Origin of the sequence: Pseudoalteromonas sp. 20-MNA-CIBAN-0454 (genome assembly GCF_040308685.1) — a bacterium.
Lineage (GTDB): Bacteria > Pseudomonadota > Gammaproteobacteria > Enterobacterales > Alteromonadaceae > Pseudoalteromonas > Pseudoalteromonas nigrifaciens.
On sequence record NZ_JBEOOB010000005.1, the window covers coordinates 57,672 to 158,421 of the forward strand.

94 protein-coding genes and 1 riboswitch (1 of these 95 running past the window's edge) are annotated in these 100,750 nt (G+C 39.7%); of the genes, 33 read left to right on the plus strand and 61 right to left on the minus strand.

The window, feature by feature from the left end; all coding sequences use genetic code 11:
• The 5 genes from AAEZ22_RS03710 to AAEZ22_RS03730 all read right to left on the minus strand — a co-directional run.
• Positions 1 to 92 carry the start of an NADH:ubiquinone reductase (Na(+)-transporting) subunit B gene (locus tag AAEZ22_RS03710; protein WP_011328897.1) on the minus strand. 1,111 nt of this gene lie to the left of the window's left edge, so only the first 92 of its 1,203 coding nucleotides appear in the window; it begins with the start codon at positions 90 to 92; the stop codon falls past the left edge of the window.
• A gap of 4 nt (positions 93 to 96) precedes the next feature.
• On the minus strand, positions 97 to 1,440 hold the full coding sequence (locus AAEZ22_RS03715; RefSeq protein WP_011328898.1) for a Na(+)-translocating NADH-quinone reductase subunit A: 1,344 nt from the start codon (positions 1,438 to 1,440) through the stop codon (positions 97 to 99).
• 344 nt (positions 1,441 to 1,784) lie between these two features.
• Positions 1,785 to 2,978 carry an enoyl-ACP reductase FabV gene (gene fabV / locus AAEZ22_RS03720; RefSeq protein ID WP_086993907.1) on the minus strand — a complete coding sequence of 398 codons (1,194 nt, stop codon included), beginning with the start codon at positions 2,976 to 2,978 and terminating at the stop codon, positions 1,785 to 1,787.
• Between the two features lie 116 nt (positions 2,979 to 3,094).
• On the minus strand, positions 3,095 to 3,400 hold the full coding sequence (locus tag AAEZ22_RS03725) for a BolA family protein (protein ID WP_011328900.1): 306 nt from the start codon (positions 3,398 to 3,400) through the stop codon (positions 3,095 to 3,097).
• A 62-nt stretch (positions 3,401 to 3,462) separates the two neighbouring features.
• Positions 3,463 to 4,053: an alpha-ketoglutarate-dependent dioxygenase AlkB family protein gene (locus tag AAEZ22_RS03730; RefSeq protein ID WP_011328901.1), complete on the minus strand. Its 591-nt coding sequence runs from the start codon at positions 4,051 to 4,053 to the stop codon at positions 3,463 to 3,465.
• 43 nt (positions 4,054 to 4,096) lie between these two features.
• Between AAEZ22_RS03730 and AAEZ22_RS03735 the strand changes: the two genes are divergently transcribed.
• Genes AAEZ22_RS03735 through AAEZ22_RS03750 form a run of 4 tightly spaced genes read left to right on the plus strand, consistent with a single transcriptional unit; the run spans position 4,097 to position 7,859 of the window.
• Positions 4,097 to 5,245, plus strand: coding sequence for a methyltransferase (locus AAEZ22_RS03735; protein WP_011328902.1), 1,149 nt, complete (start codon positions 4,097 to 4,099; stop codon positions 5,243 to 5,245).
• Positions 5,246 to 5,806, plus strand: coding sequence for a YajG family lipoprotein (locus AAEZ22_RS03740; protein WP_011328903.1), 561 nt, complete (start codon positions 5,246 to 5,248; stop codon positions 5,804 to 5,806).
• Positions 5,807 to 5,808: 2 nt separating this feature from the next.
• A complete protein-coding gene (locus AAEZ22_RS03745; RefSeq protein WP_011328904.1) occupies positions 5,809 to 6,429 on the plus strand; it encodes a peptidylprolyl isomerase in 621 nt (206 codons plus the stop codon).
• Between the two features lie 50 nt (positions 6,430 to 6,479).
• Positions 6,480 to 7,859, plus strand: coding sequence for an AmpG family muropeptide MFS transporter (locus AAEZ22_RS03750; protein ID WP_011328905.1), 1,380 nt, complete (start codon positions 6,480 to 6,482; stop codon positions 7,857 to 7,859).
• Between the two features lie 75 nt (positions 7,860 to 7,934).
• Here AAEZ22_RS03750 and AAEZ22_RS03755 read toward each other — a convergent pair whose 3' ends face one another.
• Positions 7,935 to 8,174, minus strand: a complete 240-nt coding sequence (locus AAEZ22_RS03755; RefSeq protein WP_011328906.1) for a helix-turn-helix domain-containing protein — start codon at positions 8,172 to 8,174, stop codon at positions 7,935 to 7,937.
• Positions 8,175 to 8,589: 415 nt separating this feature from the next.
• Between AAEZ22_RS03755 and AAEZ22_RS03760 the strand changes: the two genes are divergently transcribed.
• Positions 8,590 to 8,778, plus strand: coding sequence for a hypothetical protein (locus AAEZ22_RS03760; protein ID WP_011328907.1), 189 nt, complete (start codon positions 8,590 to 8,592; stop codon positions 8,776 to 8,778).
• 315 nt (positions 8,779 to 9,093) lie between these two features.
• On the opposite strand, the gene erpA is transcribed toward AAEZ22_RS03760, so the two are convergent.
• Positions 9,094 to 9,432 (minus strand): iron-sulfur cluster insertion protein ErpA, encoded by a 339-nt coding sequence (erpA, locus tag AAEZ22_RS03765; RefSeq protein ID WP_011328908.1) that lies wholly within the window; start codon positions 9,430 to 9,432, stop codon positions 9,094 to 9,096.
• Positions 9,433 to 9,685: 253 nt separating this feature from the next.
• On the opposite strand from erpA, the gene AAEZ22_RS03770 reads away from it, so the two are divergent.
• The 4 genes from AAEZ22_RS03770 (at position 9,686) to hemL (ending at position 14,270) form a co-directional block, all read left to right on the plus strand.
• The gene (locus tag AAEZ22_RS03770; RefSeq protein ID WP_352296218.1) at positions 9,686 to 11,368 is read left to right on the plus strand and encodes a chloride channel protein; all 1,683 of its coding nucleotides are present in this window, start codon (positions 9,686 to 9,688) and stop codon (positions 11,366 to 11,368) included.
• 16 nt (positions 11,369 to 11,384) lie between these two features.
• Entirely contained in the window at positions 11,385 to 11,819 is a 435-nt protein-coding gene (locus tag AAEZ22_RS03775) for a CopD family protein (RefSeq protein WP_011328910.1), read from the plus strand.
• Between the two features lie 117 nt (positions 11,820 to 11,936).
• On the plus strand, positions 11,937 to 12,953 hold the full coding sequence (locus AAEZ22_RS03780; RefSeq protein WP_011328911.1) for an aspartate carbamoyltransferase: 1,017 nt from the start codon (positions 11,937 to 11,939) through the stop codon (positions 12,951 to 12,953).
• A 36-nt stretch (positions 12,954 to 12,989) separates the two neighbouring features.
• Positions 12,990 to 14,270: a glutamate-1-semialdehyde 2,1-aminomutase gene (gene hemL / locus AAEZ22_RS03785; RefSeq protein WP_011328912.1), complete on the plus strand. Its 1,281-nt coding sequence runs from the start codon at positions 12,990 to 12,992 to the stop codon at positions 14,268 to 14,270.
• Between the two features lie 75 nt (positions 14,271 to 14,345).
• Here hemL and mrcB read toward each other — a convergent pair whose 3' ends face one another.
• The 4 genes from mrcB to AAEZ22_RS03805 all read right to left on the minus strand — a co-directional run bounded on the left by mrcB (position 14,346) and on the right by AAEZ22_RS03805 (position 19,889).
• Complete coding sequence (gene mrcB, locus AAEZ22_RS03790) at positions 14,346 to 16,688, minus strand: penicillin-binding protein 1B (protein WP_182678688.1); 2,343 nt, start codon at positions 16,686 to 16,688, stop codon at positions 14,346 to 14,348.
• Positions 16,689 to 16,864: 176 nt separating this feature from the next.
• Positions 16,865 to 18,094, minus strand: a complete 1,230-nt coding sequence (locus AAEZ22_RS03795) for an ammonium transporter AmtB (RefSeq protein WP_011328914.1) — start codon at positions 18,092 to 18,094, stop codon at positions 16,865 to 16,867.
• Positions 18,095 to 18,103: 9 nt separating this feature from the next.
• The gene (locus AAEZ22_RS03800) at positions 18,104 to 18,442 is read right to left on the minus strand and encodes a P-II family nitrogen regulator (RefSeq protein ID WP_011328915.1); all 339 of its coding nucleotides are present in this window, start codon (positions 18,440 to 18,442) and stop codon (positions 18,104 to 18,106) included.
• Positions 18,443 to 18,623: 181 nt separating this feature from the next.
• Complete coding sequence (locus AAEZ22_RS03805; protein ID WP_011328916.1) at positions 18,624 to 19,889, minus strand: GGDEF domain-containing response regulator; 1,266 nt, start codon at positions 19,887 to 19,889, stop codon at positions 18,624 to 18,626.
• Positions 19,890 to 20,241: 352 nt separating this feature from the next.
• On the opposite strand from AAEZ22_RS03805, the gene AAEZ22_RS03810 reads away from it, so the two are divergent.
• A complete protein-coding gene (locus AAEZ22_RS03810; protein WP_011328917.1) occupies positions 20,242 to 21,762 on the plus strand; it encodes a S10 family peptidase in 1,521 nt (506 codons plus the stop codon).
• A 60-nt stretch (positions 21,763 to 21,822) separates the two neighbouring features.
• Here AAEZ22_RS03810 and AAEZ22_RS03815 read toward each other — a convergent pair whose 3' ends face one another.
• A complete protein-coding gene (locus tag AAEZ22_RS03815; protein WP_182677829.1) occupies positions 21,823 to 23,343 on the minus strand; it encodes a CYTH and CHAD domain-containing protein in 1,521 nt (506 codons plus the stop codon).
• Between the two features lie 216 nt (positions 23,344 to 23,559).
• Between AAEZ22_RS03815 and AAEZ22_RS03820 the strand changes: the two genes are divergently transcribed.
• Positions 23,560 to 24,165, plus strand: coding sequence for a TIGR04211 family SH3 domain-containing protein (locus tag AAEZ22_RS03820; protein WP_011328919.1), 606 nt, complete (start codon positions 23,560 to 23,562; stop codon positions 24,163 to 24,165).
• A 67-nt stretch (positions 24,166 to 24,232) separates the two neighbouring features.
• Here AAEZ22_RS03820 and AAEZ22_RS03825 read toward each other — a convergent pair whose 3' ends face one another.
• Positions 24,233 to 24,715 carry a winged helix-turn-helix transcriptional regulator gene (locus tag AAEZ22_RS03825; RefSeq protein ID WP_011328920.1) on the minus strand — a complete coding sequence of 161 codons (483 nt, stop codon included), beginning with the start codon at positions 24,713 to 24,715 and terminating at the stop codon, positions 24,233 to 24,235.
• A gap of 169 nt (positions 24,716 to 24,884) precedes the next feature.
• Between AAEZ22_RS03825 and putA the strand changes: the two genes are divergently transcribed.
• Together putA and AAEZ22_RS03835 are read left to right on the plus strand one after the other, a co-directional pair.
• Positions 24,885 to 28,688 carry a bifunctional proline dehydrogenase/L-glutamate gamma-semialdehyde dehydrogenase PutA gene (putA, locus tag AAEZ22_RS03830; protein ID WP_179808038.1) on the plus strand — a complete coding sequence of 1,268 codons (3,804 nt, stop codon included), beginning with the start codon at positions 24,885 to 24,887 and terminating at the stop codon, positions 28,686 to 28,688.
• 120 nt (positions 28,689 to 28,808) lie between these two features.
• On the plus strand, positions 28,809 to 30,002 hold the full coding sequence (locus AAEZ22_RS03835) for a cyclic di-GMP phosphodiesterase (protein WP_182677831.1): 1,194 nt from the start codon (positions 28,809 to 28,811) through the stop codon (positions 30,000 to 30,002).
• A 7-nt stretch (positions 30,003 to 30,009) separates the two neighbouring features.
• Here AAEZ22_RS03835 and AAEZ22_RS03840 read toward each other — a convergent pair whose 3' ends face one another.
• The 6 genes from AAEZ22_RS03840 to AAEZ22_RS03865 form a co-directional block, all read right to left on the minus strand.
• Positions 30,010 to 31,125, minus strand: coding sequence for a general secretion pathway protein GspB (locus AAEZ22_RS03840; protein WP_182677833.1), 1,116 nt, complete (start codon positions 31,123 to 31,125; stop codon positions 30,010 to 30,012).
• An 11-nt stretch (positions 31,126 to 31,136) separates the two neighbouring features.
• A complete protein-coding gene (locus AAEZ22_RS03845; RefSeq protein ID WP_089368647.1) occupies positions 31,137 to 32,054 on the minus strand; it encodes an ExeA family protein in 918 nt (305 codons plus the stop codon).
• Positions 32,055 to 32,201: 147 nt separating this feature from the next.
• Positions 32,202 to 32,717, minus strand: a complete 516-nt coding sequence (locus AAEZ22_RS03850) for an Lcl C-terminal domain-containing protein (RefSeq protein ID WP_089368648.1) — start codon at positions 32,715 to 32,717, stop codon at positions 32,202 to 32,204.
• A gap of 9 nt (positions 32,718 to 32,726) precedes the next feature.
• Positions 32,727 to 34,388, minus strand: a complete 1,662-nt coding sequence (locus AAEZ22_RS03855; protein ID WP_182677835.1) for an Lcl C-terminal domain-containing protein — start codon at positions 34,386 to 34,388, stop codon at positions 32,727 to 32,729.
• Positions 34,389 to 34,455: 67 nt separating this feature from the next.
• Entirely contained in the window at positions 34,456 to 34,788 is a 333-nt protein-coding gene (locus AAEZ22_RS03860) for a hypothetical protein (protein ID WP_011328927.1), read from the minus strand.
• 21 nt (positions 34,789 to 34,809) lie between these two features.
• Positions 34,810 to 35,517 carry a DUF2982 domain-containing protein gene (locus AAEZ22_RS03865; RefSeq protein ID WP_182677837.1) on the minus strand — a complete coding sequence of 236 codons (708 nt, stop codon included), beginning with the start codon at positions 35,515 to 35,517 and terminating at the stop codon, positions 34,810 to 34,812.
• Positions 35,518 to 35,761: 244 nt separating this feature from the next.
• Between AAEZ22_RS03865 and AAEZ22_RS03870 the strand changes: the two genes are divergently transcribed.
• The 3 genes from AAEZ22_RS03870 (at position 35,762) to msrA (ending at position 40,540) form a co-directional block, all read left to right on the plus strand.
• Positions 35,762 to 36,814, plus strand: a complete 1,053-nt coding sequence (locus AAEZ22_RS03870) for an efflux RND transporter periplasmic adaptor subunit (RefSeq protein WP_089368651.1) — start codon at positions 35,762 to 35,764, stop codon at positions 36,812 to 36,814.
• A 3-nt stretch (positions 36,815 to 36,817) separates the two neighbouring features.
• Positions 36,818 to 39,916, plus strand: a complete 3,099-nt coding sequence (locus tag AAEZ22_RS03875) for an efflux RND transporter permease subunit (RefSeq protein WP_352296223.1) — start codon at positions 36,818 to 36,820, stop codon at positions 39,914 to 39,916.
• Positions 39,917 to 40,003: 87 nt separating this feature from the next.
• A complete protein-coding gene (msrA, locus tag AAEZ22_RS03880) occupies positions 40,004 to 40,540 on the plus strand; it encodes a peptide-methionine (S)-S-oxide reductase MsrA (protein WP_309216398.1) in 537 nt (178 codons plus the stop codon).
• Positions 40,541 to 40,647: 107 nt separating this feature from the next.
• Here msrA and AAEZ22_RS03885 read toward each other — a convergent pair whose 3' ends face one another.
• On the minus strand, positions 40,648 to 42,477 hold the full coding sequence (locus AAEZ22_RS03885; RefSeq protein WP_350549733.1) for a TonB-dependent receptor domain-containing protein: 1,830 nt from the start codon (positions 42,475 to 42,477) through the stop codon (positions 40,648 to 40,650).
• 37 nt (positions 42,478 to 42,514) lie between these two features.
• Positions 42,515 to 42,679, minus strand: a riboswitch (cobalamin riboswitch).
• A 250-nt stretch (positions 42,680 to 42,929) separates the two neighbouring features.
• A complete protein-coding gene (locus AAEZ22_RS03890; protein WP_011328934.1) occupies positions 42,930 to 43,412 on the minus strand; it encodes a YajQ family cyclic di-GMP-binding protein in 483 nt (160 codons plus the stop codon).
• Positions 43,413 to 43,575: 163 nt separating this feature from the next.
• On the opposite strand from AAEZ22_RS03890, the gene AAEZ22_RS03895 reads away from it, so the two are divergent.
• The gene (locus AAEZ22_RS03895; RefSeq protein ID WP_011328935.1) at positions 43,576 to 43,926 is read left to right on the plus strand and encodes a VanZ family protein; all 351 of its coding nucleotides are present in this window, start codon (positions 43,576 to 43,578) and stop codon (positions 43,924 to 43,926) included.
• Positions 43,919 to 44,821 carry a ketopantoate reductase family protein gene (locus tag AAEZ22_RS03900; protein ID WP_193038614.1) on the plus strand — a complete coding sequence of 301 codons (903 nt, stop codon included), beginning with the start codon at positions 43,919 to 43,921 and terminating at the stop codon, positions 44,819 to 44,821. The genes AAEZ22_RS03895 and AAEZ22_RS03900 overlap by 8 nt, the downstream gene beginning before the upstream one ends.
• Positions 44,822 to 44,846: 25 nt before the next feature.
• Here the strand turns inward: AAEZ22_RS03900 and thiI are convergent, their stop codons facing one another.
• Positions 44,847 to 46,304, minus strand: coding sequence for a tRNA uracil 4-sulfurtransferase ThiI (gene thiI, locus AAEZ22_RS03905; RefSeq protein WP_011328937.1), 1,458 nt, complete (start codon positions 46,302 to 46,304; stop codon positions 44,847 to 44,849).
• 72 nt (positions 46,305 to 46,376) lie between these two features.
• Complete coding sequence (locus AAEZ22_RS03910) at positions 46,377 to 47,045, minus strand: TetR/AcrR family transcriptional regulator (protein ID WP_058373949.1); 669 nt, start codon at positions 47,043 to 47,045, stop codon at positions 46,377 to 46,379.
• Between the two features lie 186 nt (positions 47,046 to 47,231).
• Here AAEZ22_RS03910 and coaD point away from each other — a divergent pair, with 186 nt between their 5' ends.
• Complete coding sequence (gene coaD, locus AAEZ22_RS03915) at positions 47,232 to 47,726, plus strand: pantetheine-phosphate adenylyltransferase (RefSeq protein ID WP_011328939.1); 495 nt, start codon at positions 47,232 to 47,234, stop codon at positions 47,724 to 47,726.
• A gap of 13 nt (positions 47,727 to 47,739) precedes the next feature.
• Here the strand turns inward: coaD and AAEZ22_RS03920 are convergent, their stop codons facing one another.
• The 8 genes from AAEZ22_RS03920 to argC form a co-directional block, all read right to left on the minus strand.
• Positions 47,740 to 48,192, minus strand: a complete 453-nt coding sequence (locus tag AAEZ22_RS03920) for a hypothetical protein (RefSeq protein ID WP_352296227.1) — start codon at positions 48,190 to 48,192, stop codon at positions 47,740 to 47,742.
• 49 nt (positions 48,193 to 48,241) lie between these two features.
• Positions 48,242 to 48,463, minus strand: coding sequence for a hypothetical protein (locus AAEZ22_RS03925; RefSeq protein WP_352296230.1), 222 nt, complete (start codon positions 48,461 to 48,463; stop codon positions 48,242 to 48,244).
• Positions 48,464 to 49,315: 852 nt separating this feature from the next.
• The gene (locus AAEZ22_RS03930) at positions 49,316 to 49,519 is read right to left on the minus strand and encodes a hypothetical protein (RefSeq protein WP_352296233.1); all 204 of its coding nucleotides are present in this window, start codon (positions 49,517 to 49,519) and stop codon (positions 49,316 to 49,318) included.
• A 273-nt stretch (positions 49,520 to 49,792) separates the two neighbouring features.
• Positions 49,793 to 51,658, minus strand: coding sequence for an argininosuccinate lyase (gene argH, locus AAEZ22_RS03935; RefSeq protein WP_011328944.1), 1,866 nt, complete (start codon positions 51,656 to 51,658; stop codon positions 49,793 to 49,795).
• Positions 51,659 to 51,707: 49 nt separating this feature from the next.
• Entirely contained in the window at positions 51,708 to 52,910 is a 1,203-nt protein-coding gene (locus AAEZ22_RS03940) for an argininosuccinate synthase (RefSeq protein ID WP_011328945.1), read from the minus strand.
• Positions 52,907 to 53,839 (minus strand): ornithine carbamoyltransferase, encoded by a 933-nt coding sequence (locus AAEZ22_RS03945; RefSeq protein ID WP_011328946.1) that lies wholly within the window; start codon positions 53,837 to 53,839, stop codon positions 52,907 to 52,909. Before AAEZ22_RS03945 ends, AAEZ22_RS03940 begins: the two co-directional genes overlap by 4 nt.
• A gap of 7 nt (positions 53,840 to 53,846) precedes the next feature.
• Positions 53,847 to 54,614 carry an acetylglutamate kinase gene (gene argB / locus AAEZ22_RS03950; protein ID WP_011328947.1) on the minus strand — a complete coding sequence of 256 codons (768 nt, stop codon included), beginning with the start codon at positions 54,612 to 54,614 and terminating at the stop codon, positions 53,847 to 53,849.
• Positions 54,615 to 55,625 (minus strand): N-acetyl-gamma-glutamyl-phosphate reductase, encoded by a 1,011-nt coding sequence (gene argC / locus AAEZ22_RS03955; protein ID WP_011328948.1) that lies wholly within the window; start codon positions 55,623 to 55,625, stop codon positions 54,615 to 54,617. It lies immediately after the preceding gene.
• A 224-nt stretch (positions 55,626 to 55,849) separates the two neighbouring features.
• Between argC and argE the strand changes: the two genes are divergently transcribed.
• Entirely contained in the window at positions 55,850 to 57,004 is a 1,155-nt protein-coding gene (argE, locus tag AAEZ22_RS03960) for an acetylornithine deacetylase (protein WP_011328949.1), read from the plus strand.
• Between the two features lie 63 nt (positions 57,005 to 57,067).
• Here the strand turns inward: argE and panP are convergent, their stop codons facing one another.
• On the minus strand, positions 57,068 to 58,693 hold the full coding sequence (panP, locus tag AAEZ22_RS03965) for a pyridoxal-dependent aspartate 1-decarboxylase PanP (protein ID WP_089368661.1): 1,626 nt from the start codon (positions 58,691 to 58,693) through the stop codon (positions 57,068 to 57,070).
• Positions 58,694 to 58,961: 268 nt separating this feature from the next.
• Between panP and AAEZ22_RS03970 the strand changes: the two genes are divergently transcribed.
• A complete protein-coding gene (locus AAEZ22_RS03970; protein WP_011328951.1) occupies positions 58,962 to 60,827 on the plus strand; it encodes a GGDEF domain-containing protein in 1,866 nt (621 codons plus the stop codon).
• A gap of 9 nt (positions 60,828 to 60,836) precedes the next feature.
• Here the strand turns inward: AAEZ22_RS03970 and trmB are convergent, their stop codons facing one another.
• The 8 genes from trmB to folB form a co-directional block, all read right to left on the minus strand.
• On the minus strand, positions 60,837 to 61,511 hold the full coding sequence (gene trmB, locus AAEZ22_RS03975; RefSeq protein ID WP_011328952.1) for a tRNA (guanine(46)-N(7))-methyltransferase TrmB: 675 nt from the start codon (positions 61,509 to 61,511) through the stop codon (positions 60,837 to 60,839).
• On the minus strand, positions 61,511 to 62,278 hold the full coding sequence (locus tag AAEZ22_RS03980) for an ABC transporter permease (RefSeq protein WP_011328953.1): 768 nt from the start codon (positions 62,276 to 62,278) through the stop codon (positions 61,511 to 61,513). The genes trmB and AAEZ22_RS03980 overlap by 1 nt, the downstream gene beginning before the upstream one ends.
• Positions 62,279 to 63,208 (minus strand): ABC transporter ATP-binding protein, encoded by a 930-nt coding sequence (locus AAEZ22_RS03985; RefSeq protein ID WP_011328954.1) that lies wholly within the window; start codon positions 63,206 to 63,208, stop codon positions 62,279 to 62,281.
• Positions 63,205 to 63,828, minus strand: coding sequence for a flavin prenyltransferase UbiX (locus tag AAEZ22_RS03990; RefSeq protein WP_041454762.1), 624 nt, complete (start codon positions 63,826 to 63,828; stop codon positions 63,205 to 63,207). The genes AAEZ22_RS03985 and AAEZ22_RS03990 overlap by 4 nt, the downstream gene beginning before the upstream one ends.
• Before the next feature lies 1 nt (position 63,829).
• Entirely contained in the window at positions 63,830 to 65,185 is a 1,356-nt protein-coding gene (gene mpl / locus AAEZ22_RS03995) for a UDP-N-acetylmuramate:L-alanyl-gamma-D-glutamyl-meso-diaminopimelate ligase (RefSeq protein ID WP_011328956.1), read from the minus strand.
• A gap of 228 nt (positions 65,186 to 65,413) precedes the next feature.
• Positions 65,414 to 66,214 (minus strand): undecaprenyl-diphosphate phosphatase, encoded by an 801-nt coding sequence (locus AAEZ22_RS04000; RefSeq protein ID WP_011328957.1) that lies wholly within the window; start codon positions 66,212 to 66,214, stop codon positions 65,414 to 65,416.
• Complete coding sequence (gene folK / locus AAEZ22_RS04005; RefSeq protein ID WP_041454526.1) at positions 66,211 to 66,699, minus strand: 2-amino-4-hydroxy-6-hydroxymethyldihydropteridine diphosphokinase; 489 nt, start codon at positions 66,697 to 66,699, stop codon at positions 66,211 to 66,213. Before folK ends, AAEZ22_RS04000 begins: the two co-directional genes overlap by 4 nt.
• Positions 66,700 to 67,059, minus strand: a complete 360-nt coding sequence (gene folB / locus AAEZ22_RS04010; protein ID WP_011328959.1) for a dihydroneopterin aldolase — start codon at positions 67,057 to 67,059, stop codon at positions 66,700 to 66,702. It lies immediately after the preceding gene.
• Between the two features lie 208 nt (positions 67,060 to 67,267).
• Between folB and plsY the strand changes: the two genes are divergently transcribed.
• A complete protein-coding gene (gene plsY, locus AAEZ22_RS04015) occupies positions 67,268 to 67,879 on the plus strand; it encodes a glycerol-3-phosphate 1-O-acyltransferase PlsY (RefSeq protein ID WP_011328960.1) in 612 nt (203 codons plus the stop codon).
• Positions 67,880 to 67,885: 6 nt separating this feature from the next.
• Here the strand turns inward: plsY and tsaD are convergent, their stop codons facing one another.
• The 3 genes from tsaD to AAEZ22_RS04030 are packed head-to-tail and all read right to left on the minus strand — an operon-like array spanning position 67,886 to position 69,889.
• Positions 67,886 to 68,899, minus strand: a complete 1,014-nt coding sequence (gene tsaD / locus AAEZ22_RS04020) for a tRNA (adenosine(37)-N6)-threonylcarbamoyltransferase complex transferase subunit TsaD (protein ID WP_011328961.1) — start codon at positions 68,897 to 68,899, stop codon at positions 67,886 to 67,888.
• Positions 68,900 to 68,952: 53 nt separating this feature from the next.
• Positions 68,953 to 69,543: a YjaG family protein gene (locus tag AAEZ22_RS04025; protein ID WP_011328962.1), complete on the minus strand. Its 591-nt coding sequence runs from the start codon at positions 69,541 to 69,543 to the stop codon at positions 68,953 to 68,955.
• A complete protein-coding gene (locus tag AAEZ22_RS04030; protein WP_011328963.1) occupies positions 69,527 to 69,889 on the minus strand; it encodes a putative signal transducing protein in 363 nt (120 codons plus the stop codon). The genes AAEZ22_RS04025 and AAEZ22_RS04030 overlap by 17 nt, the downstream gene beginning before the upstream one ends.
• A gap of 80 nt (positions 69,890 to 69,969) precedes the next feature.
• Here AAEZ22_RS04030 and AAEZ22_RS04035 point away from each other — a divergent pair, with 80 nt between their 5' ends.
• The 3 genes from AAEZ22_RS04035 to AAEZ22_RS04045 all read left to right on the plus strand — a co-directional run bounded on the left by AAEZ22_RS04035 (position 69,970) and on the right by AAEZ22_RS04045 (position 72,294).
• A complete protein-coding gene (locus tag AAEZ22_RS04035) occupies positions 69,970 to 70,392 on the plus strand; it encodes a DUF2721 domain-containing protein (protein WP_011328964.1) in 423 nt (140 codons plus the stop codon).
• 304 nt (positions 70,393 to 70,696) lie between these two features.
• On the plus strand, positions 70,697 to 71,581 hold the full coding sequence (locus AAEZ22_RS04040) for a LysR family transcriptional regulator (protein WP_041454528.1): 885 nt from the start codon (positions 70,697 to 70,699) through the stop codon (positions 71,579 to 71,581).
• A gap of 92 nt (positions 71,582 to 71,673) precedes the next feature.
• Positions 71,674 to 72,294: a 2OG-Fe(II) oxygenase gene (locus AAEZ22_RS04045; protein ID WP_041454529.1), complete on the plus strand. Its 621-nt coding sequence runs from the start codon at positions 71,674 to 71,676 to the stop codon at positions 72,292 to 72,294.
• An 18-nt stretch (positions 72,295 to 72,312) separates the two neighbouring features.
• Here the strand turns inward: AAEZ22_RS04045 and ubiA are convergent, their stop codons facing one another.
• On the minus strand, positions 72,313 to 73,191 hold the full coding sequence (ubiA, locus tag AAEZ22_RS04050; RefSeq protein WP_086994012.1) for a 4-hydroxybenzoate octaprenyltransferase: 879 nt from the start codon (positions 73,189 to 73,191) through the stop codon (positions 72,313 to 72,315).
• The gene (locus AAEZ22_RS04055; RefSeq protein WP_011328968.1) at positions 73,188 to 73,733 is read right to left on the minus strand and encodes a chorismate--pyruvate lyase family protein; all 546 of its coding nucleotides are present in this window, start codon (positions 73,731 to 73,733) and stop codon (positions 73,188 to 73,190) included. Before AAEZ22_RS04055 ends, ubiA begins: the two co-directional genes overlap by 4 nt.
• A gap of 155 nt (positions 73,734 to 73,888) precedes the next feature.
• Here AAEZ22_RS04055 and AAEZ22_RS04060 point away from each other — a divergent pair, with 155 nt between their 5' ends.
• Positions 73,889 to 74,287 (plus strand): flagellar basal body-associated protein FliL, encoded by a 399-nt coding sequence (locus AAEZ22_RS04060; protein WP_011328969.1) that lies wholly within the window; start codon positions 73,889 to 73,891, stop codon positions 74,285 to 74,287.
• Here AAEZ22_RS04060 and glpG read toward each other — a convergent pair.
• The 6 genes from glpG to AAEZ22_RS04090 all read right to left on the minus strand — a co-directional run bounded on the left by glpG (position 74,284) and on the right by AAEZ22_RS04090 (position 79,573).
• Entirely contained in the window at positions 74,284 to 75,108 is an 825-nt protein-coding gene (gene glpG, locus AAEZ22_RS04065) for a rhomboid family intramembrane serine protease GlpG (RefSeq protein ID WP_011328970.1), read from the minus strand. The genes AAEZ22_RS04060 and glpG overlap by 4 nt on opposite strands.
• Positions 75,105 to 75,422: a thiosulfate sulfurtransferase GlpE gene (glpE, locus tag AAEZ22_RS04070; protein WP_011328971.1), complete on the minus strand. Its 318-nt coding sequence runs from the start codon at positions 75,420 to 75,422 to the stop codon at positions 75,105 to 75,107. Before glpE ends, glpG begins: the two co-directional genes overlap by 4 nt.
• 89 nt (positions 75,423 to 75,511) lie before the next feature.
• Positions 75,512 to 76,537 carry an L-threonine 3-dehydrogenase gene (gene tdh / locus AAEZ22_RS04075; protein WP_011328972.1) on the minus strand — a complete coding sequence of 342 codons (1,026 nt, stop codon included), beginning with the start codon at positions 76,535 to 76,537 and terminating at the stop codon, positions 75,512 to 75,514.
• Between the two features lie 50 nt (positions 76,538 to 76,587).
• Entirely contained in the window at positions 76,588 to 77,781 is a 1,194-nt protein-coding gene (locus AAEZ22_RS04080) for a glycine C-acetyltransferase (RefSeq protein ID WP_011328973.1), read from the minus strand.
• Between the two features lie 176 nt (positions 77,782 to 77,957).
• On the minus strand, positions 77,958 to 78,515 hold the full coding sequence (gmhB, locus tag AAEZ22_RS04085) for a D-glycero-beta-D-manno-heptose 1,7-bisphosphate 7-phosphatase (protein WP_011328974.1): 558 nt from the start codon (positions 78,513 to 78,515) through the stop codon (positions 77,958 to 77,960).
• Positions 78,515 to 79,573, minus strand: coding sequence for a glycosyltransferase family 9 protein (locus AAEZ22_RS04090; protein ID WP_011328975.1), 1,059 nt, complete (start codon positions 79,571 to 79,573; stop codon positions 78,515 to 78,517). The genes gmhB and AAEZ22_RS04090 overlap by 1 nt, the downstream gene beginning before the upstream one ends.
• A gap of 123 nt (positions 79,574 to 79,696) precedes the next feature.
• On the opposite strand from AAEZ22_RS04090, the gene AAEZ22_RS04095 reads away from it, so the two are divergent.
• On the plus strand, positions 79,697 to 80,416 hold the full coding sequence (locus tag AAEZ22_RS04095; RefSeq protein ID WP_011328976.1) for a 3-deoxy-D-manno-octulosonic acid kinase: 720 nt from the start codon (positions 79,697 to 79,699) through the stop codon (positions 80,414 to 80,416).
• A 13-nt stretch (positions 80,417 to 80,429) separates the two neighbouring features.
• Here the strand turns inward: AAEZ22_RS04095 and AAEZ22_RS04100 are convergent, their stop codons facing one another.
• Complete coding sequence (locus tag AAEZ22_RS04100; protein WP_011328977.1) at positions 80,430 to 81,515, minus strand: glycosyltransferase; 1,086 nt, start codon at positions 81,513 to 81,515, stop codon at positions 80,430 to 80,432.
• Positions 81,515 to 82,585 carry a glycosyltransferase family 1 protein gene (locus tag AAEZ22_RS04105; protein ID WP_352296237.1) on the minus strand — a complete coding sequence of 357 codons (1,071 nt, stop codon included), beginning with the start codon at positions 82,583 to 82,585 and terminating at the stop codon, positions 81,515 to 81,517. The genes AAEZ22_RS04100 and AAEZ22_RS04105 overlap by 1 nt, the downstream gene beginning before the upstream one ends.
• A gap of 210 nt (positions 82,586 to 82,795) precedes the next feature.
• Between AAEZ22_RS04105 and AAEZ22_RS04110 the strand changes: the two genes are divergently transcribed.
• Complete coding sequence (locus AAEZ22_RS04110; RefSeq protein WP_080516829.1) at positions 82,796 to 84,301, plus strand: capsule assembly Wzi family protein; 1,506 nt, start codon at positions 82,796 to 82,798, stop codon at positions 84,299 to 84,301.
• Positions 84,302 to 84,404: 103 nt separating this feature from the next.
• Here AAEZ22_RS04110 and hldE read toward each other — a convergent pair whose 3' ends face one another.
• Entirely contained in the window at positions 84,405 to 85,844 is a 1,440-nt protein-coding gene (hldE, locus tag AAEZ22_RS04115) for a bifunctional D-glycero-beta-D-manno-heptose-7-phosphate kinase/D-glycero-beta-D-manno-heptose 1-phosphate adenylyltransferase HldE (RefSeq protein WP_011328980.1), read from the minus strand.
• Entirely contained in the window at positions 85,844 to 86,434 is a 591-nt protein-coding gene (locus AAEZ22_RS04120; protein ID WP_011328981.1) for an SIS domain-containing protein, read from the minus strand. The genes hldE and AAEZ22_RS04120 overlap by 1 nt, the downstream gene beginning before the upstream one ends.
• 238 nt (positions 86,435 to 86,672) lie before the next feature.
• Here AAEZ22_RS04120 and waaA point away from each other — a divergent pair, with 238 nt between their 5' ends.
• Entirely contained in the window at positions 86,673 to 87,956 is a 1,284-nt protein-coding gene (gene waaA, locus AAEZ22_RS04125) for a lipid IV(A) 3-deoxy-D-manno-octulosonic acid transferase (RefSeq protein ID WP_089368668.1), read from the plus strand.
• Positions 87,953 to 88,501: a DUF1415 domain-containing protein gene (locus tag AAEZ22_RS04130; protein ID WP_058373986.1), complete on the plus strand. Its 549-nt coding sequence runs from the start codon at positions 87,953 to 87,955 to the stop codon at positions 88,499 to 88,501. The genes waaA and AAEZ22_RS04130 overlap by 4 nt, the downstream gene beginning before the upstream one ends.
• A 33-nt stretch (positions 88,502 to 88,534) precedes the next feature.
• Here the strand turns inward: AAEZ22_RS04130 and AAEZ22_RS04135 are convergent, their stop codons facing one another.
• The 4 genes from AAEZ22_RS04135 to purL form a co-directional block, all read right to left on the minus strand.
• Entirely contained in the window at positions 88,535 to 88,864 is a 330-nt protein-coding gene (locus AAEZ22_RS04135; protein WP_011328984.1) for a YdbL family probable chaperone protein, read from the minus strand.
• Between the two features lie 11 nt (positions 88,865 to 88,875).
• On the minus strand, positions 88,876 to 89,073 hold the full coding sequence (locus AAEZ22_RS04140; protein WP_011328985.1) for a YnbE family lipoprotein: 198 nt from the start codon (positions 89,071 to 89,073) through the stop codon (positions 88,876 to 88,878).
• A 2-nt stretch (positions 89,074 to 89,075) separates the two neighbouring features.
• Positions 89,076 to 91,544 carry an intermembrane phospholipid transport YdbH family protein gene (locus tag AAEZ22_RS04145; protein WP_352296240.1) on the minus strand — a complete coding sequence of 823 codons (2,469 nt, stop codon included), beginning with the start codon at positions 91,542 to 91,544 and terminating at the stop codon, positions 89,076 to 89,078.
• Between the two features lie 168 nt (positions 91,545 to 91,712).
• Positions 91,713 to 95,603: a phosphoribosylformylglycinamidine synthase gene (purL, locus tag AAEZ22_RS04150; RefSeq protein WP_182679310.1), complete on the minus strand. Its 3,891-nt coding sequence runs from the start codon at positions 95,601 to 95,603 to the stop codon at positions 91,713 to 91,715.
• 211 nt (positions 95,604 to 95,814) lie between these two features.
• Between purL and mltF the strand changes: the two genes are divergently transcribed.
• Complete coding sequence (gene mltF, locus AAEZ22_RS04155; RefSeq protein ID WP_011328988.1) at positions 95,815 to 97,227, plus strand: membrane-bound lytic murein transglycosylase MltF; 1,413 nt, start codon at positions 95,815 to 95,817, stop codon at positions 97,225 to 97,227.
• Between the two features lie 194 nt (positions 97,228 to 97,421).
• Complete coding sequence (locus AAEZ22_RS04160; protein WP_167376939.1) at positions 97,422 to 97,589, plus strand: hypothetical protein; 168 nt, start codon at positions 97,422 to 97,424, stop codon at positions 97,587 to 97,589.
• Here AAEZ22_RS04160 and tadA read toward each other — a convergent pair.
• The gene (gene tadA / locus AAEZ22_RS04165; protein WP_352296243.1) at positions 97,586 to 98,092 is read right to left on the minus strand and encodes a tRNA adenosine(34) deaminase TadA; all 507 of its coding nucleotides are present in this window, start codon (positions 98,090 to 98,092) and stop codon (positions 97,586 to 97,588) included. The genes AAEZ22_RS04160 and tadA overlap by 4 nt on opposite strands.
• A gap of 178 nt (positions 98,093 to 98,270) precedes the next feature.
• Between tadA and AAEZ22_RS04170 the strand changes: the two genes are divergently transcribed.
• Positions 98,271 to 99,575 carry an inosine/guanosine kinase gene (locus tag AAEZ22_RS04170; protein ID WP_179807596.1) on the plus strand — a complete coding sequence of 435 codons (1,305 nt, stop codon included), beginning with the start codon at positions 98,271 to 98,273 and terminating at the stop codon, positions 99,573 to 99,575.
• A 22-nt stretch (positions 99,576 to 99,597) separates the two neighbouring features.
• Here the strand turns inward: AAEZ22_RS04170 and glsB are convergent, their stop codons facing one another.
• Positions 99,598 to 100,521 carry a glutaminase B gene (gene glsB, locus AAEZ22_RS04175; protein WP_352296246.1) on the minus strand — a complete coding sequence of 308 codons (924 nt, stop codon included), beginning with the start codon at positions 100,519 to 100,521 and terminating at the stop codon, positions 99,598 to 99,600.
• Between the last annotated feature and the right edge of the window lie 229 nt (positions 100,522 to 100,750).

Below are 100,750 nucleotides of genomic sequence, written 5' to 3' on the forward strand. Positions count from 1 at the left end.
GCTGCTGCTTCATACAGAGCATAAAACTTTTCATATTTACCACCGGCTTCAAAATTCGGCTCGATATCTTCAAGATATTTTTTTAAACCCATCTCTCTAGCCTTCCTTCTCGATCGTAGTTAAGCAATCGCGTAGGGCTGCGCCATACTCGTATTTGCCCGGACAAACGAAGGTACATAACGCTAAATCTTCTTCATCTAGTTCAAGCGCGCCTAATGACATTGCACTGTCTACATCGCGTGACAATAGGTCGCGTAATAATAGAGTTGGCAAAATATCTAACGGCATTACACGCTCATAGCTACCAATTGGTACCATGGCACGTTTTGAACCACCTGTTGACGTTGTCATTTTAAATAAACGACTCGGTGCAAGGTGAGAAATAAAGGTACGCGTTACGGAAAATTTATCACTACCTGGTGCAATCCAACCAAACAATTCTTTTTCGCGACCTTCAAGTAAAACAGATACTTGAACGTGGTAACGACCTAAGAATGCATGAACACCGTTTGAAATAGAACCTGACAATACTGAACCAGAAATAACACGGTTATCACCGTCTTCTAATTCGCCAGCAACTAAATCATCCAATGAAGCACCTAATTGTGTTTTCACTAAACGAGGGTTTTTAACGCGAGGACCTGCAAGAGAAATTACACGATCAGTGTAAATTTCACCGGTAAGGAATAAGTGACCAAAGGCGATAACGTCTTGGTAACCAATATGCCAAACCTGCTTGCTAATAGATACTGCATCAAGATGATGGATATGTGTGCCAACAAGGCCAGCCGGATGCACACCACCAAACTCATGTACTTCTACTTGAGCTATAGATGAGCTAGGAACTTGGCTACCTGCTTGTTTACAAACAAATACTTTACCGTCGGTTAAACGCGACACAACAGCTAAACCTGCTTCGAATGCTTGCACATTTTCAGCAATAATTACCGCAGGATCTGCAGCAAGTGGATTAGTGTCGATTGCGGTCACAAAAATAGAGCTAGGATTTGCATCCACTGCCGCTACTTTACTGAATGGGCGAGCACGAAGTGCTGTCCATTGACCAGACTGTATAAGTACTTCTTTGGCTTTTTCACGATCTAAGCTCGAAAGCTCGGCATCAGAAAAAGTACCAAAGGTGATTTGCTCACTGCCGTTAACTTCAATAACAACAGATTGCAGTACACGTTTAGCACCACGATTAATTTCTTTTACTGTGCCAGAAGCTGGAGCAGTAAATAATACACCTGGGTTCTTTTTATCTTCAAAAAGTACCTGGCCTTTTTTCACTTGGTCATCCACACGAACATGCATGGTTGGACGCATACCGATAAATTCTTCACCTAGCACAGCTACACGTTTGACGGTAGAACCATCATGAATAACTTGCTGAGGAGCGCCCTCTATGGGTAAGTCCAGACCTTTTTTTATATTGATCATACGCACTTGCACTACATTAACGGAAAGAAACTGAAAAATCGTATCAACCACGTCGCCATATTAACTATAACAAGTTGTGTAAAACTAACTTGCTATAAATACTAAACAAGCAACGCAGTAAAACTCCTCACATATTGCTATGATTTTAACATCATTGTGCAACACTATGCGAGTGTATTTATAAAAATTATACCAGAGAAAGACTTATTTACGCTTGATGTAGCTATTTAATAAAATTCAAGCTAGACCAAAGTTGTACGTTTACTAAGAAACATTATTTTTATAAAAAATCAGTAATAAAAAAGTCGCACTAGGCGACTTTTCAAACTGTTTTGTACAATTGATTAGTCAATCATATTCGCAATAGGCTGAACAGGGTCAACCTCTTGCTCATAATCAACGCCTTGTATACCAAAACCAAACAAGCGTAAAAACTCATTATGATAACCAACATAATCGGTTAGTTCATCAATGCTACTAGTATCTACTTTATCCCAAATAGCTTGAATACGTGCTTGTACGTCATCTTCTAGCTCTTTATAGTTTTGGAATAAATGACCGCCTTCGTCAAAACGTGGCGTGTCGCCGTATAAGTTTTCGCTAAATAACGCCTGTATTTGCTCAATAGTACCTTCGTAGGTGCCATCGGCTTTCATTACTTTAAATAAAGCAGAAATATACAAAGGCATAATAGGAATAGCCGAGCTAGCTTGTGTTACTACCGCATTAAGTGACGATACATACGCTTCGCCATTTAAATCACTAGTCGAAGCTTTAATAGCAGCCGTTGCACGATCCAAATCTTCTTTTGCTTTACCAATCGTTGCATGCCCGTATATTGGCCATGTTAGCTCTTTACCTATGTAGGTATAAGCAGTGGTTTTGAAGTTATCGGCTAGCACATCGGCTTGTTTTAGTGCATCAATCCACATTTCCCAATCTTCACCGCCCATTACTTTAATAGTATTGTCGATATCATCTTGGTTTGCCGCTTCAACGGTTATTTCATCAATTTCACGCTTTGAGGTATTCAGATTTTTAGTTGTAACTGCATTACCAATTGGCTTAAGCGTAGATGAGAACACTTCACCGGTATTAGGATCGGTACGACGCGGAGACGCTAAGCTGTAAATAATTAAATCTACTTTGCCTAAATCGGCTTTAATAGTATCAATTGCTTTTTGCTTAATTTCGTTTGAGAACGCATCGCCATTAATATTTTTTGACCAAAGGCCTGCTTCGTCTGCAGCATTTTGAAATGCAGCTGTATTGTACCAACCTGCAGAACCCGTTTTGCGCTCAGTGCCTTCTTTTTCAAAGAAAATACCTAATGTTTTAGCACCGCCACCAAACGCCGCAGTAATACGCGATGCAAGGCCATAGCCTGTAGAGGCACCAATAACTAATACATTTTTAGGGGCATTTTTTAATGCACCTTGTTGCTTTACATAATTAATTTGTTCTTGAACATGTTCGCTACAGCCCACTGGGTGGGCATTGGTGCAGATAAATCCACGAATTTTAGGCTTAATGACCATTGATCATCCTATATCTTTACAATAAAAATTAGCGCTAGTTTAAAGGCTAATACTAAAAACACTGATCTGATCAGTTAATCTTGAGTGTAAACATCAATCAAATCGCTATTAATTGTTTAAGCTGACTTAGAGCCACCCATACAATTGGGTGAATCAGGCGCTTCACCATTATGTTCAGCAAACTCATCTGGCGTATAAGTATGAATAGCCAGTGCATGAATATGATTGGCTAATTCATCTTTTAAAATTTCATTAATTTCGCGATGGCGCTGTAATAAGCGCTTACCAGCAAACTCTTCGCTAACCACTATCACTTTAAAATGCGAGTCGCTGCCAGCACTGTGCATATGGCTTTCGTTAATTACATTTAAATGCTTACAGGCAATTGCATCGCTGATTTTTTGTTGAATTTGTTGCTGCATGACATAAACCATTATTGTTACTTATTTATAAGCCCACTATAGCAACTTGCTAAGCCTAATGGCTAACGCTTTATCAAGCGAAAGGTTAAACTTATTCGCGGATGAGCCAAGGTAGTTTGCTTAGCAATAGCGTGTTGATAGTCGCGCTGACTATTGCCACTCATAATTAAACAGCTGCCGCTATGTAGCTTTAAATTAGTAACTTTATTGCTAGCTTTGTGTTTTAGTTTTAATACTCGCTCAGCCCCAAGCGATATACAAACAATAGTAGGTTGATGGCCAAGCTCAGCTTCGTCGTCGCTATGCCACCCCATAGTATCGTTACCATCGCGGTAATAATTTACTAATAGTGAATTTAATGGCTGGTTTAAATGCCGCTCTAAACGTTTGCGCATCGCCAGTAAAACATCAGGCCAAGGCTCTACTATTAACTTACTGTGAGAATAACCATACTCAATATTGTTTTCACTGATAAAACACTGCAGCCGAGGAATTGGCCCCGTTTTATTGTAAACCGTAACATTAGGCTGCTGCCAACACAGGTTTTGCTGTAAATAGTAGAACAAATCGAGGCTTTTTTGTGCACTAAGCGCCCTACTTTGATAAGAAAAGCCATTTGGTAACAGTTGGGGGTTGGCGTTTGGCCGTTGCATGTTAGAATTTACCTATCATTTGATTACTGATCACTAAACTATTATGACCATGCAAGCACAGCTCGGCGATAAAACCTTTACTCTTGAACGCTTTCCTTTGGATCAAAAAAACCGCAGCTTACAAGCTTGGGATTCAGCCGACGAATATTTAATCGACTATGTTAGCGAACATCATCCTGATTGTCGCTCTTTGCTGATTTTAAATGATAGTTTTGGCGCGCTTTCTTGTTATTTTAGCCACAAGCAATTAACGGTTTGTTCAGTAAACGACTCTTATATTAGCCACCAAGCAGCAGCTTATAACTTAGCAGAGAATAAAATACCTGCTATTACCTTTAGCCAGCTCGATAGTTTATCGGCTTTACCTGAACAAGTTGATTTGGTACTTATTAAAGTACCACGCACATTAGGCTTTTTACAGTATCAACTGTCTGAGCTTAGCGAAGTGCTTGCCCCCGGAACGCCTGTTATTGCCGCGGCAAAAACAAAAGATGTGCATAATTCAACAATTAAAGCGTTTGAGCAGTTTATTGGCGAAACAAAAACAAGTTTAGCGGTTAAAAAGTCACGCTTAATTATAAGCCACGCACAAGGTGGGTATAAAGCCGCTGATTTTCCGGTAAATTGGCCACTTGAAGGCACTGACTTTACTATTAGTAACCATGCAAATGTGTTTTCGCGTGATTCATTAGATATTGGCGCACGGTTCTTTTTTAACTACTTACCAGAAACCAATAAAGCTAAAAGCATTATTGATTTAGGCTGTGGTAATGGCGTGGTGGGTTTAATGGCATTATCGCGTTGCCCAAATGCAAATATTACTTTTGTTGATGAGTCGTATATGGCCGTTGAATCGGCACGCTTGAATGTAGAGCTCAATATGGAAGCTAAATATGAGCAATGTTCATTTGTTGAAAATGACTGTTTATCGGGATTTGAGCGCGACAGTGTTGATATGGTGCTATGTAACCCGCCATTTCATCAAGCTCAAGCGGTTACCGACCACATTGCATGGCAAATGTTTAAAGAAGCAAAAGATACTTTAAAAGAAGGTGGCGAATTGCGTATTATTGGCAACCGTCATTTAGATTACCACGACAAACTAAACCGTATGTTTGGTAACTGCAAGCTACTAGGTTCTAACAAAAAGTTTGTTGTACTTAGTGCCACAAAAAATACCGGAATGTTATAAATGCAAATTATAAAATACCTTTTACCTTGGTTGGTGTTTTTGGCACTGCCTGCATGTAGTAATCAGCCAAATCAGATAATACTTAATCCTGTTTATAAAAATGGGCAAATAAGTTCAATCAACAGCAGCTTAAGTACCAGTGTAATTGATTTAAGAGGCGATACTGCCACCTTAAAACTTATAGAGTCTGACAAAACCAAAACTTTTGCCAGCCATGGTATTACAGCCTCAGTAAAAAGTGCGCTCGACAGCGCCCTAAGTCGTAACGGTGCCAGCATTTCTAACTTAGCCACGGTGCGCTTTGAAGTAGATATTCATGCTTTGCAAGCAGTTGTTACCGAAAAACTAATGAGCCACACCAGCGCGGCTTCTATAGAGTTTGGCGTGCGGGTTATTCGCGCTACCAGTAACTTTAGCAAAGTATACCGAGGCAATGCTAATTTAGCAGGGCCACTGGGGCACGACAGAGCAAAAATAGAAGGTCAGCTTAATAAGTTGACTGAGCAAATTATTACCCGCATTGTATCTGACCCTGAATTAATAGAATTTTTAGAAGGTTAACAATGAAACGACTTTTTTTAATCTGCTTAAGCCTATTCTTTAGTACCACTACGCTTGCTGCTCAAGAAGGCCGTTTTGTACAAAAAGATAATATTTTTCCGCGTGTTGAAATAGTCACTTCACTGGGTAGCATAGTGATTGAGCTTGACCGCTCTAAAGCCCCCATTACTGCAAATAACTTTTTAACCTACGTAATGGATAAAAGCTATCAAGGCAGTGTGTTTCATCGTATAGAGCGTGATGTAGAAAACGACCGTGACTTTGTTATTCAAGGTGGCGGCTACGATAAAGACTACGATGGACTACACGAAAACGATCCTATTTTTAACGAAAGCGGTAATGGCTTAAAAAACGATATGTATAGCATAGCTATGGCGTATCAAGACCGTCAACCTCATTCAGGAACGCGCCAATTCTTTTTTAATATGGACGATAACGACCATTTAAACCCTGGCAGAGAATGGGGGTTTGCGGTATTTGGCAATGTAATGGACGGCTACGACACGCTAGATAAAATTATGGCGGTAAAAACCGGATTTAACGAAAAAATTGGCTACGACTTTGTACCCAAAGAGCCTGTAGTTATTTTAAATATTAAATTACTTGAACAAGTTCCCCTGTAACTATTAAAAGAGCAGCCTAGCTGCTCTGTGTTAAAGCCAATGAAGGCCCTATGAGCAAAACACTCTCTATTCGCGAATATTTTTCTTATTTTAAAGACAAACGCCTTATCAATATTTTTATATTTGGTATGAGTAGTGGTTTTCCATGGGTGCTGATTGGCTCTGTAATGTCGGCATGGCTAAAAGACGAAGGCTTAAGCCGCAGTATGATTGGCTTATTTGGCATTGTGTTTGGCGCTTACAGCATTAACTTTTTATGGTCGCCGTTAATAGATCGTACCAAACTACCCTTTTTATACAAATGGTTAGGCCAACGCCGAAGCTGGATACTGTTTTGCCAAAGCTTTATTTTACTTGGCACACTGCTATTAGCAGGGCTTGATTTAAAAGCCAATTTAGCGCTCGTCGCCGCACTTTGTTTATTAATAGCCATAGCCTCTGCCACTCAAGATATTGCTATTGACGCTTTTAGAATAGACGCCCTGGGCGAAAATGAATCTCACAAAGCGACCGCCGCCGCTGCCATGGCAACCTCGGGTTGGTGGTCGGGTTATGCGCTACTTGGGGCCATTCCGTTTTATATGGCCGATATACCTTCGATAGATTGGCCGCAAGTATATTACTTTTTATCCGCCATAATGCTGCTACTAATGAGCTGTGTATTTTGGGCAAAAGAACCCGAATCAAACCGCGAAGCAGTGCACGCTGAGCTTGAGCGGGTATACCTTGAAAAACTTGCCGCCAGCAAGCAAACACCATTAACTAAAACACTCGCTTGGCTTGCAGTTACTGTGGTTGATCCGTTTAAAACCTTTTTTGCTAAAAATGGCGTTAAAACCGCGTTGGCACTGCTTGCATTTATTTTCTTATTTAAAATTGGTGAAGCGTTTTTAGCTCGCATGTCGATTGTATTTTATAAAGAGGTTGGCTTTAGTAATACCCAAATAGCCAATTACTCTAAGCTAGGCACCGGATTAATTACCATCGTATTTGCCTTTTTAGGCAGTATTTTTAATCATAAATACGGCATTGTTAAAGGCTTATTTATTAGTGGTGTGGCAATGGCGGCATCTAATTTAATGTTTTCTTGGATTGCACTTGCCGGCCCACAAGAGCATTTATACGCCATGGCTATTGTGGTTGATGGTTTTACTCAGGCATGGTCGCTAGTAGCTATGGTGGCATTTATATCCATGCTATGCGATAGAGCATTTAGTGCAACACATTATGCGTTACTTGCGTCGCTGGGTAATTTAGGGCGTACTTTACTGTCGAGTTACAGTGGGGTAGTAATAGATGATTGGCTAGCGGGTAACTGGTCGCTATTTTTTATTCTTACGGCATTAATGGTGTTGCCATCGTTGATATTTTTATACTTAATTCGTCATAAACTGTATCAGCTAGAGCGTAATTATCACCAAAATACTTAAACTCAATACTTAAAATAAATTATTTACTTGGCATATTTAAAGGTGCATTAAAATATGCCAAGTAACTTGCGGCTATTAATCAACTTTAAGTAAGTTTAATGCCTCATGCGGATCAACTTCGAGTGCATTACAGTAGCGCACAAATTCAATTACATCTAAGCGGCGCTCTTGGTTTTCAATTTTGCCAATAAACGAATGTGGTGTGCCTAATAACTGCGCTAAACTACGCATTGTATGCCCTTTGTCATGACGTTTACTTTTAAGCCATTTGGTCAGTTTTGCATTTTCTTCTGATGAAACTGTTTTACCCATCATGTACATCTCCTACTTAATGCGGTGTAAATACTAATTGATGCAATTTATTAATAGCGCTCAGTGAGTACACTGCACAACAGCCTAATTAGGCATTGATTGCAGCTCAGCTTTACTAATTACTAATTACTAATTACTAATTACTAATTACTCATTGTGAGCTAAAAAACGCTATAAATAATACTTACTTATTGTGGTGGTGAATGAAATTTTGCCCGTCTCATTCTTATATATTGTATACTATTAACTCATTGGTAAAATGGCTAATTACATTCGGCACAGGTTAAATAATGAATATATATTTACCAAGCCTGAATAGATAGCTTAAACCATTAATAAATATTTGTAACAATTTTGTTCCATTTTAGTGTTACATGTTTATGCTTAATCAATAACGAGCACCCTAAAAGGCTAAATAATGTTCAGGCTACTTTTTTTACTTCCTATTATACTGTGCTTAGGCTGGTGTTTTTTTCTTCGCCACCATGGTGTGCCTATTAAAAAAGGCAAAAGAGGCTTTGTATATATACTCGCGTTTTCTACTTTTGTACTTGGCTTTTTTATATTAATGATGCAAATAACCGAATTCACTCCTAGCGAATTTTAGGCATTAAAAAAGCCGCAAAAGCGGCTTTAATATTTTATTGTTTACCCAGGGTTTGTTGACCTTTGCGGGTTAATATTTGTTCCAACTAGGGGCAATTTAATCGCGGCGCTAGGTTTGTAACCTAGTGGGCTAAGTAAAAACCGAGCAACAAAGAGTTAATTGCCCCTAGGCAGAACCCTTCGGGCAGCGCCTGTTTGGCATTGATGCTACGTTATCGCCTATTTATGGGGAATAACCACACCACATAGGCTCTGCCTTGCCTAAACACCAAACAGACTGCTGCAAATTTAACCTTGAAAGATCAACAGACCCTTGTTAAATAGTAAAGCTTGAACCACAGCCACAGGTTGTAGTTGCATGAGGATTAGTTACAAAAAAGCGTGCGCCTTCTAATCCTTCAGTGTAATCAACTTCGCCGTCTACTAAATATTGTAAACTCATCGGATCAACCACCAGCATCACGCCATTTTTGACGATTTCTAAATCACCTGGATTGGCCTTTTCATCAAAGGTAAAACCGTACTGAAAACCAGAACAACCACCACCCGTTACATATACGCGTAATTTAAGTTCTGGATTTTCTTCTTCATCGATTAACTGTTTAACACGATCGGCTGCCGCGTCAGTGAACTTAATTGGTAATTCTTCAGACATTTTAAAACCCTCAATATCGTAATGCCGTGATTATCTAATACCCGAGTGTTTTAATCAAGTATAGTAAAATAAAGGTTGCAGGCACTCGCTGCTGTTAGTAGCAAACTAAACCTAAATATTGAGTCCAGCATCGCTTATTTGCGTATTTTAACGTTAACTTTTCTATAAATGTAATTATTTTACAAAATCACAACGACTTAGCGAGTGGCTTTTGCTAAAATGACCGCTGAAAAATGCTGCGGGGAAATAAAGCATGTGGCTTGAGCAACTCAGGCGTCGATTAGCCAAACCTAAAACATCCGTACAATTATGCTTATTAGGCGTAAGTGCCGGATTAATAGCTGCATTTTTTATTATTTTATTTCGCTTAACGATTCTTTTTTTTCAAAGTATATTTTTAGAAACTCCCGACGACTTTACCACCCTCCCCACTTTAGAACGCGTATTAATGCCCCTTATTGCGGCACTCTTAATTGCGCTTTTTGCGGCTTTTACTGGCTTTAAACATTATCGCTTGGGTATTCCGTTTGTAATTCATCGTATTAAACGCCATTACGGGCAAATGCCACTGTATAACACCCTAAACCAATTTGTTGGTGGTGCATTGGCCCTGATCAGCGGCTTTTCGGTGGGGCGCGAAGGACCTTCGGTGCATTTAGGTGCAACTGGGGCAAGTATCTTAGCAACTAAACTGCACTTACCTCATAATGCCATGCGTACCCTTAGTGGCTGTGGCATTGCAGCTGGTATTGCCGCCTCGTTTAACACGCCGTTAGCAGCGGTTATTTTTGTAATGGAAGTAGTACTTCGAGAATACAAAGTACATATATTTGTGCCAATTATGCTTGCAGCTGTTACTGGCGCTTTAGCAACCCAATTTGTATTTGGCGAAGGCTCAGAGTTAGCACTTATAAGCATTGCTCCGTTAAGTGGCTGGCATTACCCGTACTTAATACTGTGTGGCATAGCGCTGGGCGCAATAGCCTATAGTTTTAATCAAAACTTAATGTTAATTATTAAAACGTTTAAACCACTTAGCATGTTTCCTCGCTTACTTATTGCTGGCTGTATTGCCAGCTTAATTGCGTATACCGTCCCCCAAGCTATGGGGTCGGGTATGAGTGCGATAACTATTGCGGTTGAATCCCCTGAAGACATGCAATTATTAACTACTATTTTAATTGCTAAGTTACTCGCCACATTATTTGCGATAGGTTTGGGTATTCCCGGTGGTTTAATTGGACCGGTTATAGGGCTGGGGGTTTTAATTGGCACTTTAATGGCCTTTTTTGCCCAGTTTATTAGCCCAGGTACAGATATAGCAGGCACTTATGGTGTACTTGGCATGGCAGGATTATTAGCAGCAACGCTGCATGCACCGCTTGCGGCTTTAACCACAGTGATGGAGCTCACTTCGTCTCCAGAAATAATAGTGCCTGCAATGATAGTTATTACCACCGCTTATGTTACCGCGCTGCAAGTGTTTGGTAATCGCTCGATATTTTTACAACAGCTGGATTTTCAAGAGTTACCTTACCAGGTATCTCCCGCTACTGAGGCACTACAAAAAGTAGGGGTAATGGATGAAATGGATGAAGACTTTAAGTTGCTTTACTCCGACGATAAACAGCAAATAAAAAACACCCTTGATGCGATGGACAGCCAAACCCCATTAATTGTATTCGATGAAGAAAATGGTTACCGATTGGCTGAATATGACTTGAGCTTAATGTCGGATCAAGCAACTAACCTTAGCTATATTAGCTTGGCCGGTATTAGCAGCCAAGCCACTTTAGCTGATGCCTTTGAGCTATTAAATGATAAGCGCAGTGGCGCATTGTATGTATATAACTTATTAGATAATCAACAAATTATGGGATTACTACGTTGGGATCAAATCCATCATATTTTAACCATTCGTAACAGCTTACTTTAATTTAAATGAGGGTAATATGAGCGCATTATTAATTTACAAAACCTTGCATATATTTTTTATGATTGCCTGGTTTGCCGGTATTTTTTACTTACCACGGTTATTTGTGTACCACGCTATGAGCGAAGAAAGGGCATGCAACTCTATGCTTAAAGTAATGGAACGTAGGCTGCTTTTTTTTGTCACTCCGTTTGCCGTGTTAACCGCGGTATTTGGTGTACTCACTATAGTTGAATATGGCCGCGATTGGTTTAAGTACAGCATGTGGTTGCATTATAAACTAGTGCTAGTAATTATTTTATACCTATACCATGGTTACTGTTTTAAGCTTTTAGCTGATTTTAAACATGACCGTAACACTAAAAGTGACCGTTTTTATCGTATTTTTAATGAGTTACCCGTTATAGCACTATTAATAATAGTGGCACTGGCGGTAATAAAACCCAGTTTATAATAAAATGTTTCTAGGTAATTTACTCTGCCAACTAGCTAAGTAACTTTGCTATAATATGCGCGATTGCGTGCTCCTTTAAGGATTATCGCGCCTTTTTGAATAAGTAGGAATAACCCCATGTTAAGTTTCCAAGGTGAAAATATACTCTCAGTTAATCAACTCGACAGAGACTGTATTGAACGTATATTTGCAGTAGCTAAAAAAATGGAACCCTACGCTAAAAAACAAAAGCGTACTAACGTGCTAGAAGGTGCCATTTTAGCCAACTTATTTTTTGAACCTAGCACACGCACACGCGTAAGCTTTGGCACCGCTTTTAACTTACTCGGCGGACTCGTTCGCGAAACAACCGGCATGCAAAGCTCAGCGCTCGCTAAAGGCGAGTCGCTTTACGACACCGCCCGTGTTATTTCGGCGTATGCCGATGCTGTCGCTATGCGCCACCCCGATGCAGGTTCGGTAAGTGAATTTGCAACAGGCTGCTCAATCCCTGTGATTAATGGTGGCGATGGCCCTAACGAGCACCCCACTCAAGCACTGCTCGATTTATTAACCATTGAGCGTGAGCTTAACCGTTTTGAGCAAAACATAGATGGTATGCACATTGCGCTAGTAGGCGATTTAAAATATGGTCGCACTGTGCACTCTTTATCAAAACTATTATGCCACTATAAAAACGTGAAATTCTCGATGGTTGCACCCGATGGTCTACAAATGCCTAGCTATATATTAGATGCAGTAGATAATGCAGGTCATAAAATTGAATTGGTAAACAAAATGGAAGGTAACTTAGCTGCCGACATAGTTTATCAAACGCGTATTCAAGAAGAGCGCTTTCCTTCGCAAGAAGAAGCCAACAAATACCGTGGTGGGTTTAGAATTAGTCAATCAATTTACACTGCACATTGCAAACCTAATTCAGTGTTAATGCACCCGCTACCACGCGATAGTCGCCTAGAAGCCAACGAGCTAGATAACGACTTAAACGCAAATGACAATTTAGCTATATTTCGCCAAGTACAAAATGGCGTATTAATTCGTATGGCACTGTTTGCTTTAACCCTCGGCGTAGAAAACAAAGTCGAGCAGTATGAAGTAGACGTACCTTGGTTTAGCCGCAAACGCGATAGCTAAACCCACTTTTTTTGTGACAAAACAATAGGATTTTTCATGACAATTAGCCAAGACTTATTTGCACGCGCTCAAGCTTCTATTCCTGGTGGCGTAAATTCACCAGTACGTGCTTTTAATGGTGTAGGCGGCACACCGCTATTTATCACTAAAGCTGAGGGTGCGTTTACATTTGACGCCGATGGTAATCGCTATATCGATTATGTTGGCTCTTGGGGCCCTATGATCATGGGCCATAACCACCCTGCAATTAAACAAGCAGTACACGACGCGGTAGAAAACGGCCTAAGTTATGGCGCGCCTACCGAAGCCGAAATTTTAATGGCTGAAAAAGTAAAAGAGCTAGTACCATCAATCGAAAAAGTACGTATGGTTAGCTCAGGCACAGAAGCCACCATGAGCGCTATTCGCTTAGCGCGTGGTTTTACTGGCCGCGATAAAATACTTAAGTTTGAAGGCTGTTACCACGGCCATGCCGACTCATTATTAGTTAAAGCGGGCTCTGGCGCATTGACTATGGGCGTGCCTAATTCACCGGGCATTCCTGAAGATTTTGCAAAGCATACGCTTACTGTATCGTTTAATAATTTAGATGAAGTGAAAGCTATTTTTGCTAAATATGCCGACGAAATTGCATGCATTATTGTTGAGCCTGTTGCTGGTAACATGAACTGTATTCCACCGGTTCCGGGATTTTTAGAAGGTTTGCGCGACGTTTGTGACGAATACAAATCGGTACTTATTTTTGACGAAGTAATGACCGGGTTTCGAGTTGCACTTGGCGGTGCACAAGCCTACTACAATATAAAACCAGACTTAACCTGTTTAGGTAAAGTAATTGGCGGCGGCATGCCAGTTGGCGCTTTTGGCGGCAAAACCGAAATTATGGATTATATTGCACCGGTTGGCCCAGTTTATCAGGCGGGTACATTGTCGGGTAACCCAATTGCCATGGCTGCAGGTTTAAAATCGCTAGAGTTATTAAGCGAGCCAGGATTACATGCAAAACTAGAAGCAACCAGTAAAGCAATTTGTGAAGGTTTTGAAGCCGGCGCTAAAAAAGCAGGCATTGCATTAACCACTAACTACGCCGGTGGCATGTATGGTTTTTTCTTTACTGATGCTGAAAAAGTAACAACTTACAAACAAGCTACTGAGTGTGATTTAGAGCGTTTTAAACGTTTTTTCCACCTGATGCTTGAAGAAGGTGTTTACTTAGCCCCCTCTGCTTTTGAAGCAGGCTTTGTATGTGCAGCGCACAACGAGCAAGAAATAAAAGATACCATTGCAGCCGCAGAGCGCGCGTTTGCTAAGCTGTAAAACATCAGTTTTATTCAGCCAATAAAAAAAAGCCCTAACGGGCTTTTTTTATGTCTTGTAGTTATTCAAAACTGCTTAACGAATACACTGCGGCCTTGGTTCAAATTCACTGGCTCTTAGTGGTAGCTGAATAACTTTGCCGCACCCTGGTGGCGCTTGTTTACCCGTTAGCTCGTTAATAAACGCCCAGCGAATTGAAGGTGGACGAGTATCGGCTATCGCTTCGGGATTTAGCGGTTTTAAATAACGAATATAGGTCTCTAAAGCCCCTACACTACCGGTTAAGCCGGTACTTTTGTTATCATCTCGGCCTAGCCAAGCAACGGTCACTGTGTTTTGATCAAACCCCGCAAACCAGCTATCGCGTAAATCGTTACTAGTGCCCGTTTTACCCGCAAGTTGAATCGACGGAAAGTGTAAGTTTAACCGTTTTGCGGTGCCATCTTTAGTCACTCGTTTCATTGCGTATTTTGTCATGTACATGGCATCTTTAGCAAAACGCGGCTCAGATTTCACCTCATGCTTATACAATACTTTGCCTATTGAGTCGGTTAACGCAGAAATAGCGGTTAACTTTCTATATTCGCCATCGGCAGCAATGGTTGTGTACAATTGTGCTACCTCAAAACTAGACATTTCAAGTGCCCCCAATAACAACGATGGGTATTCGTTAATTCTTCCCTGCGCGCCTAACCCTCTTAGTGTATTTGCAACTTTATCTACCCCTACATCAAGGCCAAGATTTACCGCAGGTATATTTATACTGCGACTAAAAGCTTTGTATAACGGGATCGCTCCGCGAAATTGACGATCGTAGTTTTCAGGTTGCCATACTTTACCTTGCTCATTGGTAACTTGCACCGGTGAGTCGTCAAGTAAAGTGGCTAGGTTATAATGTGGTAACTGCAGCGCGCTTAAATACACCGCAGGCTTAACTAATGAGCCAATATTACGTTTGGTATCAAGTACTCGGTTAAAGCCTGAATAACGCACATCGCGCCCAGAAACTAATGCCGATACGCCACCTTTTTCTACGTTAACTGAGATCATCGCCGCTTCAAGCGCGCGAGTATTAGGGCGTTTTTCTAAATAAGGCAAACTTGCCTGAATCGACTCTTCCATTGCCGTTTGTTTTTGTAAGTCAAAATAGGTAAACACACGAACACCGGCATCTAACACATTTTGATCGGGCAATAACTGCTTGAGTTCACGATTTACTAGTTCTAAATAACCTGGGTACGATTTTTGTAAACTGGCTTTCATTGGCGCTATATTCAAAGGACGTTTTAATGCAGCGCGGTATTCATTAGTACTCAAAAGTTTGTCTTCAACCATTAAGCGCAGCACTAAGTCACGACGTTCCATTGTGCGCTCTTCGTAACGACGTGGATTGTAATAAGACGGCCCTTTTACCATAGCCACCAGCAGCGCTATTTGATCGTACTCTAGCTCATCTACTGGTTTAGAAAAGTAAAATTCAGCAGCCAAGCCCATACCATGTACACCTTGGTTATAAGACTGCCCTAAATATACTTCATTTAAATACGCTTCAAGTATTTGATCTTTTGAATAACGGTAATCTAAAATAAGCGCAATAAACGCTTCGTTTATTTTTCGTGTAAGTGAGCGCTCTCGGGTTAAGTAAATATTTTTAGCCAGTTGTTGCGTTAGCGTACTGCCGCCCTGAACTGTTCGCCCAGCACGAATATTACTATACAACGCACGTAAAATAGAAAATACCGATACGCCGTGGTGCTGATAAAAATTACGATCTTCAACCACTAAAAGCGTGTCTTTTAGCATTGCCGGAAATTTATCCAGCGGTACAAATTCACGGTCTTGTTTAGAGTCGTTACCTATACGCGCTATTTGCACCGGCTCCAGCCTAGCGTTGTTTAAACGCCGACCAAACTTGTCTTTAATACTAGCAATTTTTTGCCCGCCAAAACGCAGTTCAATTATATGCGCCTGTTCTAGCGCGTCATAAAATTCAAAATCGCGACGATATATTTTAATGCTGTTGGCAGTTTTAACATATTGCCCTGTACGACTTAACCTATTAACGGCTGAGTAGTTTAGCCGCTCTAACTCCCAAATAACCTCTTGGCTTGATAAGAACTGCCCGGGGTAAAACGCCATCGAGCGTGCATAAACTTGCGCAGGAAGCTGCCATTTATTACCTTCAAATTGACGAGTTATTTTTGCATCGAGGTAAATAAAATAAAGCGCCATAGCAATAAATGTCGCTAAACTAAGTTTCCAAAAAATAGACCATAGTTTATTGAGTAAAGATCGCTGAGCAACTGATGATTTGTTTTTTGTACTTTTTTTAGCGCCGTTACGCGGTGTACTTTTAGAGGGTTTAGCGCTGCGCTTTGTGGGGGTTTTACCTGTCGGTGTTTTTTTGTTATCAGCCATTTAAATGTAATTTATTCCAAGGTTTATTTTACGGACGTGAGCTTAGCATAGTCACCTACTAGTTCACCATTATAAGGTAAATTAACAACCCATCTTAGCAGCACTAAAGTTAACCTCCCCTGAAATAAAAAAGCGCTACCTAAGTAGCGCTTTGGACAACACACAATAACTTAAATTTAATTACTACGAACCGATACAAATTCTGGGTAGGCGTCAATGCCACAATCGTGTTGATCCATACCGTTTAGCTCTTCTTCTTCGGTAACCCTAATGCCCATAGTATGCTTTAAGATTGCCCACACCAGCAGCGAAGAAATAAACACAAAACCAATAATACACAACAAGCCTATTAACTGAGTTACCAAGTTTGCCTCGGCGTTTGTCACAGGTACTAGCATAATACCAAGTACTCCACATACGCCATGCACAGAAATAGCGCCAACTGGGTCGTCTATTTTTGCCTTATCAAGTATAACAATACTAAATACCACTAATGAGCCGCCTAATAACCCTAATAAACACGCCATCAATGGTGAAGGTGAAAGCGGATCGGCGGTAATCACAACCAGCCCAGCTAACGCGCCATTTAATACCATAGTTAAATCGGCTTTACCCCATAATGCTTTACAAACAAATAGTGCTGAAACAGCCCCCATTGCAGCAGCAGCATTGGTGTTTAATAAAATCTTTCCTACAGCAGTCGCGTTTTCTGCATCTGATATAAGTAGCTGCGAGCCGCCGTTAAAACCAAACCAGCCCATCCATAAAATAAACGTACCTAACGTTGCCAAAGGCAAGTTTGACCCCGGAATTGGGTATATTTCGCCATTTTTACCATATTTTCCTTTACGTGCACCCAGTAATAATACGCCAGCTAATGCCGCTGATGCGCCGGTTGCATGCACTATTGCTGAGCCCGCGAAGTCAACAAAACCCATTGCCGATAAAAATCCAGAGCCCCAAGTCCAGTAACCCTCAATAGGATATATAAGCCCAGTTAACACCAAGGTAAACACCAAAAATGCCCACAACTTCATGCGCTCAGCCACCGCACCCGAGACAATAGACATAGCCGTGGCAACAAAAACAACTTGAAAGAAAAAATCAGATTCTAGAGAGTGATCAGCATCAGCGGCTTGTGTACCAATTAAGCCACCAAATGAAGGAATGATGCCTCCCTCGGTATTCCCTACATACATAATATTGTAACCAACGAGTAAAAACATGGTGCATGCAATTGAATACAAGGCGATATTTTTAGTTAATATTTCTGTGGTGTTTTTTGAGCGTACTAAACCCGCTTCTAGCATGGCAAACCCTGCGGCCATCCACATTACTAATATGCCACAAATTAAAAAATAAAAGGTGTCGAGCGAAAACTTTAGTTCTATCAGTGTACTTTCCATAAATCCCCCTTAAAGTGCATCTTCATCAAGTTCGCCCGTACGAATACGAACAATTTGATCTAGGTCGTACACAAAAATCTTACCGTCACCTATTTTTCCGGTGCCTGCAACTTGCGTAATTGAGTCAACTACGCGTTGGCAGTTTTCAGTACGAGTGGCAATTTCGAGTTTAATTTTAGGAATAAAATCAACTTGGTATTCAGCCCCACGATACAATTCGGTATGACCACGCTGTCGACCAAAGCCTTTTACATCAACAACTGTCATCCCTTCTATGCCTAAATCAGCGAGTGCTGTACGCACTTCATCTAATTTAAATGGCTTTATGATTGCACTAATCATTTTCATTTTAGTCCCCTTAGGACACGTTATTGTTTTTCTTAGTTAATACAATCCAAGCTTTATGCCATTTATATATGGCAATAAAAAACAATAACTTATAAAAATATTTTATATTTAAAACAAAAAAACGCACCAATTAGGTGCGTTTTTTTATATATAATACTTGATTGGTGCGTGTGTATTTAACTCAACGTATAGCTGTAACCTCTGCTAGCTGCAAAGTACTATTTAAAACCACACAATTGCGCCCTTGCTCCTTAGCTTGATACAAAGCTCTATCGGCAACACGCATAGCAGCGGTTAAACTGGTATTTTGAAATTCGGCTAGGCCTATACTTGCTGTTATTGATAAGGTTTTATCACTGATAGTAAAGTCGTAACTTGCGAACTTTTGTATAAATAAATTTAAACACTTCTCGGCTTGTTCAACTTCTACTTGCGTTAATATAATTGCAAACTCTTCACCGCCAATACGTGCCACTGTACTGTTAGAAAATGAAGTACGGATTAAATTACTCACTTGTTTAAGTGCCTGATCGCCGCCGTCATGCCCAAATTCATCGTTTATTGCTTTAAAAAAATCTATATCTAGTAACACTAAGCTATTTTTCTGATTTTTATTTTTGAGTAGTTTTTCAGCATACTGATAAAAGTAACGACGATTATAAAGCCCGGTAAGATGATCTCGAAAAGCACTTTCTTTAATGTCTGCAATTAACGATAACTGCTCCATGGTTTGCAATACACGACAATGAAACTCTTCATTCATAAAAGGTTTAGTTAAAAAATCATTAGCACCATATTTAATAAATCGCGCCGATAAACCATGCTTACTCGCGCCTGATAACCCAATAATTGCTAAGTCATCACGGCCTCTAAAGTTTCTCACCGCTTTAACTAATTCAAAACCATCCATTGTTGGCATTGCATAGTCTGTCATGAGTAATTTAATTTCAGCATCGTTTTTGAGCATATCTAATGCTTGGCGTCCATCGTGCGCCTCACTGACTGCAAATAATTGTTTTTCTAGCATTTGCTTCATTAAAGTACGACTTAAAACCGAGTCGTCGGCTATTAATGCTTTACAGCCTTGGTTACGCAACAGCTGTGCAACTAATTTTATAGCGTAATTATATGAGTCACGGTTATCTTTTATCACATAATCAATTACGCCTAATTCTAACATTTGCAGGCGCTTGTACTCATCCATCTTAGAAGTAAGCACCACAGTAGGAATACCTTTTAATAAGGTATATTTGGCCACCTCACCATTTGGTGCGTCGGGGAGCGTTAAATCAACTAAGGCTAGTGTATAGCTGTGCTTACTTACAAACTCCTTACACTCAGATAAAGACCAAGCAAAATCAATGGCAACATCAAGATACTGTGCAGATATATGGCGAAGGACTTGTTGTACTACTTTACTATCTTCAACTATCAACAGTCTTTGCATAGGGCTTCTCTTTACTTCTAATTAAATTACTTGTTTTATAACCATATGTTCATCATAAATTTAAAGCCTTTAATGAGATTTTAAATTTATTAAAAAGCAAATTACACACCCTGTCGGTTTGCCACTATTTTTTTAAAGTAAATCTCACTTATTTAAGCTGCTATTTATAAATAGATGCGAATATACATTACTTTCATTACGATCGAAATAAAGAGCGATACAAAGCGTTAAAAGCTAAGTTTTTACACATTCTATTTACTCAACCACTATTATCGGCAACTAGTCTCAATACTTTTGTTTTTTTACTGAATATTTCTTTTAATAGAACATTAACAATAAAAAAGGGTCATTCATGAAGTTTAGCCAAAGTATTTTTTTACCTATTGCCGCCATTGCCTTAACACTTAGTAGTGCCTCCTTTGCCGATAATAACCAGCGTCGTATTGATATCGACAGCAAAGTGGTTACTGAGCACAAAGCAAAAATTAATAATCAGCGCTTTTCATATACGGTTGCAACCGGTACGCAACCTGTTTGGGATGACAAAGGCGATGCTATAGCAACCTTGCAATATACTTACTACACCCGCGATAAGGTAGATGACAGAGCAAAACGCCCTTTGCTTATTTCGTTTAATGGTGGCCCTGGCTCGGCATCGGTTTGGATGCACCTTGCTTATACTGGCCCTCGTGTATTAAAAATTGATGATGAAGGCTACCCTATTCAACCATATGGGGTTAAAGACAACCCTTACTCAGTGCTCGACATTGCCGATATTGTATATGTAAATCCGGTAAACACCGGCTACTCTCGCGTAGTTGAAGATAAAGACGGTAAATTACTCTCTAAAGCTGAACAAAAAGAGCAGTTTTTTGGCGTAAAAGCCGATATTAAGTACCTCGCTGAGTGGCTTAATACCTTTGTAAACAGAAACGAGCGCTGGCGCTCTCCTAAGTTTTTAATTGGCGAAAGCTACGGTACAACACGTGTATCGGGCCTTGCTCATGAACTGCAAAATAGCCAATGGATGTACATTAACGGCGTAGTATTGGTTTCACCAACCGATATTGGCATTAAGCGCGACGGCCCAATTAAAGCAGCTAACCGCCTGCCTTACTTTGCCGCTACAGCTTGGTATCACAAAGCATTAAATGCCAACTTACAAGCTAAAGACCTAGACGAGTTACTGCCTGAAGTTGAGCAGTTTACAATTAACGAACTGATCCCCGCACTGGCTAAAGGCGGCTTTATTGCAGATGATGAAAAGCGCCGCATAATTAAAAAAATGGCGCAATATGCTGGGCTTTCTGAAACCTTTGTAGAGCAAAATAACTTAGATATTCCAACGCAGTTTTTTTGGAAAGAGCTATTACGTGATCGCGGCCAAATGGTAGGACGCTTAGACTCGCGTTATTTAGGTATTGATAAACGCGATGCGGGCGAGTCGCCTGATTACTGGGCAGAACTCACGTCGTGGTTACACTCTTTCACACCCGCTATTAATCATTACTTACGTGAAGAGCTAAATTATAAAACAGATATTAAATATAACCTGTTTGGTAATGTGCACCCATGGGATAGAAGCGGTAATAACACCGGCGAAAACTTGCGTTTAGCTATGGCGCAAAACCCGTATTTAAAGGTAATGATTCAATCGGGTTATTATGACGGTGCAACTAACTACTTTGATGCTAAATATACGTTATGGCAGTTAGACCCAAGTGGCAAAATGCAAGACCGCTTAAGCTTTAAAGGCTACAGAAGCGGACATATGATGTACTTACGCCATGCGGATTTAGAGAGCTCTAATACCGACTTACGTGAGTTTATAAAGGCGGCATTACCTAAAGAAGGCCAAGCTGCTAAATACTAATCAGCAAATATAAAAAAAGGCTCATAATGAGCCTTTTTTATTTAATCATATTCTGTAAATCTAAAGCCAATAAGGCTTTATATCGAACGAAGCCAATCTACTTTGCTCCATTGCACTTACCAAATATTCTGTCTTTTGTGCTAGCCATGTTTGAATTTTAGCTAGCTTTTCATCTTCTTGACCACCGCAAAGCTGCTTTAAATAGTCAAGGGTACTAAGCTCGTACATACCATGAGAAATATCAAGCCAAGGGAGTCTAAACTCTAAGCGCTCTTCTTTATCAAATAACGCACCTAAACAATTACCACTTAGTAAACTGTTCTCTAATTGTGTGCGTATATTAAGGTAATCATTCGCGGTTAAAGTTTGTTCTTTAGGTAACAGCTTATGCAAATTTCGCCAATCTTTATCAAACAAACGGTTAGCAATGCTGGCTACCGATTGGTCAGCGTTTTGTAATTGCTTTTGATCCCAAAACTTGCGCCATTGTTTGTCTATTAACCAGGTTGTTAACGACAGTATTAAACGATTATAGCGTGCACTATGAAACAGCGCATAAATGTCGTCAATGCTAGGCTGTAGCTCTTTTAGGTCATTAATAACTTGTGTTAATGCCGGTGCGTTGTTTATTTTTTTATAAAAAGCGTGGCGTTTTGAAGTATAGGTTTTTAATTGAATTGCATTTTCAACCCACGCTAACTCGCTGAGTAACCACTTTAGTTCGTTGCGTAAATGCTCAGTACTTTCTTTGCTAACAATGTCGTCAAACAACCAAAAGTTATGACGAATTAAGCTTATACCGTCGGTTACTCGCTTTAATGTTTTTAAACTTGGCTTATCGAAATAACATTGTTCGTGCTTTTGCACAAAACGAATACCAAAACCCATAGCCTCTATTAATGCTTGCTCTTGGGTTACTTGCCCTTTGAGTTTAACAAACCCAATAGATTTACTTGGTTGCAGTGGCGTGTCGTCAGCAAGGCGATACCCTCTTGCGGCCTTTGAATACAAACCTAAGCGAATACAGTTTTGGCTTACTAATTTATCGGCTAGCGCAAATAATTCATTACGGCTGCCCTCAACAAGTTCAATTTCAAGCTCGCTGATCACCTCAACTTTACCCGCTGCGGCAATTTCACCTTTATCAAGCACTACTTCAATTTTTGCACCGTTTTGAGTCTCAATTAACCAAGTACGGCGAATAAAGTTAGTACTAAAAATTGGATGTATATTTTCTGCAATAACATTGGCTTGCATGCCATGAGGCCAAATAGAGGGGTCAAATGCCATTATATCTGGACGATTAGACTCTATTGGTAAGTTAAATTCAGGGCGTTGATGTAAGCCCCCAACAACCTCACCGGCGAGTTTAATTGTTTGCTCACATTTATCATCAGCACAACGCGTTCTATAGCCAATATCAAGGGCTCTAAGCTCACGGCTTGGCGTATCATAATAAGCATTTTGTAAACTTCGAGATGGCTTATTAGTAACTGTTTTTGCAAATTGTGTAATTAATGAGGGGATCAGTGGAATGACGGCATCTGATACCAAAAATTTTAGTTCTATCTCAGTATCCATTAGTTATGCGGATTACCCTTAAAATTAATAAGTGGTCAAAATAAACAAAGCCGCCCCATATTGCAAATATTTTAGTCAAAATGGGCCGCTAATAAAATAACACCGGTTACAATATCAACCTTGCTATTGCGCTATTTAATCCATATTATCGCTATACTTATGTGAAATATAAAATCACGTTCTAAACGGACACGGTTAGATTAACAAGGTAAATAAATGCTAAAACACTGTTTATTATGGCTGTTTTTAACAGCCTCAACATTTGCGAGCCAAGCAGAAGAAGCTCAAACAGCAGCCCCCACCAATGCAAAAACAGCTTATATAATTGACAATCTTTATACGTTTATGCGCTCTGGTGCGAGCAAAAACTATCGTTTACTCGGCTCTATTGATGCAGGCACACAACTGACCTTATTATCGAGTGAAGAAAACGGTTTTTTAAAAGTTAAGGATGATAAAGATCGTGAAGGTTGGGTTGAAGCTAAATACATCACACAAACAGCTGGCTTACATAAGCAGTACCAAACGTTAAGTGATGAAATGAGCTCAATACAAAATGAACTGCGCCAAGCACAAGTTGAATTACCACAGTTGCAAGAGCAAAACGTGCAGTTAACAAACCAAAACAAACAATTGTTTACACAAATAACTCAATTAAAAACCACGCTTGAGCAAGAGCGCACTTTAAAGCAAGCTACTAGCTCTAAAGAAAAGCGCCAATTACTTACTTATGGCGGTGCTATTGCATTTTTAGGATTGTTTTTAGGTATTATATTAACGATTGTGTTGTCTCGCCGTAAGCGCTACCAAGGCTGGGCATAATACGACTACTTAATTAGTCGCATAAAAAAAGCATCATTAGATGCTTTTTTTATGCCTGCAATTTATATTACAAATCTAGGCGCAGACCCGGATCTTGTTTTATTTTTTCAATTACCATGTAGGTGTGGTGCGTCCCCACTCCTGGAATATCAACTAAGTCGCCAAGCACTTGCCTGTACTCGTCCATGTTTGATACCCTGATCTTCAGCAAGTAGTCGTAGCCACCAGCAACCATGTCGCACTCCACTACTTGCCTAATTTTTAAAATGTGTTCTCTAAACACTTTAAATACCGCGGTATTTGAAGTCACCAACGACACTTGTACATGTGCAACTAAGCTTTGATTAAGCTTGGCTTCGCTAAGCTTAGCAACATAGCCTTCAATATAGCCTTCTTGCTCTAAACGCTTTACACGATCAAGACAAGGGCTGGGGCTTAAATTAACCTGCTTTGCGAGGTTAACATTTGAAATTCTGCCGTTCTGTTGCAGAACGTCTAAAATAGCTAAATCGATACGATCAAGCAGGCGTAATCTATTTGGACTCGTCATAACAGAACTTTATACGGATAAGTAGAAAATATGCCCTGTAAATTAGCGTAAAACGCCAAATTTAACCAGCATATTCTGCTGAATTTTAATTAGAATGCACGCCTTACACCAACGAATATTTAGTGGTAATTAATTTTACCTTAAGTTTTAACACTCCTGAGGGTTGCTTATGTTATTCAATAGCGATTTGACAACGACTTGTCCAATTCGACAAAAAATCCGTGACTTCTACCGCATCGACGAAAATGCGGTTATCGATCATATTTTACCACTTGCTGAAGTAGGTGTTAAAGCACGAAGTCGTGCCTGGGAAAGAGCTCGCCAAATTGTTTTAAATATTCGTAAAGACCAAGATGGTCAAAGCGGTGTTGATGCACTATTAAATGAGTTTTCACTCTCTAGTGAAGAAGGCGTAGTATTAATGTGCTTAGCCGAAGCCCTGCTTCGCGTACCAGACAAAGCAACTCAAGACACATTAATTCGTGACAAATTAGCAAAAGGCGACTGGAGCTCTCATTTAGGCAGCAGCGATTCGTTATTTGTTAACGCATCGTCTTGGGGTCTATTAGTAACCGGTAAAATGGTTAACTACACAGATAAAACCAAAGAACAGCAATTTGGTATGCTTAAAAAAACCATAGGTCGTTTAGGCGAGCCTGTTATTCGTAAATCAGTAAACTTTGCGATGAAAATTATGGGTAAGCAATTCGTTATGGGTCGTACCATTGACGAAGCAATAGTACGTGCTGCCGATAAAGAACAAAAAGGCTATGTATATTCATACGACATGCTAGGCGAAGGCGCGCGCACCATGAAAGATGCGCAGCGTTACTTTGACAGTTACATGAACGCGATTCATGCTATTGGTAAAGCGGCAAATGGCCGTGGCCCAATAAAAAGCCCAGGCATTTCAGTTAAGCTTTCTGCTATTCATCCTCGTTATGAGTTTACGCATAAAGAACGCGTAATGGCCGAGATTGTGCCTAAGCTTAAAGAGCTTGCGCTAGCAGCTAAACAATATGATATTGGCTTTACTGTTGACGCTGAGGAAGCAGACCGTCTAGATATTTCTTTAGATGTAATTGAAGCGGTATTTAGTGATGACGACCTAGCAGGTTGGAACGGCTTTGGTTTAGCGGTTCAAGCGTATCAAAAACGCGCTATATTTGTAATTGAATGGCTAACTGAACTTGCAACCCGTGTGGGTCGCAAAATGATGGTGCGTTTAGTTAAAGGCGCTTATTGGGACACTGAAATAAAAACCACACAACAAGATGGTTTAGAGCATTTTCCGGTATTTACTCGCAAAGCAACCACCGACGTGTCTTATAAAGCGTGTGCCATGAAAATGCTCGAAGCACGTGATGTACTTTACCCACAGTTTGCTACCCATAATGCCTACTCAGCAGCAACTATATTAGAAGTGGCTAAAGGTGATAACACCGGTTTTGAATTCCAACGTTTACACGGTATGGGCGAATCTTTATTTGACCAAATTGTTACCGAGGAAAAAATTCAGTGCCGCGTATACGCACCAGTGGGCCAACACGAAGACCTGCTGGCTTACTTAGTACGCCGTTTATTAGAAAATGGTGCTAACTCATCGTTTGTTAATGCCATTGTAGATACCACTAAGCCAGTTGAGTCACTATTACCTGACCCGGTAGAAACACTGCAAGGTTTACGTAATAAATACAATACGCAAATTAAAATGCCAATTGACTTATATGGCGCCGAGCGTGCCAATTCAAAAGGCATGGATTTAACCGATATAAACGTGATCACTCCGTTTAAAGAAAACCTTGATCTGTGGTTTAACGAGCACTTAATTGAGCCAAGCCAAGTACCTGAGGGCTCTGTGGCAGTTAAAAACCCGGCAAACCACAAAGAAGTAATTGGCCATATAAAACTGCAATCTAGCGATGAAATGCAAATTTTGCTAGCCAACGCAGAAAGCGCTTTTGAATCATGGTCACAAACATCGGTAAAAGAACGTGCTAATTTATTACGCCGTGTTGCCGATATTTTAGAGCGTCATCATGACGAACTAGTGGCTATTTGTATTAAAGAAGCCGGTAAAATAGCTAAAGATGGTATTGATGAAGTACGCGAAGCGGTTGATTTTTGTCGTTACTACGCAGCCCGCGCTGAAGAGCTATCGCAAGATGAGCGCTTTGAAGCTCGTGGTGTTATTTTATGTATTAGCCCATGGAACTTCCCGCTAGCTATTTTCTTAGGCCAAGTAGCCGCTGCCATTGTGACTGGTAATACCGTTATTGCAAAACCAGCTGAGCAAACCAGCCTAATTGCGCTGCGTGCCATTGAACTTATGCTGTCGGTAGGTTTACCAGAGCATGTTGTGCAAGCGGTAATAGCCCGCGGTAGTGACGTAGGTAAAACAATTGTTCCGGATGAACGCGTTCAAGCAATTATGTTTACTGGCTCGACTGAAACAGGCACGCTTATTTCACAAACACTCGCGGCGCGTAGCGATATTCAAGTACCGTTAATTGCTGAAACAGGCGGCCAAAACTGTATGATCGTTGACTCAACAGCACTCCCTGAGCAAGTGGTTGACGATGTAATTAGTTCTGGTTTTCAAAGTGCTGGGCAACGCTGTTCAGCGTTACGTGTATTGTTTATTCAAGAAGACGTTGCCGATGGCATAATCGAAATGCTTAAAGGTGCACTGGCTGAGTTACATATAGGCGACCCATCGTTACTATCTACTGACGTAGGCCCGGTAATTGATGAAAAAGCATTGAAAAGCTTAAATGATCACGTTGAGTACTTAAAAGGTAATGCGACATTACATTACGAGTGTAAAATTCCAGATAACACAGTAAATGGTGCGTACTTCTTTGCTCCTCGTTTATACGAAATAAAAGACTTATCGGTACTTAAGCGCGAAGTATTCGGCCCATGTGTACATGTTATACGCTTTAAATCGAGCGAACTAGACAGTGTTATGGATCAAATAAACAACACAGGTTACGGCTTAACTATGGGCGTGCATTCGCGCATTGAAGAGCGCTGTGAATACCTAGCTAAAATGTCGCGTGCAGGTAACGTATACGTTAACCGTAATATGATTGGCGCTATTGTTGGTGTGCAACCATTTGGTGGCCGTGGTTTATCTGGTACTGGTCCTAAAGCCGGTGGCCCTAACTACTTACAACGTTTAGTAAAAGAAAAAGCATCACCAGAAAACGTGCAAATGACCAATCTAACGCCAGACGAGCTGGATTTACACCACTACAGCGGTGCAAACGAGCAAGTAGAAAAGCTAATGATTAACTCTATGCGCGATGAAAAAATTTGGCGCTCAACACCACTAAACGACCGTGTCTCTGCGGTGCGTCAATTGCTTGCTAAAATAGCCACAGTTGAAATTATTGACGACTTAGCAGACGATTTAGCACTAACACTTGCCGATGCACGTGCACAACTTAATCGCTTAGAAAAGCACATGCGTAAATTTACTACATTACCAGGGCCAACGGGTGAGTCTAATACATTGCATCTTGAAGCACGTGGTTGTGTTGTATGTTACGCCGATAAGAGCACATCGTTTAACTTTTGGGCATTATCGATCATTACTGCAATTGCTGCGGGTAATACGGTAATTACCGTGGCCTCTGAAATATTTTATGAAGAAGCGGTTGCCTTTAGAGATAAATTTATTGCCACCGGTGTTGCCGAAGGCGTGTTCCAAGTAGCTAAACCAAATCAGTTACAAGCTATATTGGCACATCCGCACTTAGCCGGCGCTGTTGTTGCAGCGCGCTCTTCTCGCTTTGGTTATTTCAGCCAGCAGCTAGCGCAGCGTAAAGGTGCTATTTTGCCAGTGATCAGCTCTGAATATTACGATACGCTTATTAAACGTTTAGTAACTGAAAAAACCATCAGTATAGATACAACGGCATCGGGTGGTAATACATCGCTGATGACGCTTGTTGAAGATGATGAGTAACTAGTTTAGCACTAATTACTTATTCGTATGAAAAGGCACCTTAGGGTGCCTTTTTTACTATGTTAATTGTAATATTTTTGTTACTTTAACCAGTAGAATACTTATATGAAGTGAATTAAATTGAAAGTCATTCCAATTTCGCAGTTATTACCTGGCATGTTTGTACAAAGCGTAACAAAGCAAACCGGACGTATAAAAATAAAAAGCCAAGGCTGGGTTAAAACTCAAGCCGGTATCGATAAATTAAAAAATGTCGGTATTTTAGAAGTTGAAATAGATCCAGATAAAACCCTCATCGAATCAGTGCCTGAAAAAGATCCAGCTAAGACACCTTCCCCTATAGCAAAGCGCGATCCTTGGCAAAAAACGCACAGTGCCGAGCAAGAAATGGGCAAAGCTAAAAAGCTTTACGATGAAGCTAAATCACTACAAATTAAAGCATTTAAAGATATAAAAGCAGGTAAAAATATAGACATAGCGCCTTTTAGAGAGCTTGCTAGTGGTTTTATGGATTCGGTATTTAGAAATCAAGATGCACTTGCATGTCTTACTCAAATGCGCCAAAAAGATGCCTACCTGTTAGAGCACTCTATTAATGTTTCTATTTTAATTAGTATTTTTGCCAAGCATTTAAATATAGATAAAAATATAATTGAACAGCTAACTACTGGCGCGCTACTGCATGATATTGGCAAAATAAAAATTCCCGATGCAGTACTCAATAAGCCAGGACGTTTTACTGATGAAGAATTTACAATAATGAAAAATCATGCGCGCTTTAGTAAAGAAATTTTACAAGCTGCAGGGCTCAAAGGTATAGCTGTTGATATTGCCGGTATGCACCATGAACGCTTAGATGGTAAAGGCTATCCGTTTGGTAAAAAAGGCGATGAAATAAGCCAGTATGTGCGTATGGCGTCAATTGTTGACGTGTATGATGCACTCACTGCTGAGCGCGTTTATAAAGCGGGCATGGAGCCGATAAAAGCCTTTAAAATATTAAAAGAAGGTTGCCCTGATAGTTTTGATAGTGAGTTATTAACTAAATTTATTCAGTGTATCGGTATTCACCCGGTAGGCACACTGGTTAAGCTCTCGAGTCAAAAAGTGGGACTGGTGACACAGAGCAACCCTGCCAGCCCACTAAAGCCCGTTGTTAAAACTTTCTATAGTGCAAAGCATGGGCGCTACACCCAAGTGCAAGACATAGATTTAGCACATAAAAAAAGCCAAGATACGCTTGAGTCGGCAGTTAAAACTAACGAATACAATATTGACTTACAACGCTTTTATAAAAATTCAATTTTACCCTAATTAGCCGCTATTGCGGCCAATCTTGTAGCGCCTTTAAGCTAAATTCGTAGCCGTCAAAATCAAGTACGCTTTGCTCTGGTGTTATTTCTCGCACTGTTAATGCACCTATACTATCGCCCTCAAAAAGCTCGCGACCATTGAGCTTGATCCAACGCTTATCGAGTGCAGACGAATATATATGCGCCTGATATTTAAGTGGCGGTAACATGGCTTGTAATCCATCTGGCAACAGCTCTATTGGTTGCACGCGTGATGAGCTGCGCGTTGCTTGCGTTACTTCGTAGTTTTGTGTTTTTTCTGTATCTTGAATAGCTTGATCAAAAGCTGTTTCTAGTAATGTTGGGCTCTTTCCAAGCGCAGGTCTTTTAGTTTGTTGTGCTGTAGAGCCTTGCGAATCGAGCGGTTTACCAAGCACTTTATACTTACTTAAATCAAGCGATGCCGATGAAGGCATATTTGTTTGAGGTTGCTGCCCAGCTGCTTGTGTTGCCTGGTTATTCGTTTGATTGAAGCTAGGTTGATTATAATGTGGTTGTGAATATCCCTGCTGATTAATTGCGCCTTGCGCATACGTACCCTGAGCAAAACTATTTTGCGGATTTAGGTTTTGCTGGAGTGTGGCTTGATTTTCCATTATTGGAATATATTGCCCTTGCGGCGTAAGTAACATTTGTACAATACCACTTGGGGTTTGTACATATACTAACTGCCCTTGAATGGAAGTTGCTGTATTTACTGCGTCTGGCGGGGCCGTTTTTGGCGCTGATGGTTGCGCCGCTAATACAGCTATGTTTTGCTCTGCACTTTGTAATTTTGCTGTATTATCTATATCCGATTTGGTTGTTATTGTTGGTTCTTTATCGGCATTAGTATTTTTTAATATTGCTGTAGTGCTAACTTGCTCATTATTACTATTAAATGAGCTGTTTTGTAGCCATTTTCCACTAACAAAACCACCAGCAACACTAAAGCTAACCGCTAAGCTGCCACCAATCACAAACGCCAAGCGGCGGTATCGCACTAGAGACTGTTGTTGTTTAGCCTGCTGTGCCTGTAAGTCATACTGCTCGGCGCTTATATCGGCTTGTTGCGATTGCTTTAACGCATCTAATAAATAAGACATTAATCACCTAACTATAAAATAAATGAAAGCCCTAAGCCTGCTGCAAATAAAGCAACAAAAGCAGAGCAATATAGCCAATATGGCACGGTTTTAGGTGGCGTATTATTAGCCGCAATAAAATCGGGTGGTAATGATTCCTGAGCAGATTTTTTTATAATCTCGCTATCTATTGTTAATTGCTGTTTTGCAAATGCCCCTACTAACGCCCGCTCACACACTAAGTTCATTAATCGTGGCACGCCACCGGTAAGTTGATGAACGCTTTGCATTGCTTCCAACGAAAAAATACCTTTATCACAGCCTGCAATATGTAAACGATGCTTAATGTATGCCACCGTTTGTCCTTGTGTTAAAGGCAGTAAGTGATAGCGAGCTGTTATACGCTGTGCAAGCTGCCTTAACTCATTTCGTTTTAATAATACTTGCAGCTCAGGTTGCCCCACCAGCACTATTTGTAATAGCTTTTTATGATCGGTTTCTATGTTGGTTAGTAGGCGCAGTTGTTCTAGTACATCGGGAGCAAGTAACTGCGCTTCGTCAATAATAAGTATGGTATGCCCACCCGCTTTATTATTTGCTTCTAAGTGCTTTTTTATAACATCGGTAAGGCTTTTTAAACTCGCATTTTGTGCATCATAATTAATTTTAAGCTCATCACAAATACTCGCCAAGAGCTCAAGCTCTGATAATGCCGGATTATGGATCATCGCAACTTGAGTATTCTCTGGCAGTTTTTCTAGCATACTGCGAGTAATGGTTGTTTTACCGGTACCCACTTCGCCGGTTAATAATACAAAGCCGCCGTCTTCACCTAGTCCATAGGTAAGGTGCGCTAACGCTTCTTTATGTCGCTCACTTAAAAACAAATAATGGGGATTAGGCGAGATTGAAAAGGGTTTTTCATGCAAACCAAAATAGCTTAAATACACCTGAGTATTCCTTGGTAAATAAATCCCCTCCATAATGGCAAAAAAAGAGCCTTAGTGACAACACTCAGGCTCTTTTATTATTGAAATAACGTAAATTAATGTAAAAAGCACTGCTTTAAACTTAGCTGTGCATTTACTTATATTGGATTATTTTTCGTAACGCATTAAGCGCAAATAAACACTACTGGTTTTAGCGTGCAAACTATTTAATCCACTGTCAAACTGATATACCCAAGCAGAGTTAATCGTGTTTACACCTGAGGTATTGGTCCAATAGTTTTGTAGCTTTGTGCCCAAAAACACCGATTCGTTAATACTTGGCTCTGTACATCTGTGTTCAATAATACTTGCTAACTCTTTAATATTTGGTACTTGCCAGTCATTATAACTTGCCGTTGTATCGTTAACTGCGCCTCGCAATGCAGTTTGCCAGGTTAATGATGGTGTAGAGCCTTCGCATGTTGCTGTAGCATTGTTATACACTTGTCCGTAACTACAACGCTGCCACATTAAACCTGTTTTGCTATCTGACACTGTGCCATCGGGATTTATTGTAAATCGCTCTGTTGGTGTTGTTTGCGTAACAGAGTCATAACAAACCCCAGCTATTACGTTAAAGCTTAAACTCATTGCCGCAAATGTAGTTATTAATTTAAATTTCATATACTTCCCCTAACGGCTTCTAACTAAACGAACATAAGCAGTCTTACTTTTTGGATAAGCAAGGTCATTACCATCGCTCATATCTATAATATAAGCTTGCGATAAACTGGTACCATCAACCGCTGTTTGAGAGGTCCAATAACGCAAGTGACCCAGTAAACTAACCGCTGGCATATTAGGGAAAATACTCTCATCTATTAATACATTTTGCCCTTGCTTGCCGTAATCTACTAAGCTTAGTAACTCGGTGTAAGTAGGTACTCGCCAATTTGTGCCACCACAAAAATCTAACGCATTTACTTCTTGTATATAGCTTTGCAATCCGCAATCGGTATTACTTGGGCAACTAGAGTTGGCTGCGCCTCTTGCTCCGCCTACCTGAGGAATAGCAGATTCAGTAAGGTACCATGTGTAATGATTTTGCCCATCGCGTAATGTAGTGTTAGGTACCACACCTGACACAGGGCTTTTAACCTCCCACACTAAACCGGTTACGTTGTCGCGAATACAACTAAAATTTTGTGCGTCATCAGCCACTTCATCGGCAAACTCATTTAGTTTGGTGTAATCAAACGCTAAATTACCTTGCCCTACTTTGGCTAAACGATTCGCAAAGCTGTCTCGACCAAGTTCAGCATCTTGATTTGGAAAATCTTTACTAACACAGTTTATACGTTGAGTATTGTTGTAACACTCCCCTACACCTGTATCGTTTATTAACCCAAGCGCTTTAGGTGCAACATCTACAAATACACTATCGTTTGCGGTGCGCCCTTTTGAATCAGTAACCATTACTTCAAAGCTTAAAGTGGCGTTAGTGTCTATGTCTGAGGCATAAAAAGTAGTAATACATTGATTACTATTAGCTAATGTTTCCGCTTTGCCGGTTAGTTGTTGCCAGTCACATTTATAAGTACTGGTTGCGGCAGCGCTGTTACTTGCATCTAAGGTTACTTTATCAAACTCGTTAACTTGCTGATCAGCCCCGGCATTGGCAATAACAACTTGCGCTGTTTTATTTAAAGTCATGTCATATTCAGAGGTTGACTCTCCCCCTTCATCATCGGTAACCGTTAATGACCACTTTAAATTTGTATGGTTTTCAAGCAGTGGATGGCTAAAGCTTAAGGTAGAATTAGTAAAACTATTAATATTGAGGGCTGGTCCTGATATTAATTGCCACAAGTAGCTATTAATTTGACCATTTGTATCTGGATCTGTTGAGTCTGCTGCGCTTAGCGTTACGGTATCGTTATAAACCGATGGCAATACTTGCGGTGCTGTTTGAGTAATTACAGCTTGGGGTAATTGATTGTTTGAAGTAATAAAAATACTAATATCGTCATGTACTAAACCACCACCGGTTGTTTGATAGCTTACTCTGAGCACCAGTTCACTGTCTGCCTTTACATCTGGCGCGGTAATAGTTTGCACTGCACCATCGAGCGGAAATCCATCAACAATGGGGCCGCTTACGCGCTGCCAAGTAAACGTACCCTCGGTAGGTGAGCCTTTTGCAGTAATAGTAAAATCGGTTTTTTCAATAATTTGCAAATCGTTACCTGCAAATACTGAAGCTTGAGTGTTATCACCATCATCAGAGCTCCCCCCACCTCCGCATGCAACCAATAGCCCACACGACAATAACGGGATTAACGCAATTGCTCTCATACTAAGCACCTTTTTATATCAAAAAATAATTAATAATTATTTAAAGCAATAAAAGTGCCACTAAGTACTATAAATAACTATCTTGATGAATACGTACAAATAACTTAGTACCTATTTTACTGTAATCAACCTTGTATTCCCGCCCATCAAGGGCTTGAATAAATAACAATCGTTTTTCTTCGCCAAACACATCGGCGCTACCAACATAAACAACTTCTAAGTAACGCTCTTTTGCGTCACGGCGGTTTTTTGGCAGCTCTTCTTTAAATGGTTCTAAGCCATTTTGGGTCACTTTAATTCGAGGGTGGATTTCAGAATTAACAATGACTAAATCAAGTTTTTTGTCTTTATGTATTATGGTATTACGACCACTTTTTAAAAAAGCTCTTTCTTGGCTCATTATTATTCCTACTGCCGCGTTTTAATTACTTACTTGCGACGCTATAAATTTAAGGGGGTCGCGCTGCCATGCATTTAAGTTAGCACTAAATTCCCAAATATTTCTATCTAATACACTCGCTGGTAATAATAGCTCATAGCCTGTTAGTAACTGCAAATGCTTAGCCCTGTTGCCAAACATTGCTATTAACCCATTATAGCTAATTCCATTTTTAGATCTATATTGTGTATCCTCTACCAGCCATTCTGATGGGCAATCGCCATTTTTGCAATTCTTTTGAATTAGTTGCATAAATAAATGACGCTGCTCTATCAATAATTTCCCTGCGATTCTTGGGGCTAAACCCGTTAAAAACTCATCCATATCGTTTACCTTAATTCCTACCACGTTAAGCTCTAAGTGCTCAAGCCCTACTGCTATTTTGGGTATTCCGCTTGATTTAAAATTACTATGAGCTAAATGCCAAACACCATATTTGTGCTGATAAGTTAACTGCTCAGTGGTTAACACTAAGCTATAAAATGGCTCTTGGGTTTTAAAAAAACCAATTGTTATTGCTGCAATACACAAACTAACTAAAAAAATTTCTAGAATGCTAATTTCACCAGGGCGTAATAAATTAAACAGCATAATAAATAACAAACCAATCGCACCAACAATTAATACTTCTATGCCATGCTTAGCTCCCTGCGCACGATACTTAATTTGCATAGCGTTAAACTCATCCATATTGATAATAAACACTGTAAAAAATGAACATAATAATGCCCCACAATGCTATTTTTCTGAGCATTAAACATTTTTTGCACGGCGTATTTAACTTCATAAAATACCTTTTAAAGCTCAAGCATGAGTTTATTTAATTAATTATTATAACTTTTACGCTTAATTCACAAATTAATGGGACATAATACCGCCTTTTCTCGGTGTTATTTCGTACAATAGTTATAATTTATTTTTTGGTATTAAAGCAATGTACTCAAGACAATCAGGTAGAGCTCTTTTTCCATTTATTATTACGCTACTCGTAATATTTAGCGTTTATTTATATTTACCCGCTAGCCAAGGTGAACAAGCAGATTTTTCACAAATGGCCACGCAAGTGTCTGCTCACACTGTTACCTCGCAAGAAAATGCAGTAATGATTGAAGCTATTGGTAGCGCTCGCGCTAACCAAGCTGTATATATTACCAGCGCACAAAGTGATTACGTGACTAATATTTTCTTTGAAGATGGCGACCTAGTTAGCAAAGGCCAAAAGCTAGTACAACTGCAAAGCCAACAAGAACAAATTGCTGTAAAAGAGCTCAATATTAATTTACGCGAAGAAAAACGCCAACTCGATAGACTTACCGAACTTTCACGTTCTCAGTCAACAGCAAAATCGTTACTCGAAGAGCAATTATCACGAGTTGATGCCACCCAAGCACAATTAGAAAGTGCTAAAACCAAGCTAGCTGAAATGACCATTACCGCGCCATTTTCTGGCATGTTGGGAAAGCGTGAGATATCGATTGGTGCCTATGTAAATAACAGTTCAATTATTACCACCCTCGATGACATAAGTATCATTAAAGTAGACTTTAAAGTACCTGAAAAATATTTAGCGCAATTAGCTACCGGCATGAAAGTGCTCACTCAAAATGATGCTTATCCAGATCAAACCTTTATCGGTAAAGTAACGCATATTAGTTCGCGTATTGACTCGGTAACGCGTAGCGTAGAAGTAACCGCCAGCTTTGCAAATAATTCAGGTTTGCTTCGCCCTGGTATGCTACTTAAAACAGCGTTAGAGCTAAGTAGTAACCAAGCATTAATGGTTCCAGAAAAAGCAATTATTCCGCTACAAGACAAACATTACGTATTTCAAATTTTGGACGGTGTTGCTAATCGTGTTGAAGTGCATATTGCGGGCAGAAATAACGGCTGGGTTGCTGTTGATGAAGGCTTAACCGATGGTGAGCAAATTATAACTGAGGGGCTAATAAAAATTCGCTCTGGCAGTAAAGTTAGCGTGAAGGGATAACCCGTGAAAATTACCGATATTAGCGTTAAACGCCCTGTTTTTGCGATTGTAATAAATCTACTTTTACTCACCTTTGGGCTCGTTGCTTTTAGCATGCTGCCACTGCGTGAGTACCCTGATATTGAAACACCTATTGTTAATATTAGTACCGAATATACTGGTGCTTCTGCAGAGATTATAGAAACCAAAATAACCCAAGTCATCGAAAATCGTATATCGGGTATTGAAGGCATTAAAAGTATTAACTCATCGAGCCGTAATGGCCGCTCAAATATTACGATTGAGTTTGATATTAAGCGCGATATAGATGCTGCATCTAACGATGTGCGTGAACGTGTTGCCCGCGCCGCAGATAGCCTACCTGAACAAGTTCGCCCGCCTGAGGTGTCTAAGTCTAACAGCGATGAAAGCCCTATTGTATGGTTTGTGCTAAACAGCGAAACCATGAACTCAATGCAATTATCTGATTACGCACAGCGTTTTATTGTTGATCGCCTAGCCGTAGTTGATGGTGTGTCTAACGTACGCATTGGTGGTGAGCGAAAATACGCCATGAAAATTTGGCTAAACCGCCAAGCAATGGCTGCTCGCGGTATTACTGCGAGCGATATAGAACAAACACTACGCACCGAAAACGTAGAGTTACCCGCTGGCGAAATTGAATCGGTTGACCGTGACTTTACTGTACGTACTGCCCGCAGTTATAAAGATCAGCGCGACTTTCAAAACCTAGTAATAAAACGCGGTGATGATGGTTACCTAGTACGCTTAAGTGAAGTGGCTGATGTACAACTCGAAGCCGCCGATGACGAGAGTTTATTTCGGGGTAATGGCCGCAATATGATTGGTTTAGGCATTGTAAAGCAAGCTAAAGCCAACACCTTAACTGTGGTTGATAACGCCCGCGCCGAACTTGAAAAAATAAAACGTAACCTACCCGAAGGAACCACTATAGAGGATAGTTACGACTCATCTATTTTTATAAAAGAATCGATTAATGAGGTATACAGCACCCTTGCTATTTCTATGGGCTTAGTTGTATTAATTATTTTTATATTTTTAGGTAATATTCGTGCCACCTTAATCCCTGCAGTTACTGTGCCGGTGGCGTTAGTGGGTAGTTTTATGTTTTTACTCGCTATGGGTTATTCCATTAACTTACTTACTTTACTTGCACTGGTACTAGCAATCGGCTTAGTGGTTGATGATGCCATTGTTATGTTAGAAAACATTCATCGCCGCATAGAGCTTGGCGAGCCACCTTTATTGGCCGCTTATAGAGGCGCGCGCGAAGTGGGCTTTGCAATTATTGCTACCACTTTAGTGCTTATTTCGGTATTTGTACCCTTAGTATTTATGGATGGCCGTATTGGTGCTTTATTTACTGAATTTGCTATGGCGGTAAGTGCCGCAGTATTTTTCTCAAGTATTACAGCACTTACTCTTTCACCTGCGTTATGTTCTAAAGTATTAAAAGCCTCTGAAAAAGAAAGTAAATTTAGCCAGTCGATGAACCGCTTTTTTGCTAAGGTAGAGCTTAGTTACCGTAACTCACTTGCCTCTAACATGACCCGTAAATGGGGCTTAATGATCAGCTTATTATTAGCTGGCTTTGTAAGTTATTCATTATTTACTCAAATACCCTCTGAGCTAACACCTAAAGAAGACCGTGGTACCTTTTTTGTTATGATGAGTGGCCCTGAAGGCGCCAGTTATGAGAACAATGCCGCTAACATGAGTAAAATTGAAGATCGCTTAATGCCTTACTCTGAATCTGGTGAGCTAAGCCGCGTACTCGTGCGCGTACCAGGCTGGGGCGGCAGTGGCGGTGTAGCAATTGTAGGTATGGCCGATTGGGACAAACGCCAACGTTCTACCTGGGAAATAATGGACGAAATAAGCACTAAACTGCAGGAAGTTACCGACGTGCGAGCCTTTGCTATTATGCGCCGAGGCATTGGCGGCGGTGGTTCATCACGCCCAATCGAGTTTGTACTACAAGGTAACGATTACGCACAACTAGCCGATTGGCGCGACCGTATTATAGAGCGCGCTGAGAAAAATCCAGGACTGGTTAGAATCGATCATGATTACAAAGAAACATTCCCACAGTTTTTAGTCAGCATAGATAAAAACAAAGCGGCCGATTTAGGTATTTCTGTATCTGATGTAGGGCGTACACTCGAAACCATGCTAGGTCAGCGTCGTGTTACTACTTTTATAGATCGCGGCGAAGAGTACGACGTTATTTTAAAAGGCACTAAAGAAGACTTTGCCAACCCTACTGATATATCAAACATTTATCTTAAATCACGCAGTGGCGAGCTAGTCCCGCTTGATAGTTTAATTAGCTTAAAAGAAGAAGCTACCGCATCGCGCTTAAACCGCTACAACCGTATGCGTGCAATTACCTTAAGCGCCAACTTAGCCGATGGTTATACACTTGAGCAAGCACTTAACTTTTTAAACAAAGTGGCCATGGAAGAAAACAACATAGATGGCGCGATTGACTACAAAGGCGAATCGCAGTTGTTTTATGAAGGTGCTTCGGCCATGACCTACGTGTTTATTTTAGCACTTACGGTTACCTTTTTAGTACTAGCGGCACAGTTTGAAAGCTTTATGCACCCATTTGTAATAATGCTTACCGTACCCCTTGGCTTAATGGGTGCTATGTTTGGCTTGTGGGCCACAGGACTTACGCTCAATATTTACAGCCAAATAGGTATTGTGATGCTCATAGGGTTAAGTGCTAAAAACGGCATATTAATTGTTGAGTTTACTAACCAACTACGCGACAAAGGCGTAGAGTTTAGCGAAGCTATTTTACAAGCCGCTACGCAGCGCCTACGCCCTATTATTATGACCTCATTAACCACTGTAATGAGTGCGGTACCTCTGGTTTTAGCCTCGGGCCCGGGTGCAGAAAGCCGTATGGTAATTGGTGTTGTAGTGTTTACCGGTGTTGTTGTATCAACCCTACTGACTCTGTTTGTAGTACCTGCTGCTTACTATGCACTTGCGCGCAATACACAGTCACCTGAGTTTTTGCAGCAAAAACTTGATAAACAAGCCGCTAAAAAGCCATTCGAAGAGATCTAACCTCCTAATAGCGTCGTAACCTTGTTGTTACGACGCTTTAGACTTATGCTCTGCATAATCTAAACTTACAGCTATTTTGGAGTATTTATGAGTTCAACAACGCAAGTCGCTACCTTTGGTGGCGGCTGTTTTTGGTGTATAGATGCAGCATTTAGACGTGTAAATGGCGTATTAGATGTAAGTTCTGGCTATACCGGTGGCGAAACCGACACCCCAACCTATAATTCTGTATGCTCTGGCACAACCGGGCACGCTGAGGTTGTTAAAGTTGAATTTGACACCACTGTAGTTAGCTTTGAAACACTGCTAGCAATGTTTTTCACTTTGCATGATGCAACACAATTAAATCGCCAAGGTAACGATATAGGCACACAGTATAGAAGTGTTGTTTACTATCACGATGAGGCTCAACTAAAGCAAACCAATGAAATGATAGCTCAACTGCAAAGCCATGTGAGTGAGCCAATTGTGACAGAAGTCAGCCCTGCCACTACGTATTATCCAGCAGAGCATTATCATCAAGATTACTATAACGAAAACCCACAGCAGGGTTACTGTAGTATTTTAATAGCACCTAAATTACATAAGTTTGAAACCGTATTTAAAGAGTTTTTAACTGACTAGCTAAGTTTAACTACTCAGTAGAAAGCCCGATTTAAATCGGGCTTTTGTATTTTCAGCTTAATTTAATAATCTTTATCTATTAAAGGCATTAAAAGCATTAAAGACGGCTAAAACTGGTAGCTTGCGCCCGCAAAAAAGCGACGCTCTGGTGTGTTGTAGTAATATACTTCACCCGTTATAGAATCAGTGCTTGAGTCAACCACGTTATACTCTTTATCAAATAAGTTTTCTACACGAAGCGAAACCTCAATGTGTTCATTTACTTGATAATTACCCGCTAAGTTCCAAAGCGTGTATGAGCCTAAACGCGTCACAGCACCTTGTCGGTCACTACGATATTGCATGTCTAAGCTCGCATCAAACGCACCAAACTGTTTTGCAAGTTCCCAATTAAATGTACGTTTAGCAACATTACGTAACTCTGCGCCCGTTTCTTCGTCTTCTGCACTTAAATAAGCAAAGTTAAGATTACTATCGAAACCCAAAATTTGTTGTGACAGGCTAAACTCAACCCCTTCGTAGCGTGCTTCATTTAAGTTGATAGGAAAAAAGTTAGAATCCAAAGAGATTTTATCTTCAATATCATTTCTAAAAATAGCAACATCAACACTTGCTATATCAAAATCTACATTTAACCCAATCTCTCGGTTTAATGATTTTTCAGGCTCTAAATCAGGATTAGATGAAGGTGGAAAACCAGGAAAAGCCGGAAAGTATAAATCGTTAAATGTAGGTGCTTTAAAACCAGTGCTTTGACTTATTCTAAAGGTTGCGTCTTCAGATAAATGATAGCCAGCTGCTGCAGTGTAAGTCGTTTCGTCACCAAACTGTTCATCATCGTCTTGACGCACAGTTAAATTAGCTAACACTTTCTCTGTATTATAATAAGCACCAACAAATACAGCTAATACATCACGCTCTTGTACACCATACTGCGTTGTACTACGAGATACATCATCGTTGTACCAGTTAACGCCGCCGCTAATATTAAGCTCTTCAGATAATGTATATTGACCGTTATAATCCAATTGCACACGTTTCGTTATAAAATCATTTACACCAAATGCTGAGGTATCGTGTGAATCATCTGTTGAAATAGCAATATCAATACTGTGCGATTGGTTAGTGTAGTTTTTATTCCAACCTGCAGAAAGCTGATAGTTTTTAAAATCACCTGTTTCTACAGTACTTGTGGCTGGGCTGAAACGATTGTCGTAATCTACATAGCCTTCACTGTATTGGCCTAATAACTTAAAGTTGCCGTAGCGTGCATCGGTATAATTTACTTTAAAACCAAGATTCTTATTTTCATAGCCATCTTCATCTGGTGCTACACCTTGGAGTACATCAAAACCATCAGTTTTTTCAAAACCTGCGTTAAACGCAGTAGTAACATCGCCTGATTTTACAGAGCCAGCCACCTGATAATCTTGATAAGAATCAGAACCAAACGTAGCACTCACAGATAAGTTATCTGACTCACGCGTGATAATATTAATTACGCCCGCGAGTGCGTCAGAGCCATAAATAGCCGCGCGAGAGCCTTTAATAATTTCAATGCGTTCAATACTATTTAAAGGGACATTATTTAGTGCTTTTTGTCCAAGTGTTGCAGACCCTGTACGTACACCGTCAATCAAAATCAACGCATCGCCAGAGCCAGTACCACGAAGTGACACACCTGTACTTTGACCAAAACCACCGTTTGGATTAACCTGAAAACCAACTTGTTTACTTAATAGCGTTGGTAAATCGCGTACGTTGCTTGCTTCTATTTCTGCACGCTCGATAACATTTACACTTGCTAAAACGTCATTGATTGATTGCTCAAATTTATTAGCTGTAACGGTTATTTTTTCAATTGATTGCTCTGCGCCAGACACAGAAAATGAAAGCGCGGCAGAAATTGCAACGCCAAGTGCTGATTTATTTAACATGATGTCCCCTACCTTTGCCCACCGCAAAGATGTTAATAAGTAAGATTACTTCAAGGCCGGTCTCCGGACTCAGTCAACACTATAATAGCTGCTAATACTTTACCGTTGCGGGGGCAGTGTTGGGGTTGTTATCGTCTTGAAAACGCACCAACTTCCCGATTATCTTGCTGTTAATTTCAATACTTTGAAACGTATACAAAGGTATTAAGCAAGCACCTTGAAAATAGGTCGCTATTGTGAGTATTTTGTTTACAAATGTCAATAGACGTCTATATAGCCAAAGTTTGATTTTTAACGATATAAACCCTCAACAATCACTTTAAAAGAGTTAAATTACATATCAAGCTACTAATAGCAAAAAAGCCAAACTTCATTGCTGTAGCTTGGCTTTTTTAACACAAATTTTTTAAAAATTAGTCTCCTAATCTCTATAATATCTGTAATCTGTTTTATTAATCGCGGAAGTTTTTAAACTGAAATGGCTGGCCTAAATCGGCGCTACGTACTACTTGCATAGCTTCTTGAAGATCATCTCGCTTTTTACCTGTTACGCGTACTTCTTCACCTTGAATGGCGGCTTGTACTTTAACTTTTGAATCTTTAATGGCTTTAACTATTTTTTTAGCCATCTCTTTTTCAATACCTTGCTTTAAACCAACGTTACGAAAAACATTTTTACCCGCTCGGCTAATATCTTGCAATTCAAGGCTTGATACATCCATACCACGCTTAGAAATTTTACTCGCTAAAATATCAAATAATTGTATAACCTGAGAGTCAGCTTCGGCTTTAAGCTTAATTACTTTATCATTTAGCTCAATCGATGCATCAACTCCCCTAAAGTCAAAGCGAGTTTCTAGTTCACGGTTTGCATTATCAACTGCGTTTTTAGCTTCGTTCATTTCTACTTCAGATACAATATCAAATGAAGGCATTGATTTCTCCTAACTATTTTATCTTAATTTTATACTTAATTTATTAAAGCGATTATAACGCTAAAACTATAAATCTTTACACTTTTATGCATCTTGTTCAGGTGCGATACTAAATTAGTTTGATATACTACGGTTTCTTTTTTAAGCGATTTTAGGATTTGTTGTGACAAGGCGTGTTTATCAAGCAATTTTTTTAATTAGTATTGTGGTGTTTACCTTTTTATTTGCGAAAGAAATAAAAGGGGTTGGCAACCTGTTTCCTCATGTTGATAAAGTAGCCCACTTTGGGATATTTTTCATCCTTGCCATAATAATGGATAAAGCGTTTAAACTCCCTTTATACGCACAAATACTTTTATTAGCCGGTTACGGTGCTGCAATAGAAATAATGCAAGACGCACTTCCATATAGGCAAGCATCAATCGCAGATTTTATTGCAGATTTTGCCGGCGCAGCAAGCTACTTTATAATCAAAGCAATTTTAACCCCACGTAAAAAGAACTCTCATGGCTAAAATTCTTATTATTGGCGACGGCGCAATAGGCTTATTATTAGCCCACTTTTTAAGTGCGCAGCATAGTGTAAGCGTGTTAACCCGAAAAAGTACGAGTAACACTCGCTTTTACAGTAGTGACAACAGTGCTTCACAAAAAATAAATGCCTCTTTTATTTCATTAAATGAGCTTAATAGTTTACCTAAATTTGATGTGTTTTTATTTACGGTAAAAGCCTTTCAAGTGCAAAGCGCATTTGCACAAATAAAACAGTTTTTGCCTCAACATTGCTCTGTTGTGCTTTCGCATAACGGTATGGGTAATGTAGAGCAGTTAAAATGTGAGCTCAATGAACACCAAGCGCTTTATTTTTTAACAACGAGTATGGCTGGGTTTAAATCAAACCAATATATAGTACAGCACACTGGTAATGGGCAAAGTATAATTGGCGGATGTAACAACTTAGGTGTTAAAAATAGCAAAATTATGGCGGATCAATTAACCGCGATCCCCCTTTTAAATGCGTCTATGAATATTGAGCAGCTACGTTTTAATAAGTTATTAGTTAACATAGCAATAAATCCGCTAAGTGCGCTACATAACATTAAAAATGGTCAGTTGCGCGAGCCTCAATATTGCTCAATTATAATTAACCTGCTAACCGAAGCATGTAATATTGCTAAGGCAAAAAACCTTGATGTAACGTTAATCAATGCACTGAGCAGTGCGTATGATGTGATGGCACGTACCGCAGAGAACTTCTCATCTATGCAACAAGATGTTGCTCACAATAGAGCAACTGAAATAATGGCAATTTGTGGGTACATTAGCGAGCAAGGCAAGCTTTATAATATAAAAACCCCTTTTAACGATGAACTTTTAGCTAAAATTGCAGCAAAAAAAAGCGCGGTATAAACCACGCTTTTTAAATAGTTAACTTCTACGGGCGATATACCTTTACCGTAGTAAAGCCTTGTTCGTGTAGAATAAGCGCTTGTAACTGGCTCATTACACCTCTATCGCAATACAAGTAATAGTCTTGATCTTTTGGTAAATCACCAAACTTAGTTGCTAAGCGAAAAAACGGCAAATGCACCACTTCTATAGAATCAATTTCCAGTGGTGCTGCTTCTTCTTCCTCTGGAGAGCGAATATCAATTACCACTGCACCAGCTGGTAAATCGGCAACCGACTCAGCTTCTTTTAGTTCCTGCTTAGCTTCTACATCAATATCGCGCACATCCATTACTCGTGCGTTTTCTATTACGGTATTAAGAATATCAAAGTCGAACTTCTCTTCTTCTGCTTTTATTACTTCTATTTTAGCTTTAACAGTTGGCTTTTTAGAAATAACACCACAGTATTCCGGCATCGTTTCGGCCATTTCGGCCGTACCAATTTGACGTGCAATATTAATAATTTCTTGTTTATCGTGTTGAATTAACGGGCGTAAAATAAGGGTTTCGGTTACGCGGTCAATGACACTTAAATTTGCTAATGTTTGGCTAGAAACCTGACCAATACTTTCACCGGTTACCAAAGCTTGAATATTTAATTTTTCGGCCACTTTACTGCCTGCGCGCATCATCATGCGTTTAAGCACCACACCCATTTGGCTGTTTTCAATATTCTCTAATATTTCTGCTACTACTGGTTCAAAATCAACGGTAATAAATTTAACTTTATGAGTTGAGCTGTATTTATTCCATAAGTAGTAGCTCGCTTGTTTAACACCAATTTCGTGCGCCGCACCGCCTAAATTGAAAAACAAAAAGTGCGTACGAGCGCCTTTGCGGATCATTTGATAACTGGCTACACCCGAATCAAAACCGCCAGACATAAGCGATAGTACATCTTCTTGTGTTGGCAGCGGGAAGCCTGCCATGCCAAGGTGAGTATGCGATACTATGTAAGCTTTCTCGTCTTTTATTTCAAGGCGTATCGTTACTTCTGGGTGGCTTAGCTTTACGCTTGCACCGGCAACATGCTGATTTAGTCCACCGCCCACATAACGCTCTAACTCCGTTGAAGTAAAGTCATGCTTACCAATACGTTTAGCGCGTACACAAAACGTTTTACCTTCAATGGTGTGACCAACTAATTCAATGGTTTTTTTATAAATATCGTCAAGCGTTTCAAAGCTCGTTTCGGTTACTTCTATAAACTGCACAATACCCGGAATTCGCGCTAGGCTATCAATAAAAGTGGCACGTGTTTGCTCACCTTCAAGTAGGGTAACTACTGAGATATTGTCCCAGTTGTTTCTAACTTGTACTTTTTCGTCAATACGGCGCAGTACAATCTTAATGTTATTTTCTAACACTTTGGTAAAGCGTTTACGAACCGAGCGGCTTTTGATGGCAATTTCAGGATGTAGTTTGACGATAAATTTAAGCATAGTTCACTCTTAGACTGCGGGAATTCGCGCTCCCAGGCATTGGGCGCGCGATTATAGCAAAAAAATTAACGCCTAGGAACTAAGAGCAGCCGGAATACTTGGGGCTGAGTGAGCAAGTTGCGTGTATTTTTCGCGTAACTGGTTCATTTTATCGCTACTTTTATCTGTGCTGTAGGCTCTAAATAAAGTTAATACTTTTAAAATACCATGATAAATATCTTGCTCGGCAAGTGCGCCACTGAGCCTGCGGGCTTTAATATAAGGGGTCCAAAAACTAACTGTTAATTTAAGCGTATGTGCAAGTTCGAGCGCATCTTGCTCATTAATCGCAATCATTTCACTATCACGTAAACCAAGTATTATTTTACGCACCTGCTCTAACAGCTCTAGTTGAAAATCAATATAAGCCTGCTTAAGCTGCGTATCTCGCGCCAAAATATCGCCTAAATTGTCGTAAAAAAAGTGGTAGCGCCACATCAGTTCAAATAGCGAATCTAGATATACCGTTAACTGACTAAATGCATCATCATTTTTGTTTATAGGTTTAAAGTGAGTGCTCAAGTGCTCACTATACAGCGCAAAAATATGGCGAATAATGTCTTCTTTATTTTTAAAATGGTAGTAAAGATTACCCGGGCTCATGTTTAAATGCGAGGCTATATGATTAGTTGATATCGCTCGCTCACCATGCTCATTAAACAATGAAATACTGGTGTGTATTATTTTATCCTTGGTATTCATATACTAACACTCTATTTTATTCAACAAGTTACAATTCGTACAATAAGTTGTCTAGTATAAACAAAAACAGCATAATTAAACACTCTGTGTAATAGCTTAGTCGTGACAATTAAAGCCACTTACTAGGCTGATTTGTATAAAAAACACTGTTACACTAATGCTAAAAATAATACATAGCGATACTTTATGAAAATCACTGCAATTTATCCAGGTACTTTTGATCCGCTAACTAACGGACACACAGATCTAATTCAACGTGCCTCAAAGATGTTTGATACTGTTATCGTTGCTATTGCTCATAACCCCAGTAAACAGCCTTGCTTTAGCCTTGATGAGCGTGTAGCTCTAGCTAATACTCTTTTAACTCATATAGATAATGTAAAAGTGATAGGATTTTCAGGTTTACTTGCTGATTTGGCACGCGATCACAATGCTAATGTATTAATTAGAGGCATAAGAGCGGTTTCTGATTTTGATTATGAATTTCAGCTAGCGAATATGAATCGACGCCTAAACCCAGATTTAGAAAGTGTATTTTTAACCCCGTCAGAGCGAAATTCGTTTATTTCGTCAACCTTAGTAAAAGAAGTGGCACGCCATAATGGTGATGTAAGCGAATTTGTAGACCCTATTGTAATGGCTGCACTTAATAAAAAGCTAGGTTGCAGCTACAGCAAATAAGCTAACGAGCGCATTACTTAAGTGCGCTAGCTCTATGCATATAGCGCGCTTTAACTTGGTTACATACCCATACTAGGCCTAAAAAATCTTTATTTATAATTAATACTAGCACCATCAATAAGTCAACAGCGTTTATCCCTATTGCGTACAAAGTCCACAACCACCAAACTTCGGTTTGTTCTAAAACATAAATATCGTAATACATAGCAAAAAACAAACAAGCATTGATACTTAGTCCTACGATTAAATACATAAATGCAATTGGTTTAGGCTTTTTAATCAATACACCCCACACAATAATTACACCAATTGTCAGCACATCGTATGTTGCCCAATCTATAAGTGTCACTGTTTCATAATCGAGGAATGCACTTAAAAAATATGAAGTCATCATAATAAAAGCGAGCTGGATAGTACCTTTGTCTTTTTTATTAATTTTTGATACTAACGTGTACAAAAACGCCATTAAAAAGCCCCATAAAATAAAAGCGCCTATTGATTGGCCTATTGTTTCACTAATGGTCAATTTGATTCTGCTGTAATACACTACGATTAAAAATAAAGCGTTTGAGCTCAATCAAACCCAAAAAGTCTTTATTTATAAAAAGCACTGCAATCATAAGTAAATCGATAACGTTAACGCCAATTGAATAAACACTCCAAAGCCACCACTCGTCAATGTTTTCAAGTATATATAAGTCATAGTACATCACTAACATTAACAAAGAATTGAACATTAAACCGATTACAATATAATTAATAGCGGGGCAATTTTTTATTGAAGAGGTTTTAAAGTAAACAACTAATAATACTGTAATTGTTAGTAAATCATAAAGGGTAAAATTGAGGTATACATTACTTAACATATAAAGTACTTCACTCATCGAATACGAGAAAAGCATAATGCTTGCAATATATAAAAGTGATTTATTTGTGTTATTTATACTCGAAGCTAAGCAATACAAAAAAGCCATTAAAAAGCCCCATTGAATAAATGCACTTATATAATCGGCTAGAATAAAGTCTACGTACATATAGTTAAGGGGTATAGTTTATTTTAGGTTTTTTGAATAAAGACAAAATTTTGTTTTTTATCTTGTGTAAGCCAAGGAAGTCTCGATCAACAATTAGAGCAACTATCATTAGTAGATCTATTATATTTACAGTAAACGAGTAAATATTCCAAAAAAGCCACGAGTCCTTATTGTTATAAACATATATATCTAAATGCATTAGCAAGCTAAATATAGAGTTAATTATTAACCCTATTATAATATATAAAAATGAGGAAGTTGTTTTTCTCAAAGCAAAATAAGAACCAACTAATATAGCGACTGTAGCATAATCATATAATGCCCAGTCTAGGTAAACAGAAGTTCCTATTGATAACCAGGTAAAAAAATAGTCTGATGTTGAATAAGAGACCATCATGATAAATGAACTGAGTAATAGGGTCGTATTTCTTTTTATATCTAGAAAATAAATAAATATATTAAAAAAAAATGCCATCAAAAACCCCCACATAACCAGGGCTGACAACGAAAAAAAACCAAAAAACTCAGTCAAAAACATTTTTCACCTTTACAAAATCACTTAGGCTTCACCGGTGGAAGAATAACAACACCACCACGATGCAGGTCTACGCCACCAGCGGCTGCTAACCCCTCTTGAGAGAAGCTTACTGTATCAGATTGCAGGGTTTTAGGGCTAGCAGTTTGTTCCATTGCTGGCTTTAATTGTTGCGTTTTATTGTATGCTTGCATTTGTAGTTGGCTGTTAGCTGAAACTTGCATGTGATTATTCCTTGTAAGTGTTTTTGTATTGTTGGCGAAATCTTGTATTACACCTTTTAAAGAGGGTAATTAAATTGACCTTATATTTAGTAGCAACGTTTTTATCTAAGCTGTTACTGCATTTTACACTTATAACAAAAGCAACCACTGTGCCAACTTTTAATTAATACCTTAAAATAATCATAAAACTTTATATTTATAACTTAAATTAGTGTTTTTCACCCATAAAAAAACGCACGAGGGTAACCCGTACGTTTTTTACATCTAGGGAGTTTAAGCCACGAATTTACACGGGATCTCCGCTTTATTACTTAGCTTTAAAATATATTCCATTGCGACTTCATCGCAGTTTTCTTTACGTAAACAAAGCTCACAATCTTTCATTACTTTTTCTGGCAAGCTTTCTTTGGTACAAAAGCTAAAACGCTGTTTTTCAAAAAAATCTGGGACTCGGGTTAGCACTATTACTCTATTTAACGCCAATTTTTTGGCTTTCGCTAATAAATGTTCAACTAACTGCCGCCCTTGTCCTGACACTGCGCTTTGTGGGTCTATACCCAAAGAACGTATTTCCGCCAAACCTGTGTCGTAAATGTATAGTGAGGCACACCCCGATACTTTGCCGTTAATTTCGGTTACAGCAAATTCGTTAATTGAGTGCACCATATCACTTTTAGCCCGTGGTAGGTTTTCGCCTACCGTAGCCCAATGTTGAACTAACTTAGCAATCGATTCGACATCGTCTAAATTAGCATCACGAACCGTTATTTGCTGTTTTTTTTTCGCAGCTTTAATAGCGCTGGTTACTTGCTCAATTGATGTCCCGCCAAGTGCTTGACGCGCTTTAATGCAGGCGTCAATTTCTAGTACCGGATAAACATCATCTGCAAATACGTCACTTACCGATTTATATTGCTCAAGCGATAAGTCTTCAAGCGTTTTACCTTCACTAATGGCCAATTGTACCAGTACACCCACAATATGATGCCCTTCTCTAAAAGGTACGCCCTTAGCTACCAAGTAATCTGCAAGCTCAGTTGCATTTGCATGGCCACCTTTTGCCGCTGCAAGTGTACGTTCGCCTTTTACTTTAATACCTTTAATACACGCTTGTGCCATATGAATACAGGCAAGCCACGTTGGCATAGCGTCAAATATGCCTTCTTTGTCTTCTTGCATATCTTTATTATAAGCAAGTGGCAGTGCCTTTAGGGTCATCATCATGGCGCTAAATGCACCAAAAACGCGTCCAGTTTTACCACGAATTAGTTCCAGTGCATCAGGGTTCTTTTTTTGTGGCATCAACGATGAGCCCGATGTCACATTATCCGCAAGCTCTATAAATCCGGCTTCGCCTGAGTTATAAAAAATAAGATCTTCTGACATACGCGATAAGTGAATCATCGAAATAGACGCACAACTTAATAGCTCTACTACAAAATCACGATCAGATACGCCATCAAGGCTATTTTTAGTCGCTCCTGTAAAGCCTAAACCCTGTGCTAATGCTTGACGATCAATTGGATAAGCCGTACCCGCTAATGCACCACTGCCCAGTGGGCAAAAGTTCATCCGCGCTTTAGCATCTTGCAGGCGGCTTTCATCACGCTCTAGCATTTCTACGTAAGCCATACACCAGTGACTAAACAATACCGGTTGTGCACGTTGTAAATGCGTATAACCTGGTAAAATAGTCCCAAGCTCACGCTCTGCTAATGCAACAAACTCACCCTTTAACTGGGCAATGGCTTTTAAAATATGATCAGCAGTATCGCGACACCACAATCTAAAATCGGTGGCTACTTGGTCATTACGGCTGCGCCCTGTATGTAATTTTTTAGCTAAATCACCTACTTTTTCGATTAACGCAGCTTCAACATGAGAATGAATATCTTCTGCGCCTGAAGTTGCTACCGCTTGTGGATCTGCTTTTACTTCTTCAAGCAGTTGGTACAATGCTGCAACTAATTCTTGGTGCTCGTCACTTGATAACACATTAACTTGCTCAAGTGCACCAGCCCATGCAACAGAGCCTATTATATCTTGCTCTGCTAATTGATAATCGAAAGGAAGAGAGTCGTTAAATTGCTTAAACGCCTCGTCTGGACCCGTAGAAAAACGCCCGCCCCATAATGCCATGAAATCTCTCCAAACCCGATATTGCCCCTTTTAACAAGGGGCGTAAAAATTACTTTTTAGCTAATGCTTTTATTCTGCTTGAAAGCGAGAATAAACGAATAAAGCCCTCTGCGTGTGATTGGTCGTACACATCATCTTCACCAAAGGTAGCAAACGCTTCGCTGTATAAACTGTGTGGCGACTGCTTTTGCACTGCTGTAACTTGGCCTTTATATAGCTTAAGCACAACTTCACCTGTTGCATCTTTAGAAAGTGCTTCAGCACCAGCTAAAATAGAGTCTTTAAGTGGTGTAAACCAACGACCGTCATACACTAAATGTGCAAATTCGCCGCCTAGTACTTCTTTCCACTTACGGCTTGCTTTATCAAGCACCAGTTCGTCAATGGCTTGCAGTGCCGCCATCATTACGGTGCCACCTGGGGTTTCGTAACAACCGCGCGATTTCATACCCACTAATCGGTTTTCTACAATATCAACACGACCAACACCATGAGGCGATGCAATATCGTTTAATTTAACTAAACAATCATAAGGTTTAAGCTGCTCACCATTTACTGCAACAACTTCACCTTCAACTACATTTAGTGTTACTAGTTCAGCTTTATCTGGCGCTTGCTCTGGAGAGTTTGTCCAGGTCCACACTTTTTCACTTGGTTGGCACCATGGATCTTCAAGTTCGCCGCCTTCGTGCGAAATATGCCATGCGTTTGCATCACGGCTATAAATTTTTGTAGCCGATGCAGAGCATGGAATATCGCGCTCAGCTAAGTAATCTAGTAATGACTCACGGCTTGATAAATCCCATTCACGCCATGGCGCAATTACTTGTAAATCAGGCGCAAGCGCTGCAAAACACGATTCAAAACGTACTTGGTCGTTACCTTTACCTGTACAACCATGAGAAAGTGCATCTGCACCCACTTTACGCGCAATTTCTACCTGTGCTTTAGCAATAATTGGGCGCGCCATAGACGTACCTAATAAATAAGTACCTTCGTAAATTGAGCCTGTTTTAAGCGTAGGGTAAATGTAATCACTTACCATTTCGTCTTTTAAGTCAACTACATAACACTCAGAAGCACCCGATGCGATAGCTTTAGCTTCTACGCCTTCAAGTTCCTCTGCACCTTGGCCAACATCGGCCACAAAGGCAATAACTTCACAGCCGTAATTCTCTTTTAACCATGGCACAATGGCCGACGTATCAAGTCCACCTGAATAGGCTAAAACGACTTTTTTAAATGAACTCATAGGTGTTCCTTAACAAAATTTGGATTTAATAATGTAACTAGCAGAGCGTTTTGCGCATGCATACGATTCTCGGCTTGTTGTATAATTTTTGACGCTGGACCGTCCATTACCTCAGAGGTAATTTCGAACTCACGGTGTGCCGGTTGGCAATGTAACACTGTTGTTGCACCGGTTTGCTCTAATAATGCTTTATTTAATTGATAAGGCATGTATTTTTCTTTTACTAACTCAAGTGGTGTGGTGTCGCCCATTGATACCCAAGTGTCGGCGTATACTGCGTTTGCACCAACAGCAGCTTCTACTCTGTCGCTCACCATTACTGATGCACCATTCATTGCTGCTATTTGTTCCGCTTTTTTCAGAACTTGTGAATCTGGAGAACATCCTTTAGGCGTAACGGCAACAAAGTCTGTACCTAATGTTGCAGCAAGCAACATTAATGAATGCGTTACGTTGTTGCCCTCACCTAAATAAGCTAACTTTAATTGACTCACATCGCCATGCACTTCTTGTAGTGTTAAAAAATCAGCAAGTGCTTGGCAAGGATGATATAAATCACACAAGCTATTAACTACTGGCACCGATGAATACTGCGCTAATGTGGTTAATGTACTGTGCTGATTTACGCGCGCTACAATACCATCTGCCCAGGTAGAAATATTAAGAGCAAAATCTTTTACTGACTCACGTGCACCCATCGCGCCATTTTGTTGATCTAAATACACGGCATGGCCGCCTAAGCGATTTATACCAATATCAAACGATAAACGTGTACGTAAGCTTTGTTTTTCAAATAAAGTAACCACTGACTTACCAGCCAATACTTGGCTGTATTTTTTAGGGTTTGCTTTAATATCTTGCGCTAGCTTTAATAAGTTAAGTGCGCCTTGTTGGTCTAATTCTAAACCCGTTAAAAAATTCTCAAACATAATAAACCTATGGTGTAATTTTAGTTCCGACATGCTTGCCTTGCAGCAAAGCTGTTAAGTTTTCTGGCTTTTGCCAGCTGGAAATATACACACCGCGTCGTAAGTGTTGGGCAGCGTGAAGACTGGTCTTAACTTTGACCTCCATCCCGCCCACAATTACTCCTTCATTTATTAAAGTATCAATGTGTTTTGTATCTAGTTGATGTAAAGGCTGCTTATTTGCATCAAGCACTGCTTCAACATCGGTCATAAATATTAGTTCTGCGTTTAAGTTGTTGGCAATTGCAGCGGCGGCTTCGTCAGCATTAACGTTGTACCAAAGCCCTTGCAAGTCAAAACCAATTGAGCTGACAATTGGCATACGGCCAATTTTTAGTAAATCGTTAATAATCGAATCATCGTTACTGGTACATTTACCCACTAAACATAATGCTTTTAGTTTTTGCGTGGCAGTAACACCAGCTTCATACAAACTTAAACCAACTGGTTTATGGCCAGCATTAATTGCCGCACTCATTAATTGTTTATTAGCACAACCTGCAAGCGCACCCACTATGTACGGCATTTGCTCTTTAGGGCTAATACGTAAACCTTGATGCTTTGCACTGGCAAAACCAGCGTCTTTAAGCCAAGTGTCTACAAGCGCGCCTCCGCCATGCACAATGACAAACTGCGCGTTGTGCTGCTCATTAAGTACTGAAAATAATGCTTTAGCCGCGTTTTCTGTATTAAGTACAGCGCCGCCAAGTTTAATTACCCAGGTTTTTTTACTCATTTAAAACGATCCTTTTAAGCCTGTGGTATGCGCCAATCCCATTGATAAATTAATACACTGCAAAGCTTGTCCTGCAGCGCCTTTTAATAAATTATCAATGGCAGCTATAACAATTAACTGTGTGCCTTGTTGCTGCCAGCCAATATCTACATATGGCTGTTTAGCTACGCCTTTAATTGAGGGGATTTTATCGCCCAGTAAACGAATTAACGGCTCATCGGCAAGTACTTGGTACGCTTGTGTTACTTGCTCAATGGTGACATTAGGCTTTAATTGCACATAAATAGTTTCTAAAATACCACGCGGGAAATTACCTAAATGGGGGGTAAATAAAACATTGTGACCAAGGTGTTGCTCTATTTCAGGGCCATGACGATGATTAAATAAACCATAAGGGGCAAGCGACACTTCGCAAAAATGGGTACCAATACTAGCTTTACGCCCTGCGCCGGTTACACCCGATACCGCATTAATTATAATTGTTTGCTCAGTTAATAAATCGGCCTGCTGCAAAGGCTTAAGTGCATTAAGCGCAGCCGTAGGATAACAACCCGCTACGGCTACTAATTGCGCCGCGGCAATAGCATCGCTATTCCACTCAGCTAAACCATAAGCAGCTTGATTTAATAACTCTGGATGTTGGTGCTCAAAGCCATAATAAGTAACGTAGTCGTCATTGCTCGCAAGGCGATACCCGCCAGATAAATCAAATACCTTTTTACCCATGGCTAAAAAACGCGGCGCTAAATCTACGCTTACTTTATGATCGGTACATAAACACACGTAATCGGCGCTGTTTTCAATATCGCTAAAAGCAGATTCACTAAGAGGCAGTAAAGGCTGATCGAGTAGCCCTAAGTGTTCGGGGTATAAATCACTCAGCAATTTATTTTTATCTAAGCTACCTTGCGATACATAACAGCCAGTTAAAATTAGTTTAGGGTGCTTAGCAACTAAACTTGCTAGTTCTGCGCCGCTATAACCGCTTGCGCCAATAATCACTACATTCATTGTTTACTCGTTATTTAAAATTAGTTACTACTTATCCATGTTGTTCGCTTAAACTAGCTCTGGGGCTAATTAAGACTTTAATTAATTAATGAATGTTGATTATCGTCGTATTATTTTCATGGCGCTACTTTTAAAATATTTATGCTTAAAAAGTGAATTGATATTCATCATAAATACTTTTATATTGTTATGCAATTAAATTGATTACTTATTTTGGATTTTTTATGTCTTTGCCTTCATTTATTTCTATGTACCAACAATTAATTGCAGCGCCTTCTATTAGTGCCATTGAAGATAGCCTGTGTATGAGTAATAAAAATGTTATTGAATTACTGGCACAATGGTGTGAAAGCTTAGGCTTTAGCTGTGAAATAATCGAATTAGAAGGCGGCAAAGGTCGCTATAATTTATTAGCTAAACGCGGTAAAGGCGATGGTGGATTAATGCTCGCTGGCCATACCGATACAGTGCCATTTGACGATAGCCGCTGGAATCATAATCCATTTAAATTAACCGAGCACAACAATAAACTATATGGCTTAGGCAGTATTGATATGAAAGGCTTTTTTGCTTTTGTACTGCAAGCTATTAGTGAACTTGATGAAAAGCAGCAAACTCAGCCTATTTTGATCTTAGCCACCGCCGATGAAGAAACAACAATGGCCGGTGCTCAACAAATTTGTAAACATCCAAATTTAAAACCAGATCGCTGTATAATTGGCGAACCCACTGATATGACTCCAGTATTTACACATAAAGGGCATATGAGTACCGCAATTAGAGTAGTCGGACGCTCAGGCCATAGCTCAGATCCCGAACGTGGTGTTAACGCCATCGAAGTAATGCACAAAGTGATTACAAAACTACTGATCTTAAAAGAACAGTTAAAGCATAAATATTCAATAGAACACTTTGAAATACCCTATCCAACCTTAAATTTTGGTAATATTCATGGCGGCGACAACGCGAACAGAATTTGTGGTTGCTGCGAAATGCATATAGATATGCGCCCATTACCGGGCTTAAGCGTGCAAGAGCTGCAAATGTTAGTACTTGATGCAACTCACGAAATAAACCAGCAATACCCTAATGCCGTAAGCGTAATTGATTTACACGAACCAATTCCTGCATTTACTGGTAACACCGATAGCGCTTTGGTTAAACTAGCCGAAAAAATAGCGGGGCAAAAAGCGGTGGCAGTAAACTACTGTACTGAAGCGCCATTTATTCAACAGCTTGGTTGTGAAACCATAGTAATGGGCCCCGGCTCTATAAACCAAGCGCACCAACCTGATGAATTTTTAGCAATGGAAAAAATTAAGCCTTCACAGCAAATTATCACTAATATAATTAAAGCGAGTTGTTTTAGCTTTTCTTAATTGCGATTATAAAAATAAAAAAGACGCTAAATAGCGTCTTTTTTATTTAAGCTAATATTTTAATTACATATACTTGCTTAAATACTTTTTAAATACCGGATCTGTTTTAGCCAACTCTTTTTGTTCTGCTAAAATTTCTTTTAAAATAACGCCTGATGTAAGTGGATTAGCAAGTACTACCCTAAATACCACGGTGGGCTGATTATCGTATTGAGTAGGCGTTAAACGCGTACGTGATACAAATGATCGCCCTGATTCACGTTGCCGTTTTTGCATACTTGCAGTAAAGCGGTTAAGTGAGGCAAAAATATCAATCCGTGTTTGTGGATCAGCATCTGCAATTGCCTGCTTTATTTGCTTAGGCACATAACGATACGTTAATAAGCACAGCTCTGGCTCTGAGATCAGCTCAAAATCTTCATCTGCTTTAATTAAATTAGCAAAGTAATGGGCTTTTTTAATACTACGATCGATTAGCATTTCGTAGCCTTTACGGCCAATTACACGTAAGCAAGCATGTACTAACATTGCCATACCTGGGCGGCTGCCCTCAAGTGTATGGCTACCTAAATCTTTTGAGCCTTTACGTAAAATATACTCTGCATGATGTTCAATTGCATCGGTAGCGGTTGGATCTTTAAACAACACCAACCCAGCTCCCATAGGAACATACATTTGTTTGTGTGCATCAATGGTAATTGAGTCTGCGCGCTCAACACCTTTGAGTAAATGGCGATGGGTATTAGATAACAAAGTTGCCCCGCCCCATGCAGCGTCAACATGAAAGTGGCAATTAATGTCTTGTGCTAAATCTGCCATCGCTTCAAGGGGATCGATATTACCAGTTTCTGTGGTACCCGCTACTCCAATAATGGCCATTACTTTAATACCTTGCGCTTCAAGCTCTAAGGCTTTTTCGCGCATGGCATTAACATCAACTTTATTGTTTTCGCATGTTTTAATACCCACTAAGTTTTCACGACCAATTCCTAATAAATCAGCCGCTTTACCTAACGAATAATGGCCTCGCTCAGAAATTAAAATAGCTAAGCCTTTATAGCCGTAATGCAGCATACCGGCAATTAAGCCTTGTGCGCCTATTCCCCTAAAATCGCCATCAGGTTTTAATAAGCGATTTCGCGCAATCCATAACGCCGTAATATTGGCTACAGTACCGCCTGAGCAAAATGCACCTAATGATGTTTTTGCACTGTGCATCCATTTAGCATAAAACTCGTCTTGCTGCCCGTACGCTAAATGGTGCATCATTCCAAGCACTTGGCGCTCAAGTGGGGTAAAAGCTTTAGAGGTTTCTATTTTTACTAGGTTTTGATTTAGCCCTACCATTAGCTTTGACAGTGGTAGTAAAAAATGAGGTAAAGCTGAAGTCATATGGCCAATAAAGCTAGGCGCTGCGGTATGCACAGAGTGTGCAACCAGCTGCTCCATTATATCTTGCGCATAAGCAGATACAAACGTTGGATCCTCTGGGATCATCGCCGACTGAAAGTCTTTTTCAATTTCGTGTAATGGTTTTTCAATTGCCGCAATGTTTTCGTTTAAAAAACCTGCTAAATTACTCGATATTTCAAGCTCTATTTTGCTTAAAGTTGAGTCTGGCGCTTCAGGTACAGTAAATATACGCTTAAGGCTTTCTTTAGAGGCGACGGCAAAACGCTTTTGATCCATCTTAATACCTAGTGTGTGGCTAAAACGCCTGTTACTCTATTAAACACACTAAATTAAGGTGCTATTTTAGTAACAGGGTTTTTAATAATTGCGCTAACTTTACTGCAATATTAAGAAAATGTCTCGCTTAAAGCCATAAAAACGCTAAATGACATGACAAATAATACTAATTTTGGCTGTTTTTTATCTTTTTAATTCAAAATCAATTAAGTCATTGGGCATTTGTTTTTTTTGCGTATAATTAATTTAACAATAAAAAGGGAATTATATGCTACAAGGAAAACTAAGAATAAATGGATTAATAAGCGCTTTTATGCTGTTTTTAATCAGTTTAATTATCTGTGTTTATTATACTTATAGCACCATTCGCAGTGATGTAATTAACACTCTCGATAATCGTCTTATTAATGCAGCCACCAGCGTTAAATATATTTTGGGCGATGACTATCACAGTAAAATAAATAAAACCCAAACTATTAGCTTTGCAACTTACGAAAGTAAAAGTAAGCAGCTTTCTGAGCTTGCACAAGCACTCGATATTGCTTACGTGTATTCTATGGTGTTAATTAATGGCAAGGTTCATTTTAGCGCCTCTAGCTACACCCAAGAGGATCAAAATAGTGGCAAGGTAACCCAGTTTTTAGATTTATACCCAGAGGCAACTAAAGCTAATATTGGTGCCTTTTTATCTACTGAGCCTGTTTTTGAAATATCGAGTGATCAATGGGGCGACTTTAAAACTATTTTTATCCCGCATATTGATAAAAATGGCATTACATATTTAACTGCTGCCGATATAAGCCTTAAAACTATTAATAATAAGTTAGCGCAAAGCGCCTCAACATCGGCTGTTTTAGGCGGCTTTTTTTTAGTTATTATTATATTGTTGCTGATTATGTATAACTACGCGACTAAACGCGCTGCCATGAGAGACTCTGGTAGTGGTTTTGCTAATCATATTGCGCTTGAAAAATATTTTTTAAATACCCCTGTTCACCATATGCAAATGGCCATAATTTGGGTGAACGAAATTGAAAATATAAACCGCTTTTACGGTACTAAAGTGGGTGACAAAGTAATGAAAAAATTACTAATACACTTTAAAAAGCACAGCAATGTAAATTATCGTATTTATCGTGTAGCAACCAATAAACTGGTGTTACTAACCCCCAAAGAAACCCCATACGAAGAGCTAAGTAATTTAATCCAATCATATAATTTTAATACGCCATTTTTAACCAACCCCTTTATTTACATTACGTTATGTGCAGGTATTGCCCGAGGAAACAAGTCGTTACTGCTAAAAAATGCCCATATTGCGGCTTTACAGGCAAAACAAGGTAACCTTAGTGTTGTTAATTACTCTGAGGCTATAAATGACTCAAAGTCGCTGTATTTATATAATTTAGAAATAGCAAAAGAAGTACGTGAAGCGTTTGAGCAAAAACGCGTTGTGCCCTATTTTCAGGCTGTTATTGATATAGAGTCTAAACAAACACTACACTACGAGTGCACACCACGAATAGTGACTTCACAGGGCGAAATTTTAAAACCCGATGCATTTTCAAATACCGTAATACGCTTGCGTATGGATGGCTTATTAACCCGTACATTATTTTCACAGTGTCTTAGCCGCTTTCGTAAAACACAAATTAGCTGGAGTTTAAATATTACTATTGAAGATATATTAGACCCTAGCATAAATGAATACATTGCTTACGAGTTACAGCGCTATCCGTACCCTGCAAATATCACTTTAGTTTTATTTGAACCACAAGTTATCGCCAATTATTCAAGCGTAAGGGCATTTATAACTATGGTTAAAAGTAAGGGGATCAAGGTGATGATTAACAGTTTTGGCAATGACTTTGCAAATACACTCAATATTTTAAAATTGGAAATTGACGCAATAAAGTTAGATGGCATGCTAATAAAGCAAATAGTTAATGACGAGAACACGGCACTTTTTGTTGATTACACAGCCAATTTTGCAAAGCAGCAAAATATTCAACTAATTGCCTCTATGGTAGAAAACAAAGCTATTGCTACGGCACTCAAAAAAGTAAATGTGACGCTAATGCAGGGTAATTTCATTGCCCACCCAGCGCCACATGTTAATCCATTATTTGAGTAGTAAAGTTAATCACCCCTGAGTTAAATTAATAACTAAGCGGTGGCTTTGTTGGCCACTGGCCCAGTATTTCCGCTCAAATGGGGTGATTGCTTCATCTGCCCCATAAGCAGAAACCTGACAAGCATTACCGGTTAGTTCAAGTGCTCTGGCAAACTCTTTAACGTAAATATCCCAGTTACTGCGAACCTCTAATTTACCGCCTAACTTTACAATAAACGGAAAAATAGCCGCGCCGTGCCAACGCCTACGAATATGTTTAGATTTAGGCCACGGATTGGGGTAAAGCAAATAATGGTGACTAGGTTGCCAGTTTGCAGCCACGGCTAAACGCCAAAAGTCGTTTAAATCTGCTTGCACCAAAATATATTGCCCACTGTCGGTTTGTTTATACTCTACATCGTGCTTATCTAACCGGTGCGACGATTTATCAATACCAATTACCAGCGCATCGGGATGGCGCTTAGCTAAATTAGCGGTACTTTCTCCTACACCACAACACGAATCTAAAATAAGTGGGCCATTAAACGCCTGTACTTTAGCATTCACCTCATCAAACGCTGTTTGTGTATGCGCTGCTATTGGCTTTTTAAACTCTGCGTTTAAATGCTTGCTAACTATGTCATCCAGCTTTTCGTGAATACCCGCTTGATTAGATACAATACTACGCGAATTTGCATCAGTCATTAGTGTCTTAGCCCCACACCTTTTTTAATTAATGTCAGCGCTAAGGTAAATAACGCGATAATAAATACTAAAATAACACCAAGTGCCAAGCTTAAATCAACATCCGACACGCCTAAAAACCCATACCTAAACGCGTTAACCATATAAATAATAGGATTTACTTGTGATACGTTTTGCCAAAACTCTGGCAGTAATGTAATTGAATAAAACACCCCTCCTAAATAAGTTAGCGGCGTTAAAATAAAGGTAGGAATAATACTAATATCGTCAAAGCTATTTGCATATATAGCATTTATTAAACCACCGAGTGCAAATACTGCAGAGGTTAAAATAACGGTAGCCATAATGATAAAAATATTATGAATTTGAATATCAACAAATAATAACGATACGCAGGTAACAATAAAGCCCACCATTATTCCGCGCGTCATACCACCGCCCATATAGCCAAGCACAATAATATAGTTTGGCACTGGGGCTACAAGTAGCTCTTCAATACTTTTTTGAAATTTAGTCGAGTAAAAACTTGAGGCTACATTAGAATAAGAGTTAGTAATAACCGACATCATTATCAGCCCAGGTACTATAAACTCCATATAACTAAAGCCGCCCATATCACCAATACGTGAGCCTATTAAGTTACCAAAAATAACAAAATATAAACTCATGGTAATTGCTGGAGGTACTAAGGTTTGCACCCAAATACGTAAAAAACGAATACACTCTTTAATCCAAATACTTTTTAAGGCTACGCCATATTTAAACATTTACTTGCCTCGACCTTGTTCTAATAATCCAACAAATAACTCTTCTAATCTATTTGCTTTGTTACGCATACTCAATACGGTATTACCTTGCTCAGTTAGCGCACTAAATACAGCGTTTAAGCCTTGCGATTTAGCCACTTCAACTTCAATAGTATGCTCGTCGTCCATAGTAAATTTATAACCCTCAAGCGTAACTGGCTTAGCCGGTGTTTTTAAATCTAAAATAAAGGTTTCTTTATCAAGCTTAGATAACAGTGCTTTAATTGTGGTGTTTTCAACAATCAAGCCATTGTCTATTATGGCTATGTTTTTACACAATAACTCTGCTTCTTCTAAGTAATGAGTGGTTAAAATAATGGTGACGCCCTGCTCATTAATTTGGCGTAAAAAATCCCACATTGAACGACGCAGCTCTATATCAACACCAGCCGTTGGCTCATCTAAAATCAGTAATTTAGGCTCATGCATAAGTGCGCGAGCAATCATTAAACGGCGTTTCATGCCACCTGAAAGCGTACGCGCTTGTTTATCTTTTTTATCTAGTAACCCCAATTGGGTTAAATATTTTTCGGCGCGTTTATGTGCTTCGCCGCGTGGTACACCATAATAACCCGCTTGAGTTACTAATATTTGGGTTAGGGTTTCAAATTGGCTAAAATTAAACTCTTGCGGCACTAAGCCTAAATGCGCTTTAGCAGCCTCTAGGTCGGTGTCTATGTCGCAACCAAACACCTCTACCTTACCTTTAGTTTTATTTACCAGTGATGAAATAACACCAATTGTGGTCGACTTACCCGCTCCATTAGGGCCAAGTAAGGCAAAAAAATCGCCCTCACGCACTTGTAAATCAATACCCTTTACAGCTTCAACCCCATTAGTATAAACCTTAGTAAGGCCTGCTATATTTAAAGCAATTTGTTGCTTACTCATGACTTGCCCTCACCATAACCCCAACGCTTTGTTAGGTTATGTTCAATGTTTAAATGATCTAAAATTCGCGCCACCATAAAATCAACTAAATCGGCAATACTTTGTGGCTGATGATAAAAACCCGGCGACGCGGGCATAATGGTGACCCCTAAGCGTGAAAGCTTAAGCATGTTTTCCAGATGAATTTGATTAAATGGTGTTTCGCGTGGCACTAAAATAAGATGGCCACGCTCTTTAATTACCACATCAGCGGCGCGCTCTAGTAAGTTGTCAGATGCACCTACAGCAATAGCCGAAACCGTGCCCGCGCTACAAGGGCACACTATCATTTTTTTAGGGGCAGCTGATCCTGAGGCTACCGGGCTAAACCAGTTGTCTTTACCATATACTTTTAGCTGTTCTGGCTTGGCGTTATATAGCGCACTTAATTGCTCACTGGCTTTGGTTTCATTACCTGAGAGCTTAATACCAGATTCAATATCAAATACCACTCGCGCTGCACTTGAAATAAGCACATACACCTGAAATTGCTGCTCTATTAATACCTCTAATAATCTCAAGCCATAAGGCGCACCCGACGCGCCACTAAATGCTAAGGTAATTGTGTCTTTAAATTGCAAATTATTCTCCGCTGTATTTATTAGCCAGTGCATCGACTAGTTGCTGATGCAGGCCATTAAAACTACCATTGCTCATTATTAAAATATGTTGATTAGCTGCTATATTATCAAGTACGGTATCAATAATTACCTGGGTACTGGTAAAACACTGCATACCGGCTGTAGCCGCTTGTTCGCTCAGCGACCAGCTTAGGTTTTCTGGCTCAAAAAGCAGTACCTCATCAGCATCACTCAACGAGGCAAGCAATGTATGTTGATGCACGCCCATTTTCATGGTGTTTGATCGCGGCTCTAAAATAGCAATTATTTTATCACTGCCTACTTTAGCGCGCAGCCCTGCTAATGTGGTTTGAATAGCCGTTGGATGATGTGCAAAATCGTCATACACTTTTATATTATTAATATCGGCTTTGAGCTCCATGCGTCGTTTAGGGCTAATAAACTCGCCAAGTGCCGCTATACTATGCTCAACGGCAATGCCCACATGACGCGCAGCTGCGATTGCCATAATAGCATTTTTAACGTTGTGCTCACCCATTGCCTGCCAATTAACGGTGCCTTGTTTTTCATTATTTAAAAACACTTTAAACTCACTGCCATCGGCTTTTATTAGTTCATAATTCCAATCAATACCCAAGGTTTCACTTTCGCTCCATAGTCCTTGAGTTATTACATCACTAAGTGCTTGATCATCCTTTGGCCAAATAACTTTGCCACTTTGTGGTACTGTACGTATTAAATGATGAAATTGTTTTTTAATCGCGTTTAAATCTTCAAAAATATCGGCATGATCAAACTCAAGATTATTTAAAATAAGTGTTCGCGGTAAATAATGCACAAACTTACTGCGCTTATCAAAAAATGCAGTGTCGTATTCGTCTGCTTCAATAACAAAAAAGGGGGTTTCGCCTACTTTGGCCGACACGCCAAAATTTTGTACTATGCCGCCAATTAAAAAGCCCGGTTTTAAACCCGCATACTCTAAAATCCATGCAAGCATACTCGCTGTGGTGGTTTTACCATGTGTACCAGCAATAGCAAGTACCCATGAATTTTGTAATAAGTTATGTTTTAGCCATTCAGGCCCAGATGTATAAGGCAGACCTTTATCAAGTACATATTCAACACATGGATTGCCTCGGCTCATAGCATTGCCAATAACCACCATGTCTGGCGCTGGCTCTAATTGGGTTACCTCGTAGCCTTGGGTTAACTCAATTCCGAGATCTTCAAGCTGCGTGCTCATAGGTGGATAAACGTTTTGATCAGACCCAGTTACTTTATGGCCAAGCGATTTAGCAATCGCAGCTATTCCACCCATAAAGGTGCCACAAATACCTAAAATATGAATATGCATCTACTTTCCTTTAATCGTGTGCTTACTTTGCACAACAGCAAAGTTTAATGGCGCTATAATGCCAAAATTCGTGCTTCGTTACCATTGCGCATGCGCATTTCACTGTTGCCAAAAACGCCTAAGTAACTTAATAATTAAGCCACTAACGTTAAAAGTATCACTGACAAAAAAGCCTTCCACACTAGGAAGGCTTTTAAACGCTTAAACTAAACGAGTAAAAAATATTAATTACAGCGTTAAAAATACAATTAACCCGACCCCTAGCAATAATCGGTAGATAACAAATGGCAACATTCCCATGCGTTCTATTACTTTTAAAAACATATAAATACAGACATAAGCCGATAAAAATGACAACACAACACCTAATAATAAGGTGCTCCAGTCAACTAGATGATCCCCTAGTGCAAGCTCAACGGTATAGTAAAGTCCCATCATAGAAATGATAGGTATTGCCAGTAAAAACGAAAAGCGTGCAGCGCTTTGTTTATTCATGCCAAGCATTAAACCCGCGGTCATAGTAATACCAGAACGTGACGTACCTGGGATCATCGCAACGGCTTGTGCTAGGCCTATAATAAGCGCGGTTTTCCAATTTAGCTGATAAATCGTTTTAATTTGCTTACCTTTTGCATCCGCATACCAAAGCAATAAACCAAATATAATGGTGGTAACCGCGATCACCCATGCGCTACGCAAATAAAGCTCAATCATGTCTTTTAAAAGCAAACCTAAAATAGCAGCCGGAATTGTGCCTAAAATTATCCACCAGCCTAATTTACTGTCATCTGTGCTACCTTGCGCACCAAACGACTTAAACCACGCACTAAGTATGCTGCTTACTTCTTTACGAAAATAAATCACTACTGCAATTAAAGTACCTACATGTACTGCAACATCAAATGCTAACCCTTGATCTTCCCAGCCTAATATTTGCGATGGTAAAATTAAGTGCGCAGAGCTAGAAATAGGCAAAAATTCAGTAAACCCCTGAATAAGAGCTAAAACAATAATTTCAATAATACTCATGGGTTAGAAAACTCCACCTTCCATAGTTTTTGTTGAGGGTTGTTGTACTCGCGCCAAAGATCGGCAATGGTTTGCTGTGCAACAGGGTGATAAAAATGCGGGGCCACTTCAGCTAGGGGCTGTAATACAAAGGCGTTTTTTGTAATTTCGTCACGTGGTAATTGTGCGGGAGAGTCGCAAATTACATCATCATAAAATAGTAAATCTAAATCGAGAGTCCGCGGGCTAAACTTTTTATCGTTTGCAGTACGGCCATTATTGCGCTCAATTTGCTTTAGTAAGCTACATACATCTGCTAATGGCATATCGGTTGTAGCACCAACCACCGAGTTATAAAAGTTATTACCAGCAAATCCAACCGCTTCGCTTTCAAATACTGAGGAATGCACTAAGTCGTTAAAGTGCGGCTTGAGCGCTATAAGCGCACAGCGCATATAATGCGCCTTATTAATATTTGACCCTAAACTGATATAAATTTGCGCCATTTAAATGCTTGCCTTAGTACGCGTAATTTCAACACCCACAGTTTGCGCCTGAGCAACGGCTGCAGGTTTACTTACTCGAATAGTAACTTGTGGGGTATTAAACTCAGTCAAAATTATATGCGCTAATTGCTCAACTAAGGTTTCGAGCAGCTCTACCGGTTTTGCCGTACTGTGCTCAATGATCCGCTCACTTACTTTTGCATAATCGAGTGCTAAGTTAATATCATCGTTTGCAGCTGCAGGTTTAATATCACTTAACATTTCAACGTCAAAGTAAAGGCTTTGTTTACTTTCTTTTTCAAAGTCGTACACTCCAATAATAGTGTCGACGTGTAATTGCGATATAAATACCTTGTCCATTAATGCTCCTAATGACAGTAACAAGCCACTGAGTTAACTGCATAATGTATCAATTAAATTAATACTGTATATACTTTAATCAGTGTTTAAATACATATAAATTACTTCTACAATAACAAGGTAGCTATACTAGTTAGTAATTAAAGCAGTTTATAAATTTTGACGTCAATAATAGCCGAAAAAGTACAATTAAAAAATAAGGAAGCACGTGTTAGCCACTTTAATGTTTATTTTAGCCTATTTACTTGGGTCGATTTCGTCGGCCATACTCGTCTCGCGGTTATTTAAACTCCCCGATCCGCGTAGTAATGGCTCTAATAATCCAGGGGCAACTAATGTTTACCGGCTGGGGGGCGCACTACCCGCTTGTTTAGTACTGATATTTGATGTTTTAAAAGGCACTATTCCCGTTTGGGGGGCCTACTTTTTAGATCTTGAGCCGCTTGCGCTTGGTTTAGTCGCTGTGGCCGCCTGTTTGGGGCACATGTTCCCATTATTTTTTGGTTTTAAAGGGGGCAAAGCGGTAGCAACTGCTTTTGGTTCTTTATTACCTATAGGGTTATCTTTGGCGGGTTTATTAATTTGTACTTGGTTTATTATGGTAGCAATAACACGCTATTCTTCTCTTGCTGCCTTAGTTGCGGTTTCGCTTGCACCTTTATACACTTGGTTAATAAAGCCACTTTATACGCTACCCGTTACCTTTATTACGGTACTAATTATTTTTAGGCATCGTTCTAATATCGCACGATTATTTAGTGGTAACGAGCCAAAAGTGGGCGCTAAAAAAGCACCCACTGATGAAAAAAGCGATATTTAACTGCTATTAAATAGCTTCTAGGCTGTCAATTGGCCAGCGCGGTTTAGTTTTCATATCAAGGGTAGCAAATTGCCCTGCTTTTAACCTTTGCATCCCTGCGTACGCAATCATAGCGCCATTGTCGGTACAAAATTCGGTACGCGGATAATACACTTGCCCTTTCATGCCTTGCATTACACGCTCCAACTGCAAACGTAACTGCGTATTAGCACTTACGCCGCCAGCAATTACTAGTCGTTTAATACCGGTTTGCTTAAGTGCACGTTTGCATTTTATTACCAAGGTATCGATAACCGCGGTTTGAAATGCATGTGCTATATCGGCTTTAGTTTGCTCGTCATCATTGTTTTCACGAATAGTGATAGACGCTGCTGTTTTTAAACCGCTAAAACTAAAATCTAGACCAGGCTTGTCTGTCATCGGACGTGGAAATATAAATCGCTTAGCCACCCCCTGCTCTGCCATTTTAGCTAAACGTGGGCCACCGGGGTAATCAAGTCCTAGTAATTTTGCTGTTTTATCAAATGCTTCGCCTGCTGCATCATCAACCGACTCACCCAGCACTTCATACTGGCCAATACCGGCTACTTTAACCATCATGGTGTGTCCGCCCGATACTAGCAAAGCAATAAACGGAAACTCAGGAACATTTTCCTCAAGCATGGGCGCCAATAAATGCCCTTCCATATGATGCACTGCTACAGCAGGAATATCCCAACCATAAGCAAGAGAGCGACCAATTGAGGTACCGACTAAAAGTGCGCCAACTAAACCTGGGCCTGCTGTATACGCAACGCCATCTAAATCTTCAGGTCCGCAACCCGCTTGTGCAAATGCAGCGTCGATAAGGGGCAGCGTTTTACGTACATGATCCCGTGATGCCAGCTCTGGCACTACACCGCCATAGTCTGCGTGTACTTTTACTTGGCTATATAATTGATGCGCCAATAAACCTTTTTCGTCATCGTATATAGCAATACCGGTTTCATCGCATGACGATTCAATGCCCAAAATTCGCACTGTTTTTCTCCTGCCACCTATTTAGGTGCTTTTTAAACTAAATTATTTACGTTTTATAATGTTAAACCAATATTGGTTTGCCCATCAGCAAGCACATGTTTTTTAAGTTCTTTAACATTATCAGAGGTCACACGGCCCATGGCTTCTACAAAATCAATTAGCTCACCTAATACATCCATCTCGTATTGCATTAGTGGGTGTTCGCGTATTGCTTTGTTATCGGCAACTTCACCTTCAACAGTCATTTGATACTCAATAAAGCGGGCAACCGTTGCTTGCGATATTTTACTTATATTTATGAGCTCTTGCTCATCTTGCGCCATTAAACCATGCATAAGACTTAATAATGCGGTCGCGGCATCAATTGCCGGATACGTACCAAACATATCAAAGTCAGCTAGCTCAGGCACATTGGGTTCTATTTTCTCGATTTGCTTTTCAAGATCAATCTTACTTTTTGGTAGCAGTATTTTCTCCCAGCAAACATTTAAAGCACTGCGTAAAACGGTTTCGTCACCAAACCCTGTTGCTTCACTAAATAGGCCATAGTTAGGTAGCATACGTTCAATTAAGGCACTGGCTAACACTGCTTTTTGTAAGTAGTTTAGCTCTCTAATACGCTGAAAGTTATTTGCTTTTGTCATTTTTTAACGTCTCGCATGACCAACAAAATTCAAATGTTGATCCATTATGCTCATTACAATTAGGACACACCCAATCTGGAGCTGATTGTTTTACTTGCTGGTAGTTTACCAATATTTGTCGCGCATGGCGCTCTTTTATCGCATAAACCTGCACACTGGCTTGAGCCTGATCAAACGGTATTTCTCCTAAAGCTCCTTGCAGCATTTCACCTTTAATTTGACACTCTATGCCATCATTTAAGATTAAGCCTTTAATTATATTCGCTTCTAAACTATTTTCAGCGCGATATATTGTTATCCATGTGAAAGGGTCAGCGGTTAAGTTATCACTATTAGTATTTTGCAATTTTCACCTCATTTATTTGTGTTTACAATGCCTTTCATTAATGTGTTAATTCATAAACTAGCCAGCTTGCAGGAATAAATATGACACTTACAACTCCAGGATTACTTTTTCCGGCTATTTCATTGTTACTACTTGCCTATACAAACCGATTTTTAGTAATAGCGCAATTAATTAGAGGATTAAACGCTCGTGAAGGTGAATCAATTCGCCCGGTTGTTGTTGCGCAAATAACCAATTTAAGAAAGCGTATAAAACTTATAAGAACCATGCAGGTATATGGAGTTGTATCTTTTTTACTATGCACACTTTCCATGTTTGCGTTATTTATAGAGCTCAATACTACTGGAATTATTTTATTTGGCGTTAGTCTTACTTGCTTAAGTTTATCGTTATTAACTTCGTTATTTGAAATTCATATTTCTTGCGATGCAATTGAAATAGAACTGCAAAGCATTGAAAATAAACCATTGAGCAACCGGGTTAGTCGTAACTTTGTTGAATAAAAGCTTATAGTTTCAAATAATAATTTTTGCACAGTGGTTTATTAACCCTTAAGGCAAAGCTACTTTATATGTTACTTGCATAATAAAAGCTTAAAACACATAACAAACTATTAGTTATTAACCTAAAGGATAATACTATTTAACAATTTCACTCTTTAATTAATACTAAAAGAGGGATATGCTGATTGAAATTTATTATAAATTTACAATCGCATTTAAATATTACTTATTAATTTTAATAGATTAATAAGTAATATTACTATGTTCGCGTATATGCGACTTACTTATAAAAAGGGACTATAAAGTGAGATTTGAACAACTGGAACAATTCATAGCACTTGGCATGTTACGCCACTTCAGACAAGCCGCAGAACAAACTAAAATAAGCACGTCGGCGCTTACACGTAGCATTCAAACTCTTGAAGAAGAAATAGGCTACGAGTTAGTTAAACGCTCTACTCGCTCGGTACACCTTACCGATGCTGGTGAACTTTTTCTTGATTATGCTAAAAATACGCTTAGTGAGTTGGCATTAACTAAGCAGCGTATTTTTCAATCTATTAATGGCACTATTGAAAAAAAGCTAATTATTGGCTACACCAACAAAGCAAGTAGTGTTGTACCTATTTCGTGTGGGCAATTTTTAAATCAATATCCGCATATTAAAATTGAAATGCAACTTCAAGATAAACAAGAACTTTCGCGTAAACTGCAACAGGGCGAAATAGATATTAGTGTTTATTCGCAAGCCATTAATAGCATTGGTAGTGATATTCACTTACCTGATCAGCTAATTTTATTTGTTTCTAAAAACCACCCTCTTGCGCATAAAGCCGACATTAGCAAACAAGAGCTAGATCACTACCCTATGTTTGGTTGTTTTTCACAATCTAAGCCCGTACAACTTATGCTTAATGAAGCCATTGATGGATTAAACAAATCATCTAGCATTAAAGTTGGCAGCATAGAGCAAGTAATGGCAGGTCTTGAAAAGTCAGATCATTTTGCAATAGCAGGCATTGAGCACACCAATGCTATTGCTGAAAATAGTAATCTTATTCAGTTAAAAACCAATAAAGACCTAAGCCGTGAGCAACTTATAGTACAAACGAGTCAAAAAATTGAAGTGGGTGAGCATATAGAGCACCTGTTATCACTGATAAAAAAAATGGCTATGACGGTAAATTAATAAATAAAATAAGTGCCTTTAAACATATAAATGATGGCTATTAAGTTGCTTTGCACTAGACTAGCTGCTCTTTATTTTAATAATTAGTATCAATGGGCAACTTTATTACCTCAGAAATATATTTAGATCATATTGAAGCTTATGGTTACGCTATTGTTGAAAACGCCATTGATGAAGGCTTAATGTCTGATTTAATGGCCGATTGTTACCGGATAAACCCGCACTTTAGCTTAGCTGGAATTGGCCGCTTAAATAATCAGCAAATTGATAGCACTATTCGCAAAGACAAAACATACTGGTTTGATGGCAGTTCGCAAGCCCAAAAAAATTATCAAACGGCAATGGAAGGCATTAGAACAACACTTAACCGGTGTTTTTTTATGGGGTTATTTGATTATGAATGCCACTACGCAAAATATACTTTAGGTGATTTTTATAAAAAGCATGTTGATGCTTTTAAAGGTCGTTCTAACCGTGTTTTTACCACCGTTTTATACTTAAACACGCCACAGCAAGGCGGCGAGTTAGTTATTTATAAACCTAAAAGTAAAGACATTGAAATTACTATTAGGCCAACAGCTGGCACCTTAGTATTATTTGAAAGCGAACGCTTTGTTCATGAAGTGCTACCTGCGGTTGATGAACGCTACTCGATTGCTGGTTGGTTCAGAAAAAACACGTCAATCAGTGGCATTATTGATCCACCCCGCTAACAATACTCTACCCTGTTATTAAAATGCGACAGGGTAGGAAAACAATAAGCCGATAAAAAAGGCTAATCCTACATAATGATTGTTTAAAAACGCTTTAAAACAATCGGTGCGTGCGCGTTGTTGAATAAGCACTTGTTGGTAAACTAACAATACAATAGCAACACTAAGACCAAGCCAATAACTCAGCCCAATATTATTAAGTGCTCCTATAGCGAGCATTAACGCTATAAAGGCTAAATTAAGTAACCCTATAATGTGACGATCGTATTTACCAAATAAAATAGCGGTAGATTTAACCCCTATTTTTAAGTCATCATCTCTGTCGACCATGGCATACATAGTGTCGTAGGCTACCGTCCAGCAAATATTAGCAATAAATAACAGCCAAGCCTGTATAGGAAGTGCATTAATTGACGCCATAAAAGCCATAGGAATAGCCCAACCAAATGCTGCGCCTAACACCACTTGCGGTAATTGTGTATAACGCTTCATAAACGGGTAACAAAACGCTAAAGCAAGTGCACCAAAAGAGAGTAATATTGTATTTACACTAAGCATTAACACCAGTAAAAATGCGACTGTTATTAATAATATAAACAAACTAATCGCTTCACCACTACTAACCTGTCCTGAAACTAATGGCCGCTGCATTGTACGTTTAACCGAACCATCTATTTTTCTGTCGGCAAAATCATTAATAACGCATCCGGCGCTGCGCATTATCACAACACCCAGCGTAAATACTATAAAGTTAGTTAAACTTGGCATTCCTGCATTTGCTAACCACAGCGCCCAATATGTTGGCCAAAGTAATAGTAAAGTACCTATTGGTTTATCTATACGCATGAGCGCAATATAATAAGGAATATGGCTTGGGGTTAAACGCGCTAATTTCATGAGTACAAATACGCTCCTGGTAAAAACACTTCACACACTAAAAATTTATAGTCTTTAAGCGAAAATAGACTGCGACGGCCAAGTAAACTTTGCGATGGTAACTTTAATTGTGCAACAAGCTGTTGTAATGAATGCTGGGTATTAAAGCGCGCAATTTCTATATCTGTGCGGGTTAATTGTGGATCTTGAAAAATCACATCGCCTAATGGTCGCTCCCCCATATTATGTAATTTATTATTTGCGGCGTTAACACTTGCTGGCAACCAGCTTTGCGCATATACAACCGGTTTATTGTCGCAAAGTAAAAGTACCTCACGGTTAAGCGCAGTAGTTTGCGTACAGCCTAATAATTGTTGTTGCTCTGCACTAAGCTCAAACTCTTGCTCACTAAGTACTTTTACACTAAAACACTGTGAGCGACTTTTTAATTTGGCTGTTAATGAATGCGGTTCAAATAACCACTCTTGCTCTGCACTCGATAAATCACTAAACAGTGAGGCACATTGCCAATCGGCAGATAATGAAACAGGGAAAGTAATCACAATTGCTCTACTTAATAAAAATCAGTTGAATAATAACATTGCCAAAGCATTTGAAAAAGTATGATTTACTGCCACTAATAGTTGCTCTGCGCTGTATATTAGGCACTATAAGGTATAGACTATTTACAACACGTTTATAAAAAACAGCATTTAACATGAAAAAAACAGTATTCGCCGGCCTTTTTGTACTTATCGCAAGTTTAGTAAGCTTAACCGCACGAGCAGATTCGACTGTGGGTTACTTTGGTTTTGAGCCAGACATTATTACCAACTATATTGGCGCATCGAGTAAAAAAATGGGCTATGTGCGCATTACTATCGATTTAATGCTTAATAACGCATCAGATATTGCAACCGTAGAGCACCATACGCCATTGCTGCGCGACGCCTTAGTTGAAATTTTATCTAAAGAACCTGAAGATAAAATAAAATCGCTCAGTGGGCGTGAAGAAATAAGAGTAAAAAGTGCAGCAAAACTTAAAAGCTTATTAAAAGAAGAAACGGGACAAGAGATCATCCGTGAAGTCTTGTTCACCAAGTATTTATATCATTAATTGTGGCTTTTAGTTTTTAATATAGACGTGGTAACGGCGTAAGCCATACCGCTAATTAACCCGCCTAAATGCGCCCAATTAGCCATCCCTATAAACAACACATCCGCAAAACCGAGTACCAACCAAATTAGCATAAAACCAATAATTGCAGTGCTTACTAATGCAGGTTGTTTAGGGTTTAAGGCGCTGTGGATCCAGCAAAAGCCAAGTAGCGCGTATACCACGCCACTTAGGCCACCAAAGTTAGGGCCAACCATTAAATATTGTGCCCAATTGCTGATTAAGGCGCTTACCACAAACAGCCCGATTAAGCTGAGCTTGCCACATTGTTTTTCGATATTATCGCCAAGCGACACCCACCAAACTAAGTTAAATACAATATGCATGGCGCTAAAGTGCACTATAGCAGGGGTAATCCACGTTAATGGCTCGGCAGGATTAAACTGCAACGTGGTATATATTGTTTCAAATCCACCCAATAAAAATGCAATATAAATAACAATACTTAAAATGCTAACCGTTTGATTAAGCCAGCTAAGCGCTTTAAATCGCGCCACTAAATTCAGCGATTGCCCTTGATACTTAAGCGGTGATTGCGTGCTTCCAACTTCCCAAGATGCTTGCTGGTAGCGGGCATGATTAGGATTTTGCGTAAACTCAGCCCAAAGCGGTTGCACTTGATGAAAGTGCTCAGGTAATACGCTAATAATTACTGTGCTACCATCTGTTGAGCGCAACTCGCCTTGCAAGCCTTGGCTTTTTAAATAGTCTATAAAGCCTTGTGCAGCACGCGGATTATTTAAACTGCCAAGCTCTATCATCGTTCAACTTTCTCGCTGTAGGCCGCTTCCCATGCTGTAAAACCACCATCCATACTGTACACATCTTCAAAACCTTGCTCCACTAAGTAGCTTGCTGCGCCTTGCGAGCTCATACCGTGATAACAAACAATAATTATTGGCTGATCAAACTCTTTTTCCATCATAAAGTGTGCAATGTTAGCGTTCGAAAGCGCTTCAGAACCTGGAATATGCCCCGCTTGATATGAATTTGGATCGCGGATGTCTGCAATTACTACGTCTTCTTTATCTAATAATTCAAGAGTTTGTGCTATTGATATATGTTTAAATGCCATTGAAATCTCTTTTAAAAATAATTAAATCAATAAAAAAGGCGACTCAAGCCGCCCTTTTAATACCATTTATAAAACCGTATTAAACTAAATTAATCCCAGTTTAGTATCACTTTGCCTGATTGTCCTGAAATCATCATATCAAAACCAGCTTGAAAGTCGTCTATTGAATATTGATGAGTGATAATTGGGTTTAAGTCTAAACCTGATTGAATAAGACTTGCCATTTTATACCAGGTTTCGAACATTTCACGGCCATAAATACCTTTGATCACTAAGCCTTTAAAAATAACTTGGTTCCAGTCTACCGCCATATCTGATGGTGGAATACCTAGCATGGCAACTTTACCGCCATGGTTCATATTATTTAGCATAGAATTAAAAGCACTTGGTACACCCGACATTTCAAGGCCAATATCGAAGCCTTCAGTCATACCTAGCTCTTTTATTACATCTTCAAGCTTTTCGTTGGCTACGTTAACAGCGCGTGTTGCACCCATTTTGCGTGCTAGCTCTAAGCGGTATTCGTTTACATCGCTAATAACTACGTGACGTGCACCTACGTGCTTTGCCACTGCTGCTGCCATAATACCAATGGGGCCTGCACCAGTAATTAATACATCTTCGCCGACTAAATCAAACGACAGCGCGGTATGTACGGCATTACCAAAAGGGTCAAAAATTGATGCTAATTCGTCTGAAATATTATCAGGAATTTTAAACGCATTAAACGCTGGTATAACTAAGTATTCAGCAAATGCACCTTCGCGATTTACGCCTACACCTGTGGTGTTACGACATAAATGTACGCGCCCTGCACGACAGTTACGACAATGGCCACACGTAATATGGCCTTCGCCAGATACTCGGTCGCCAACCTTAAAGCCACGTACTTCTTGTCCCATATCAACCACTTCGCCAACATACTCATGGCCAACAACCATAGGTGTAGGAATAGTTTTTTGCGCCCACTCGTCCCACTTATAAATATGAACGTCGGTGCCACAAATTGCAGTTTTACGAATTTTAATTAGCAGGTCGTTATGGCCAACTTCTGGTTTTGGCGCATCTGTCATCCAAATACCCGGTTCTGCTTTTAATTTAGATAATGCTTTCATAATTCACACTCAACTAAAAAACCGCGGCTATAGCGCGGTTTACAATAAAATTAAATAACGCCCATTTCTTTACCAATACGGGTAAAGGCAGCAATGGCGGTATCAAGTTGTTCAATGCTATGTGCAGCTGAGATTTGGGTACGAATACGTGCCTGACCTTTAGGTACAACAGGGAATGAAAAACCGGTTACATAAATACCTTCAACTAATAACTTATCAGCCATTAATGATGCAACTTTAGCATCGCCTAGCATAACTGGAATAATGGCATGATCTTTACCACCACAGGTAAAACCAGCGGCTTCCATTTGCTCGCGGAAGTATTTAGCGTTTGACCAAAGCTTAGCGCGAAGCTCGCCACCACTTTCTAGCATTTCAAGCACTTTAATCGATGCAGTCACAATTGCCGGAGCTAATGAATTTGAAAATAAGTAAGGACGCGAACGTTGACGCAACCACTCAACAATTTCTTTTTTACCTGATGTATAACCACCTGATGCACCGCCCAATGCTTTACCTAAGGTACCGGTAATAATATCTACGCGATCAAGCACGTTACAATACTCTGGTGTGCCTTTACCATTTTCGCCAACAAAGCCCACAGCATGCGAGTCGTCAACCATTACTAATGCATCGTATTTATCGGCTAAATCACACACGGTGGCTAAATCACAAATAACGCCATCCATAGAAAAAACGCCATCTGTGGCAATTAGCTTAGTTTTAGCACCTGCTTCGGTCGCGGCAATAAGCTGCTTTTCAAGGTCAGCCATATCGTTATTAGCATAACGAAAACGCTTAGCTTTACATAAACGTACGCCATCGATAATTGAAGCATGATTAAGTGAATCCGAAATAATCGCGTCTTCAGCGCCTAAAATAGTCTCAAACAGACCTGTATTAGCATCAAAGCACGATGAGTATAAAATAGTATCTTCAGTTTCTAAAAACTCACTGATTTTTTTCTCTAACGTTTTGTGAATATCTTGCGTACCACAAATAAAGCGTACTGAGGCCACACCAAAACCATGTGCGTCTAAGCCATCTTGCGCTGCTTTTATTAGCTCAGGGCTATTTGCTAAGCCTAGGTAATTATTAGCACAAAAGTTAATTACTTTGCCTGATGCAACTTCAATTTGAGCTTGCTGCTGCGATAAAATAATACGCTCGCTTTTATACAAACCTTCAGTTTTTACGTCTTCAATTTGCTGTTGTAGCTGGCTAAAAAAAGCAGATGCTCTCATCTTTAGTCTCCATTTGATTTAACAGGTTAAACAGCAAAACAAAGCTACTGTTTATTATGTGGGGTATTGTAAAAGTTTAACGAATAAAATGCACTGTTTGCAGTTCATCGCAAATTATAAATTTGGCAGCAATTCCTGCCAGTTTACAGTGCCTGAATTGGGGGGCGTATTTAAATTTATAAAAGTGCTGGTAAATCATTAATTGAATTGAAAATAAAATCTGCAGTTTGTTTGGCGCTGTCATCAAACTGCTGGCCAGAGTGCACCAATACGCGCGTGGCAATGCCAGCTTGTTCTGCAGCTTGCATATCACTTTTTTTATCGCCTACCATAATACTTTGCTGCGGATCGATATTATGCTCACTAATACCTTGTAGTAGCATACCAGGGGCTGGTTTTCTGCAAGCGCACTGTTTTAAATACTCAGGCAATGCATTTTTAGGATGATGAGGGCAAAAATAAACGTCGCTTATCAATATCTGATGTGCGCTAAACTGTGCTTTCATCCAGCTGGTCAGTGCTATAAAGTCAGCCTCGGTGTAATAACCACGGCCAATACCTGACTGATTAGTTACAATAATAATTTTATAACCGGCATCATAAAATGCCTTGCACGTGCTAAATACTCCTTCGATAAATTCAAACCGCTCACTTTGATACACATAGCCATGATCAACGTTTACTACGCCATCTCTATCTAAAAATAGCGCTTTATTTTTTTGTGATTGATTCATTATAACGACTCTTTTTGCACAACATGATCAAACATAGCTTTTACCGCATCAATAGTAATTTGGCTCATTAAATCGTCACCTTTAATACGTGTGCCCCAAGGCAGCTGCTGCGCTGTTTTACCCGTTTGTTTAAGTAAGTTTTGATGATATACCTCAACCACATAGTTTTGGTATAAATACGGCCCTGTGCGCGCTGGGTTTGAATGGGCATATAGCCCAATAACAGGAGTGCCTACCGTTACTGCCATATGGGCAGGGCCAGTATCTGGGGCTAGTACTACACTGGCGCGTTTTAACACGCACAACAATTCTTTAAGCTTAGTTTTACCAACTAGGTTTAAAATGCTGTGTTGGCTGTGTTTAATAATATTATTGGCAAGGTTTATTTCCAGCTCGGTAGGGCCGCCGGTCAAGGCCACTTTAAATCCCTGCTGATGGGCATAATCAGCAAGCGCGGCATAACGTTCGGGAAGCCAATTACGCTGTGCTTTACTTGCTGCTGGAGAGATAACAAACAGCTTATTAGATAAGTATTCTGCAGTGAGTAATTCATCGGCAGTGTTTTGATCTTGCTGTGTATAAGGCATTTCCCAACTTGGCTGATAATCATTCACGCCAATGGCTTTAGCAAAGCCTTTAAACCCTTCTAACACGTGCGCATGTGGCTGCGCTGCAATGCGTTTATTTATAAATAGGCTATGCAGCTCTTTTGAGCGCGCCCAATCAAAGCCTATTTTAACTTTTGCAGGAATACAACGTGCAACAAATCCGGCCCTTAATGCCACCTGCATATTAAGCAGTACATCAAAGTTTTGCCCTTTAAAAGTTTGCTTTAAATTTTTCAGTGCTACGCGGCCTTGTTTTTTATCAAACACCACCAGCTCAACACCGGGTAAGTTAGCCAATAACATAGCTTCTACTTTGCCAATAACCCAAGTGATTTTTGCATTAGGATGCGCTTTTTGAATCGCTTGTACTGCACTCACAGCATGGCATACATCGCCAATAGCAGAGAGTCGTAAAATACAAATAGAGGAGTAGTTAGGCACTGAAGTCACGCGTTTCCTTGGGCATTAAATAGTAAAACCCGATCTTAAATTATAATCGCGCTATTGCAAGTACTTATCCTCGGCTTTAAAACGCGCTAACATAGGCGCATATTTAAGTAATACCCGTGAGCTATGTTCAAACAACACGTCCAAGGTAAGCATACTCTGCTGAGCCACCCTAGTTATGAAAATCAGGTTAATTTAAACTGGTTTAATGCCGACTACTGGCAGCAACAAAATAAAATAGTGGGTGCTAAAAAAGGCCGCGCAATGGCGTGGTTTTTTAAAAATAATGAACTAACCGCTGTGCTAAGACATTATTGGCGCGGTGGCTTGGTCGGTAAATTACTCAGTGACCAATACTTGTATTTAGGCTTTGAGCAAACGCGAGTATATAAAGAGTTTGCTTTAATGGCGCAGTTAATTGAGCTTGGCTTAAATGTACCAACTCCCATTGCTGCAAAAGTGACTCGAAGCGGGTTAATTTACCGCGGTGATATTATTACCGAGGCGGTAACAGGTGCCAAAAGTGTACTGGATATACTCGTTGAGCGTGCTTTAACTGAATCTGAATTAACAAGTATAGCAACAACCATTGCGCTATTTCACCGTAAAGGCGTATACCACGCAGATTTAAACATTAATAATATTTTATTTAATGACACTGGCCAGATATATATTATTGACTTTGATCGCGGCGAAATTAAAACGCCCGCCTTACAATGGCAACAAAGTAATATGGAGCGCCTAAAGCGCTCATTTTTAAAAGAACAAGGCCGCAACCCTGTATTTAACTGGCAAGCCAGCGACTGGCAAGCCTTGTATGTTTGTTACACAAAGCTTAAGCGCTAATTTACTTTAGCTGCTAGTTAGCTAAAGCTAAGTACTTGGCAGCCACTTGCTCTGCGTTTACTTGTTGTAAAATAGCTGCATTTGTAACGTTTGGCTTATCTGCCAGCACTTGTTCAATTACACGTGCTAACTGCTCACTTTGCTGTATTGGCACTAAATACTTACTTAGCGCACCTGTTAGTATTTCGCTGGGGCCAAAAGTACAGTTAGTGCTCACCACTGGTGTACCGACTGCAAGTGCTTCTATTAATACCGTTGGCAAGCCTTCAAAATCTGAGCTTAATACTAGCGCTTTGGCATGTTTTATCCAATTATACGGATTTTGCTCAAACCCTGGCACAATCAGTTGCTCTGCAATTCCATATTGCTGTGCAAGTTTTAATACCTTTGTCGGTTTGTTACATAACAGTACTAGTTTGTACTTTTTATCTAACTTAGCAAACGCTGCGAATAAAATATCGTGACGTTTTTGCTTGGCTAATCGCCCAACATGAATAAGGTAAGGCACATTAGGAATGTTAGTGTTTAGCTCACTGGCTTGTTGATTGATTTTTTTTAAATCGAATGGGTTATAAATTGTAGTGATCGCACTTGGAGTAATTAAGTTACCTTGGGTAATTTCATTTTCAACCCCTTTGGATACACAAATGAGTGATTTACCATTTAAGTTTTGTTTACTTTTTTTAAGGTATAAATAAGAAAGAGGCCCTAATTTTTTTTGCCTTGTTAGCTCAGCATTTACTGAGTTATGCATAACAAAATGGACATTTTCTACATTACTACGCGCAAGCAGGTTATTACTACGATCTAAATTTGACAGTACTAAGTCAATGTACCCGACTTCACTTCTCTTTTTTTCAAACCACGACTCTAGTTTAGCGACACTTGCTTTGCGTAGCCAAAAACGGTCAACCTTCGACGCTCTATCCGTAAATAAGCTCTCAACTTGTAAGTTACTTGGGATATCGTATTCAACGCTATTAGCGAGTGATAAAATAGTCACATTGTGTTTAAGTGTCGCTATTTGCTCAGCCAAAGTAAGCATTACTTTTTCAGCACCACCGCCAACCAGTGAATCAATTACTATCACTATATTCATTATTTACTTCCAAATAATAATGCTTTTACACCTTGGTTAATTACATCAAAACTATGCACGTTTGCAAATAACGCGTAGTTACTGAGTATATTTTGATAATTAGGTTCAGTGATAATCTCATTTACTTTATTGGTTATGTCTAAAATATCGAGTTCGGCTTTTGTTACCACACCAGTAGTAACGCAGCGTGCAATACGGTTACTTTGATCTTTTGATATAGCGCAAGCAACTGTGGGAGTTTGTACCGCAATAGCTTGTAATAATGTATCGCCCGCACTCAATAGTGCTACTTTAGCTTGACTTAACAATGCCAAAAACTCACTACCCTGCTGACTTGGTATGCAAATTAATTCATCAGTTTGCGGTAACGGCTTGGTGTAATTGGGCCCAAAAACAACAGCTCCCTTTAGCGAGGTACGTTGAGTGATGGCCAGTGCAGCTTGAAAATAAATATCAGCACAATTTTGACCGTTTAAAGTGTGTCCGCCTGAGCCTGCATTCACTATAAAATATTCATTTTTTGTTAAATCATAGTCGTTTAATGCTTGCTGCTTTTGTTGCTCAGAGGCAAACGCAGTATAGGGACCTACATTATGCGGAGATGCTAAAGCAAAGGTATTTAATTTAAGCTTTTCTAGCCATGTAAGTGGCTCGATGCAGTAATCTGGCTGTATTACCCAGTGCACGTCAATTAAACCAATACGATTAAGCTTTAATCCTTTGGCTCGTTTTTTCTCATGTTGCGAGATGAAAACAACTTTTGCGCCCACTTTTTTTGCCGCTTTCATATGCTCAGCACGACCAGCACAATCAAACACCACCACATCAGGCTTATATTGCTCAATAAATTGACAAACTGCTTTAGTTTCTTTGGTTGCCGACCTCTCTAAAAGTGTGGTTTCAAAAGGGCAACTTTTAGCATAAGCCGTATGTTTATTTAAAATAAAGTGGATATTTATATCCCCTGAGCATTCATTTTCTAGCGTTTGCGCTAGCAAAAGTGAACGCATATATTCACCAATACCCTCTGGTGATGATACAGGAATAAATAAAAGTCGTTTTTTGCTCATTACAATCTCAATTTCCGATTTGGCACTCAGTATATCAATCACATAGTTTTAGCGATAGATAGCGACCCTTTTTATCTTATTTTTAGCCTTACTGCGCCCATTTAGTTACTGCAATAAAGTGCTTTGATTGCTAAACTTAAGGTAATTTAAATCACAAGGATCTGAACTTTGCGAAACAAAATTTTTATATTGTCTTCACTTTTTTGCGCAATGAGCGCGCCGGTTAACGCAGAGCCATGGGTAAAACCAGATGATTATGGGTTAAGAGCTGATATTCAACTTTTAGCCGATGCTGGCGTTATTTTAGCCCCGGTAACCACTTACCCTCTAATGTGGAAGAGCTTTATAAGTGAAGTAGATAACACTCCCCTAGGCCAGTTATCGCCAAACTTGCAAGATGCTTTATTACGGGTAAAACATCGTTACAAGTCTGAAAATACGGGCTCTCATAGTGTACAACTGTCTGCTTTTGCAAGTTCAGATACTATTGTTGCCACCAGTTTTGGCGCAACTAATACCCAAGAGTCAGAAGCATCTGCTGCCTACGCCTATTTAGGCGACAGTTTTGCCGCTAAAGTAGCGGTTAATTATCGCAATGATGGCAAAAAGTGTTTTGTTACTGGGAAAACTGCAGACGATATAGTGCTAGATGAGCAAGCACTTACTGACTGTAATGACACCTCCTTTGATGGCAGTTATATAGCTTACCGTTTAGGTAACTGGATTTTTAGAGCCGGTGCCATAGAGCAGTTTTGGGGCCCGGGGGTTGATAATAGTTTAATAATGTCGGGCAACGCTAAACCATTGCCTGCAATGAGCGTGACTCGAGAGCAAAGCACTGCCTTTGAAACCCCTTGGCTAAGCTGGTTAGGCCAATGGGGATTTACCGCGCAAATGGCTCAGTTAGAATCTACTCGTGTAATTCCTGATGCTTTACTGTGGAGTACTCGCGTTAATTTCAGGCCATTACAGCAATTAGAAATTGCACTGAGCTGGTCAGCGCAATGGGCTGGCGATGGCCAACCTAGTTCAGCGAGTGACTTTATTGATATAGTGACAGGTGAAGCAGCTTGTATAGATGGCACTACTACTTGTGATGATGAATTAAAATCTAAGATTGGTAATCAACTTGCGGGTATAGATATTCGCTGGTCTGACACTTTATTTAGCCAACCGTACGCAATTTATGCAAGTACCATTGGTGAAGATGCCAGCTCAAAGTTTAAACCTGTCGACAGAGCCTATTTATTTGGTGTACAAACTACTCATCGTATTTATGATCAAAACGTATTAGTAAATGTAGAGTACATAGATACGGGCGTAACATGCTCTGCTGAATCAAGCAGTGAAAACTGCTATTACGAGCATTCAGATTACAAATCTGGTTACCGCTACCATGGCCGTACCATAGGTTCAACATTTGATAATGACGCGCAATCACTAGTACTAACTGTGCTAGGCCAGCTTTCAAATGGAAATGATTGGCAAGTTAAATTACGCGATGTTGATTACAACAATGATAACCGCGATCGTTACCCTAATAACCCTGATTTAGGCAATACCATTACTAAAACAGCTTATAACAGTAAACAGCTTGAAATACGTTACAGGCAACTTGCTATGGGTGGGCGCTTAACGCTAGGCGCTTTTGCATCAAATAACGATGCAGCAGAAAACGACACATCTGCATTTGCTAAATATGAATATAACTTTTAAATTCGGGATTTTTGGCTATCCTAAACTAGGATAATAAGTGCAAATAAAAAGGGATGAAAACACTGTTTTCATCCCTTTTTTAATTCATTAATAACCGTCGTAATTACTGCTTAATCTTACTAATCACTTTTGAAGTTGAGCAACCATCTAAAAACTCAAGCACCTCTACTTTTCCGCCGTGAAGCAGTACATGCTCAGCACCGGCTATTTGTTCAACCGTGTAGTCGCCACCTTTAACTAAAATATCTGGGCTAATTTGCTCAATTAATTTAGCCGGTGTGTCATTTTCATCCGCACTACCAAATGGAATAACCCAATCAACAGAGGAAAGTGCACTTAATACCATAGCTCTTTCATCTAGCGGATTAATTGGCCTATCGGCGCCTTTTAATCGTGATATAGACGCATCGTTATTTAGCCCCACCACTAATCTATCGCCACGCGCTTTTGCTTGTGCTAAATAGCGTACGTGCCCAGCATGCAAAATATCAAAGCAGCCATTGGTAAATACAATTGTTTCGCCATTTTGTTTTGCAAACTCTATATGCTGCAGCACATCGTCAAACGGAGTTTGATAATGCTCACCAGTGGCATGTAAATATTGGCCCAGCTTACGACTAAGTTCTTCTGGCGACACTGTGGCCGCACCTAATTTACTCACCGCAATGCCCGCTGCTAAGTTAGCAATTTCCACCGCATTTTTAGGTGTCATTCCCGCCCCTAGCATCACGGCTAGAGTTGCTATAACTGTATCGCCTGCGCCGGTTACATCACTGACTTCAAGCTCTTGCGCGGCAAAATCATATTTTTCAGTCGCACTAATTAACGACATTCCTTGCTCTGAACGCGTTAGCAACATTGCTTTTATGCCTGCGTCACTTATGAGCTTACGCGCACTTGTTGCCAAGCCCTCTTCTGAGTCTGTTTGCCCACCCGCTAATTTAAACTCATTTAAATTTGGTGTAATGTAGTCTGCACCTCTATATAAATGTAAATCAGACGACTTAGGATCAACGAGTACCGTTTTCCCTGCTTTTTTAGCTAGGCTTATCATGTTTTCAATCAGGCTCAATGAACCTTTATTGTAATCAGAAAATACTATAAAATCGTACTCATCAAGTACTAGCTCTAAACGGTTTAATAACAGCTGGCTGTGTTGCTCTGTAAACGTCTCTTCTAGATCTAACCGTACAACTTGCTGATGACGGCTAATCACTCGCATTTTAGAAATTGTCGGTAAGTCGCATACACTTACTAACTGTGAATTTATTTTTTCACCTTCTAAAATGCCTTCTAGTATCTGTCCACCTTCATCTTCGCCTATTAAGCCAAGTAGGCCTACTTTACCATCTAATCGGGCTATATTTTTAGCCACGTTTGCTGCGCCACCGGCTTTGTCTTCTAATTTACTTACTTTTACTACCGGTACCGGAGCTTCTGGGGAAATACGCCCTGAATCACCATACCAATAACGGTCAAGCATTACATCGCCAACCACCAAAATACGTGCGGCTGATAAGTTTTTTAATAGCGATAAATCCATTACTGCTGCTCCGCAACTACCATATCAATAGCTTCACATAACCAATGGCCAATAAACATGTGTGCTTCTTGAATTCGCGCTGTTTCATCGTTTTTAATAATAATAGGTAATTTGGCAATATTTTTAACTTCACCGCCATCACGCCCCGTTAATGCTACGGTAAAGGCCCCTATTTTATTCGCTGCTGCTAACGCTAGATTAATATTGGCGCTTGTACCTGATGTGGTTAACCCTATAACTAAATCTTCTGGTTTACATAAGGCTTGTACTTGGCGTTCAAACACAGTGTCAAAATGATAGTCGTTACTGTGCGCAGTTAAAATTGACGTATCGGTTGTAAGTGCCATAGATGCAAGTGGACCACGCTCTAATTTATAACGCACTACAAATTCTGCCGCTAAATGCTGTGCATCGGCCGCACTACCACCGTTACCAAGCCAAACAACCTTACCGCCTGCTTGTAATGCACTATGGCACACTTCTAACAATTGCATAGACTCTTGATGATAAGCCTCCATCGTTTCAAATAATGCTAAATGACGATTTAAACTCTCAAGGTAACTCGTTGCTACTGAATCGATAATTGACATGGTAAATTCCTCTAGGAATTGAAATGGCAGGAAAAATTAATTTCATTATTCCATAAATCTATACCCAAATCACCTCAATATACATATTACTGAAACAGGTATTTTGAGCTAACTTGAATAGCGTTATTATTATTTTATCGGGTAGCAGCTGAACACAAACCATATTTTATCTTTTCTGTGTTTAGAATTGATCATTTTCACGTTAAACTAAGACGACTTACCCTTATAAAAGCTTAGTATGGCACGCATTTTTTATTCACTCGCATTAATGATTATTAGCCCACTAATCGTATTTTATTTATATGTATTACGCGGTAAAAAAAACCCAGGTTATAGAGCGCACTTTAAACAGCGCTTTGGTTTTGTGGACAAGTCTTTATTTGCCAATAACAATAAGCCGCTGCTAGTGCATTGTGCATCAGTAGGTGAAGTACTCGCCGCTACCCCCCTGATCAAAGCAGTGCAAAAAGCGCACCCTAAATTAAATATACTTATAACGTGCAACACCCCTACTGGTCGTGAGCAAATCATTACGCAGTTTAAAAACACGGTAGCCTGCTGCTACTTACCTATGGACTTTCCATTTGCAACCGCCCGATTTTTAAAACGAGTAAAGCCACAAGCCCTGTGTATTTTAGAAACTGAACTGTGGCCCAACCTTATGGCAAGTAGTCGCAATAGAAATATTCCGGTACTTGTTTTAAACGCTCGCTTGTCTGAAAAATCGCAACAGGGTTATCAAAAAGTAGCTAAGCTAACGCATATTATTATGCGCTCTATCACTGTATTAGCCAGTCATAATAAAACTGACGCCAAACGCTTTATAGAGCTTGGCCTTGAGCCACATAAAAGTAAAGTTACAGGTTCAATAAAATTTGATATTACACCTACCCAAGAGCAACTAACTAAGGTAACTGCACTCAAACAGCTTTATAATTTAGAGCAGCGCTTTATATGGGTTGCAGGCTCCACTCACCCTATCGAGCATGAGCAGGTAATTAGCGCTCATAAAAATCTATTAGAAAAACAACCCAATGCGTTACTCATAATAGCGCCGCGCCATCCTGAACAGTTCGATAAGGTTGCAGATTTACTAACGCAAAGTACACTGAGTTTTAGTCGTCGCAGCAATAATAATTATAATAACGAAAACGTCTTGTTAGCAGATACGCTTGGCGAGCTGCAATACTTATATGGCGCTGCTAATGTGAGCTTTATTGGCGGCAGTTTAATTCGCCGTGGTGGCCATAATCCACTTGAATCAGCTGCATTTTCAGTGGGCGTTATCAGCGGGGTGCATACCTATAACTTTGATCATATTTACCCTGAGCTTATAAAGCTCAAAGGCGCTATTGTGGTTGATAATGCTGATGAGCTAACACAACAACTTATAGCATTAAATCAAAACAGCAAAGCATGCCAAACTTTAGGTAAAAAAGCAGCGCAATGCGTGGCCAATAACCAAGGTGCTATACAAAAAACACTTAACATTATTAATCAATATTTAGAGCCCAAACCGTGACCAACATAGCCATAAGCCAAACCCGCGAATGGGTTTCAAATGTTATTGTAAAATATAACTTTTGTCCCTTTGCCCGCAAAGAAGTAGAAAATAACTGTATTCATTATTTTGTAAGCCCTGCAAGCAGCATAGACGATGCAGTAATGGACATGCTTGAGCAATGTATTGAGCTTGACCGAGAGGCTGCACGCGAAACCACACTTATTATGTTTGATAACGGCTTTAGCGACTTTGAAGACTTTTTAGACTTGGTTGACTTAGCCAACGCGCTGTTAGTAGCCCAAGGTTTTGAAGGTAAGTATCAAATTGCTAATTTTCATCCCGATTATGTATTTGCCGATAGCGATGCAAGCGATGCGGCAAACTATACTAATCGCTCCCCTTTTCCTACTTTGCATTTAATTCGCGAAGCAAGTATGAGTGCAGCACTTGAGAGTTATAACGAACCCGAATCTATACCTGAGCATAATATAAATTTAGCAAGGCGCAAGGGTATCGATTTTTGGCAACAGTTACTCGAAGGGTGTAAAAAACCGAGCGCTTAAAGCGCTCGGTTATATATAACAGTAAATAACTCGTTATTTTTTAACCCAATTACCATTTACTTCAACAAAATGACCTCTTTGGGTTTTTTCGATTGTTTTTGCCGCCGCTAACGCTTCTACTTGCGACAGTGACAAGTTATTTTTTTGCGCTAATTTTAAATACTGTGCTTTACGCTTAGCATTAATGGTATCAACGACCACTTTAGCCTCTGCATTTTGTACCACTAAGCCCAAATAGCCTGAGCTATCTTCGCCTACTAAACCTTGGCTTTTAGCATCATCTAAACTAATAGCCCATGCCGAAAAAGACATACATACAGCACTAACTAATGTAATTATGCTTAATTTGTTGTTAACTTTCATATCCTAGCTCCTTAAAATAACTCACTGTCGTCACTAAATAAATTATCGAGTTCTTTATCTACTTTTACACGAATTTCGTGATCAACCTTCACATTTAAATTAATTGTAATAGGCTCTTTAGCAGCTACCTCTACTCGGTGCGTACACGCACCAAGGGCACTTATTGCTGCAAATACAATAAGTACTTTTATGCTTAACGACTGTTTCATCATTAGTTTCCTTTTTGTGAGTATTGTTGCTCAACTTTTTGTGTAATTTCATCACTTAAGCGCAATGCGCGTAATAAAGTAAATATATTTTCTTCATGATTATAATTAAAGTTAACTTGCTGCTCTGCTTGCTTATTATAACCTTGCAAATTTACGCCAAGCTTTAGCCAACCATCACTTTTAAGTGCCACACTGCTATTAAGCTTTTGTATATCAAGATTTCTAAGTAATCCCAATACAGGCTGTAACTCTTGTTGCTGCTGCATAACTGAATCAAATGCTGCGTTATTAGTAATCATTAACTTACCCGTTCCTTGATTACTTAAACTGCCATTTACTACCTCAATACCCGTGTTATTAAAGTGCACTGGCAAAGTGCCAGCAAAGCGCCCTGAAAGCGTAATCCCCGACTGCTCATCAAGTGTAATAAGTTTACTGGCATCAATGTTTTTAAAGTTAACATTAGCAACTTGCTGCAAGTCATTAAGCGAGTATTTATCAAGGCTAAACTCACCATCAAATAACTCTCCCGCAATATCAAACATACGCGCATTATTGTTTTTAACCTGCCAGTTACCTTTAATGTTTTTAATAACAACACCAGCCCTTAGCTCATTTAAATTAAAGGTAGTGGGTTTTACATTAAGCTGCCCTGAATTATACTCTCCTACAAATTGGCTACTTAAATCGCTAGCAAGGTAATCGTTATAAAGCGCACTTGCGTTGTTTAACTCCATTGCAAACGAGGCGTGTTGTAAATTTACATCCCCGCTGATTCGGCCATTAAACGTTCCCTGTGTAAGCTGCGCTAACGGCTCAAACTGATGAATAAAGGTATTTAATAGCACTATATTTTGTGTGGGTACTACTATTTCAAATGGATGTTCCACTGCCGATATATGATGGTTTACTGCTAATTCAATATCGTTTACAAATACGTGATGCGATGCTTTAAGGGCGCGACTTTGCAATCCTGTAGATGCAACTTTTATATTATTGAGTTTTATAACAGGGCTATTAAATTTATTTATTACAGTATTAGCGCTAAGGTCTGCAAATAATTCACCATGAGTTAAATTTGCTTTAGCAGTTATGGTATTACTTATATCTGTTAATTTAAATTCGTTATATTTTAACGTTTTAAATAGGGTTTTTAGTGTTATTTGTGCGTTTAAAGCATCATCTAGCTGTGCCGTTAAGCGACCTTCGTATTGCTCTACACTCAGTTGTGCAAAATCAACCTTTGCGGCTGTTAATCTACTTGTAGCATTACCACTTGGTTTTCCATCGACTATATTTATTAAATTAAATTGCCCTGAGGCGTTAACTTTATTAGCGCTAATTTTATTACTACTAGTACTGGCAATAAAATCGGGAAGTGAATTAAGCGCAACAGTATAATTACCTTTAAGTGTGTTATTTTTAAATTCTGCATTAAGCTCAATGTTGTTAATGTCTGGCGTACTTATACTAACCGCTAACATGCTTTTAAAATCCGCCCAAAGGTTGGTAAAATTAAGCTCTGACTCCATTAGAGTTATTTCAAATTGATTATCTCCTTCACTCATTATATTTAGCATTGGCAAAGTAAGGTGGTTATTAGTAATACTAATCACTTTAGGAAGTTTAATCTGCCAATTTAAAGGGGTTTGGTCAGCTATAAAATCAGCATAATCACTCGGCGGAACGAGTGAGCTACACGTAGGCGTTAAATTTAATTTATTGTTTAACAAACTCGAATCTAGCTCAACTAATTTACTATTTAAATTAAAACCAATAATTAACCTACCATTAGCCAATGCTTCAAGCCGGCACTGCTCCATAGCATATTCAAACTGTGCGTTTACATCGCCATTTAACTGCAGTTCAATACCATCAAAGCTAAATACTTGCTGAGTACTAAAGCTAATACCTGCAACGGCTGTATTTTCGGTATTTATAAGCTGCTTTAACAGAGAGTCATCAACAGAAAACTGCCCTGTTAGTTTATTATTAGCTAAAATTGCTTTAGCGTTTATATCGCCTGTTATATTAAATTGATTTAAAATCGGCTCTGCTAAATTTATTTTTAGTGGCTTGTTAAAGTCATTACTCTTTATTACCAGCTGTTTTATAGCAATTAATGGACGTTTTTCTGGCAGCGCGAGAGCAAGCTTTTTTGCCGCGGAGCTACTTTGATTACTTTTGGGAAGTGGATTTATACTTAATACTGCATGCTCAACAATCACTTGCTTTGTATTTACAGTAATATCGATTAGCTCTAATTGTTGATTTTGATAAGTTAAGCATACTTTGTCGGCATGAACATTTAATTGAGCTGTAACCGAAAAATTTAAGCAACTGAGTGTAATACCCGCTTTTTCTAATTGCGGTGTTATAGCCCACTGGACTAATGGCAAACGAAATATATAACCAAGCAAAATTATGCTTAGTAATAAACTGCTAATAATTAAACTCACACGCTTAAACATATTATCCTTAATATTAGTGCTAGGTTCTAGGTTCTAGGTTCTAGGTTCTAGGTTCTAGGTTCTAGGTTCTAGGTTCTAGGTTCTAGGTAATCATAAACAAAAAAGGCTGCACAAGGCAGCCTTTTATTATACTCAACTTAAATGAACCTAAATTGAGCAGTAAGGTTATTAACCTACATTTTTACGCGCGTTGCGGAACATACGCATCCACGGGCTATCCTCGATCCACTCATCTGGGTGCCAAGAGTTAGCAACAGCACGGAATACGCGCTCAGGATGCGGCATCATTACAGTTGCACGCCCATCGGTAGAGGTAATACCTGTAATCCCTTCTGGCGAGCCATTTGGATTTGCTGGGTATTGCGTTGTAGGATTACCGTAGTTATCTACAAACTTAACCGCTACAGTACCCGAGTCTAATGCTGCTTTAACTGCGTTATCGTTTGCAAATTCAGCATGACCTTCACCGTGCGATACTGCAATTGGCATACGCGAACCAGCCATACCATTAAAGAATACCGATGGATTTTCTTGTATTTCTACTAAGCTAAAACGTGCTTCAAAACGCTCTGATTTATTCGTTACAAAACGTGGCCAATGCTCAGTACCTGGGATCAACTCTTTTAAAGTAGATAACATTTGGCAACCGTTACACACACCTAAACTAAAGGTATCTTCACGGTGGAAAAAGCTTTGGAACTGTTCACGCGCCATGTCGTTAAACAATATCGACTTAGCCCAACCTTCGCCTGCACCTAATACGTCACCGTAAGAGAACCCACCACACGCCACTAAGCCTTTAAACTGCTCAAGCGATAAACGCCCTTCTAGAATATCGCTCATGTGTACATCAATGGCAGCAAAACCAGCACGATTAAATGCGGCAGCCATTTCTAGATGAGAGTTAACTCCTTGCTCACGTAAAATAGCCATTGGTGGTTTAGCGCCTGTTGCAATATACGGTGCTGCTATATCTTCGTTTAAGTCAAAGTTTAACTTAACGTTTAAGCCAGGATCTTTAACATCAAATTTAGCATCAAATTCTTGCTTAGCACACTCAGGGTTATCGCGACGCGCCTGCATTTGGTACGTTGTTTCTGCCCACATAGTACGCAGCTCTGTACGCGTGTTACTCAGTACGGTATTTTTACCGCGGTTAAATACAATCGCATCGTCGCTATTAAGCGTACCTATAATATGGCTAATTGTCGCTAAACCATGATCTTTAAGTACCGCATTAACTGCATCTAAATCACTATTAGCCACTTGAATAACAGCGCCAAGCTCTTCGTTGTAAAGCGCTTCAATGTCGTTGCCTGTTAAGCCATTAATATCAACAGTTACACCTGTGTGGCCAGCAAATGCCATTTCGGCAACTGTGGTAAATAAACCACCGTCTGAACGGTCATGATAAGCAAGTAACTTACTATCAGCTACCAATACTTGCATGGCGTTATAAAAGCCTTTTAATAACTCTGGGCTATCAACATCAGGCGTTATATCACCTAATTGCTTATAAACCTGCGCTAAGCTTGATGCGCCCATGCGGTTTTTTCCCGCACCTAAGTCAACTAAAATAAGTGATGTTTCGCCTTTGTCGGTACGTAGCTGCGGTGTCACTGTTTTACGTACATCGTCAACACGGCCAAAGGCAGTGATAATTAACGATAGCGGTGATGTTACTGATTTCTCTTGTGAATCACCTTCATCTTTCCATGTCGTTTTCATCGACATAGAATCTTTACCTACTGGAATTGTTAAACCAAGCGCTGGGCAAAGTTCTTCACCTATGGCTTTTACTGCTTCATATAAACCAGCATCTTCACCAGGGTGACCCGCTGCTGCCATCCAGTTAGCCGAAAGCTTAATATTTTCAAGGCTACCAATATTTGCACAGGCAATATTTGTTAACGACTCTGCCACAGCTAAACGCGCCGATGCAGCGTAATTTAATAGCGCTGCAGGAGTGCGCTCGCCCAACGACATAGCTTCACCATGGTAAGTGTCGTATGTAGCAGCAGTTACAGCACAGTTAGCCACAGGCACTTGCCAAGGGCCAACCATTTGGTCGCGCGCTACTAAGCCTGTTACCGAGCGATCGCCAATTGTAATAAGGAAGGTTTTTTCTGCAATGGTTGGTAAGCGCAATAAACGCTGCGCCGCATCTGCTACATTAATATTTGTAACATCAAGTGCTTTACCTACAACCTGCTTTGAGGTTACATCGCGATGCATTTTAGGTGCTTTACCTAATAATACGTCTAGTGGTAAATCAACAGGGTTATTATCAAAGTGGCTATCGGCAACCGTTAGGTGTGGCTCAGCAGTCGCTTCGCCTATTACCGCGTACTGTGCTCGTTCGCGCTTACAAATAGCTTCAAAACGGTCAAAATTTTCAACACCTACGGCAAGTACATAACGCTCTTGCGATTCGTTACACCAAATTTCGTGTGGTGCCATACCTGGCTCATCATTTGGAATATCGCGTAGTTGAAACTTACCACCACGGCCACCGTCATTTACTAGTTCAGGAAATGCGTTTGATAAACCACCGGCGCCCACATCGTGAATAAACGCAATTGGGTTTTCATCACCTAGCTGCCAACATTTGTCGATAACTTCTTGGCAACGACGTTCCATTTCTGGGTTTTCGCGTTGTACTGAAGCAAAATCTAAATCTTCATTTGATTGCCCAGACGCCATGCTTGATGCTGCACCGCCGCCTAAGCCTATGTTCATTGCTGGGCCACCTAAAGCAATGAGCTTAGCACCAACAGGAATTTCACCTTTTTGTACATGGTCTGTGCGAATATTACCTAAACCACCGGCAAGCATAATTGGTTTGTGGTAACCACGTACCTCAAGGCCATTATGGCTTGTCACTTGCTCTTCATAGGTACGAAAGTAACCTAACAAGTTAGGACGGCCAAACTCATTATTAAATGCAGCGCCGCCAAGCGGCCCTTCAGTCATAATATCCAAAGCGGTGACAATACGCCCAGGTTTACCAAAATCACTTTCCCACGGTTGCTCGTAACCAGGAATACGTAAGTTAGAAACAGTAAATCCAACTAAACCAGCTTTAGGTTTAGAACCACGGCCAGTAGCACCTTCATCACGTATTTCACCACCTGAGCCTGTAGCAGCACCTGAAAATGGCGCTATGGCGGTTGGGTGATTATGAGTTTCAACTTTCATTAGTATTTCGATGTCTTCTTGATGATACGCATATTCACCTTGCGCATTGGGGAAGAAGCGCCCCGCTTTTGAGCCTTTCATTACCGCGGCATTGTCTTTATATGCCGACAATACATTTTCAGGGTTTTTCTCAAAAGTATTTTTAATCATCTTGAACAGCGACTTTGGCTGCTCTTCACCATCGATTGTCCAGTCTGCATTAAATATTTTATGACGACAATGCTCTGAGTTTGCTTGGGCAAACATAAACAATTCGATATCGTTAGGATTACGGCCTAACTTTATAAAGTTTTCTACTAGGTAATCTATTTCGTCATCTGCAAGGGCAAAACCTTGTTCAACGTTAGCAATTGCAAGCGCTTCTCGCCCACCACTTAAAATGTCTACAGATGACATTTGACGCGGTGCATCACTGCGAAATAGTTGCGCAGCATCCTCAAACTGGCTATGGGTTGCTTCGGTCATACGGTCATGTAATAACGCCGTTACTTGTAAAAGTTGCTCTGCGTTTAGCTCACCTTCAACATAATAAGCAATACCGCGTTCAACACGATGAACCTGCTTTAAGCCACAGTTATGGGCTATGTCGGTTGCTTTAGAAGCCCAAGGCGAAATAGTGCCAGGGCGAGGTGTTACTAATACAAGTTTACCTGCTGGGGTATGCTCAGCAATAGTTGGACCGTAGGTTAATAGTTTTTCAAGCTTGGTTTGCTCAGCGCTACTCAATGGCGATGTTAAGTCGGCAAAGTGCGCATATTCAGCATATACGTTGGTGACAGGAAGTTGCGATTGTTGGCAACGCGCTAAAATTTTATTAACTCTGAACTCTGAAAGTGCTGGTGCACCACGAAGGATCAACATAGATAATTTCATCCGGGGTTAGGGATTGAACGATATTTTAGGGCAACATTATAGTCTAAGTAGCACTTAGATTTAACTCATAATTTCGCTTTTCATAAAATTAACTTTTTTTCTTTATTTACAGCCACTCGAAACGAATAAAACTAAACGCTAAGTGACGTAATGGCTAAGTTTTGTTATAACGGGGATTAGGGCGTTAAAGAGGCAAACAATGTTGAAAGAAAAACTAATCATAATTATTACTTTAGTTATGCTGTTGTGTGCATGCGATATACAAGAGCAGTCGACTCAACTTGCCCAAATAAAAGCGCAAAACAAAATTAGAGTGGGTACATTAGCCAGTGCCAGTAACTATTATCAGGCAGTACAAGGTGAGCAAGGCTTTGAATACGAGCTTTCTCAGGCCTTTGCAGACTATTTAGGTGTAGAGCTTGAAATAGTCCCATTTTTTAATTTATCAGACATGTTTGCACGCCTGCAAAGCGGTGATCTCGATTTAATTGCCTCAGGCCTTACCTATAATAAAACACGTGCACAACAATATCGTTTTGGCCCTACCTACCGAACCATTAGTCAAAAACTAGTGTATAAACAAGGTATAGAGCGACCACGCGACTATGATGATTTAACTGGTAATCTCATGGTTATAGCTAAAAGTAGTCACTCACTTACTTTACAAAAAGTAAAAAAAAGCAATCCAGAACTTAACTGGAGCGAAACCGAAGAATTTGACGAAGAAGAGTTACTACAAGCCGTTATTGATGGCGAAATAGATTACACTTTAGCCGACACCCATACGTTATCGTTATTTCGTCGTTATCACCCTAATTTAAGTATTGGTTTTTCAATTACGCATAACGACCCGATCGCGTGGATGCTGCGTAAATCAAATGACGATTCGCTTTATGCTTTATTAGTCCCTTTTTTTGGTGAAGCAAAACAAAATAATCAACTTTATGTACTTGAAGAAAAATACTTTGGTCACGTTCGTCAATTTAACTACGTAAATACACTTGCCTATATTGAAGCAATAAAAGAAACACTGCCTAAATACCAACCATGGTTTGAACAATATGCAGGAACACTTGATTGGCGTTTACTCGCAGCATTAAGCTATCAGGAATCTATGTGGAACCCGCGAGCAAAATCACCAACTGGGGTGCGAGGAATTATGATGCTAACCCGTAATACTGCTAAGCAAGTTGGGGTTACTAATAGGTTAGAGCCAGAGCAAAATATTCGCGGTGGCGCAAAATACTTAAGTAAACTAATTAAACGTATCCCTGATCGTATTCCACAACCAGACAGAACCTGGCTCGCACTTGCTGCGTATAATGTAGGCTGGGGACATGTAAACGACGCACGAATTATTACTAAACAACAAGGCGCAAGCCCTGATAAGTGGGCCGATGTTAAAAAGCGCTTACCATTACTAATTAAAAAACGTTACTACCGAAAAACGCGTTATGGCTATTCTCGTGGTGATGTTGCGGTGAGCTATGTTGATAATATTCGCCGTTATTACGATGCCCTAGTTTGGCTTGATGAAAATAACGCAATAGAAGAAAAACCAGAAGCACCTGTAGTTGCCCCTAAAATTGGGGATGAGGTTGAAGCAAAATAGTAAACTGACAAACGATAATAATAACAACTAATTCATTACTCTAATAAATACGCCCTGGGTAATTAAAAAACTGTTTACTTGTCATCAAATGTTCAATAATGTGTGTTAATTATATATTCACATTAATTAATGATAAACATCTGAGTAATTTGGATATAATTTGTGCATTTCTCATTATTGCATTAGGAGAAAACATGCTAAAACGTAAACGCACGCAAAGATTCAAACGAAAAACAATTAACTCAACAGCAACTCGACGCCGCGTTATGCTGCGTAATTTACATAAAAAAATAATTTGGCGCCGCCGCATGTTTGCAATGCAAAAAATGGCAGAGCTAGATGCTTTAATGGCAGCAAGTTAAAGTTCATTGCTATTACGAGCAGCCTTTTTGGCTGCCTTAATTTGCGCTCTTCTGCGCTTAAAAAAGTCAGATATAATAGTAGCGCACTGCCCCTCTAGTACACCACCTAATACCTCCACCTGATGATTTAGCTTAGGCTCTTGCAACAAATTCATAATCGAGCCAGCAGATCCTGTTTTAGCATCGGCAGCACCAAACACTAAACGCTTAATTCTACTGTGCACTAATAACCCCGCGCACATAGAGCATGGCTCTAAGGTCACATAAAGCGTGCAATCAATTAAACGATAATTATTAAGTGCTTTACCGCCTTTACGTACAGCTATCATTTCAGCATGAGCTGATGGGTCATTATCAGTAATAGAACGGTTATACCCTGCAGCAACAAGCTGATTGTCTTTAACAATAATGGCACCAACAGGGATCTCATCTAGTTGTTCTGCTTGCTTTGCGTACGTTAACGCTTGTTGCATCCAATAGTTGTCATCAAATCGTTCGTTCATTGAAGCTACTTTAATTATTTTTTATGCATGGATTATATCAAGTTAGCTAATTAAAGTGCGTAATTACGGCATTTATTGCAAAAATAAAACAAATTAAAACGGTTTATCGTGGCTCCTAAGGGGGGATTCGCGCTATAATCTCACGCTTTTTTTATTTAGCTCACAATACGGGTAGCAAATGAAATTTCCTGGACGTCGCAGGCATAAACATTATTTTCCAGTGGAAGCCAAAGATCCACTAACTAATCAACTTAACGCCACAGAAAGATTACACCGTAGCTATATTACCGGAATCGATCAGATTGTTGTCGATATCGAAGCCAAGGTCGATCAAGCTTTCCTTGATGAATTTAAGCTGCAACGAGGCATGTCACAAGTTATAGATAGTGACGTCACCAACGCCTTATATGAGCGTTTAAAGTTACATGAAATGGTTGACTACGAGTATGCTGGCGGAACCGTTGGTAATACTATGCACAACTATTCAGTACTTGCTGATGACAGATCTGTGCTATTGGGCGTAATGAGTGAAAACATAAATATAGGCAGTTATGCTTATCGCTTTTTATGTAATACCTCAAGCCGCGTAGATTTAGATTACTTACAGCCAGTAGATGGACCAATTGGTCGCTGCTTTACACTTATTGATGAAACTGGTGAGCGCACCTTTGCTATCAGTGCAGGGTTAATGAACCACTTACGCCCTGAATCAATCGATAAAAGCCTTATTGAAAATTCATCTGCGTTGGTGATCAGTGCTTATTTAATGCGCACTCAAGGTGCAGAAACCATGACAGAAGCCACTATACAAGCGGTTAAATACGCTAATGATGCTGGTGTGCCAGTGGTACTTACACTTGGAACTAAATTCTTAATTGAACAAGATCCAAGCTGGTGGGCTAACTTTGTTGAAAAACATGTTGATATTCTTGCAATGAACGAAGAGGAAGGCTTGGCAATTACTGGTTTTGAAGATCCCCTTTTAGCAGCTGATAAAGCGCTTGATTGGGTCGACTTGGTAATTTGTACTGCTGGCGAAAAAGGCTTATTCATGGCAGGTTACGTTGACGAGCAATTAAAACGCGAAACTGAGTACACATTATTACCTGGTGCAATCCCAGATTTTAATCGTTATGAGTTTTCACGTGCTATGCGCAAAGCTGACTGCGATGATCCAATTAGAGCCTATAGCCACACAGCCCCATTTATGGGTGGCCCTGATTCAATCAAAAACACCAATGGTGCTGGTGATTGTGCATTAGCAGCTGTTTTACATGATTTATCTGCCAATGTTTATCATAAAATAAACGTCAGTAACTCAGCAAAACACCAGCAAAAAGCAATTACCTATTCGTCATTGTCACAAATAAGTAAATACGCTAATAGAGCAAGCTTTGAAGTATTAGTGCAGCACTCTCCTCGCTTATCTCGTGGTTTACCAGAGCGCGAAGATTGCCTCGAACTAGTCTACTGGGATAAATAATATTTTAAGGAGCTATAACTCCTTAAAATATTGAAATATCGAGTTTTTTAGATAGCAGCTCTAATGCTGCTATCCCCGCCACCGAGTTGCCAAAAGAGTTTAACCCTGGTGACCATACCGCAACCGTAAATTTATTAGGCAATACAGCTAAAACCGTACCAGACACCCCAGATTTCCCCGGCATACCTACCCTATAACCAAAATCACCTGCTGCATCATATAAACCACTGGTAAAGAGTAAAGAGTTAAGCTGCTTAGTTTGACGGCTCGGTAACACCCGTTTACCTGAGGTATTATCAATCCCATTATTAGCTAAAAAGTTATACGCTCTTGCCAGCTCAATACAATTTAGTTCAATTGCACAAAAGTTAAAGTAAGCCCAAAGCACGTCATCTACTTCGTTTTCAAAGTTACCAAATGACTTCATTAAATGCCCCATAGCCGCATTTCTATGCCTAAACTCATATTCTGAGTTTGCTACTTTTTTATCTATTGCTATACACCTATTCCCCGATAAAGCCCGAAATGTTTCAAGCATAGTATGCATCGGAGCCGATAAGCGACTATATAAAGCATCGCAGGTTACAATCGCACCTGCATTAATAAATGGGTTACGAGGTATGCCTTTTTCAAATTCCAACTGAGTAAGCGAATTAAATGCAGTTCCTGATGGCTCTTTCCCCACGCGATGCCACAGTTCATCACCATAACGTTGTAATGCTAACGTTAATGTCATTACTTTTGATACAGATTGAATAGTAAATTGTTGCGTACAATCACCCGCACAAAATGTTTCGCCTGAGGTAGTGTAAATAGCAATAGAAAATTGTTCGGGATCAACCTCTGCCAACGCCGGAATATAATCGGCCACTTTACCTTGTGATAATAAGGGAGCTACCTCTTGGGTTATGTCATTCAATACTTGTTGATAATCAGTAGTAGGCAATAGAAACCTCAATTACACGGTTATATAAAGCAGAATTTTAGCATGCAAGCAGTAAGTACGCTTTCACTTTTTAAATAGCTTGTGCTTACTTTATAAATTCTAAAAAGCAAAAAACCCGTTACATTACTGTAACGGGTTTCTTTAATTTAAATCCTGGCAATGTCCTACTTTCACATAGCAAATGCTACACTATCATCGGCGCTGTTTCGTTTCACTACTGAGTTCGGCA

Excerpts from the sequence above, each read along its gene's own strand:
- mrcB (WP_182678688.1), bottom strand. The coding sequence starts at position 16,688 with ATGGCTGATAACAAAAAAACACCGACAGGTAAAACCCCCACAAAGCGC.
- AAEZ22_RS03870 (WP_089368651.1), top strand. The coding sequence starts at position 35,762 with ATGTACTCAAGACAATCAGGTAGAGCTCTTTTTCCATTTATTATTACG.
- AAEZ22_RS03740 (WP_011328903.1), top strand. The coding sequence starts at position 5,246 with ATGCAAATTATAAAATACCTTTTACCTTGGTTGGTGTTTTTGGCACTG.
- AAEZ22_RS03735 (WP_011328902.1), top strand. The coding sequence starts at position 4,097 with ATGACCATGCAAGCACAGCTCGGCGATAAAACCTTTACTCTTGAACGC.
- AAEZ22_RS04000 (WP_011328957.1), bottom strand. The coding sequence starts at position 66,214 with ATGAGTATTATTGAAATTATTGTTTTAGCTCTTATTCAGGGGTTTACT.
- AAEZ22_RS03805 (WP_011328916.1), bottom strand. The coding sequence starts at position 19,889 with ATGCAAAGACTGTTGATAGTTGAAGATAGTAAAGTAGTACAACAAGTC.
- AAEZ22_RS04160 (WP_167376939.1), top strand. The coding sequence starts at position 97,422 with ATGCTAAAACGTAAACGCACGCAAAGATTCAAACGAAAAACAATTAAC.
- AAEZ22_RS04120 (WP_011328981.1), bottom strand. The coding sequence starts at position 86,434 with ATGTCAATTATCGATTCAGTAGCAACGAGTTACCTTGAGAGTTTAAAT.
- mltF (WP_011328988.1), top strand. The coding sequence starts at position 95,815 with ATGTTGAAAGAAAAACTAATCATAATTATTACTTTAGTTATGCTGTTG.
- msrA (WP_309216398.1), top strand. The coding sequence starts at position 40,004 with ATGAGTTCAACAACGCAAGTCGCTACCTTTGGTGGCGGCTGTTTTTGG.
- AAEZ22_RS04110 (WP_080516829.1), top strand. The coding sequence starts at position 82,796 with ATGAGCGCGCCGGTTAACGCAGAGCCATGGGTAAAACCAGATGATTAT.
- erpA (WP_011328908.1), bottom strand. The coding sequence starts at position 9,432 with ATGTCTGAAGAATTACCAATTAAGTTCACTGACGCGGCAGCCGATCGT.
- AAEZ22_RS04135 (WP_011328984.1), bottom strand. The coding sequence starts at position 88,864 with ATGAAAGTTAACAACAAATTAAGCATAATTACATTAGTTAGTGCTGTA.
- AAEZ22_RS03760 (WP_011328907.1), top strand. The coding sequence starts at position 8,590 with ATGTTCAGGCTACTTTTTTTACTTCCTATTATACTGTGCTTAGGCTGG.
- AAEZ22_RS03730 (WP_011328901.1), bottom strand. The coding sequence starts at position 4,053 with ATGCAACGGCCAAACGCCAACCCCCAACTGTTACCAAATGGCTTTTCT.
- mpl (WP_011328956.1), bottom strand. The coding sequence starts at position 65,185 with ATGCATATTCATATTTTAGGTATTTGTGGCACCTTTATGGGTGGAATA.
- argC (WP_011328948.1), bottom strand. The coding sequence starts at position 55,625 with ATGAATGTAGTGATTATTGGCGCAAGCGGTTATAGCGGCGCAGAACTA.
- AAEZ22_RS03780 (WP_011328911.1), top strand. The coding sequence starts at position 11,937 with ATGTTAAGTTTCCAAGGTGAAAATATACTCTCAGTTAATCAACTCGAC.
- AAEZ22_RS03860 (WP_011328927.1), bottom strand. The coding sequence starts at position 34,788 with ATGAGCCAAGAAAGAGCTTTTTTAAAAAGTGGTCGTAATACCATAATA.
- argH (WP_011328944.1), bottom strand. The coding sequence starts at position 51,658 with ATGGCATTATGGGGCGGGCGTTTTTCTACGGGTCCAGACGAGGCGTTT.
- AAEZ22_RS03945 (WP_011328946.1), bottom strand. The coding sequence starts at position 53,839 with ATGTTTGAGAATTTTTTAACGGGTTTAGAATTAGACCAACAAGGCGCA.
- AAEZ22_RS03815 (WP_182677829.1), bottom strand. The coding sequence starts at position 23,343 with ATGGATACTGAGATAGAACTAAAATTTTTGGTATCAGATGCCGTCATT.
- AAEZ22_RS03755 (WP_011328906.1), bottom strand. The coding sequence starts at position 8,174 with ATGATGGGTAAAACAGTTTCATCAGAAGAAAATGCAAAACTGACCAAA.
- AAEZ22_RS04105 (WP_352296237.1), bottom strand. The coding sequence starts at position 82,585 with ATGAGCAAAAAACGACTTTTATTTATTCCTGTATCATCACCAGAGGGT.
- fabV (WP_086993907.1), bottom strand. The coding sequence starts at position 2,978 with ATGGTCATTAAGCCTAAAATTCGTGGATTTATCTGCACCAATGCCCAC.
- AAEZ22_RS04080 (WP_011328973.1), bottom strand. The coding sequence starts at position 77,781 with ATGAGAGCATCTGCTTTTTTTAGCCAGCTACAACAGCAAATTGAAGAC.
- folB (WP_011328959.1), bottom strand. The coding sequence starts at position 67,059 with ATGGACAAGGTATTTATATCGCAATTACACGTCGACACTATTATTGGA.
- AAEZ22_RS03775 (WP_011328910.1), top strand. The coding sequence starts at position 11,385 with ATGAGCGCATTATTAATTTACAAAACCTTGCATATATTTTTTATGATT.
- putA (WP_179808038.1), top strand. The coding sequence starts at position 24,885 with ATGTTATTCAATAGCGATTTGACAACGACTTGTCCAATTCGACAAAAA.
- AAEZ22_RS03925 (WP_352296230.1), bottom strand. The coding sequence starts at position 48,463 with ATGTTCAATTCTTTGTTAATGTTAGTGATGTACTATGACTTATATATA.
- AAEZ22_RS04170 (WP_179807596.1), top strand. The coding sequence starts at position 98,271 with ATGAAATTTCCTGGACGTCGCAGGCATAAACATTATTTTCCAGTGGAA.
- AAEZ22_RS04060 (WP_011328969.1), top strand. The coding sequence starts at position 73,889 with ATGAAAAAAACAGTATTCGCCGGCCTTTTTGTACTTATCGCAAGTTTA.
- AAEZ22_RS03970 (WP_011328951.1), top strand. The coding sequence starts at position 58,962 with ATGCTACAAGGAAAACTAAGAATAAATGGATTAATAAGCGCTTTTATG.
- AAEZ22_RS04140 (WP_011328985.1), bottom strand. The coding sequence starts at position 89,073 with ATGAAACAGTCGTTAAGCATAAAAGTACTTATTGTATTTGCAGCAATA.
- ubiA (WP_086994012.1), bottom strand. The coding sequence starts at position 73,191 with ATGAAATTAGCGCGTTTAACCCCAAGCCATATTCCTTATTATATTGCG.
- AAEZ22_RS03750 (WP_011328905.1), top strand. The coding sequence starts at position 6,480 with ATGAGCAAAACACTCTCTATTCGCGAATATTTTTCTTATTTTAAAGAC.
- tdh (WP_011328972.1), bottom strand. The coding sequence starts at position 76,537 with ATGAAAGCATTATCTAAATTAAAAGCAGAACCGGGTATTTGGATGACA.
- AAEZ22_RS04145 (WP_352296240.1), bottom strand. The coding sequence starts at position 91,544 with ATGTTTAAGCGTGTGAGTTTAATTATTAGCAGTTTATTACTAAGCATA.
- coaD (WP_011328939.1), top strand. The coding sequence starts at position 47,232 with ATGAAAATCACTGCAATTTATCCAGGTACTTTTGATCCGCTAACTAAC.
- AAEZ22_RS03825 (WP_011328920.1), bottom strand. The coding sequence starts at position 24,715 with ATGACGAGTCCAAATAGATTACGCCTGCTTGATCGTATCGATTTAGCT.
- AAEZ22_RS04045 (WP_041454529.1), top strand. The coding sequence starts at position 71,674 with ATGGGCAACTTTATTACCTCAGAAATATATTTAGATCATATTGAAGCT.
- glpG (WP_011328970.1), bottom strand. The coding sequence starts at position 75,108 with ATGATAGAGCTTGGCAGTTTAAATAATCCGCGTGCTGCACAAGGCTTT.
- AAEZ22_RS04100 (WP_011328977.1), bottom strand. The coding sequence starts at position 81,515 with ATGAATATAGTGATAGTAATTGATTCACTGGTTGGCGGTGGTGCTGAA.
- AAEZ22_RS03980 (WP_011328953.1), bottom strand. The coding sequence starts at position 62,278 with ATGTTTAAATATGGCGTAGCCTTAAAAAGTATTTGGATTAAAGAGTGT.
- AAEZ22_RS03725 (WP_011328900.1), bottom strand. The coding sequence starts at position 3,400 with ATGCAGCAACAAATTCAACAAAAAATCAGCGATGCAATTGCCTGTAAG.
- waaA (WP_089368668.1), top strand. The coding sequence starts at position 86,673 with ATGGCACGCATTTTTTATTCACTCGCATTAATGATTATTAGCCCACTA.
- argB (WP_011328947.1), bottom strand. The coding sequence starts at position 54,614 with ATGAGTAAAAAAACCTGGGTAATTAAACTTGGCGGCGCTGTACTTAAT.
- AAEZ22_RS03900 (WP_193038614.1), top strand. The coding sequence starts at position 43,919 with ATGGCTAAAATTCTTATTATTGGCGACGGCGCAATAGGCTTATTATTA.
- AAEZ22_RS03800 (WP_011328915.1), bottom strand. The coding sequence starts at position 18,442 with ATGAAAATGATTAGTGCAATCATAAAGCCATTTAAATTAGATGAAGTG.
- AAEZ22_RS03890 (WP_011328934.1), bottom strand. The coding sequence starts at position 43,412 with ATGCCTTCATTTGATATTGTATCTGAAGTAGAAATGAACGAAGCTAAA.
- trmB (WP_011328952.1), bottom strand. The coding sequence starts at position 61,511 with ATGACTGATGCAAATTCGCGTAGTATTGTATCTAATCAAGCGGGTATT.
- AAEZ22_RS03855 (WP_182677835.1), bottom strand. The coding sequence starts at position 34,388 with ATGAGAGCAATTGCGTTAATCCCGTTATTGTCGTGTGGGCTATTGGTT.
- AAEZ22_RS03770 (WP_352296218.1), top strand. The coding sequence starts at position 9,686 with ATGTGGCTTGAGCAACTCAGGCGTCGATTAGCCAAACCTAAAACATCC.
- glpE (WP_011328971.1), bottom strand. The coding sequence starts at position 75,422 with ATGGCATTTAAACATATATCAATAGCACAAACTCTTGAATTATTAGAT.
- AAEZ22_RS03930 (WP_352296233.1), bottom strand. The coding sequence starts at position 49,519 with ATGCAAGTTTCAGCTAACAGCCAACTACAAATGCAAGCATACAATAAA.
- AAEZ22_RS03795 (WP_011328914.1), bottom strand. The coding sequence starts at position 18,094 with ATGGAAAGTACACTGATAGAACTAAAGTTTTCGCTCGACACCTTTTAT.
- AAEZ22_RS03910 (WP_058373949.1), bottom strand. The coding sequence starts at position 47,045 with ATGAATACCAAGGATAAAATAATACACACCAGTATTTCATTGTTTAAT.
- thiI (WP_011328937.1), bottom strand. The coding sequence starts at position 46,304 with ATGCTTAAATTTATCGTCAAACTACATCCTGAAATTGCCATCAAAAGC.
- AAEZ22_RS04025 (WP_011328962.1), bottom strand. The coding sequence starts at position 69,543 with ATGACAAAAGCAAATAACTTTCAGCGTATTAGAGAGCTAAACTACTTA.
- AAEZ22_RS03810 (WP_011328917.1), top strand. The coding sequence starts at position 20,242 with ATGAAGTTTAGCCAAAGTATTTTTTTACCTATTGCCGCCATTGCCTTA.
- AAEZ22_RS03745 (WP_011328904.1), top strand. The coding sequence starts at position 5,809 with ATGAAACGACTTTTTTTAATCTGCTTAAGCCTATTCTTTAGTACCACT.
- AAEZ22_RS03940 (WP_011328945.1), bottom strand. The coding sequence starts at position 52,910 with ATGAGTTCATTTAAAAAAGTCGTTTTAGCCTATTCAGGTGGACTTGAT.
- AAEZ22_RS03920 (WP_352296227.1), bottom strand. The coding sequence starts at position 48,192 with ATGGCGTTTTTGTACACGTTAGTATCAAAAATTAATAAAAAAGACAAA.
- gmhB (WP_011328974.1), bottom strand. The coding sequence starts at position 78,515 with ATGAATCAATCACAAAAAAATAAAGCGCTATTTTTAGATAGAGATGGC.
- AAEZ22_RS03820 (WP_011328919.1), top strand. The coding sequence starts at position 23,560 with ATGCTAAAACACTGTTTATTATGGCTGTTTTTAACAGCCTCAACATTT.
- AAEZ22_RS03850 (WP_089368648.1), bottom strand. The coding sequence starts at position 32,717 with ATGAAATTTAAATTAATAACTACATTTGCGGCAATGAGTTTAAGCTTT.
- AAEZ22_RS04035 (WP_011328964.1), top strand. The coding sequence starts at position 69,970 with ATGACACTTACAACTCCAGGATTACTTTTTCCGGCTATTTCATTGTTA.
- argE (WP_011328949.1), top strand. The coding sequence starts at position 55,850 with ATGTCTTTGCCTTCATTTATTTCTATGTACCAACAATTAATTGCAGCG.
- AAEZ22_RS03865 (WP_182677837.1), bottom strand. The coding sequence starts at position 35,517 with ATGGATGAGTTTAACGCTATGCAAATTAAGTATCGTGCGCAGGGAGCT.
- panP (WP_089368661.1), bottom strand. The coding sequence starts at position 58,693 with ATGGATCAAAAGCGTTTTGCCGTCGCCTCTAAAGAAAGCCTTAAGCGT.
- hldE (WP_011328980.1), bottom strand. The coding sequence starts at position 85,844 with ATGGATTTATCGCTATTAAAAAACTTATCAGCCGCACGTATTTTGGTG.
- purL (WP_182679310.1), bottom strand. The coding sequence starts at position 95,603 with ATGTTGATCCTTCGTGGTGCACCAGCACTTTCAGAGTTCAGAGTTAAT.
- folK (WP_041454526.1), bottom strand. The coding sequence starts at position 66,699 with ATGGCGCAAATTTATATCAGTTTAGGGTCAAATATTAATAAGGCGCAT.
- AAEZ22_RS04095 (WP_011328976.1), top strand. The coding sequence starts at position 79,697 with ATGTTCAAACAACACGTCCAAGGTAAGCATACTCTGCTGAGCCACCCT.
- hemL (WP_011328912.1), top strand. The coding sequence starts at position 12,990 with ATGACAATTAGCCAAGACTTATTTGCACGCGCTCAAGCTTCTATTCCT.
- AAEZ22_RS03715 (WP_011328898.1), bottom strand. The coding sequence starts at position 1,440 with ATGATCAATATAAAAAAAGGTCTGGACTTACCCATAGAGGGCGCTCCT.
- AAEZ22_RS03985 (WP_011328954.1), bottom strand. The coding sequence starts at position 63,208 with ATGAGTAAGCAACAAATTGCTTTAAATATAGCAGGCCTTACTAAGGTT.
- tadA (WP_352296243.1), bottom strand. The coding sequence starts at position 98,092 with ATGAACGAACGATTTGATGACAACTATTGGATGCAACAAGCGTTAACG.
- AAEZ22_RS03885 (WP_350549733.1), bottom strand. The coding sequence starts at position 42,477 with ATGTTAAATAAATCAGCACTTGGCGTTGCAATTTCTGCCGCGCTTTCA.
- AAEZ22_RS03840 (WP_182677833.1), bottom strand. The coding sequence starts at position 31,125 with ATGTCTTATTTATTAGATGCGTTAAAGCAATCGCAACAAGCCGATATA.